This is a genomic window from Pararhizobium sp. A13 (genome assembly GCF_040126305.1).
In the GTDB taxonomy this organism is placed as follows: domain Bacteria; phylum Pseudomonadota; class Alphaproteobacteria; order Rhizobiales; family Rhizobiaceae; genus Pararhizobium.
Genome location: NZ_CP149510.1, coordinates 1,234,652 through 1,345,893 on the forward strand (window position 1 = coordinate 1,234,652; position 111,242 = coordinate 1,345,893).

At 61.4% G+C, this 111,242-nt stretch carries 112 protein-coding genes, 2 tRNA genes, 1 other RNA gene and 7 pseudogenes (1 of these 122 cut by a window edge); 65 read left to right on the forward strand and 57 right to left on the reverse strand.

The genetic code is table 11. From position 1 onward, the window contains the following. On the reverse strand, positions 1-935 hold the 5' portion of the coding sequence (locus WI754_RS05880) for a hypothetical protein (RefSeq protein WP_349436758.1). Its footprint begins 370 nt before the window's first position; the window shows 935 of its 1,305 coding nt (coding positions 1-935); its start codon is at positions 933-935; the stop codon falls past the left edge of the window. Between the two features lie 97 nt (positions 936-1,032). Continuing rightward, positions 1,033-1,659, reverse strand: a complete 627-nt coding sequence (locus WI754_RS05885; protein WP_349436759.1) for a ribonuclease D — start codon at positions 1,657-1,659, stop codon at positions 1,033-1,035. A gap of 137 nt (positions 1,660-1,796) precedes the next feature. On the opposite strand from WI754_RS05885, the gene WI754_RS05890 reads away from it, so the two are divergent. Both WI754_RS05890 and WI754_RS05895 read left to right on the forward strand, forming a co-directional pair. Continuing rightward, positions 1,797-2,108, forward strand: coding sequence for a hypothetical protein (locus WI754_RS05890; protein ID WP_349436761.1), 312 nt, complete (start codon positions 1,797-1,799; stop codon positions 2,106-2,108). A 93-nt stretch (positions 2,109-2,201) separates the two neighbouring features. Further along, positions 2,202-3,233 carry a hydroxyacid dehydrogenase gene (locus tag WI754_RS05895; RefSeq protein WP_349436763.1) on the forward strand — a complete coding sequence of 344 codons (1,032 nt, stop codon included), beginning with the start codon at positions 2,202-2,204 and terminating at the stop codon, positions 3,231-3,233. Positions 3,234-3,570: 337 nt separating this feature from the next. Here WI754_RS05895 and WI754_RS05900 read toward each other — a convergent pair whose 3' ends face one another. The 7 genes from WI754_RS05900 to WI754_RS05930 form a co-directional block, all read right to left on the reverse strand. Then, positions 3,571-3,783, reverse strand: coding sequence for a hypothetical protein (locus WI754_RS05900; RefSeq protein ID WP_349436764.1), 213 nt, complete (start codon positions 3,781-3,783; stop codon positions 3,571-3,573). Between the two features lie 144 nt (positions 3,784-3,927). Then, positions 3,928-4,113, reverse strand: coding sequence for a hypothetical protein (locus WI754_RS05905; RefSeq protein ID WP_349436765.1), 186 nt, complete (start codon positions 4,111-4,113; stop codon positions 3,928-3,930). A 167-nt stretch (positions 4,114-4,280) separates the two neighbouring features. Further along, complete coding sequence (scpA, locus tag WI754_RS05910) at positions 4,281-6,422, reverse strand: methylmalonyl-CoA mutase (RefSeq protein WP_349436766.1); 2,142 nt, start codon at positions 6,420-6,422, stop codon at positions 4,281-4,283. Positions 6,423-7,214: 792 nt separating this feature from the next. Further along, a complete protein-coding gene (locus tag WI754_RS05915; RefSeq protein ID WP_349436767.1) occupies positions 7,215-9,218 on the reverse strand; it encodes an acetyl/propionyl/methylcrotonyl-CoA carboxylase subunit alpha in 2,004 nt (667 codons plus the stop codon). Positions 9,219-9,222: 4 nt separating this feature from the next. Beyond that, the gene (locus WI754_RS05920) at positions 9,223-9,600 is read right to left on the reverse strand and encodes a hypothetical protein (RefSeq protein ID WP_349436768.1); all 378 of its coding nucleotides are present in this window, start codon (positions 9,598-9,600) and stop codon (positions 9,223-9,225) included. Between the two features lie 11 nt (positions 9,601-9,611). Continuing rightward, positions 9,612-10,523 carry a glutathione-dependent disulfide-bond oxidoreductase gene (gene yghU, locus WI754_RS05925; protein ID WP_349436769.1) on the reverse strand — a complete coding sequence of 304 codons (912 nt, stop codon included), beginning with the start codon at positions 10,521-10,523 and terminating at the stop codon, positions 9,612-9,614. Between the two features lie 85 nt (positions 10,524-10,608). Beyond that, positions 10,609-12,141, reverse strand: a complete 1,533-nt coding sequence (locus WI754_RS05930; protein WP_349436770.1) for an acyl-CoA carboxylase subunit beta — start codon at positions 12,139-12,141, stop codon at positions 10,609-10,611. Between the two features lie 166 nt (positions 12,142-12,307). Here WI754_RS05930 and WI754_RS05935 point away from each other — a divergent pair, with 166 nt between their 5' ends. After that, complete coding sequence (locus WI754_RS05935) at positions 12,308-13,717, forward strand: XRE family transcriptional regulator (protein ID WP_349436771.1); 1,410 nt, start codon at positions 12,308-12,310, stop codon at positions 13,715-13,717. Between the two features lie 18 nt (positions 13,718-13,735). On the opposite strand, the gene WI754_RS05940 is transcribed toward WI754_RS05935, so the two are convergent. The 6 genes from WI754_RS05940 to WI754_RS05965 all read right to left on the reverse strand — a co-directional run bounded on the left by WI754_RS05940 (position 13,736) and on the right by WI754_RS05965 (position 20,107). After that, positions 13,736-14,848, reverse strand: coding sequence for an ABC transporter permease (locus WI754_RS05940; protein WP_349436772.1), 1,113 nt, complete (start codon positions 14,846-14,848; stop codon positions 13,736-13,738). Continuing rightward, positions 14,848-15,975: an ABC transporter permease gene (locus tag WI754_RS05945; RefSeq protein ID WP_349436774.1), complete on the reverse strand. Its 1,128-nt coding sequence runs from the start codon at positions 15,973-15,975 to the stop codon at positions 14,848-14,850. The genes WI754_RS05940 and WI754_RS05945 overlap by 1 nt, the downstream gene beginning before the upstream one ends. Beyond that, a complete protein-coding gene (locus tag WI754_RS05950) occupies positions 15,972-17,714 on the reverse strand; it encodes an ATP-binding cassette domain-containing protein (RefSeq protein ID WP_349436775.1) in 1,743 nt (580 codons plus the stop codon). Before WI754_RS05950 ends, WI754_RS05945 begins: the two co-directional genes overlap by 4 nt. Further along, positions 17,711-18,718 (reverse strand): secretion protein HlyD, encoded by a 1,008-nt coding sequence (hlyD, locus tag WI754_RS05955; RefSeq protein ID WP_349436776.1) that lies wholly within the window; start codon positions 18,716-18,718, stop codon positions 17,711-17,713. The genes WI754_RS05950 and hlyD overlap by 4 nt, the downstream gene beginning before the upstream one ends. Next, the gene (locus WI754_RS05960; protein WP_349436777.1) at positions 18,715-19,416 is read right to left on the reverse strand and encodes a CerR family C-terminal domain-containing protein; all 702 of its coding nucleotides are present in this window, start codon (positions 19,414-19,416) and stop codon (positions 18,715-18,717) included. The genes hlyD and WI754_RS05960 overlap by 4 nt, the downstream gene beginning before the upstream one ends. Before the next feature lie 337 nt (positions 19,417-19,753). Continuing rightward, complete coding sequence (locus WI754_RS05965; RefSeq protein ID WP_349436778.1) at positions 19,754-20,107, reverse strand: MarR family transcriptional regulator; 354 nt, start codon at positions 20,105-20,107, stop codon at positions 19,754-19,756. Between the two features lie 95 nt (positions 20,108-20,202). On the opposite strand from WI754_RS05965, the gene WI754_RS05970 reads away from it, so the two are divergent. The 17 genes and pseudogenes from WI754_RS05970 to WI754_RS06050 all read left to right on the forward strand — a co-directional run bounded on the left by WI754_RS05970 (position 20,203) and on the right by WI754_RS06050 (position 33,671). Further along, the gene (locus tag WI754_RS05970; protein WP_349436779.1) at positions 20,203-20,742 is read left to right on the forward strand and encodes a hypothetical protein; all 540 of its coding nucleotides are present in this window, start codon (positions 20,203-20,205) and stop codon (positions 20,740-20,742) included. A gap of 3 nt (positions 20,743-20,745) precedes the next feature. Beyond that, positions 20,746-21,405, forward strand: a complete 660-nt coding sequence (locus WI754_RS05975) for a lytic transglycosylase domain-containing protein (protein WP_349436780.1) — start codon at positions 20,746-20,748, stop codon at positions 21,403-21,405. After that, positions 21,402-21,701 (forward strand): TrbC/VirB2 family protein, encoded by a 300-nt coding sequence (locus WI754_RS05980; RefSeq protein ID WP_349436781.1) that lies wholly within the window; start codon positions 21,402-21,404, stop codon positions 21,699-21,701. Before WI754_RS05975 ends, WI754_RS05980 begins: the two co-directional genes overlap by 4 nt. A gap of 5 nt (positions 21,702-21,706) precedes the next feature. Further along, positions 21,707-22,045: a type IV secretion system protein VirB3 gene (locus tag WI754_RS05985; RefSeq protein WP_349436782.1), complete on the forward strand. Its 339-nt coding sequence runs from the start codon at positions 21,707-21,709 to the stop codon at positions 22,043-22,045. Further along, positions 22,038-24,404, forward strand: coding sequence for a VirB4 family type IV secretion system protein (locus tag WI754_RS05990; RefSeq protein ID WP_349436784.1), 2,367 nt, complete (start codon positions 22,038-22,040; stop codon positions 24,402-24,404). The genes WI754_RS05985 and WI754_RS05990 overlap by 8 nt, the downstream gene beginning before the upstream one ends. Then, complete coding sequence (gene virB5 / locus WI754_RS05995; protein ID WP_349436785.1) at positions 24,404-25,102, forward strand: P-type DNA transfer protein VirB5; 699 nt, start codon at positions 24,404-24,406, stop codon at positions 25,100-25,102. Before WI754_RS05990 ends, virB5 begins: the two co-directional genes overlap by 1 nt. After that, complete coding sequence (locus WI754_RS06000) at positions 25,099-25,332, forward strand: EexN family lipoprotein (RefSeq protein ID WP_349436786.1); 234 nt, start codon at positions 25,099-25,101, stop codon at positions 25,330-25,332. The genes virB5 and WI754_RS06000 overlap by 4 nt, the downstream gene beginning before the upstream one ends. A gap of 3 nt (positions 25,333-25,335) precedes the next feature. Further along, on the forward strand, positions 25,336-26,295 hold the full coding sequence (locus WI754_RS06005) for a type IV secretion system protein (RefSeq protein WP_349436787.1): 960 nt from the start codon (positions 25,336-25,338) through the stop codon (positions 26,293-26,295). Between the two features lie 7 nt (positions 26,296-26,302). Then, entirely contained in the window at positions 26,303-26,587 is a 285-nt protein-coding gene (locus WI754_RS06010; protein ID WP_349436788.1) for a hypothetical protein, read from the forward strand. A gap of 1 nt (position 26,588) precedes the next feature. Further along, on the forward strand, positions 26,589-27,260 hold the full coding sequence (locus WI754_RS06015) for a virB8 family protein (protein WP_349436789.1): 672 nt from the start codon (positions 26,589-26,591) through the stop codon (positions 27,258-27,260). Beyond that, a complete protein-coding gene (gene virB9 / locus WI754_RS06020) occupies positions 27,257-28,114 on the forward strand; it encodes a P-type conjugative transfer protein VirB9 (protein ID WP_349436791.1) in 858 nt (285 codons plus the stop codon). Before WI754_RS06015 ends, virB9 begins: the two co-directional genes overlap by 4 nt. Before the next feature lie 9 nt (positions 28,115-28,123). After that, positions 28,124-29,314: a type IV secretion system protein VirB10 gene (virB10, locus tag WI754_RS06025; protein ID WP_349436792.1), complete on the forward strand. Its 1,191-nt coding sequence runs from the start codon at positions 28,124-28,126 to the stop codon at positions 29,312-29,314. Then, positions 29,311-30,312, forward strand: coding sequence for a P-type DNA transfer ATPase VirB11 (gene virB11 / locus WI754_RS06030; RefSeq protein WP_349436793.1), 1,002 nt, complete (start codon positions 29,311-29,313; stop codon positions 30,310-30,312). The genes virB10 and virB11 overlap by 4 nt, the downstream gene beginning before the upstream one ends. 853 nt (positions 30,313-31,165) lie before the next feature. Next, positions 31,166-31,619: pseudogene (locus WI754_RS06035) on the forward strand (ParB/Srx family N-terminal domain-containing protein); the annotation flags it as partial. Between the two features lie 84 nt (positions 31,620-31,703). Beyond that, the gene (locus WI754_RS06040; protein WP_349437913.1) at positions 31,704-31,874 is read left to right on the forward strand and encodes a hypothetical protein; all 171 of its coding nucleotides are present in this window, start codon (positions 31,704-31,706) and stop codon (positions 31,872-31,874) included. A 276-nt stretch (positions 31,875-32,150) separates the two neighbouring features. After that, positions 32,151-32,615: pseudogene (locus tag WI754_RS06045) on the forward strand (DUF932 domain-containing protein); the annotation flags it as partial. A gap of 132 nt (positions 32,616-32,747) precedes the next feature. Then, complete coding sequence (locus WI754_RS06050; protein WP_349436794.1) at positions 32,748-33,671, forward strand: zincin-like metallopeptidase domain-containing protein; 924 nt, start codon at positions 32,748-32,750, stop codon at positions 33,669-33,671. Between the two features lie 179 nt (positions 33,672-33,850). Here WI754_RS06050 and WI754_RS06055 read toward each other — a convergent pair. Continuing rightward, positions 33,851-34,129, reverse strand: a pseudogene (locus WI754_RS06055) (hypothetical protein); the annotation flags it as partial. A gap of 97 nt (positions 34,130-34,226) precedes the next feature. Between WI754_RS06055 and WI754_RS06060 the strand changes: the two are divergent. Further along, on the forward strand, positions 34,227-34,493 hold the full coding sequence (locus tag WI754_RS06060; protein WP_349437914.1) for a hypothetical protein: 267 nt from the start codon (positions 34,227-34,229) through the stop codon (positions 34,491-34,493). 755 nt (positions 34,494-35,248) lie between these two features. Here the strand turns inward: WI754_RS06060 and WI754_RS06065 are convergent. Further along, a complete protein-coding gene (locus tag WI754_RS06065; RefSeq protein WP_349436795.1) occupies positions 35,249-36,439 on the reverse strand; it encodes a DUF1173 domain-containing protein in 1,191 nt (396 codons plus the stop codon). 223 nt (positions 36,440-36,662) lie between these two features. Between WI754_RS06065 and WI754_RS06070 the strand changes: the two genes are divergently transcribed. The 5 genes and pseudogenes from WI754_RS06070 (at position 36,663) to WI754_RS06090 (ending at position 40,531) form a co-directional block, all read left to right on the forward strand. After that, positions 36,663-37,253: a hypothetical protein gene (locus tag WI754_RS06070; RefSeq protein ID WP_349436796.1), complete on the forward strand. Its 591-nt coding sequence runs from the start codon at positions 36,663-36,665 to the stop codon at positions 37,251-37,253. Positions 37,254-37,269: 16 nt separating this feature from the next. Beyond that, positions 37,270-37,449 (forward strand): annotated as a pseudogene (locus tag WI754_RS06075) (DNA primase); the annotation flags it as partial. Between the two features lie 107 nt (positions 37,450-37,556). Beyond that, positions 37,557-38,588, forward strand: coding sequence for a toprim domain-containing protein (locus tag WI754_RS06080; RefSeq protein WP_349436797.1), 1,032 nt, complete (start codon positions 37,557-37,559; stop codon positions 38,586-38,588). A 3-nt stretch (positions 38,589-38,591) separates the two neighbouring features. Then, positions 38,592-39,217: pseudogene (locus tag WI754_RS06085) on the forward strand (toprim domain-containing protein); the annotation flags it as partial. Positions 39,218-39,589: 372 nt separating this feature from the next. Further along, positions 39,590-40,531 carry a DUF2493 domain-containing protein gene (locus WI754_RS06090; RefSeq protein WP_349437737.1) on the forward strand — a complete coding sequence of 314 codons (942 nt, stop codon included), beginning with the start codon at positions 39,590-39,592 and terminating at the stop codon, positions 40,529-40,531. Between the two features lie 120 nt (positions 40,532-40,651). Here the strand turns inward: WI754_RS06090 and WI754_RS06095 are convergent, their stop codons facing one another. After that, on the reverse strand, positions 40,652-41,161 hold the full coding sequence (locus WI754_RS06095) for an RES domain-containing protein (RefSeq protein WP_349436798.1): 510 nt from the start codon (positions 41,159-41,161) through the stop codon (positions 40,652-40,654). Next, positions 41,158-41,640 (reverse strand): antitoxin Xre/MbcA/ParS toxin-binding domain-containing protein, encoded by a 483-nt coding sequence (locus tag WI754_RS06100; protein WP_349436799.1) that lies wholly within the window; start codon positions 41,638-41,640, stop codon positions 41,158-41,160. Before WI754_RS06100 ends, WI754_RS06095 begins: the two co-directional genes overlap by 4 nt. Positions 41,641-41,990: 350 nt before the next feature. Here WI754_RS06100 and WI754_RS06105 point away from each other — a divergent pair, with 350 nt between their 5' ends. From WI754_RS06105 to WI754_RS06115, 3 genes are all read left to right on the forward strand, one after another. Continuing rightward, positions 41,991-42,314 carry a DUF736 family protein gene (locus WI754_RS06105; RefSeq protein WP_349436800.1) on the forward strand — a complete coding sequence of 108 codons (324 nt, stop codon included), beginning with the start codon at positions 41,991-41,993 and terminating at the stop codon, positions 42,312-42,314. Positions 42,315-42,892: 578 nt separating this feature from the next. After that, the gene (locus tag WI754_RS06110; protein ID WP_349436801.1) at positions 42,893-43,096 is read left to right on the forward strand and encodes a hypothetical protein; all 204 of its coding nucleotides are present in this window, start codon (positions 42,893-42,895) and stop codon (positions 43,094-43,096) included. 372 nt (positions 43,097-43,468) lie between these two features. Beyond that, positions 43,469-43,861, forward strand: coding sequence for a hypothetical protein (locus WI754_RS06115; RefSeq protein ID WP_349436802.1), 393 nt, complete (start codon positions 43,469-43,471; stop codon positions 43,859-43,861). A 47-nt stretch (positions 43,862-43,908) separates the two neighbouring features. Here WI754_RS06115 and WI754_RS06120 read toward each other — a convergent pair whose 3' ends face one another. From WI754_RS06120 to WI754_RS06135, 4 genes are all read right to left on the reverse strand, one after another. Further along, positions 43,909-44,202: a zinc ribbon domain-containing protein YjdM gene (locus WI754_RS06120; RefSeq protein ID WP_349436803.1), complete on the reverse strand. Its 294-nt coding sequence runs from the start codon at positions 44,200-44,202 to the stop codon at positions 43,909-43,911. 123 nt (positions 44,203-44,325) lie between these two features. Next, positions 44,326-46,239: a Ti-type conjugative transfer system protein TraG gene (traG, locus tag WI754_RS06125; RefSeq protein ID WP_349436804.1), complete on the reverse strand. Its 1,914-nt coding sequence runs from the start codon at positions 46,237-46,239 to the stop codon at positions 44,326-44,328. Then, positions 46,230-46,469: a conjugal transfer protein TraD gene (locus tag WI754_RS06130; RefSeq protein WP_349436805.1), complete on the reverse strand. Its 240-nt coding sequence runs from the start codon at positions 46,467-46,469 to the stop codon at positions 46,230-46,232. The genes traG and WI754_RS06130 overlap by 10 nt, the downstream gene beginning before the upstream one ends. Continuing rightward, entirely contained in the window at positions 46,459-46,746 is a 288-nt protein-coding gene (locus WI754_RS06135) for a TraC family protein (RefSeq protein ID WP_349436806.1), read from the reverse strand. Before WI754_RS06135 ends, WI754_RS06130 begins: the two co-directional genes overlap by 11 nt. 221 nt (positions 46,747-46,967) lie before the next feature. On the opposite strand from WI754_RS06135, the gene traA reads away from it, so the two are divergent. Next, entirely contained in the window at positions 46,968-51,593 is a 4,626-nt protein-coding gene (traA, locus tag WI754_RS06140; RefSeq protein ID WP_349436807.1) for a Ti-type conjugative transfer relaxase TraA, read from the forward strand. A gap of 26 nt (positions 51,594-51,619) precedes the next feature. After that, complete coding sequence (locus tag WI754_RS06145; protein WP_349436808.1) at positions 51,620-51,868, forward strand: hypothetical protein; 249 nt, start codon at positions 51,620-51,622, stop codon at positions 51,866-51,868. A gap of 123 nt (positions 51,869-51,991) precedes the next feature. Here WI754_RS06145 and WI754_RS06150 read toward each other — a convergent pair whose 3' ends face one another. Both WI754_RS06150 and WI754_RS06155 read right to left on the reverse strand, forming a co-directional pair. Continuing rightward, positions 51,992-52,351, reverse strand: a complete 360-nt coding sequence (locus WI754_RS06150; RefSeq protein WP_349436809.1) for a hypothetical protein — start codon at positions 52,349-52,351, stop codon at positions 51,992-51,994. 351 nt (positions 52,352-52,702) lie between these two features. After that, positions 52,703-53,689, reverse strand: coding sequence for a class I SAM-dependent methyltransferase (locus WI754_RS06155; RefSeq protein ID WP_349436810.1), 987 nt, complete (start codon positions 53,687-53,689; stop codon positions 52,703-52,705). Positions 53,690-53,951: 262 nt separating this feature from the next. Here WI754_RS06155 and WI754_RS06160 point away from each other — a divergent pair, with 262 nt between their 5' ends. The 9 genes from WI754_RS06160 (at position 53,952) to WI754_RS06200 (ending at position 62,481) form a co-directional block, all read left to right on the forward strand. After that, positions 53,952-54,842: an AraC family transcriptional regulator gene (locus WI754_RS06160; protein WP_349436811.1), complete on the forward strand. Its 891-nt coding sequence runs from the start codon at positions 53,952-53,954 to the stop codon at positions 54,840-54,842. A 112-nt stretch (positions 54,843-54,954) separates the two neighbouring features. Further along, positions 54,955-56,172 (forward strand): MFS transporter, encoded by a 1,218-nt coding sequence (locus WI754_RS06165; RefSeq protein ID WP_349436812.1) that lies wholly within the window; start codon positions 54,955-54,957, stop codon positions 56,170-56,172. 562 nt (positions 56,173-56,734) lie between these two features. After that, the gene (locus WI754_RS06170) at positions 56,735-57,211 is read left to right on the forward strand and encodes a helix-turn-helix transcriptional regulator (RefSeq protein WP_349436813.1); all 477 of its coding nucleotides are present in this window, start codon (positions 56,735-56,737) and stop codon (positions 57,209-57,211) included. Continuing rightward, positions 57,211-58,107, forward strand: coding sequence for an AraC family transcriptional regulator (locus tag WI754_RS06175; protein WP_349436814.1), 897 nt, complete (start codon positions 57,211-57,213; stop codon positions 58,105-58,107). Before WI754_RS06170 ends, WI754_RS06175 begins: the two co-directional genes overlap by 1 nt. A 147-nt stretch (positions 58,108-58,254) precedes the next feature. Continuing rightward, complete coding sequence (locus WI754_RS06180) at positions 58,255-59,016, forward strand: ATP-binding cassette domain-containing protein (protein WP_349436815.1); 762 nt, start codon at positions 58,255-58,257, stop codon at positions 59,014-59,016. Then, on the forward strand, positions 59,013-59,690 hold the full coding sequence (locus WI754_RS06185) for an ABC transporter permease (RefSeq protein ID WP_349436816.1): 678 nt from the start codon (positions 59,013-59,015) through the stop codon (positions 59,688-59,690). Before WI754_RS06180 ends, WI754_RS06185 begins: the two co-directional genes overlap by 4 nt. A gap of 10 nt (positions 59,691-59,700) precedes the next feature. Further along, positions 59,701-60,453 carry an ABC transporter permease gene (locus tag WI754_RS06190; protein ID WP_349437738.1) on the forward strand — a complete coding sequence of 251 codons (753 nt, stop codon included), beginning with the start codon at positions 59,701-59,703 and terminating at the stop codon, positions 60,451-60,453. A gap of 59 nt (positions 60,454-60,512) precedes the next feature. After that, positions 60,513-61,610 carry an alanine racemase gene (gene alr, locus WI754_RS06195; protein ID WP_349437740.1) on the forward strand — a complete coding sequence of 366 codons (1,098 nt, stop codon included), beginning with the start codon at positions 60,513-60,515 and terminating at the stop codon, positions 61,608-61,610. A 31-nt stretch (positions 61,611-61,641) separates the two neighbouring features. Beyond that, the gene (locus tag WI754_RS06200; protein WP_349436817.1) at positions 61,642-62,481 is read left to right on the forward strand and encodes a transporter substrate-binding domain-containing protein; all 840 of its coding nucleotides are present in this window, start codon (positions 61,642-61,644) and stop codon (positions 62,479-62,481) included. Positions 62,482-62,526: 45 nt separating this feature from the next. On the opposite strand, the pseudogene WI754_RS06205 reads toward WI754_RS06200, so the two are convergent. From WI754_RS06205 to WI754_RS06220, 4 genes and pseudogenes are all read right to left on the reverse strand, one after another. Beyond that, positions 62,527-62,718: pseudogene (locus WI754_RS06205) on the reverse strand (IS3 family transposase); the annotation flags it as partial. A gap of 173 nt (positions 62,719-62,891) precedes the next feature. After that, positions 62,892-63,254 carry a hypothetical protein gene (locus tag WI754_RS06210; protein WP_349436818.1) on the reverse strand — a complete coding sequence of 121 codons (363 nt, stop codon included), beginning with the start codon at positions 63,252-63,254 and terminating at the stop codon, positions 62,892-62,894. Positions 63,255-63,339: 85 nt separating this feature from the next. After that, positions 63,340-63,426: transfer RNA gene (locus WI754_RS06215), tRNA-Leu, on the reverse strand. 143 nt (positions 63,427-63,569) lie between these two features. After that, positions 63,570-64,997, reverse strand: a complete 1,428-nt coding sequence (locus tag WI754_RS06220; RefSeq protein WP_349436819.1) for a phosphomannomutase — start codon at positions 64,995-64,997, stop codon at positions 63,570-63,572. Positions 64,998-65,213: 216 nt separating this feature from the next. Between WI754_RS06220 and WI754_RS06225 the strand changes: the two genes are divergently transcribed. The 3 genes and pseudogenes from WI754_RS06225 (at position 65,214) to WI754_RS06235 (ending at position 66,304) form a co-directional block, all read left to right on the forward strand. Further along, positions 65,214-65,636 carry a BA14K family protein gene (locus tag WI754_RS06225; protein ID WP_349436820.1) on the forward strand — a complete coding sequence of 141 codons (423 nt, stop codon included), beginning with the start codon at positions 65,214-65,216 and terminating at the stop codon, positions 65,634-65,636. Further along, positions 65,596-65,817, forward strand: a pseudogene (locus WI754_RS06230) (reverse transcriptase domain-containing protein); the annotation flags it as partial. The gene WI754_RS06225 and the pseudogene WI754_RS06230, both read left to right, overlap by 41 nt. Before the next feature lie 124 nt (positions 65,818-65,941). Further along, positions 65,942-66,304, forward strand: a complete 363-nt coding sequence (locus tag WI754_RS06235; protein ID WP_349436821.1) for a group II intron maturase-specific domain-containing protein — start codon at positions 65,942-65,944, stop codon at positions 66,302-66,304. Between the two features lie 96 nt (positions 66,305-66,400). Here WI754_RS06235 and WI754_RS06240 read toward each other — a convergent pair whose 3' ends face one another. Together WI754_RS06240 and WI754_RS06245 are read right to left on the reverse strand one after the other, a co-directional pair. Beyond that, positions 66,401-66,838: a YqaA family protein gene (locus WI754_RS06240; RefSeq protein ID WP_349436822.1), complete on the reverse strand. Its 438-nt coding sequence runs from the start codon at positions 66,836-66,838 to the stop codon at positions 66,401-66,403. 4 nt (positions 66,839-66,842) lie between these two features. After that, positions 66,843-67,124: a SelT/SelW/SelH family protein gene (locus WI754_RS06245; RefSeq protein ID WP_037125835.1), complete on the reverse strand. Its 282-nt coding sequence runs from the start codon at positions 67,122-67,124 to the stop codon at positions 66,843-66,845. A gap of 188 nt (positions 67,125-67,312) precedes the next feature. On the opposite strand from WI754_RS06245, the gene WI754_RS06250 reads away from it, so the two are divergent. Continuing rightward, positions 67,313-67,762, forward strand: a complete 450-nt coding sequence (locus tag WI754_RS06250) for a DoxX family protein (RefSeq protein WP_349436823.1) — start codon at positions 67,313-67,315, stop codon at positions 67,760-67,762. A gap of 185 nt (positions 67,763-67,947) precedes the next feature. On the opposite strand, the gene infB is transcribed toward WI754_RS06250, so the two are convergent. The 4 genes from infB to rimP form a co-directional block, all read right to left on the reverse strand. Then, a complete protein-coding gene (gene infB / locus WI754_RS06255; protein ID WP_349436824.1) occupies positions 67,948-70,638 on the reverse strand; it encodes a translation initiation factor IF-2 in 2,691 nt (896 codons plus the stop codon). A 105-nt stretch (positions 70,639-70,743) separates the two neighbouring features. Further along, positions 70,744-71,430 carry an RNA-binding protein gene (locus tag WI754_RS06260; RefSeq protein WP_349436825.1) on the reverse strand — a complete coding sequence of 229 codons (687 nt, stop codon included), beginning with the start codon at positions 71,428-71,430 and terminating at the stop codon, positions 70,744-70,746. Between the two features lie 32 nt (positions 71,431-71,462). Then, complete coding sequence (gene nusA / locus WI754_RS06265) at positions 71,463-73,070, reverse strand: transcription termination factor NusA (RefSeq protein WP_349436826.1); 1,608 nt, start codon at positions 73,068-73,070, stop codon at positions 71,463-71,465. A 57-nt stretch (positions 73,071-73,127) separates the two neighbouring features. Continuing rightward, positions 73,128-73,760: a ribosome maturation factor RimP gene (gene rimP / locus WI754_RS06270; protein WP_037125823.1), complete on the reverse strand. Its 633-nt coding sequence runs from the start codon at positions 73,758-73,760 to the stop codon at positions 73,128-73,130. A 268-nt stretch (positions 73,761-74,028) separates the two neighbouring features. Between rimP and WI754_RS06275 the strand changes: the two genes are divergently transcribed. After that, positions 74,029-75,657, forward strand: coding sequence for an MFS transporter (locus tag WI754_RS06275; RefSeq protein ID WP_349436827.1), 1,629 nt, complete (start codon positions 74,029-74,031; stop codon positions 75,655-75,657). A 130-nt stretch (positions 75,658-75,787) separates the two neighbouring features. Here the strand turns inward: WI754_RS06275 and WI754_RS06280 are convergent, their stop codons facing one another. Beyond that, a complete protein-coding gene (locus tag WI754_RS06280; protein ID WP_349437741.1) occupies positions 75,788-77,008 on the reverse strand; it encodes a lytic murein transglycosylase in 1,221 nt (406 codons plus the stop codon). A gap of 302 nt (positions 77,009-77,310) precedes the next feature. Continuing rightward, positions 77,311-77,916, reverse strand: coding sequence for a recombination mediator RecR (gene recR, locus WI754_RS06285; protein WP_112858514.1), 606 nt, complete (start codon positions 77,914-77,916; stop codon positions 77,311-77,313). A gap of 59 nt (positions 77,917-77,975) precedes the next feature. On the opposite strand from recR, the gene WI754_RS06290 reads away from it, so the two are divergent. Beyond that, on the forward strand, positions 77,976-78,590 hold the full coding sequence (locus WI754_RS06290) for an MOSC domain-containing protein (protein WP_349436828.1): 615 nt from the start codon (positions 77,976-77,978) through the stop codon (positions 78,588-78,590). A 61-nt stretch (positions 78,591-78,651) separates the two neighbouring features. Here WI754_RS06290 and WI754_RS06295 read toward each other — a convergent pair whose 3' ends face one another. The 3 genes from WI754_RS06295 to ffs form a co-directional block, all read right to left on the reverse strand. Continuing rightward, positions 78,652-78,975 (reverse strand): YbaB/EbfC family nucleoid-associated protein, encoded by a 324-nt coding sequence (locus WI754_RS06295; RefSeq protein WP_026202966.1) that lies wholly within the window; start codon positions 78,973-78,975, stop codon positions 78,652-78,654. 39 nt (positions 78,976-79,014) lie between these two features. Then, positions 79,015-80,892 (reverse strand): DNA polymerase III subunit gamma/tau, encoded by a 1,878-nt coding sequence (locus tag WI754_RS06300; protein ID WP_349436829.1) that lies wholly within the window; start codon positions 80,890-80,892, stop codon positions 79,015-79,017. 51 nt (positions 80,893-80,943) lie between these two features. Beyond that, an RNA gene (ffs, locus tag WI754_RS06305) (signal recognition particle sRNA small type) lies at positions 80,944-81,041 on the reverse strand. Positions 81,042-81,144: 103 nt separating this feature from the next. On the opposite strand from ffs, the gene WI754_RS06310 reads away from it, so the two are divergent. Both WI754_RS06310 and nudC read left to right on the forward strand, forming a co-directional pair. Then, complete coding sequence (locus WI754_RS06310) at positions 81,145-81,549, forward strand: HIT family protein (RefSeq protein ID WP_349436830.1); 405 nt, start codon at positions 81,145-81,147, stop codon at positions 81,547-81,549. 2 nt (positions 81,550-81,551) lie between these two features. Continuing rightward, entirely contained in the window at positions 81,552-82,526 is a 975-nt protein-coding gene (gene nudC, locus WI754_RS06315) for an NAD(+) diphosphatase (protein WP_349436831.1), read from the forward strand. 64 nt (positions 82,527-82,590) lie between these two features. Here nudC and WI754_RS06320 read toward each other — a convergent pair whose 3' ends face one another. From WI754_RS06320 to WI754_RS06330, 3 genes are all read right to left on the reverse strand, one after another. Then, positions 82,591-83,661 carry a porin gene (locus WI754_RS06320; protein WP_349436832.1) on the reverse strand — a complete coding sequence of 357 codons (1,071 nt, stop codon included), beginning with the start codon at positions 83,659-83,661 and terminating at the stop codon, positions 82,591-82,593. A 199-nt stretch (positions 83,662-83,860) separates the two neighbouring features. Then, complete coding sequence (locus WI754_RS06325; protein WP_037125977.1) at positions 83,861-84,715, reverse strand: prephenate dehydratase; 855 nt, start codon at positions 84,713-84,715, stop codon at positions 83,861-83,863. A 12-nt stretch (positions 84,716-84,727) separates the two neighbouring features. Then, on the reverse strand, positions 84,728-85,480 hold the full coding sequence (locus WI754_RS06330) for a 3-deoxy-manno-octulosonate cytidylyltransferase (protein ID WP_349436833.1): 753 nt from the start codon (positions 85,478-85,480) through the stop codon (positions 84,728-84,730). Positions 85,481-85,636: 156 nt separating this feature from the next. On the opposite strand from WI754_RS06330, the gene WI754_RS06335 reads away from it, so the two are divergent. Next, positions 85,637-86,281, forward strand: a complete 645-nt coding sequence (locus WI754_RS06335) for a cytochrome c family protein (RefSeq protein ID WP_349436834.1) — start codon at positions 85,637-85,639, stop codon at positions 86,279-86,281. Between the two features lie 68 nt (positions 86,282-86,349). On the opposite strand, the gene WI754_RS06340 is transcribed toward WI754_RS06335, so the two are convergent. After that, positions 86,350-87,294, reverse strand: a complete 945-nt coding sequence (locus WI754_RS06340; protein ID WP_349436835.1) for an AEC family transporter — start codon at positions 87,292-87,294, stop codon at positions 86,350-86,352. Positions 87,295-87,683: 389 nt separating this feature from the next. Here WI754_RS06340 and WI754_RS06345 point away from each other — a divergent pair, with 389 nt between their 5' ends. Continuing rightward, positions 87,684-87,941 (forward strand): BON domain-containing protein, encoded by a 258-nt coding sequence (locus WI754_RS06345; protein ID WP_349436836.1) that lies wholly within the window; start codon positions 87,684-87,686, stop codon positions 87,939-87,941. A gap of 18 nt (positions 87,942-87,959) precedes the next feature. Here WI754_RS06345 and WI754_RS06350 read toward each other — a convergent pair whose 3' ends face one another. From WI754_RS06350 to WI754_RS06370, 5 genes are all read right to left on the reverse strand, one after another. Next, positions 87,960-88,091: a hypothetical protein gene (locus WI754_RS06350; protein WP_349436837.1), complete on the reverse strand. Its 132-nt coding sequence runs from the start codon at positions 88,089-88,091 to the stop codon at positions 87,960-87,962. 13 nt (positions 88,092-88,104) lie between these two features. After that, positions 88,105-88,287, reverse strand: coding sequence for a hypothetical protein (locus WI754_RS06355; RefSeq protein ID WP_349436838.1), 183 nt, complete (start codon positions 88,285-88,287; stop codon positions 88,105-88,107). 10 nt (positions 88,288-88,297) lie between these two features. Further along, positions 88,298-88,480, reverse strand: coding sequence for a hypothetical protein (locus WI754_RS06360; RefSeq protein ID WP_349436839.1), 183 nt, complete (start codon positions 88,478-88,480; stop codon positions 88,298-88,300). Between the two features lie 101 nt (positions 88,481-88,581). Beyond that, positions 88,582-89,847 (reverse strand): alpha/beta hydrolase, encoded by a 1,266-nt coding sequence (locus WI754_RS06365; protein ID WP_349437742.1) that lies wholly within the window; start codon positions 89,845-89,847, stop codon positions 88,582-88,584. A 218-nt stretch (positions 89,848-90,065) separates the two neighbouring features. Further along, positions 90,066-90,155, reverse strand: a tRNA-Ser gene (locus WI754_RS06370). Between the two features lie 299 nt (positions 90,156-90,454). On the opposite strand from WI754_RS06370, the gene WI754_RS06375 reads away from it, so the two are divergent. From WI754_RS06375 to WI754_RS06395, 5 genes are all read left to right on the forward strand, one after another. Further along, the gene (locus WI754_RS06375; RefSeq protein ID WP_349436840.1) at positions 90,455-90,772 is read left to right on the forward strand and encodes a hypothetical protein; all 318 of its coding nucleotides are present in this window, start codon (positions 90,455-90,457) and stop codon (positions 90,770-90,772) included. 108 nt (positions 90,773-90,880) lie between these two features. After that, positions 90,881-91,528 (forward strand): peptide-methionine (S)-S-oxide reductase MsrA, encoded by a 648-nt coding sequence (gene msrA, locus WI754_RS06380; RefSeq protein ID WP_349436841.1) that lies wholly within the window; start codon positions 90,881-90,883, stop codon positions 91,526-91,528. Positions 91,529-91,802: 274 nt separating this feature from the next. Then, positions 91,803-92,684, forward strand: a complete 882-nt coding sequence (locus WI754_RS06385; RefSeq protein ID WP_349436842.1) for an AraC family transcriptional regulator — start codon at positions 91,803-91,805, stop codon at positions 92,682-92,684. Positions 92,685-92,858: 174 nt separating this feature from the next. Then, the gene (locus WI754_RS06390; RefSeq protein WP_349436844.1) at positions 92,859-95,015 is read left to right on the forward strand and encodes a TonB-dependent siderophore receptor; all 2,157 of its coding nucleotides are present in this window, start codon (positions 92,859-92,861) and stop codon (positions 95,013-95,015) included. A 294-nt stretch (positions 95,016-95,309) separates the two neighbouring features. After that, the gene (locus WI754_RS06395) at positions 95,310-96,302 is read left to right on the forward strand and encodes a BMP family ABC transporter substrate-binding protein (RefSeq protein WP_349436845.1); all 993 of its coding nucleotides are present in this window, start codon (positions 95,310-95,312) and stop codon (positions 96,300-96,302) included. A gap of 74 nt (positions 96,303-96,376) precedes the next feature. Here the strand turns inward: WI754_RS06395 and WI754_RS06400 are convergent, their stop codons facing one another. Next, entirely contained in the window at positions 96,377-96,586 is a 210-nt protein-coding gene (locus WI754_RS06400; RefSeq protein ID WP_349436846.1) for a SlyX family protein, read from the reverse strand. 277 nt (positions 96,587-96,863) lie between these two features. Between WI754_RS06400 and WI754_RS06405 the strand changes: the two genes are divergently transcribed. The 7 genes from WI754_RS06405 to deoA all read left to right on the forward strand — a co-directional run bounded on the left by WI754_RS06405 (position 96,864) and on the right by deoA (position 103,911). Next, complete coding sequence (locus WI754_RS06405) at positions 96,864-98,399, forward strand: ABC transporter ATP-binding protein (protein ID WP_349436848.1); 1,536 nt, start codon at positions 96,864-96,866, stop codon at positions 98,397-98,399. Further along, positions 98,396-99,529, forward strand: coding sequence for an ABC transporter permease (locus WI754_RS06410; protein WP_349436849.1), 1,134 nt, complete (start codon positions 98,396-98,398; stop codon positions 99,527-99,529). The genes WI754_RS06405 and WI754_RS06410 overlap by 4 nt, the downstream gene beginning before the upstream one ends. A 2-nt stretch (positions 99,530-99,531) precedes the next feature. Further along, positions 99,532-100,503 carry an ABC transporter permease gene (locus tag WI754_RS06415; RefSeq protein ID WP_349436850.1) on the forward strand — a complete coding sequence of 324 codons (972 nt, stop codon included), beginning with the start codon at positions 99,532-99,534 and terminating at the stop codon, positions 100,501-100,503. Positions 100,504-100,505: 2 nt separating this feature from the next. Beyond that, a complete protein-coding gene (locus WI754_RS06420; RefSeq protein WP_349436851.1) occupies positions 100,506-100,898 on the forward strand; it encodes a cytidine deaminase in 393 nt (130 codons plus the stop codon). Beyond that, positions 100,895-101,692 carry a purine-nucleoside phosphorylase gene (locus WI754_RS06425; protein WP_349436852.1) on the forward strand — a complete coding sequence of 266 codons (798 nt, stop codon included), beginning with the start codon at positions 100,895-100,897 and terminating at the stop codon, positions 101,690-101,692. Before WI754_RS06420 ends, WI754_RS06425 begins: the two co-directional genes overlap by 4 nt. Before the next feature lie 129 nt (positions 101,693-101,821). Further along, the gene (gene deoC / locus WI754_RS06430) at positions 101,822-102,595 is read left to right on the forward strand and encodes a deoxyribose-phosphate aldolase (protein WP_349437743.1); all 774 of its coding nucleotides are present in this window, start codon (positions 101,822-101,824) and stop codon (positions 102,593-102,595) included. Continuing rightward, the gene (gene deoA, locus WI754_RS06435) at positions 102,592-103,911 is read left to right on the forward strand and encodes a thymidine phosphorylase (protein WP_349436854.1); all 1,320 of its coding nucleotides are present in this window, start codon (positions 102,592-102,594) and stop codon (positions 103,909-103,911) included. Before deoC ends, deoA begins: the two co-directional genes overlap by 4 nt. On the opposite strand, the gene WI754_RS06440 is transcribed toward deoA, so the two are convergent. The 7 genes from WI754_RS06440 to WI754_RS06470 form a co-directional block, all read right to left on the reverse strand. After that, positions 103,901-104,419 (reverse strand): TIGR02281 family clan AA aspartic protease, encoded by a 519-nt coding sequence (locus tag WI754_RS06440; protein WP_349436855.1) that lies wholly within the window; start codon positions 104,417-104,419, stop codon positions 103,901-103,903. The two genes, deoA and WI754_RS06440, sit on opposite strands and share 11 nt — an antisense overlap. Positions 104,420-104,549: 130 nt before the next feature. Beyond that, positions 104,550-105,179 (reverse strand): uracil phosphoribosyltransferase, encoded by a 630-nt coding sequence (gene upp, locus WI754_RS06445; protein ID WP_349436856.1) that lies wholly within the window; start codon positions 105,177-105,179, stop codon positions 104,550-104,552. A gap of 107 nt (positions 105,180-105,286) precedes the next feature. Beyond that, positions 105,287-106,255 carry an adenosine deaminase gene (locus WI754_RS06450; protein ID WP_349436857.1) on the reverse strand — a complete coding sequence of 323 codons (969 nt, stop codon included), beginning with the start codon at positions 106,253-106,255 and terminating at the stop codon, positions 105,287-105,289. Continuing rightward, positions 106,252-107,472: a phosphopentomutase gene (locus WI754_RS06455; RefSeq protein WP_349436858.1), complete on the reverse strand. Its 1,221-nt coding sequence runs from the start codon at positions 107,470-107,472 to the stop codon at positions 106,252-106,254. The genes WI754_RS06450 and WI754_RS06455 overlap by 4 nt, the downstream gene beginning before the upstream one ends. Before the next feature lie 173 nt (positions 107,473-107,645). Beyond that, positions 107,646-108,218, reverse strand: coding sequence for a TadE/TadG family type IV pilus assembly protein (locus tag WI754_RS06460; protein WP_349437744.1), 573 nt, complete (start codon positions 108,216-108,218; stop codon positions 107,646-107,648). 34 nt (positions 108,219-108,252) lie between these two features. Beyond that, positions 108,253-108,897, reverse strand: coding sequence for a TadE/TadG family type IV pilus assembly protein (locus WI754_RS06465; RefSeq protein WP_349436860.1), 645 nt, complete (start codon positions 108,895-108,897; stop codon positions 108,253-108,255). Positions 108,898-109,094: 197 nt separating this feature from the next. Then, positions 109,095-109,520: a pilus assembly protein N-terminal domain-containing protein gene (locus tag WI754_RS06470; RefSeq protein ID WP_349436861.1), complete on the reverse strand. Its 426-nt coding sequence runs from the start codon at positions 109,518-109,520 to the stop codon at positions 109,095-109,097. Between the two features lie 282 nt (positions 109,521-109,802). Between WI754_RS06470 and WI754_RS06475 the strand changes: the two genes are divergently transcribed. From WI754_RS06475 to WI754_RS06485, 3 genes are all read left to right on the forward strand, one after another. Then, entirely contained in the window at positions 109,803-109,985 is a 183-nt protein-coding gene (locus tag WI754_RS06475) for a Flp family type IVb pilin (RefSeq protein ID WP_349436862.1), read from the forward strand. Positions 109,986-110,176: 191 nt separating this feature from the next. Beyond that, entirely contained in the window at positions 110,177-110,359 is a 183-nt protein-coding gene (locus WI754_RS06480) for a Flp family type IVb pilin (protein ID WP_113002283.1), read from the forward strand. Between the two features lie 196 nt (positions 110,360-110,555). Next, on the forward strand, positions 110,556-111,068 hold the full coding sequence (locus tag WI754_RS06485; protein WP_349436863.1) for a prepilin peptidase: 513 nt from the start codon (positions 110,556-110,558) through the stop codon (positions 111,066-111,068). Positions 111,069-111,242 lie beyond the last annotated feature (174 nt).

The window sequence follows — 111,242 nt, forward strand, 5'->3', positions numbered from 1 at the left end:
AGGGCCTCGTGCAGGTCTTCCACGTCCTCGAGCTTCTCGCCGGCCTCAAGCGCGCGAATGGACTCTTCACGCTCCTTGCGGGTCTCAGCGTCCTCGACCTTGGTCGGGTCCTTCTCCAGCCGGTCTTCCTTCAGTTCCTCGATTGTCTTCGGATCGGCGGCCTCTTCGAGACGCTGCAGCACCTTGCTGACATCGGCGGTGAGGAATTTTTCCTCGGTCGCCTTGTCGTCGAGAGCGGTCTTTATCTTTTGGGCCGCGGTGCCATAGGGGTGCTTGATCGCCTCGATCATTTCCTGCGCAGTGATGCCCAGATCCCGAAGGCCGCTCTTGGCTTCCACCTCGGCAACGCTGGAGGGCAGACCGGCGCGGGCACTGGTCAACGCCGCCCGCATGCGAAGCGTGTAGTCTTCGGCCGTTTCACCGTCTGCCTGCTCGAGGTCGTTGCGCGTAACGAACCGCGCCAGCAGCCCGGTCGTCCCCGTTGGGTTCTCGTCGGTACCATTGACGGCCGCCGTCAAGTCCTCCACCGACACGCTGAAGGTCGCAAGGCCGACGACTGTCGGTTCCCCGTCCGCATCCTTCTTGGCGACCAGTTCCGTCATCGCCAATGCGTCTTCCAGACGGCTGCCGAAGTCCATGTCGGATTCGTCGGTGATCTGGGTTACGCCCATGACAGCCGAGAAGCGCGCCGCCAGCGTCGCCATCGGGTTTTCGTCGCGCTTCAGCGCGCCGAAGAAATGCTCGTTGATCCTGGCATTGGCTGCCTGCGAGACCTCGTCGGATTTGATCCGGGCCTTCAGGACCTTGTCGTCGTCCTTCTCGCCCTTCGCCTTTTCCTCTTCCTCCAGACGGCGCTTCTCGATGTCATCGACGATCGATTGCACCATCGAGGTGACGAGGGTGGTGGAGGCCTGTTGGCTGGGGGGCAGCATCATCGGTGTCGGTCCATGATCGTCGCGGATGTGCCCCGACAATAGGGGCGCAACCGTTAACCCGGCCTTAACCGCGATTACAAGGTCTCGAGGCGTTCGCTCAGCTATGGGCGAAAATGTCTGTCTCTTCCCAACCGATCAGGTCAAGCTTGGCGCGGGTCGGCAGGAAGGCGAAGCAGGCGTCGGCGTGCTCCATCCGGCCGTCGCGGATCAGCCGCGCTGTCAGCTTGTCGCGCAGCGCATGCAGGTGCAGCACGTCGGAGGCCGCATATTCCAGCTGCGCTGGCGACAGCGTTTCGGCCGCCCAGTCGGAGGATTGCTGCTGCTTGGAAATATCGACGTCGAGCAGTTCCTTGAGATTGTCCTTCAGGCCGTGGCGATCGGTATAGGTCCGCGTCAGCCGGGAGGCGATCTTGGTGCAGAACACCGGCGTCGTCGTGACGCCAAAGGTGTGGAACAGCACCGCGATGTCGAAGCGGCCGAAATGGAAGATCTTCTGGCGGATCGGATCTTCGAGCATGGCGACGAGGTTCGGCGCTTGCCTCTGGCCCTTGGCGATCTGGATCACGTCGGCCGTGCCGTCGCCCGGCGAAAGCTGGACGACGCAGAGCCGGTCGCGGCGCGGAATGAGCCCGAGCGTCTCGGTGTCGATGGCGATCGCGCCCTTGTAGCGAGCGGCGTCTTCCGCGGAGATGTCGCCTTCGTGAAACCGTATTGTATTTGCCATGGAAATCCCCACATCAGCCGGGTGTCGCGCTTCGTTCAAGTCGTTGGGCTATAGCGCAACTTCGCTGCAAACGATACCGTCTCCTTGCGTGCGACCGCCCCAAACGGCGGGTTGCCGCACCGACATGTAGGAAGCATATGAGCGCGCTTCAGACCTTCGCCCTGACCCTGTTGCTGGCTGCTTCATCGATATCGTTCGGTGCATCGGCCTTCGCGGATCCGTTCTGGCAGCCGGTGCAGGCCTATACCGATCTCCCGGGCGTCAAGTCACCTGAGGCCGTGGAGCAGGAAAACGCGGTCAGATGCCAGCAGGTGCGCATACGGCGCAACCCGGGCCTCAACTCAGGCTATGCGACCGCCAATTTCTGCCGCCGCGGCAATGGGCCGGTCTTCCAGTCCGGCCGGCTGCCGCCATCGATCATACGGCAGTTGCGTGGCTTCAATTACTGACCGCGCGGCTGCTTGCAAATCGCCGGGGCATCAATACAACTTGCCGCATCGAGGCGTGCCGGTTTTTCCGATGCCGGCCTGGGAGACGACATCATGCCTGAAACGCACCGCCCCCTGGTCATCTGCGCGCCGGAGCCGCGCACGCTCGACCTGATCTTCACGCCGCAGGCTCTGGCACAGCTCAAGGCGAAATACCGGATCGTCGAGGCCGATCCGGAGAACATCGCCGGGTTGGGTGACGATATTCTCGGTGAAGCCCGCTATGTCATCGGCCAGCCGCCGCTCAGCGCCGAAACACTTGCACGCCTGTCTGGACTGCGCTGCATCCTCAATGTCGAAAGCAACCTGATCAACAACATGCCTTATGAGGTGCTGTTCGCCCGCGGCATTCATGTGGTGACGACCGGCCAGGTCTTTGCCGAGCCGGTTGCGGAACTCGGGCTTGCCATGGCGCTGAACATCGCCCGCGGCATCGTCAATGCGGATGTCGATTTCCGCGAGGGCCGGGAGCTCTGGGGCGGCGAGGGCAACGCCAAGGCGCGGCTTCTCTCCGGCGCCGATGTCGGTATCCTCGGTTTCGGCGATCTCGGCAAGGCGCTGAACCGGGTCCTTACCGGCTTCCGCACCAAGACGCGCGTCTACGATCCGTGGATGCCGGCTTCGATCCTGATCGATCACGGCGTCAAGCCGTCGAGCCTCGAGGAAGTGCTGACGGAGAGCGACTTCATCTTCGTCGTTGCGGCGGTCACCAGCGAGAACCAGCATTTCCTCGGTGCCGACGCCTTTGCCAGCATGCGGGCCGGCGCCGCCTTCATCCTGCTCAGCCGTGCCAATGTGGTGGATTTCGATGCGCTGATGGCGGCGGTCGCAAGCGGCCACATCGTTGCGGCAAGCGATGTTTTTCCGGAGGAGCCTCTACCGCTCGACCATCCCGTTCGAAACCTCAAGGGTTTCCTGCGCTCCCCCCATCGGGCCGGCGCGCTCGACAGTGCCTTCAAGAAGATGGGCGATATGGTGCTCGAGGACATGGACCTGATGGACCGCAACCTGCCGCCGATGCGCTGCAAGCGGGCGGAGCGCGAGACGGTTTCGCGCATGCGCTCCAAGCCCGTCACCGTCAACTGATGTCCGCCGCCGGCGAAAGGTGCCGGTTATAGAATTCAACCTTACTCGTCAAAAACAGACAACGCCGGCCGTCCTGCCAGGGAAGAGTCTACCGCAGTTGGATAAGGCGGGGAAATTTGCGCCTCGAAAATGACGCCACAGTACACGACGGCATCTGGAATACCCCCTCTGTCACTTCGTGACATCTCCCCTCAAGGGGGGAGATCGGGAGCAAGAGGCCAGCCCTATGCCAATCTCCCCCCTTGAGGGGGAGATGCCCGGCAGGGCAGAGGGGGGGTGAGAAGGCCACTGTCGTCTACTGTGGCGTCATACTTGATGCGCGGCGCTGTAAGAGCCGTCAGACGCACTCGCCGGCGACGCGGCGCATCGCTTCGAGAATGGAGCCCTTGGTGGCGTGGCCGGTCTTGTAGAGGCCGAGTATCACGGTGGCGGCGTCGCGGCCATCGTCGCTGTCGAGCGTGGTGCGCGTTTCCTTGCACCATTCTTCGAGCGCGCCGCAGACGACTTCGATTTCGCTCTGGTTCAAGGCCATGTCCGACAGAAACGACATTGCTTCACCCCATCGTTCGAAACACACCCGGTTTGGATCGACAGTGTAGAGCCATTCGATGTGGTGGCAATTCCCAAATTTAAGGGGTCGCGGCCTGGCGATCGAACCAAGACCCGGAGTTGGAAAGCCGGACAGCCTTTCAGGTCATTCCGCGACGGCGGATGCCTCGAGCAGCGATGCGGCGATTGCCATCGCCAGGAGCTTGCCCTTGGCCCGAATTGCATTGCTGTCAAGGTCGCGTGCCGAAAGGGCGAGGTCCATGCCCTCGCGCATCAGAATTTGTTGTGCCCTGTAGACTGCCCAGTTTTCGACCTCGTCGCGCTTCCGCATTGCGCTTGCCCCCAAGCTAAATCATTTAGCGTTGCCGTCCAGCTCTCAATCCGGCCTGAACGCAGGCACATGAGGCGAATCATCCGAGCACGTGAACAGAATGCGACATTTCCGGTAATTCGAAAGCACAACTTTTGAGCGGTCATTAATTGGGGTGAGACGTCGCTTCAGGCGTTGCGCAGCCTGCCTTCCAGGAGGTCGAGCACGGCGCGGCCCGCCTCCATGACGTTGGTTCCCGGGCCGAAGACTGCGGCAACGCCGTGATCCATCAGGAACTGGTAATCCTGGCGCGGCACGACGCCGCCGCAGACCACGATGACATCGCCGCGGCCCTTGGTTCTCAGCGTTTCTACCAGTTGCGGAAGCAACGTTTTGTGGCCGGCGGCGAGCGACGAAACGCCGACGACGTGGACGTTTGCCGCAAGCGCCATGTCCGCGGCTTCCTCCGGCGTCTGGAACAGCGGGCCGGCGAGCACGTCGAAGCCGATATCGCCGAAGGCCGACGCGATGATCTTGGCGCCACGGTCATGGCCATCCTGGCCGAGCTTGGCGACCATGATCTTCGGCTTGCGCCCGATTGACTGGGAGACGGCGGAAAGCCGGGCCGCAAGCGTCGCCAGTTCCGGCTCGTCCTTGTAGGCATCACCGTAAATGTCGCTGACCACCTCCGGCACGGCGGAATGATCGCCGAAGACGGCCCGCATCGCGTCAGAGATTTCCCCGACGGTAGCGCGCGCGCGGGCAGCAGTCACGGCAGCCTCGAGGATATTGCCCTCGCCGCTGCGGGCGACGTCTGTCAGGGTCTTGAGCGCTGCCGTGACCTGCGCCGTATCGCGGCGACGCTTCGTTTCCTCGATGCGCTTCATCTGGGCGGCGCGCACGGCGGCATTGTCGATATCGAGGATGTCGTGATCATCCTCGGTTTCCAGCCGGTATTTGTTGACGCCGACGATAACCTCCTCGCCCTTGTCGACCGCGGCCTGGCGACGGGTCGCAGCCTGCTCGATCAGCCGCTTTGGCAGGCCGCCAGCCACCGCCTTGGTCATGCCGCCGAGCGCCTCGACCTCTTCCATCAGCGCCCACGCCTTTTCCGCCAGTTCCGCCGTCAGGCTTTCGACATAGTAGGAGCCGGCGAGCGGATCGACGACTTTCGTCACGCCGGTCTCGTGCTGGAGGATGAGCTGGGTGTTGCGGGCAATGCGAGACGAAAAATCCGTCGGCAGGGCGATCGCCTCGTCGAAGGAATTGGTGTGCAGCGACTGCGTACCGCCAAGCACGGCCGACATCGCCTCGAAGGCGGTGCGGATGATGTTGTTATAGGGGTCCTGCTCCTGCAAGGAGACGCCAGAGGTCTGGCAATGGGTTCTCAGCATGAGCGAGGACTGCTTCTTCGGCGAGAAGCCTTCCATGATGCGCGTCCACAGCAGGCGGGCGGCGCGCAGCTTGGCGGCCTCCATGAAGAAGTTCATGCCGATGGCGAAGAAGAAGGAGAGGCGGCCGGCGAAATCGTCGACGCTCAACCCCTTGGCGATGGCCGCACGGACATATTCGCGGCCGTCGGCCAGTGTGAAGGCGAGCTCCTGCACCAGCGTCGCGCCGGCTTCCTGCATGTGATAGCCGGAGATCGAGATCGAGTTGAACTTCGGCATTTCGCGCGCCGTGTGGTCGATGATGTCGGCGACGATCCGCATGGAGGGTTCGGGCGGATAGATATAGGTGTTGCGGACCATGAACTCCTTGAGGATGTCGTTCTGGATGGTGCCGGAAAGCTCGGCGCGCGGCACGCCCTGCTCCTCGCCGGCAACGATGAACGAGGCGAGGATCGGGATGACGGCGCCGTTCATGGTCATCGAGACGGAGATCTTTTCGAGCGGGATGCCGTCGAAGAGGATCTTCATGTCCTCGACCGAATCGATCGCCACGCCGGCCTTGCCGACATCGCCGACGACGCGTGGATGATCGCTGTCGTAGCCGCGATGGGTAGCAAGGTCGAAGGCGACGGAGACGCCCTGCTGGCCGCTGGCGAGCGCCTTGCGGTAGAAGGCATTCGAGGCCTCGGCGGTGGAGAAGCCGGCATATTGGCGGATGGTCCAGGGCCGGCCGGCATACATGGTGGCGCGCGGGCCGCGGGTAAACGGCGCAAAGCCGGGCAGCGAGCCGAGATGATCGGCGCCTTCGAGGTCGGCCTCGGTGTAGAGCGGCTTGACCGCGATGCCCTCGGGCGTCTGCCAGGTGAGTGTCTCGGGCGAGGATTTCACTTCGCGTTCGGCGAGGGTGGCCCAGTCGCTGAGGGTTTTCTTATCGGACATAGGAGTGCCTCCTTGCTTTGCTCGAACATCCACCCTCCCCTTGAGGGGGAGGGTTGGCGCGTAGTGCCGGGGTGGGGTGACTTTTCGCGCCAAACAAAGGGTCACCCCCACCCGCCGCTGTGCGGCGACCTCCCCCCTCAAGGGGGAGGTAAAAGTCTGCCGCAACGGCCTTCAGCCACGCACGCGAGTCTCGGCGTGGTTCTGCCTCGATGGAACTCGGACGGGGCGCTGAAAGCTGCCTCGAAAGAGTAGAATAGGTGACACCTTCCGGCGCCCCCTTCGGCGGTTTTTGCTCGCAAACTCGTTCCGCTACGGCCTTTCGGCCCTCTGTGCGATTGCACGCCCGCAGCAGCAGCATCGGCCCGCGGAGGGGAACCCTCTCGCGAACCCCGGCCTCGAGGACTTCCGTCCTTTCCTCGAAGCCGGCGCCGGCCCCGCTCGCTGCCACGGCCGGCAGTGTATCCGACGGTGGGACGCATCCAATGTGCCATCGCCGGTCCAGACGGGGAAAATCCGATGCGATAAATGTCATCAATGCTCCGCTCCCAACCGCCCCGTTCCATTGTGGACCTCTGTGCCCGCGAGACCCCCTCACTTGCAATTTCTAACACTTAGCTAAAGCTAAGATGTTGAAATTGCTATCTCTCCCACAAGGGGAGAGATAGGGCGCCGCGCTGCCGCATTCTACCTCTCCCTCTGTGGGAGAGGACATAAAATCAGCATCTTAGCGCCAGCTAAGTGCTAGATTTTATAGGTGAGGGGGCGTGTTCCTCCCCGGCGACGCGATAACCATCACTCGAACTCCATGATCAACTCGTCCACCGCCAGGCTCGTCCCGGCCGAAACGGCAATCCTCTTCACCACGCCGCGGCGTTCAGCACGCAAAGTGTTTTCCATCTTCATCGCCTCGACGGTGGCGAGCGCCTGGCCGGCTTCGACCATGTCGCCCGGGGAGACGGCAAGCGCGGTGACGACGCCCGGCATCGGGCAGAGCAGCATCTTCGAGGTGTCGGGCGGCAGCTTTTTCGGCATCAGCCGGGCGAGCTCGGCAACACGCGGGCTGCGAACATGGGCGCGCACGTCCATGCCGCGCCAGCGCAGCCGGATGGCGGTGCCGACGAGGTCGATCTTCACGCCCATGGCTGTGCCCTCGACATTGAAGGTGGCATGGCTGCGGCCGGGCATCCAGTCGCCCGCGACCGCGAAAGCCGCTCCATCGGCCATCTGCACATAGGCGCCGTCGGCCGTGGCGTTGAGCGTCACGGCATGTTCCTGGCCGCCGAAGCTGGCGACCCAGTCCTTGCCGATCACCCGGCGGTGATTGCCGATCGTGCCGGAGATCTGCGCCGCGCGGTTCTGCAGGGCGTGATGGATCAGCGTGGCGACCGCAGCCAGCTTGCGGGCCGATGCCGGATCGGGTTCGACGCCGTGGAAGCCGACCGGGAATTCCTCGGCGATGAAGGCGGTGGTGATTTTGCCGGAACGAAACCGGTCGTGCTGCATGACGGCCGAAAGGAACGGCAGGTTGTGGCCGATGCCCTCGACCTCGAAATCGTCGAGGGCGGCGCTCATCGCATCGATGGCCGTCAGGCGGTCCGGCGCCCAGGTGCAGAGCTTGGCGACCATCGGGTCGTAATACATCGAGATCTCGCCGCCTTCGAAGACGCCGGTATCGTTGCGAATGACAATGCCATCCGGCCGCACACCTTCCTGCGGCGGCCGGTAGCGCGACAGGCGACCGATCGAGGGCAGGAAGTTGCGGTAGGGGTCCTCGGCATAGAGCCGGCTTTCGATCGCCCAGCCGTTGAGCCGGACGTCCTTCTGCGAGAAGGCGAGCTTTTCGCCGGCGGCGACCCGGATCATCTGCTCGACCAGGTCGATGCCGGTGATCAGCTCCGTCACCGGATGCTCGACCTGCAGGCGGGTGTTCATTTCGAGGAAATAGAAATTCCGCTCGCCATCGACGATGAACTCGACGGTGCCCGCTGAATGGTAACCAACGGCTTTCGCAAGGGCGACGGCCTGTTCGCCCATGGCGCGGCGGGTCTTCTCATCGAGAAAAGGCGACGGCGCTTCCTCGATGACTTTCTGGTTTCGCCGCTGGATCGAGCATTCGCGCTCGCCGAGATAAAGCACGGTACCGTGTTTGTCGCCCAGCACCTGGATTTCGATGTGGCGCGGCTGCGTCACGAATTTCTCGATGAAGATGCGGTCGTCGCCGAAGGACGACTTCGCCTCGTTCTTCGAGGCCTGGAAGCCGTCGCGGGCTTCCGCGTCGTTCCAGGCGATGCGCATGCCCTTGCCGCCGCCGCCGGCCGATGCCTTGATCATCACCGGATAGCCGATGTCGCCGGCGATCTTCACCGCCTCGTCGGCATCCTCGATCAGGCCCATATGGCCGGGCACGGTGGAAACGCCGGCCTCGGCCGCCAGCTTCTTCGAGGTGATCTTGTCGCCCATCGCTGAAATAGCGCCGACCGGCGGGCCGATGAAGGCAACGCCCGCTTTCTCCAGCGCCTCGGCAAAGGCGGCATTCTCCGACAGGAAGCCGTAGCCCGGATGCACGGCATCGGCGCCGGTCTTCCTGATCGCCTCGAGGATCCTGTTGATGACGATGTAGGACTGGCTGGACGGCGCCGGACCAATATGCACGGCCTCGGCGGCCATCTTCACATGCAGCGCATCCGCATCCGCGTCGGAATAGACGGCGACAGTGGCGATGCCGAGTTTCTTTGCTGATTTGATGACCCGGCAGGCGATCTCGCCGCGGTTGGCGATCAGGATTTTGGAGATCATGGCTTCAGACTTCCATCACGTCTTCAAAGGCTTCCGGGAAACTTCTGCGCGCAACCCGTTCATCGATCCGCAGCAACGCTTCATAGGACGTTGGATCGAAGGGCTCCTCCGCCGCCACGACCTCGCGGCCAAACAAAAGGTTGAGCCTTCCGGCATCGAGATTGCCCCGTTCGAACGGTTCGGCCCCGAAATGGTGCCAGAGCGCATGCAGGAAGGCTGCATCCACCCTGTGTTCGAGCGTGTTCGGGCGAGCGAGGCGCTGCAACGCCTTGAGCGGCGTTACCCCCTTCTCGTTCGCCCGCCGGATGGTGAAATGATGGCCGTGGCCCGGCATGCCGGAGGGAAAGCCTCGATGCTTCGTCATGTCGGGCCGATTGGGCATCTTGGTCTCCTTCAGGCCCTGGCTGCCTGGTTCTGGCCGATCTTGTCCTGCGTCTTCGTATCGAAGTCGGAGGCGTCGTGGCGCTCGTGCAGCTGCTCGAATGGTTCGCCAGACAGGCGGTTGACCATGCGGCCGCGCTTCACGGCGGGACGATTCGCGATTTCAGCGGTCCAGCGCTGGACGTGTCTGTAGCTCTGAACGTCGAGGAAAGTGCCGGAATCGCCATACTGCTTGCCCAGCGCCAGGTTGCCGTACCAGGGCCAGATGGCGATGTCGGCAATGGAGTATTCCGACCCGGCCATGTAGCGATTGTCGGCGAGGTGCCGGTCGAGCACGTCGAGCTGGCGCTTCACTTCCATGGCAAAGCGATCGATCGCATATTGGATTTGCATCGGCGCATAGGCATAGAAATGACCGAAGCCGCCGCCGAGATAGGGCGCCGATCCCATCTGCCAGAACAGCCAGTTCATCGCTTCGGTGCGCGCCTTGTGATCCCCAGGCAGGAAGGCGTCAAACTTGTTGGCCAGATAAAGCAGGATCGAGCCGCTTTCGAAGACGCGGGTCGGTTCCGGCGTGGAATGGTCCATCAGGGCCGGGATCTTTGAGTTCGGGTTGACGTCGACGAAGCCGGAGCCGAACTGGTCGCCATCGCCGATCTTGATCAGCCAGGCGTCGTATTCCGCGCCCTTGTGGCCTAGAGCCAACAGCTCCTCCAGCATGATGGTGACCTTCACGCCGTTCGGCGTCCCCAGAGAATAGAGCTGCAACGGATGCGTGCCGACCGGCAGTTCCTTGTCATGCGTCGGGCCGGCGATGGGGCGGTTGATATTGGCGAACGCGCCGCCATTGGCTTTCTCCCATGTCCAGACCTTGGGGACTTCGTAGCCGGCGGGAAAGTTATCGGCAGGGGATTTTTCGGTCATGAAACTGTCCTTGTTATTGACATGCGCGCTCCAAGGGTGAGCGCGTGTCAAGCATATGGGTAGCCGGCGGCCGCATTGAAGCCCATCACAACGGGATCGTATCGTGCTTGCGCCACAGCTGCTCCTTGCGCTTGTTCCGCAGCGAAGCGAAGGCGCGGGCGATGCGGCGGCGCGACGAGTGCGGCATGATCACCTCGTCGATGAAGCCGCGTTCGGCGGCGACGAAGGGGTTGGCGAAGCGGGTCTCGTATTCCGCGGTGCGGGCGGCGATCTTTTCCGGGTCGTCGAGTTCGGAGCGGTAGAGGATCTCGGTGGCGCCCTTGGCGCCCATCACGGCGATCTCTGCGGTTGGCCAGGCATAGTTGACGTCGGCGCCGATGTGCTTGGAGGCCATGACGTCATAGGCGCCGCCATAGGCCTTGCGGGTGATCAGCGTCACCATCGGCACGGTCGCCTGGCTATAGGCGAAGAGCAGCTTGGCGCCGTGCTTGATGACGCCGCCATATTCCTGCGCGACGCCGGGCAGGAAGCCGGGAACGTCGACCAGGGTCAAAAGCGGGATCGAGAAGGCGTCGCAGAAGCGGACGAAACGGGCGGCCTTGCGCGAACTGTCGATGTCGAGGCAGCCGGCCAGCACCATCGGCTGGTTGGCGACGACGCCGACCGTTTCGCCTTCCAGCCGGATGAACCCGGTGATGATGTTTTTCGCGAAATTCTCCTGCAGTTCGAAGAAATCGCCTTCATCGGCGATGGCATGGATGAGCTCCTTCATGTCGTAGGGCTTGGCTGATGAGTCGGGGATCAGCGTGTCGAGCCGCATCTCGATGCGGGCCGGATCGTCGTGGAACGGGCGCACCGGCGGCTTCTCGCGGTTGTTGAGCGGCAGGAAATCGAACAGCAACCTCACCTGCTCGAGCGTCTCGATGTCGTTCTCATAGGCCGCATCGGCGACCGACGACTTCCTGGTATGGGTGCCGGCGCCGCCCAGTTCTTCCGCCGTGACGATCTCGTTGGTGACGGTCTTCACCACGTCGGGGCCGGTGACGAACATGTAGGAGGAGTCGCGCACCATGAAGATGAAGTCGGTCATCGCAGGCGAATAGACGGCGCCGCCGGCGCAAGGCCCCATGATGACGGAGATCTGCGGGATGACACCGGAGGCCTCGGCATTGCGGCGGAAGACCTCGGCATAGCCGGCAAGCGAAGCGACACCTTCCTGGATACGGGCGCCGCCCGAATCGTTGAGGCCGATGACCGGCGCCCCGTTGCGCACGGCCATGTCCATGATCTTGCAGATTTTTTGCGCGTGGGTTTCCGACAGCGAGCCGCCGAGCACGGTGAAATCCTGCGAGAAGACGTAAACCTGGCGGCCGTTGATCGTGCCCCAGCCGGTGACGACGCCGTCGCCTGCAACCTTTTGGCTTTCCATACCGAAATCGACGGCGCGGTGGGTGACGTACATGTCGTATTCTTCGAAGGAGCCTTCGTCGAGCAGCACCTCGATGCGCTCGCGCGCCGTGAGCTTGCCCTTGGCATGCTGGGCGTCGATACGCTTCTGTCCTCCGCCGAGCCGTGCCTCGGCGCGGCGTGATTCCACTTCCGCAAGAATGGCGCGCATCGCGTGTTCCCCCTCGTGCCCAGCTTCTCCGGCTGCCCTGTTCGAGGCTATTGTGACCGGATTTCTCCCTCTCGCAATAGCCGGCAAAGCATCGAAAAAAAACCTTTGATCATGTGCAAATGCAGAATATACAAATTTGCAAATTGTAAATTGCGAATTTGCGAAAATGGCGATCGGAAAACTTTTCATCGGCCGGAAGGTGCGTGCGCTGCGCGAAACGAGCCGCGCGACCCAGGCGCAATTTGCCGAGCGCATCGGTATCTCGACCAGCTATCTCAACCAGATCGAGAACAATCAGCGGCCGGTATCCGCTTCCGTGCTCCTGGCGCTGGCGGAGAAGTTCCAGATCAGCATCGCCGATCTTTCCTCCGGTGAGGGTGACCGGCTGCTTTCGGCACTTTCGGAGGCGCTCTCGGACCCGCTGTTCGAGACCTATACGCCCAGCCTTCAGGAACTGAAGCTGGTGACACAGAACGCCCCCGGTCTCGCCCACGCGCTGATTGCGGTCCATCAGGCCTATCGCCGCAACAGCGAGCAGCTTGCCAGCTTCGACGATGCGCGCGGGGCGGCTCTGACGGAGACGACACCCTATGAGGAGGTAAGGGATTTCTTCCACTTCGTCGACAATTACATCCACGACATCGACGTCTCGGCAGAGCGGCTGGCCGCGGCCCTCGGAATTGGCGAAGGCGACAGCCATGGGCTGATGTCGGCCTATATCGAGCGGCAGCATGGGGTGCGGATCGTGCGCGGCGCGCCCGACAGTGACGAGCTGCGCCGCTATGATCCGAAGTCGCGCATCCTGACGCTCAACCCCTATGCTCCGGCGCCGACGCGCGATTTCCAGATCGCCCTGCAGATCGCCCAGTTGCATGCCGGCAAGGAGATCGACGCGGTGGCGGCGGCTGCCGGCTTCCGCACCGAGGAAGCCTACGAGATCTGTCGCATCGGCCTGCAGAACTATTTCGCCGGTGCCTTGGTTTTGCCCTATCAGTCCTTCCTCGTCGCGGCGCGCGAGTTGCGGCATGACCTCGAACTGCTGGCGGCGCGTTTCGGCGCCTCGCTGGAGCAGGTGTGTCACAGGCTTTCGACGCTGCAGCGGCCGGGTGCCAAGGGCATCCCGATCTTCTTCGCCCGCATCGACCGCGCCGGCAACATCACCAAGCGGCACAGCGCCGCCAAGCTGCAGTTCGCGCGTTTCGGCGCTGCTTGCCCGCTCTGGAACGTGCACCAGGCCTTTGAAATGCCGGGGCGGATGATCCGTCAGCTGGCGGAAACGCCCGACGGCATGCGCTACCTCTGTCTGGCGACGCAGGTGACGAAGGGTGGCGGCAGTTTCGGCACGCCGAGGCCGAGCTATGCGATCGCGCTCGGCTGCGACATTTCCGATGCGCACAGTTTCATCTATGCCGACGGGCTGGACATGAGCAATCGCGCAGCCTTCGATCCGATCGGCATTTCCTGCCGCATCTGTGAACGCACGAAGTGCACCAGCCGCGCCGTGCCGCCGCTGAAGCGCAAGCTCATCGTCGATCACACGGTGCGCGGCCCACTTCCCTACCGGATCGCGGATTGAGGAAACAATTCCCTGCCGCTATTCCAGCCGCCGCCGAAACAGCCAGGCGGCAGCGCTCAAGGTAACGGCGGCGATCAAGCAGAGTGGGATCGTCTGGTGTACGACCTCGGCAAGGCCGATATCCTTGAGGAAGACGCCCTTCACGATGATCAGGAAGTAGCGCAGCGGGTTGACCAGCGTCACCGGCTGCAGCCAGTCCGGCATGTTCTCGATCGGCGTCGCGAAGCCGGAGAGCAGCATGGCCGGCACCATGAACAGGAAGGCGCCGAGGATGGCCTGCTGCTGCGTCATCGAGAGCGCCGAGATGAACAGGCCGATGCCGACCACCGACGCAAGATAGAAGATGCCGCTGCCATAGAGCAAGAACAGCGATCCCCGGAGCGGCAGACCGAAGATGAAGATGGCCGCCAGGATATAGAGGGTGATGTGAAAGAGGCCGATCATCATCGGCGGCAGGAGCTTGCCGATCAGGATTTCATGCACGCGCAGCGGCGAGACCATCAGCTGGTCGAAGGTGCCGAGTTCGCGTTCGCGGGCAATCGACAGGGCTGTCACGATCAGGCCGATCAGGAGCGCGATGCTGGCGATCAGGTTCGGCACCATGAACCATTGATAGGTGAGGTTCGGATTGAACCAGTTGCGCGGAATGGTCGAGATCGAGCGGGCCGCGGACCGTTTGCCGGCCGGCGTCTCGGCGGCAAGTCCGCCGGCGATCTGGGTCAGGTATCCGGAGACGATCTGCGAGGCGTTGGAGCGACGCCCATCGAGGATGATCTGCAGATCGACCGGCGTTCCCGCCTCGATGCCGCGGGAGAAATCCGGGCCGATCTCGACGGCGGCAATGACATCCTGGCCGTCGATCGCCTCGTGGATCTGTTGCGGATTGGCGGCGATCTCGATCTTCCGGAAGGTTGGCGAACCGTCGATGCGCTCGACCAGTTCCTGTCCCCAATGGCCTGAGTCGCGGTTGAGGATCATGACGTCGACATTGCGCACCTCGAGCGTTGCCGCATAAGAGAAGACGAGGAGCTGGATGAGGGGCGGGCCGATCAGGATGGCGCGGCCCTTCGGGTCGCGCAACACCGCCAGCAGTTCCTTGACGATCAGGGCCCGAAGCCGCGTCCACCACATCAGCCGATCCTCTTCCTTGTGCTGCGGGCGGCGAGCATGAAGAACACAGCGCCGATCGTGAGCATGACGGCGATCGAATGCAGAAACATCGGCCAGATATCGCCGGCGAGGAACACGGTCTGCAGGCTCGGGATCAGGTAGCGCGCCGGCACGATGAAGGTGATCCACTGGATGACATCAGGCATGGAATTGATCTCGAACAGAAAGCCGGAGAGCAGGAAAGCCGGCAGGAAGGCGGTGATCAGCGCCAGTTGCGAGGCGAGGAACTGGTTCTTTGTCGCCGCGGAGATCAGCAGCCCCTGGCCTAGCGCCGGAATGAGGAAGGTCGCCGACAGGGCGTAGAGCGCGACGACCGAGCCGCGGAAGGGCACTCCGAACAGGAAGACGGCGAGCAGCACGCAGAGCGTCATCGCCGCAAGGCCAAGCAGGAAATAGGGAAAGATCTTGCCGATCAAGAGCTCGACCGCCGTCACCGGCGTCGCCATCATCGCCTCCATCGTGCCGCGCTCCCATTCGCGGGCGACCACCAGCGAGGTGAGGAGCGTGCCGACCAGCGTCATGACGATGGCGATCGAGCCGGGGACGAGGAAATAGCGGCTGGTGAGCTCCGGATTGAACCAGAACCGCTGTTCGATGGAGACGGCGGGCGCACCCTCGGCCATCAGTGCCTGCCGCTGGCGCTCCCAATTGGCGATGGTGCCCTGCGCATAGTTCTGGACGAAATTCGCCGTGTTCGGCTCGGAGCCGTCGACGATCACCTGCACCTGCGGGTGGTTGCCGGCGGCATAGTCGGTGGTGAAACTGGCGGGGATGACGAGAATGCCCCGAATGCGGCCATTGACCAGATCCTCCTCGAAAACGCGCCGGTCGCGGCCGGTGGCAACGGTGAAATAACGCGACGCCTCGAAGCTAGCGGCAAGGCTCTGGGTGAGCGGCGTGGTTTCCTCCATGACGAGGCCGACGCGCGTGCGGGTCGTGTCGAGCGAGACGCCATAACCGAACAGGAAGAGCAGGATCAAAGGCAGCACGAAGGCGATCAGCGTCGTGCTGGGGTCCCGCACGGCCTGATAGCTCTCCTTGCGCACGAGCGCCGCGAAGCGCCTGATCCTGTCCGGTGTCGAGCTCATGCCGCTTGCCTCGTTTCGGCTTCGGATTGGCGGATGAGCGCGATGAAGGCGTCCTCCATGGTCGGATCGGGCTGGTCGTCGGTGACGATACTCGCCTTCAGCTCATCTGGAGAGCCGAGCGCGATCGAGCGGCCGCGATAGATCAGCGAGATCCGGTCGCAATATTCGGCCTCCTCCATGAAATGGGTGGTGACGAGCACCGTGACGCCCTTCTCGACCAGTGCGTTGATATGCGTCCAGAATTCGCGCCGGGTGATCGGATCGACGCCGGAGGTGGGCTCGTCGAGGAACAGCGCCCGCGGCTCGTGCATGACGGCGCAGGCGAGCGCCAGCCGCTGCTTCAGGCCGAGCGGCAGGTCCTTGGACGATTGTCCGGCATGGCGGCCGAAATCGAAGATCTCGTTCATCAGGTGGACGCGGTCGCGCTTGCTCCGGCCGGAAAGGCCATAGACGCCGGCGAAGAAATCGAGGTTCTGGGCAATGCTGAGATCGCCATAGAGCGAGAATTTCTGCGCCATGTAGCCGAGCTGGTTGCGTGCGGAGGCGGCATCGCGGCGCAGGTCGAAGCCGGCGACACGGCCTTCGCCGGCGGTCGGCTTCAGCAGGCCGCAGAGCATCTTGAAGGTCGTGGATTTGCCGGCGCCATTCGGCCCGAGCAGTCCAAAAATCTCGCCGCGCTGGATATCGAAGGTGATGCCGTCCGCGGCGGTGAAATCGCCGAAGCGTTTGGTCAGCCCCCTGGCCTCGATGACGGGGCGATCATCTGTTGCGGCCAGCGTCTGCTGCGCTTCAGCGAGTTTGGAGCGCCCGCCCGGCCCGCCGCCGAGCATGTCGACGAAGGCATCCTCGAAGCGCGGCGGGGCAGGGGCAGCCTTTGCGCCGTCTCCGGCGGATCGGAACGCCGGCACTGCACCTTCCCCGGCGACAATCCGCAAGGCCTCGCCCTGGATGACGCCGTCGATGATACCCTCTTCCTCCAAAAGCTTTGCCAGCACCTGCCGCTTGCGCCCGGAGACGCCGGAGACCCGGAACACCCGGTCCTCGACACGTGCGGTCATATCCGCCGGCTTGCCGGAAAACATGAGTTTTCCCTGATTGAGCAGCAGCACGCCGTCGCAGACTTCCGCCTCGTCGAGATAGGCGGTCGACCAGACGACGCCGATGCCTTCCTTCGTCAGGTCTTCGACCATCTTCCAGAGATCGCGGCGCGAGATCGGATCGACGCCGACACCCGGCTCGTCGAGCAGCAGCAGACGCGGTTTCTTCAGCAGCGCGCAGGCAAGCCCCAGCTTCTGCTTCATGCCGCCGGAGAGCTTACCCGCCAGCCGGCTGGTGAAGCGTTTGAGATCGGTGAAGGTCAGGAGTTCGTCGAAGGTCGCCGCCCGCTCATCCTTCGGCAGGCCGCGCAGGTCGGCATAGAGATCAAGGTTTTCCTGCACCGACAGGTCTTCGTAGAGCCCGAAGCGCTGCGGCATGTAGCCGATGGCGGCCTGGATTGCGGCCGGGTTCCTGGCGGTGTCGAAGCCAAGCACGTCGACGCTGCCGCTGTCCGGCAGCATCAGGCCGGTCATCAGCCGGATGAGCGTCGTCTTGCCGGCGCCGTCGGGACCGACGAGCCCGGTGATCTCGCCGCCGAGGATCAAGCCGGACACGGCATCGAGCGCCGGCGGAGCGTCACCGAAGCGCTTCGTCACGTCCGACAGCCGGACCAGTTCGGTCTTGTCGGGGTGGGCGGTCATTGTCCCGCTGCCTCAGCCAAGGGAAGGTGGATGGTGACCGGCATGCCCTGGCGCAAATCCAGGCCCGGCTTGTCGATGACGATGCGCAGCCGGTAGACGAGGTCGGTCCGAAGCTCCGCCGTTTCCACCGATTTCGGGGTGAATTCGGCAACCGGCGACATGAAGCCGATCGTGCCGTCATAAGCGTCGTTCGGGCGGGTGTCGGACGTCACCTTCACCTTCATGCCGGGATGGATGCGGCCGAGATCAGGTTCGGCAACATACGTGCGCACCCAGACCGGCTCCGTCAGCGACAGGACGAAGACGGTGTCCGCCGGCGCAACGATGGCACCGGTTTCGCGTACCCGCGAGAGGATGATGCCGTCATTCGGCGCACGCAGTTCAGTATCTTCCAGTGATGTGCGGGCCGAGGCCAGCGTCGCTTCCGCTGCCTGCAACTGCGCTGCGGCGGCGGCGATGTCTTCGGCGCGGGTCCCTTCCTCGATCAGGTTCAGCGCCTGCCTGGCGGCTTCCGCGCGCGCCGCCGCCATCGCCTTCGCAGCCGTTGCCTGGTCGAAAGCCGATTGCGAGATCGTGCCCCGCGGACGAAGCTGCTGGGCGCGAGTGAGTTCGAGCTCGGCATTCTGGAGTTCCGCGATGCTCGCATTGTAGTTGGCGCGCGTCTGGGCGATCTCGGTCGGGCGGGGGCCGGCCTTCAGCTTGTCGAGCGTGGCGCGAAGGGCAGCAGCATTGGCCTCCGCCGAGCGGACGGCGTAGTCGTAGGGCCGGGCATCGAGCCTGGCGAGAACCGCACCGCTCTTGACGGTGTCGCCTTCATCGGCCGCGACCTCCGACAAACGGCCGTTGACGCGAAAGCCGAGCGAGACCTGGCGAATATCGACATTGCCGTAGAGCACCAGGTCCTCTTGTTCGACGGCCTCCCATCCGAGTTTCGCGGGCAGCTCGAACCACCAGCCAGCGGCTCCCACCGCTGCCAGAAGGAGAATGATGATGATCTTTTTCATGCCCCGCCTCCTTTGACGGGCTCAAGGGCTGCGACGAGCTCGGCGGCCAGATTGCGCAGGGTAGCGACCTCATGCGGACCGGCCGTCTCCCACTCCATCTGAGCGAGCACCGCGGCGTGCGCCATGCGAAAGACGAGGATGCTGCCGATAAAGGAAAAGGCGCGCAGCCGCATATGTTCGGAGGCAGGATCCTCGCCGAGGATCGTGCCGATCAGCCGCCGGGCGATCTCGATCATCGGCCGCATGATGCCCTGATAGACCCGTGCGAAGGCTTCGGTGGGCTCCATTTGCTCGCGGATGATAAAGCGCGCCCAGGATTCGGATTTCTTGCTGACGAAGAGCGCGATCATCGTCTGGGCGATTTCGGCCAGGAAACCACGGGCTTCTTCGGGTGACATCGGCTCCCCGGCTGCATCAAGCGCCACCATGCGGGCGCCGACGCGCTGCCGCATGTCGCCGACATGGTTGCTGATCAGCTCCGTCAGGTAATCGGCAGTGGCGATATAGAGGCCTTCCTTGCCCGAAAAATAATAGGGAATGGCCTGCAGGTTGACGCCTGCGGCATCGGCAAGTCGGCGGGTCGAGGCGCCGTCGAAGCCATAGCGGCCGAACACGTCAAGCGAAGCCGCGAGGAGTTTCTCGCGGGTCAGATCGCTGCGGGACGAGGGGGTATTCTGATCATTTTCAATTTTAGCCATGACGCAGATATACACCGAATTCGATTATCAGTCAATCGAATGAATTTATCGTGTTCCATACGTCTTTGACCCGGGTCATCCGGGGCGAATCGGAATTTTGAGGCTGGGAAGCAATTGTATGCGCGCACGCGCCTGTCGACGCCGGCCCTCCGACATCGAGATAGTCCACATGCTGCGCAAACGCCAGTTGTGGAACGCTCACACCGCTAGACTGTCAATCGCCGAACAGTTCGATGCCTTGGCGGCCGATTCTGAGGTCTCCGCGAAAATCGCCCGACATCGCGGCTAGATCAAATTCTTTGTATGGCCTAAAAAATCGTCACTTAAAACTCATTACCTATCCGGCCCCGAGGGAGCTCAGCTTCTCCAGCAGTTTCTCGGAGATCTCGAATTGTCGTGCCGTTCCGCGACCCATTGAGTTCTTCACGATCTTCTCCTTTAGCATTCCGCGCTTTACCAGAAGATCAACAGTCTCTTTCACGCCGCTGCGCGTCAGAGCCGTAATTTCCATTATATTAGATAATGTTAGCTTCTGGTGGCCCTGGTTCATGCTGTACAGGATGGTCATCATACCGACCTGTTTCAACCTTGCCTGAGGCGTCTCGTCTTCGAGTGGGTGATCGAGAATCTCATGCAGAATGAGACCTGAGAAGGCAAGATTGTGCCATTGAGTCTTGAGCGCTCTTGTCATGTTATTTTACTGTGTTATATACGATAGTATAGCGATGCAGAGAGGTAACCCACCTCCACTGCGACGGGATGTCATGTCTTTGGAGTGTCGTGTCCATGAAAAACCTTCTGCTCAACTCGCTTGTGGGCGCCTGCTACATTTTAGCACCCTATCTTATTTCGGGCAGTAAAGCGCAAGCAAGTGATTGGGGGTGCCAGGTCATCCTTTGCCTCTCCAACCCCGGTAGCCCAACTCAATTTGCGGAATGCCGACCGCCGATCCAGAAACTGTGGCGGGAGCTTGCCAAGGGGCATTCGTTCCCGACATGCAGTGGCGTCGACTTCCACAGTTTGCGCCCAGGCTACGAGCCGTATTACTGCGCAACGGGATACCGCTTGGTGGGCGATTATCGGCCGCGCTGGCGGGAGGCAACCTGCGTGTCGACATCCTTACAGCGCGTGAGTAGTGCGTTCTGCTCCAATAGCAGGGACGGTTACAATTCCAACATCGGTTCTGTCCAGTCACCACGCTGGCAGCGGGAGGGAGGGCGCCTCCAGTGCATGGGGTATTCGACCGCTCGCCCAATTAAGCGATCGCAGCCCCACTATGTCGACGTCACTATCGACGGGTCGGGAACGCAGCGGATCTGGTACTGATCGATGGCCGTCGCTTTCGTGGATCTCGCCCAGAACTGCGCACCTGTAGTGGAAATCAGAACACTGGCCGCCGTCGTCAGTCTTGAGAGCCGTTTCGAGCCCTTCGCCATTCGCATCAACAGCGGCCCGCCGCTTGCCAGCCAACCGGCATCGAAGGAGGAAGCAATTGAGCTGGCCACCTCTCTCGTTGCGGATCACCAGGACATCCAGATCGGCCTTGGAGGTATCGGCATGGAGGAGCTGCGCAAGCTCAAGCTTTCGATATCAGAGGCGTTCGACCCCTGCCTGAACCTCAAGGCCACAGCCACTCTCCTCGACGGGTACTATCGTCTTGCCGTGCACGCGGGCGCCGATGCCGCGCAAGCCGAAAACGTCATGCTCCAGTCCTACTACGGACGAGATGATCCGTCTGTTGGCAAGATGATCAACTACGACGAACAGGTCCGTCAGGAAATGGCCCGCCTGTCTCCCAACCTGGCGTCTGTCACCATCGCCGGACCACGGGAAGAACCCCTCATCGAGCCAGCAGGCACTCAGGAGGCGTCATCAGGCACCAAATTCCTTCCCCAAGCCGATGAAACTGCATCGTGGGACGTCTTCAACACCCGGCGGGAATCCTCGGTTCTCGTGTTTCAGAATGATCGATCGGAGCAAAGTGAATGATCTCAAAAACCAGTCTTCGCCGTGTTGCGGCCTCCTCCCTGATGGCAGCAGCGATCGTTGCCTGCATGGTTGAACCGGCCTTTGCCCAGGCCGCTGGTATCGAAACCGTATTGCAGAACATTGTCGACATGCTGACTGGCAACATTGCTCGTCTGCTGGCGGTCATCGCAGTGATCATCATCTGCATTGCCTGGATGTTCGGCTACATGGATCTGCGGCGCGCCGGCTTCTGGATCATCGGCATTGGCGGAATCTTCGGTGCCACCGAGCTCGTGAATACCATCGTCGGGAGTTGAGCGACATGGCGAGCATTCCCAGCCTTGAAGAAGAAACTCTGTTCCTTGCCTGCACTCGTCCGGCGATGATCGCGGGTGTGACGATGGAGGCGATGGGCCTGAACATCATGCTCACGACCATCCTCTACATCACGGTGGGATCGATCACCTACGCGCTCGTCGGCGTCGTCTTTCACTTCGTATTCCGGACGCTCGTCAAGCATGACCATAACATGTTCCGGATCCTCCTGTCGTGGATCGAGACCCGGGGGCGATCGCGCAACACGTTCTACTGGGGCGGCGCCACGCTCTCGCCTCTGAAGCTCGCCAGACACTATGACGAAAGGGACTTCAGCCTTGCCTAGCATCGCAACGCTTCGGTCCCGCGAACTCGGGCCGGAAACCTTCATTCCGCAGGTACGCCATATCGACACGGCAACGATTGCGCTCGATTCCAGAGCGCTGATGGTGATGATCGCGCTTGACGGTGTTTCCTTCGAAACCGCGGACATTCTGGACCTGAACGGAATGCACCGCAATCTCAACACGCTCTACCGGAATATCGCCGATGAGCGCCTCGCGCTCTGGACCCATGTCGTTCGTCGTCGAGACAACGACTATCCGGAAGGACAGTTCGCCAATCCCTTTTCTGAAAGGCTGAACGCGAGATATCGCAAGCGCATGATCGGCGAGGATCTGTTTCGCAACGATCTTTACCTTTCGCTTGTCTGGCATCCCGGTCGAGATCCGATCGAAAAGGCCGCCAACCTTCTTTCTCGACTGCGCAAGGCACGCCGCGCCGACGTCGAGGTTGATGAGAACGCCCTGAAGCACCTGCACGACAAGGTTTCCGACATCACGGCGGGCCTGAACCGCTTCGAGCCCCGCGTCCTATCGCTCTACGAGCAGGACGGCATCCTGTTTTCTGAGCCGAGCGAAATCCTGCACCAGATCGTCGGCGGCCGGCGCGAGCGCGTTCCGCTGACAGAGGGCAGGATATCCTCGGCGATCTACTCGGATCGGGTGATTTTCGGCCGCGAAACCATCGAGATCCGTCACGAGGCCGACAGCCGCTATGCGGGGATGTTCGGATTCAAGGAATATCCGGCGACTACCCGTAGCGGCATGCTCGACGGGATACTGACGGCACCGTTCGAGCTCATACTGACACAGTCCTTTGCATTTGCCTCGAAGGCCGATGCCCGCACGATCATGGGGCGGAAACAGAACCAGATGGTCAGTGCCGGCGACAAGGCGGCATCGCAGATCGAAGAGCTGGGCGAGGCCATGGACGATCTGGAGTCGAACCGCTTCGTGCTCGGAGAACACCATCTTGCACTTTCGGTCTTCGCGCCGTCGGTGAAGGGGCTCACCGACCACATGGCGAAAGCGCGTGCCTATCTCACCAACGGCGGCGCGGTCGTGGCTCGCGAGGATCTCGGGCTCGAAGCCGCCTGGTGGGGGCAGTTGCCAGGCAATTTCCGTTACCGTGCGCGTTCAGGAGCGATCACGTCGCGGAATTTCGCGGCACTGTCTCCCTATCATTCCTATCCGACCGGCCAGAAGGACGGCAACGAATGGGGACCGGCCGTCGCCATGCTCAAGACCGCGTCCGGTTCGCCATTCTACTTCAATTTCCATCACAGCGACCTTGGCAACACGTTCGTCTGTGGCCCCTCGGGAACGGGCAAGACAGTGCTCTTGAATTTCATGCTTTCCCAGCTCGAAAAGCATGACCCCCACATGGTCTTCTTCGACAAGGATCGCGGCGCCGATCTTTTCGTTCGGGCGGCGGGTGGCAGCTACCTGCCGCTTAAGAACGGCATTGCCACCGGCTGCGCGCCGCTGAAGGCACTTGAGCTGACCGCGGAAAACAAGGTGTTTCTCACACGGTGGATCGGCAAACTGGTCGGATCGGCGAAACGTGAGCTGACAGTCACGGAGCTGCGCGACATCGCAGCCGCCGTGGACGGCCTGGCGGACCTGCCGGTCGAACGGCGCTCCATCGGCGCCTTGCGCACTTTCCTCAATAACACCGATCCCGAGGGCATCGCCTCGCGGTTGCGGCGGTGGGAGCGGGGAGGGCCGCTTGGCTGGGTATTCGACAACGACGCCGACGACATCGGGATCGGCGCCAAATTCATCGGTTACGACATGACTGATTTCCTCGATAACGACGAAATCCGCACGCCGTTGATGGCCTATCTGTTCTTCCGCATCGAACAGCTGATCGACGGGCGCCGTATCATCATCGTGATCGATGAATTCTGGAAGGCCCTGCAGGACGAAGGCTTTCGTGATCTCGCCCAAAACAAGCTCAAGACGATCCGCAAGCAGAACGGGCTGATGTTGTTTGCGACCCAGAGCCCACGCGACGCCATTGTCTCGCCGATCGCCCACACCATCATCGAGCAGTGCCCGACGCAGATATTCCTTCCCAATCTGCGCGGCGATCATGCGGACTACGTCGACGGATTCAAATTGACCGAGCGGGAGTTCGAGCTTGTCTCGCGCGAACTTTCGGTCGAGAGCCGCCGCTTCATTGTCAAGCAAGGGCATAACAGCGTTGTCGCCGAGTTGAACCTCAGAGGCTTCGACGACGAACTCGACATCTTGTCCGGCCGCACCGCCAGCGTGGAACTCGCCGACGCGATCAGGGCGGAAGTCGGCGACCGGCGTGAGGACTGGCTGCCCGTGTTTCAGCAAAAAAGGAGGGCAGGTTGATGAAAAGCAGCAGGAAACGGTTTGCTCTGGTCGTGGCAGCTTTCTTGATGCCGGTCGCAATGGCATTCGCACAAGGCATCCCGGTCATCGACCAGACGGCGATCGCCAAGCAGATCGAGAGTATCACGCAGTTGAAGTCCCAGCTCGACGCGCTGAACCAACAGCTCCAGCAGGCTGAGCAACTCTATGGATCACTGAACAAGATCACCAACATGGCGGATGTCGCAAGCCTGCTTAACGATCCTTCCGTCCGCAAGGCGCTGCCGCAGGACTTCAATGCCATCGAAGGTCTGTTCAAGGGGTCGGGCACCGGCGTCTTTGGCAATTCCGCATCAAAATTCCTTGAGGACAATTCGACCTATCGCACGGACGCCAATGATTTCTACGCACAGGAATTGTCGCGCGTCCAAAACCAGAATGCAGGGCAGATGAGCCTCGGTCAGCAGATTTATGACGCAGCCACCAAGCGCATCGACGGCATCGACCAACTGCGCCAGCAGATTTCCGGCGCGGCGGACGCCAAGGACATCGCCGATCTGCAGGCGCGGCTGCAGGCGGAAACGGCGTTCCTGCAAACCGACGTGCTGCGTATGCAAGGTTTGCAGATGGTCCAGCAGGCCCAGGTGCAGGTCGATGACCAGCGGAAGGCCGAGGATTGGCGCAAGCGCATGGACGCAATGGGAGCGGCGCTCAAATGAAACATGCCCTTTTGGGAGCCGTCGCGCTGGCCCTCTCGGCTTGCTCCGGTAAGGCGGAAAAAACCTACACCGTCGATGAGCTCATGGCAGATGAGCCGCTGCTCACGAAGATCATGGGAGAATGCCGCAACAATCCCGGCAAGCTACGAGAGACGCCCAATTGCCGGAATGCTGAAGCCGCAGATTGGAAGCTGCGTCTTGAGCGCATGCGCAAGTCGCTTGGAGGCTGAACCGTGTATCAGGTCTTCAGCTTTGTCGACGGCCAGTTCAAGGCACCCCTGGAGAACTTCATCTCCTCCGGCACCTCCAACATCGCCAACTGGGTGAGCGGCCCGCTCGCCGCGGCGCTGACCCTCTACGTCGTACTCTATGGCTACCTTGTCCTGCGCGGTTCCGTTCAGGAGCCTATCCTTGAGTTTGCGTTTCGGGCGATCAAGCTCGCCATCATCGTGATGCTGGTGAGGAACGCCAGCGAATACCAGACCTATGTGACCGATATTTTCTTCGAGACGCTGCCCAAAGAGATTTCTCAGGCGCTGAATTTGGGCACGACGCCGAGCGCCTCCACGTTCGACAGCCTGCTCGATAAGGGCCAGAAGTGCGCCCACGAGATCTGGTCGCGCGCCTCCTGGCCGGTCGACATCGTCACCGGCATTGGCGGGATGATGGTCATTGGCGCGAGCGTCATCGTGGCTGCGATCGGTTACATCGTTTCGCTCTATGCGCGGCTGGCGCTCGCCATCATTCTTGCGATCGGCCCGATCTTCATCGCGCTCGCGATGTTTCAGTCGACCCGTCGTTTCACCGAGTCCTGGATCGGCCAGCTCGCCAATTTCGTCATTCTGCAGGTCCTGGTCGTTGCGATCGGTTCGCTGTTGATCACCTGCATCGACACGACCTTCACGGCGATCGAAAGCTATACCGACCTTCTGATGCGCCCGATCACCCTCTGCGCCATCTGCCTTGCTGCATTCTACGTCTTCTACCAGTTGCCCGGTATCGCGTCGGCGCTCGCGGCAGGCGGGGCGTCCCTGACCTACGGATATGGCGCCGCTCGCGATGCCCACGAAAGCACGCTCACTCGGGCAGCCTTGCATACCGCGATAGCGATCGGGCGAGGAGCCAGCTCCGTAGGCCGCCTAAGACCGGGAGGGCCGAATGACGGCGTTTCCCTCAAGAAAATGGACAGGTAGTTTCTGCATGCTACGCATCATTTCATTGCTTCTCATCGCCGGGGCACTTTCCGCCTGCAGCTCGATTACACACCCACTTCCCAAATGTGACGGCTACTCCCGACGGCCACTGAACCGGTCCATGTGGCAGTGGGAGGACAACAGGAAGCTGAAGCAGCCAGCGACCGAGGTTGCTCCCGCGGAACCGACAAGCCATGCCGCGTCCTATGCCGAGGGGCCGGCCTCGATCACGCCGGCCGCCTTCGCACATTTCGATGTGGAAGGGTCTTATCGCCCGTGTGAGGGCAAGTGACATGATGACGTCCGATAATCTCAAAAGCTATTTCGACAAGGCGCGCCGGTTCGATCAGGATCGGCTGATCCAGGTGGAGCGCTCCGCCCGCATAGCCTGGTTCGTTGCTGGTTGTGCCGGTATCGTGGCGACCGTCTCCGTCTTCGCCATTGCCGGGCTTACCCCCTTGAAAACGGTGGAGCCCTTCGTGGTCCGCGTCGATAGTTCCACCGGCATCGTCGACGTCGTCTCGGCCTTGACGTCGACCGCCGGCACCTATGATGAGGCCGTTACCAAATATTTCGCGGCAAAGTATGTGCGCGCGAGAGAAGGCTATGTCTGGAGCGAGGCCGAGGAGAATTTCCGCACCGTTGCCTTGCTGTCGACACAGCCGGAGCAGACCCGCTTCGCAACGGTCTACCGAGGCAGCAACCCGGACTCTCCGCAGAATATCTACGGCCGCAGCGCCACCTCGCGCATCAACATCGTTTCCATCTCCCTGATCAATGCCAACGTGACCTCTGTGCGCTACATGCGGACGATCACCCGCGGAGACGACGTGCGCACCACGCACTGGGTAGCAACGCTCACCTTTTCCTATGTCAACGCACCGATGTCCTCCACCGACCGGTTGGTCAATCCCCTGGGCTTCGCCGTCAGCGAATATCGAGCCGATCCGGAGGCCATCAATTGAGACAGATATTCCTGATCGCCAGCTTTCTGACCCTTGGCGTTTCCTCGACGGCGCTGGCCCTGGAAATTCCCCGTGGCGCATCACAGGATAGCCGTGTCCGTTTCGTGGATTACCAGCCATACAACATCACGAGGATCGTCGGGACGTTGCGATCATCGGTTCAGGTCGAATTTGCCGCCGACGAGGAGATCGCCCATGTCGCGCTCGGCAATAGCGTTGCATGGGAGGTGGCGCCCGCTGGCAATATCCTGTTCCTGAAGCCCCGCGAACACCAGCCGGTGACCAATATCTCGGTTGTGACCACCAGACGCGATGGATCGACGCGCAGCTATCAGATGGAACTGACGGTGCGCGACGGAACGGTCGAAGCCGGGCAGAACACCTATTTCTACGTGAAGTATCGTTATCCGGTCGATGTAGCGGAACGCCGCCGTCTCGAGGCCGCAGCCCGTGCTCAGGCTGCTCAGGCCGGCGAGGCAGATCGAGTGCTTGCTCTCCACGAGGCCTACGGGCCGCGGAACTGGCGCTACTCGGCGCAGGGCTCCGCTTCGCTCGAACCGCAGGCGGTTTACGACAACGGCAAGGTCACCACCTTCGCCTTTGTCGGCAATCAGGAAATGCCGGCGATCTACATGGAAAACTCAGACGGGACCGAGAGCCTGGTCCCGAAATCCGTAGACGGCAACCTGGTGCTAGTTCACGCGCTCAGCCGCAAGTTCATTTTGCGCAGGGGAGGGGACGTGCTCTGCGTATTCAACGAGGCCTACGATCGCGTCGGCACCAACCCGCAGACCAACACCACGTCACCGTCTGTCGAGCGCGTCGTCAGGATGCAACCCGCTGAAGCGCAATAGGAAAGTATCATGGCCGAGGAAGACAGCACCCTGATACCTGGAGAGCGCGCGGAGACATCGACCGGCCGTCGCCTCGACAACAACCCGATCCTCAAACGCGGCGCGGTTGCCATGTCGATCGTTGCTTTCGCCGCTTTTGCGCTCTGGTCGATGCGTGGCCAGAACAAGCCGGTCGAAGGGGCCCAGCCAGAGCGAGTCGTGATTCGTCAGACATCGGATTTCGAGCCGGTCAAGGAACCGGTCCAGCCGGTCACCACACCGATCGAAGTCCAACTGCCGACGCCTGTGGTGACCGAGCAGGAGCCGACCGGGGACGACAAGCTTCTGGACGCTGCCCGCCGGGCGCCGGTGATAGCCTACGGCGGCGAAAAGGCGCCGCAGCGCCATCGGCAGAACCCGGATGAGGGCACCAATACTTCTTCCCACTACCTTCCGCTCGACGCCAATCCCGGCACTCTCGGTTCGCAAGGGGAAAACGAAGACCAGCGGTTCAACCGGATGCTGACGCCGACACAATTGCAGGGCTCGCGCGCGGGAACACTCGGCAACCGGGACTTCATCGTGGCAATGGGGACCTCGATCCCCTGCGTCTTGGAGACGGCGCTCTCCTCAGATCAGCCCGGCTTTGCAAGCTGTGTTATCAACCGCGATGTGCTCTCGGACAATGGCCGCGTCGTATTAATGGAAAAGGGTACCCAGATCGTTGGCGAATATCGCGGGGGCCTCCGCCGCGGCCAGAAACGCCTGTTTGTTCTGTGGAATCGCGCCAAGACGCCAACGGGCGTGATCATTACCCTTGCGTCGCCCGCGACGGATGCTCTTGGCCGTGCCGGCATGGATGGCTATGTCGATACGCATTGGTGGGAACGCTTCGGCAGCGCGATCCTGCTGTCGATCGTCGGCGATGCGGCCTCCTACGCGAACAGCCGGCTGCAGGAAGGTGATGTCGAGGCGCAGAATACCACGAGCGCCGGCCAGCAGGCCGCGGCGATTGCCGTGGAACAGTCGATCAACATCCCGCCGACGCTTCTGAAGCACCAGGGTGAAGTGGTCTCGATCTTTGTCGCCCGTGACCTCCACTTTTCCAGCGTCTACCGGCTGCGCGTGGCAGAACCTCGCAACAGGATCTACGATCGCGCTGTGCTCGGCGACTTCACCCCCCACATCGACACTCGTCACGAAATAGGAGTTCGCAAATGACAGAAGCGGCAGACTCCGGTGTCGTGCGCGAGCTTCTTGCTCCATTCTCGCCCTTTCTCCGAGACAAGTCGCTCTACGAGGTTATTGTCAATCGGCCGGGGCAGGTAGTTACCGAGGGGACGGCGGGGTGGCAGACCCATGATTTGCCGGAGCTGTCGTTCGATAAACTGATGCGTCTCGCACGAGCTGTTGCGAGCTACTCCAACCAATCGATCGACGAGACACGGCCGATCCTATCGGCCACACTGCCCAACGATGAGCGCATCCAGATCGTGATCCCGCCAGCAACGACCGATGGAACCGTCAGCGTCACGATCCGAAAGCCGTCGTCGGCATCGCTGAGCCTGGACGATCTCGATCAGGGCGGGCTGTTCGACGATGCAGTGAACGCCGAACGAGACGGAAACTCATCGGACGAAAAGCTTTCAGAGTTCCACAGGAATAGAGCCTACAAGGCATTTCTGCGCGAAGCCGTTTACGCAAGGAAGAACATTATCATTTCGGGAGCAACGGGGTCAGGTAAGACGACCTTATCGAAGGCGCTGATCCGTCATATTCCTTCAAGTGAACGGATCATCTCGATTGAGGACACGCCCGAGCTGGTCATCCCGCAATCGAACCACGTCCGCCTCTTTTATTCCAAGGGTGGTCAAGGACTGGCGAAGGTCGGCGCCAAGGATCTGCTCGAATCCTGCCTGCGCATGCGGCCTGATCGGATCCTGCTGCAGGAACTGCGAGATGGCACGGCATTTTATTACATCCGCAATGTGAATTCGGGCCACCCCGGTTCGGTCACGACGGTCCACGCTGACTCCGCGCGGCGTGCCTTCGAACAGCTGACCTTGTTGGTCAAGGAATCGGAAGGTGGCAGGGACCTCGAGAGGCATGATATCCGTGAGATGTTGACGATCGCCATCGACGTCATCGTCCAGTGCAAACGCATCGATGGACGGTTTCGGGTGAGCGAGGTGTATTACCGGGATGCGCAGGGGTCGTAGACGGGAGGTTCAGTCACGAAAGGCAATCTCCCGAACCCCGATAACGCGGTCAAGGCCGGGGTATCGGCATATCGCCACCCCTGTTCTCGTTAGATTTCACTCTATGCATCCGGCTATCCATCTTGCGCTGCATGTCGAGAATGAACTCGGTATTCACCGTGTCGGACATGATTGTCCTTCTCCTGCTTGCAATTTGTATCCACTACCCGCCTTCGCCATGTGGACGGCTTTCCCGCCCTCGGACTACTATGCGGGCTCCGCCCCCACCGCGCGCGTTCGCCGGTCGCTTCGGCCATCCGCCCCAAGAGAGACGGAAACGCGGGTGGGTTCCCAAGTTCTTCCGGCTGCCCCTTGTCCGCTTTAGGAGCCGACTCTACCCCGTGTGGATTCTGGCGACCGAACCTTGCAGGCTTTCGCGGCTGCTGACGCCGGGTTTCCCCGACGCGCACCCATCATTTGCGCGTCGGCGCTCCACAAGTCTTTCGACTGGCTCACCCACTTCCGAGTCGGTGAGATACCTCCTGACGGGGCTTCCGCCATCGGTTCGGTTTCCCTCTCCGTGGCGGACTCGCTGGCCGGGCCGTTCTCGGGATCGGAAGTTCCCTACGCCCGGCTTTAACGGGTTCTGCTGATTTACGGCCCGGTCGGAAGCACCCGACTGGCCTCACCCGTTCGCTTCTCGCCCCACGCTGCACCGTGTGGCGGGAGGGAGCTTCGCCCCCTCGGGGGGGCGGTAGTTTTAGCCCATTCGGAATCCGCCTTTCGATTGAGAGAGTTAGAGGGCTGCGCTTGGCGCACTGACGGTTTGGAGGTTCGGAGAGAGGCTCCGGCCGGCCCGTCATGGAGAAACGACATGGCACAGGCCATTCAGAAGGTCACCCTCAGCGCCGCTCGCGATATTCCCTACAACAAACTGGTGCTCAGCCAGCAGAACGTCCGCAAGATCAAGGCGGGCGTCTCGATCGAGGATCTGGCAGAAGACATTGCTCATCGCGGCCTGCTCGCCAGCCTTATCGTCCGCGCCGAGCTTGACGGCGAGGGCAATGAGACCGGCATCTACCGTATCCCAGCCGGTGGGCGCCGCTGCCGCGCACTCGAACTGCTCGTCTCCCAGAAGCGCCTTGCGAAAACGGCAGGTGTTCCCTGCATCATCAGCCGTGGCGACACGCTGGAGGTGGAGGATTCTCTCGCCGAGAATGTCCACCGCGTTCCATCCGCTCGACCAGTTCCGCGCATTCCAGACGCTGCGCGAGCAGGGGCTTGGCGAGGAGGAACCCGCCGCTCGCTTCTTCGTCTCGGTCGCGACGCGGCCGAATAATCGCTCCTCGCGAACAACCCGAGGCCCGGCCACAGCGCCGGGCCCTTTCAGTTCCGGATATGGAGATCCGAAAATGTTTCAATGGACCAAATCCTGCGCCTATGACGAAGAGCAGAAGCGCCGTTTTCATTCGTTAGCCCGCTCTCGCCTGAAGAAGCTCACCGTCGAGCTCGCTCTGCCGGTCGACACCTACGACATCCGCTCGAACAAGGCGGGCATCGCGAACAATTCTACCCGCAGGTAGGTCACTTCGGCCTTGGCTCCGGTCACGGCATCCTCATCCGCACCTGCAAGGGACGCAAGGATTGCAGTGGTGGTCCCAACCACTTCGTCGCCTTGACCCTGCTCGACGACATTCACGCCCTTGCCGCCCATAGCCGTGCGATCACCGGCGTCGGCTGATCGACACCGGCCCACCGAGCGCAAAGCCGCGCAGCCTGATCATTTCTCCACCTTCTATCAACCTCGCCCGGCGTCCGCAAAGCGCTATGACCGGGCTCTCCTTTCAAGGTGTTTCATCATGAACCTGTCTCTCGCAACTTCCCGCCCCGTGTCCACCGGCCCCAAGGTCGACGTCTCGCGCGGCGAGCGCATCGGTCGCGTCTCGTCCGAATGGTTCTCCCGCCCGGACGACGAGCGTTACCTGTCCCTTGGCGAACTCTATGATGCCGTCAAATCGCGCGCCGACCGCGCTCATGCCCGGACGGTCGAAACCAGCGCTGTCAGGGTTGAAGCCAGCCGCGACAATGCCCAGCGCCTGACGCTGATCGTTCCCGGTCAATCCGGGCCGATCGCACCGACCCACTGGAGTTTTGGCCAGCTCTGCAGCCTGATTGGCGCTCCGTCAACCTATATGCGTCAGCTGCCGGCACCGCTTGCCGGCATCAATCTGCAGCATGGATTGCTGAACCATCGCGCCGAACTGGTGAAGACACTGGAAACCGACGACGGTCGCGTCGAGCTTCGCGCGGTGACCGGTCCGGATAAGATCCATTATCTGAACAGTCAAACTGTCTCACCCGCAGTTCATTGATCCCATCCCATCGACGTTGAGCCGGACACCGCCTGTGAGTGGTGACGATCGCGTGCGCTCGCGTCACACTACGGAGCTATCACGATGTCTTCCAGAATGCATTCCGGCGCGCGTGCCGATGTTTACACGCGCATCACCACCGAGATCGTCGCGGCAATCGAACAAGGCGCAGGTGAGTGGCGAGCGCCGTGGTTCCACAACGGGGCGAGCGTTTCCCGTCCGACCAATGTCGCTTCCGGCAAACGCTATCGTGGCATAAACACCGTGGCACTTTGGGTTGCGGGCATGGCCGCTGGATACAGCGACGGCCTATGGGGCACCTATAAGCAGTGGCAGGATGCCGGTGCGCAGGTGCGCGAGGGTGAACGCTCCACCAGTGTGGTACTATGGAGAGAGATCCAGGCCCCCCGACAGGCCGACGGTGATGACGGTGACGATGATGGGCACCGGCGGATGTTCGCCCGGGCATTCTCGGTGTTCAATATCGCGCAGGTAGACGGATACGAGCGCCCGTCAATAGATATGCTGCCGGAGAGCGAACGCCTGGCACATGCGGAGGCGTTCATCACCAACCTCGGCATAAAGACGGTGTTCGGCGGGTCGGAAGCCTACTATCTGCCGTCATCAGATACGGTGTTCATGCCGCCCTTCGCTTCGTTCCGTGATGCTATGTCATTTTATGGCGTCTGGTTGCACGAGAACGGTCACGCCTGCGGCGCCAAGCATCGGCTTGACCGCGATCTCTCTGGCCGGTTCGGATCGGCCGCCTATGCCGCTGAAGAATGCTGCGTGGAGATTCTCAGCGGGCTTGTCCTCGCCGATCTGGGCATCGCCCATCATCCGCGCCCTGATCATGCAGCGTATATCGCGTCGTGGATCAAGGTGCTGAAGGACGGCCCCCGGGCCATCTTCACAGCCGCGAGCAAGGCACAGCAGGCGGCCGATTGGATGCACGCGCAACAGCCGTTGTCCGCTGGAGAACGTCAGGGTTCACCTGCGATCCCCTGAGGCAGGGCTCCGGTGAGGAATCCTCGTGGCTCCTATGTGGCGGACACCGTCCACGCCCGATCCTAGACAGAGGCAGCCCCAGACGAACACACGGGAATGCGGTATCCAACCCGCGCATAAGAGTATGCCAACCGTCGTCTAAATGTCCTGCCTCCTGCCTCCTGCTTTGTGCATCAGCTTCACGCATGTGAATTCGTCGTCAAAGTCGGAAAGGAAAAGTCATGCCTGAAGACCTTGAAAAAGAACATAAGAGGAGCCTGTCCAGTTAGGTCGTTGTGACGGTATTTATTGTAGGGTGACCGGTTCAGGCGACCTTTGCGCGGGTGAAGAGCTTGAGGAGGTTTGCGGGCGGTGCAGATCATGGCCCATTCGGCGTGCACGTTGTCGACGCCCCGCAACAGGAATTGGCGGAATCCGCGTGCCTGTTTGATCTGTCCGAACACTGGTTAGGAGACTTCTGCGGTTTCTCCTACGGGTTTCGGCCCGGCAGAGGGCCGCACGATGCATTGGACGCGCTCTGCACAGCGATCGAGAAGCGGCGAGTGAACTGGATAGTTGACACCGACATCCAAAACTTCTTTGGAGCGGTCAGCCAGAAATGGCTGGTCCGTTTTCTGGAGCACAGGATCGGCGACAAGCATCATCCGCCTGATCCAGAAATGGCTGAAGGCGGGTATATTCGAAGACGGGATCGTGACCGTCGATGACAAGGGGACGGGCCAAGGTTCGGTGACCTCACCGCTCGTCGGCAACATCTACCTGCACTACGTTCTCGACCTGTGGGCCAAACGCTGGCGACAGCGCGAACCTCGGGCGACATGATCATCGTGCGCTACGCGGATGATGTCGTCGTCGGCTTCGAGCGCGAGGGCGACGCCCGTCGTTTCCTCGATGCGATGCGCGCGAGATTTGGAGGAGTTCGAGCTGACGCTCCATCCGGACAAGACCCGCCTGATTGAGTTTGGTCACTTCGCGGCGTCTAACCACAAGCGGCGTGGGGTCGGAAAGCCGGAAACCTTTGCGTTCCTCGGGTTCACGTTCATCTGCGGAAAATCACGCCAAATGCACTTCCAGCTAAAGCGGAGGACCCGCAGCGACCGCATGCGCGTGAAACTGCGGGAGATTAAAGGGGAGCTACGCCGCCGCTGGCATCAGCCCATCCCTGAACAGGGGAAATGGCTGCGTCAAGTCGTCTCTGGGCACCTCGCGTACTTTGCGGTGCCCACCAACAGTCGGGCGATCGAGGCTTTCCGGCACCATGTGGTCGACCTTTGGCGAAGCGCGCTGAAGCGCCGCAGCCAGAGGGACCACATGGATGCGGATTACCCGCATCTCCGACGACTGGCTCCCCAAGCCGCTTATCCTCCATCCATGGCCAGATGCGCGCTTTGCGTCACTTACGCCGGATGCCTTAGTTGGGCTTGTCCGGATCTGTGCGGGGCGCGCCCGATAACGGGCGTCCCTACCGCGAATGGGGCTCGGCTCCGGCCTATCCAGAGCACCCCCCGAATTCAGCATAGCGCGGGGGCGCCGCTGACTTCCATCTTTTGGCCGGGCTGATGGGGTAGAAACTCCCCTCACGGCAGTTCCGGCACGTCTCCTTCCCCGACGCGCCATACCCATGGCCTCATCTCCGCTCTCGCTTCGATCATTTCGGCCAGTGCTTTTTCGTAGTCTTCACCAGCTCCGGCCGGGACCACGAACATCGCAACTGCTGCGGGTCGCTGTTCCGGTAAAGTCACTGAAACGATCGCCTGTTCGCGTGACAAATTGAAGCGCAACCCTTTGACGCTTTTGCGTTTCAACCCCGATAGCCTCTCCAGAAGACGTTGCTCATGGACGTTTTCGAACGGAATCCAGTTCTGGTTCACCACCATCATGGCGACTTGGTCAACCGCTGCAATCCCCGCTCCGGATACTCCGAATGTGGCGATAAGGACGAGGTGGAATTCTTCACCTGATCGCCACAGCTCGAGCTCCGTTTCGTATCTGGCATTCAGCCGGTTCCACGTTGATGGCTCGACCATGAACGGAAAGGGGAGGTGACGGACGATAATCTTCTGTCCGTCGCGCGCGGCCGCGAACTCCTTTACTTCCCCCACCGCCACCAGGAGTTTCCTTGGCCCCGAACCCGACGCCTGCGCGCCCGCCAAGGCTGCTGCCCTGCGAGCGGCAATGCCGTCCTTGTCATCCTGGCGAAAAACTTCCGGCACGAAGAGAATATCACTGAGCGGTCTGCCGCGGACCGTCATCTGCCGGGCGGCATTCATCAGGCTGCTGCGGACCCGTCCCCATCCACGTTTCCCGGCCCAGAGCGACGTCCACTCCGTTAGTTCCCCCACGTCCCACAGATAATGCAGCATTCCGCGCAACGACAGTTTCTTCGTTTCATTGCGCACCGTTTCTAAGGCTTCGCCCGGGGACGCCGGCGCAGTGCGTGCGCCTCGCTTCGAGAGAGAAAAATCGAGCTTCAGTACCGCGGACCCGGACGCTTCATCGATCCGGATCGCGTTTCCGATCAACGGCCCGAGACCGGACAGTTCGTAAGGTGGCTCATAGGAAGGGCAGCCTGGATCGTGATCACGTCCCGAGAGCGGCATTCGCTTGATCAGGAATTGCCCATCAACGCGCGCGATATACATCGGCACTGACGGTTCCCGGCATCTGCAGTGTAGACGTAGCTTGCGTTTGTAGGCCTCCAGGAGGACCGACTGAAGCTCGGCTGTGTCTTCTTCGAATGTCCTATCACCAAGCGCGAGCTGCCGCATTTCCTGTCTCCCGCCGCTATGCCGGTTGCGCCCCAAGCGCGGATGACCGTCTCCTAAAACCGACGTCATACTGCTTTAAATAAGACAGTATATCGAACCGTCTCCCGCAGCAAAGCACTTCTCTGCAAGGAGAGGGAGAGAGGGGCCGGAAGGGGTTGGTCTGGCGGGGTTTGAGAGCGCCTGGGCAGGCCGATCCATTCCTCGCTCTCCGATAAGGTTTCCCATGAACGTGATCTCATCTCCGGCCGCACCAACGGCTGCCGCACCTCTCGTTTCCATAGACCGCACGAGCCGTGCGGCTCACATTCTCGAAGCGGTCAGCGAATTGCTTCCGTTTCTGCCGGAGTTTTCCGTCGCCACCCTGCATATCATCAGCGGCTTGCTTCTACCAATCCGGCGCCTGCTGCTGCCGGACTTTTGCCGGGTCTACCGCCTGGAGACCGATGGCGGCGAGCGCATCGTTGGCCGCGTAATCGCACCTTCGGCGCTGATGACGTTGTGCCGCAATCTCGGTGTCGATCAGACGCAGGTCATCACCGCTGATCAGGCATGGACGTCGCTCATCGATGGAACGTCGGTCGTGGCACTCAACGGCGACATAACCCCGCGTCGTGTCCGGGTGATAGACGATTATCTTGTCGAGCTTACGGGTTTCACGGAAGGCATGCGCGATTGGCTGAAGGCATCAGGCCTGTTCTCGGAGATGATTGCCTGGAAGACAAGGTTCTTCGTACCGACGACAGAAGAGGGGTCGGCGATCCTCGGCCGCCTGATGCAGCGGCATCGCCTGGGCGATGTGTCCGGCCGTTCGTGACGGAGGAGGCGTATCCATGTTGTCCGCCTCGGAATTGGCGGGTCGTCTCGCGCGCGATGCCGAGGCGGTCTGCCGCCACTATCTCTCCGCCGGTCGTCGCGCCGGCAATTACTGGATCGTTGGCGAGTTCGCCAACAGCAAGGGCCGCTCGCTCTACGTCCATCTCACCGGCTCCTGCGCCGGCAAATGGACGGAATATGTTGCGGCGCTGGTTATGTTGCGCCTTTGCGCTTGGGTACTGTTCCACAGGCGAATGACAGCTTCTACGCAACATAATTCCAGCGCGCTGCAGGGGGTAGCGTGATGCCCCGTGACGCTTCCGAACTGTCGCGCCGCCTCGCTCGTGATGCCGAGGCGGTATGCCGCCATTACCTGTCCAACGGGCGGCGTCAGGGCCGCTACTGGACGGTGGGCGACGTTCGCAACGCGCCCGGCCGGTCGATGTTCGTCCGGCTTAGCGGGCCGGAATCCGGTCCCGGCGCCGCCGGGCATTGGACCGATGCCGCCTCGGCTGAATATGGCGATCTCCTCGACGTGATCCGCGAGAGCTGCGGTTTCATCGACTTTCGCGACGTCGCCGAGGAGGCGCGGCGCTTTCTGAGCCTGCCGCGCGCTGAGCCGCGCCAAACCCCAACGCCCGTTCGCACACCCGTCCCCGCCGGCTCACCGGAAGCGGCGCAGCGGCTGATCGCCATGTCGCAGCCGATCCGCCGGACGCTCGTCGAGACCTACCTGTCCAATCGCGGTATCGAGGTTGTCCATGATGCGGGCGCGCTGCGGTTTCATCCGAGCTGCTACTATCGCCCGGAAGACAGTTCGCCGGCTGAGACCCTGCCAGCGATGATCGCCGCCGTCACCGATCTCGACAGCAAGATCACCGGCGCGCATCGCACCTGGCTTGCGCCGGACGGCTCCCGCAAGGCACCGGTCGACACACCGCGACGGGCAATGGGCTGTCTCCTTGGCCATGCCGTCCGCTTTGGTGCGGCCGACGACGTCCTCGCTGCCGGTGAAGGCATCGAGACGATGCTGTCGCTGCGCTATGCGCTGCCTGCACTGCCGATGGCTGCTGCGCTCTCGGCCAATCACCTTGCCGCCCTTCTGCTGCCGCTGCCGCTGCGTCGGCTCTACATCGCCCGCGACGCCGATGCCGCGGGCGACATGGCGCTCGCGGCATTGACCGAACGAGCCAACGCAGCCGGCATTGAGGTGCTCGCCCTGTCTCCGAGGATGGGCGACTTCAACGAGGACCTGTGTGCATTCGGCCTCGCCGCGCTTCGGGCAGCACTGCGCATCCAGCTCGCTCCGCAGGATGTCATTCGCTTGACGACGTGACAGATGGCGGATCTGCGTCAGCGCGGCATCCTGCGGGCATCGGTGCATGGGTCGCTGCGTTTCCATTCGGGCTGCTATTATCGGGATCTCCTGACCGGCAGTATGACCAGCTATCCGGCCCTGATCGCGGCCGTCACCGATGCCTTCGGCGAGATCACCGGCGTACACCGCACCTGGCTTGATCCGGATGGTGACGGAAAGGCGAAGGTCGGGGATCCCCGTCGCGCGTTGGAGGCCTACTTGGCAATGCCGTGCGCTTCCGCATGCCCCTCGATGGCCCTCCAAGGGTCATGGCGGCGGGCGAAGGTCTCGAAACGATGCTGTCGCTATCGCATGTGCTGCCCTGCATGCCGATGATCGCGGCGCTCACCGCTAAACATCTCGCCGCCTTCCGGCTTCCAGCCGGATGCATGAGCCTTTATATCGACGCCGACGCCGATGCCGCAGGCCGCCACGGAACTGAAGGATTGAGTCGCCGGGCCTAGGCGCTCGGGATCCTGCCGCTTGTGCTTGCCCCCGAGCTTGGCGACTTCAACGAGGATCTGCGGAGGCTGGCCCCGGACCGCATGACGGCACGGCTTCGCGAGCAGTTCGCTCCTGAAGACGCGATGACGCTTCTGCCCGCATGATATGGTGGGCATCACGGGCGAGTGGCGAGATCGGCGGCCGTGCGGGAACGCGGGTCCTCGGCGCTGTCCTTCCCGGTGGGGCGCCCGCGGGCCTGCCGAGAGGCGACCCTTACCACGTGCGATCCGAGCCTTCAGCGGGTCAATCAGGTTTCTTCCCCTGTCCGGTCCTTTATGTGCATCGGCTGTTCCGAAAACCGGTTCCCACTTTTCGAGCCGATGCGAGGGCCGGCCATTCCTCGCGGTTCAAGAAACCCTCCTTCCGCCGCCCGGCGCTGCGCTGGTCCGCTGCGCGTTGCTTGCGGTTCCGGCCCGGCTCCCACGTGATCGGGATCGCCGTCAGGCCGCGAGAGGCGCGGCCGCAACCGGATGGAGATCACCATGAACCTTCCCCTCGATGACGGCCATGAGCCCCACCACGCTTCCTCGCCGACCGACCGCTTCATCTACGAGATGCAGATCTATGGCTATCGCCCCTTCCAGGACGAGCCCGACCCGCGGCCGCTTCCCGAAGAACCGGCTGTCCAGGCGTCGTTGACCACGATCTTCGAAGCCCTGCTTGAAATGCTCGGTGAAACGCGGTTGGAACCCGATCTCGAAGATCTGTTGTGGTCGACCGTCAACCTCTTCCATCGCGCCGGCGAGCGCATCCAGCGCGAACTGCAACGCAACGAGGATGCACAGCGCACCGGACAGCGCGAGCAGGATGGCTCGGAGGTCAAGAGCGTCGAGCTGGAACGCCATATTGCCGAAGGCATCACGCTTCTGGAGCGCCGCAACAGTTTCGAGTTCATGCGCGACTTCGCCGCCGATCTGTTCGAGGCCCAGGTCGGCTCGGCCTGGCGTCCGCGCACCGGCTCCAAGGTCAGCCATGCCAACATGACGGCGGCGATGATCGACAGCCGCGACTTCCTGTCCGCGCGCCGCCACGCCGAGACGGAGGTGCTGATCCCTGCTGGCACCAAGATCGCCTTCTCGGGTGGCTTGGACTACGATGATCATGACGCGATCTGGAACGTGCTCGATCGGGCCCACACGAAATTCACTGATATGATCCTGCTGCACGGCGGCTCTCCAAAGGGTGCCGAGCGCATCGCCGCCTGCTGGGCCGAATCCCGCAAGGTGACCCAGATCAGCTTCAAGCCGAACTGGAAGAAACACGCCAAAGCCGCCCCGTTCCGCCGCAACGACGATATGCTCTCTGTGATGCCGGCTGGCGTCGTCGTCTTTCCGGGCTCCGGCATTACCGGCAATCTGGCCGACAAGGCCCGCCGGCTCGGTATTCCGGTGTGGCGCTTTGGTGAAAACGGCGTGTAGCAGAACTGTGTCACAACGCCATGCGGAGTTTTCCGCATGGCGTTTTTTCGGCAGATGGTTCGATTGCCTCGACTTTGCCCTTGGCGATCCATCCTGTTCATTCGCGGCATGTTCGCATGCCTAATGTGCAGATGGGGGATGCAGTCTCGTATCGAGAGCGAAGGCTTCCTGGAACTTAAGCGCATATGCACCGGCCGCCCCACTCGCCACGAAGATGAGGTTCCAGCTATGCGGCGACACTGCGCTCGGTATCGCTACAAAGCGGTGTTGCCGCAGGAGATCGTCCCCGAAGGCCTGTTGCCCTGCACCCGGTATGCCGGGGCGCAGCCAGTTCGGATTGGGCACGCTTGCCGGATCGACGATATGTATGCCAGACGTGTCGGTGATGATCGCGGCTGTCAGCATGTGAGGAACGGTGTCGAGGGCACGAAAACCTTTGTGCACAGCGACTTCGAGAACGGCCATCGCGGGGTCGATCGAGCAATAGACCGCTCGCACGCCCTTGCTGTTCCAACGGCCACCTACCCGATAGGCACCCTCACCACTGTCCCATGTCGAAGCATAGTTGGCCTGATCGAGCCGCCAAGCGATGAGCTCGGAGCCGCCTAGTGCTATCGGCAGAGGTGTCATGCATAGACGCCGTATTCAAGTCGCTCAAGATAGTCTTCGACCAGTTCGACGCCGGCGGGCGTGCCCAACAGATCGATCGGACGGCGCTGATCGAGGCCGATCGCCGGACGCTCCAGCCATTGCTCGGCTTCCGCCTGCGTTCCGAGGACGTCCGTCGCCTTTGCCAGGATCTCCGCGAACTTCCATGCCCGTCCGCTCTGCTCCTGGCTGAGGGGTTTCGATGGAGCCTCCTTGCGGCGCTGCCAGGTCCGCAGGCTCATGCCGACGGCCTTCTCGAGGGATTCGGTCTTGCCGATGAAGACCAACTGCCCGACGAGGTGATCGAGCGCTGAGGCCGGCAAACCGCTCAGAAGCAGTTCGTGCGCGTCGAGCGTGCTGGTCAGCTGGCGCGAGAGAAAACGAGAGCCGCCGAGGAGCGCCGCCACTTTCTGTAGCCCGCCGCCGCTCACTTCCGTAAAGACTTTATCCGCCGCTGCCATGCGCACCTCCTGTGTCACTTGTCGCTTTAGATATGACAGTTGACGCGGTGCTTTTCAAGTCTTGTCGATCCCAGAGGTAGATCGATGCTTGATCTGTCGTCTGCTCAGCGAGAACCGTGCGTGGTCTCCCACGACCTGGCGGCACTCGGCTGGCCATGCGGCTCTTGTCTCCGGCTTCCGGCTGCTTCGAAACCATTCCCTTGTCCATGTCGCCTTTCTAAGGGACCGGCCGCCATCAGCGTCAACCCGCAAGGGGTTCCCCTTCGCTTGCGCTTCGGTGACGCCTGCGCTCGGCCCCTTCTTCGGGCGCCATCGGGAAATGGTCCCGAGCAACCGAAGGAGCAAGTCACATGGCCACCACGATCGCAACCCTCACGCAGAAGACAGACGGCAGCCTCGAAGGCGTCTTCGCCACCATCCGGGTTAACGCCCCGATCGCCATCATCCCGAACGCCAACAAGGCGAGCGAGGAAGCCCCGGACTACCGCATCATCCACCGCAAGACCGGCTTCGAGATCGGCGCGGGCTGGAACCGCATCGCCCGCCAGACAGGCGAGGAATACCTCTCCGTCAAGCTGGAGGCGCCGGAGATCGGCGTGATCTTTGGCAACCTCGCGCCCGCCCCCGGCGGTGAGCCGAACCGCAAGGTCATTCTCTGGAACAACCCCGCCTGAGCCGCACAGCAGCCGGTCCCGGAAACGGGGCCGGCACCCAAGCGAACCGCCTAACAAGGACCAAACGATGCCGGAAGTTCTCAACGCCCGTAACGTCGGCCGCCAGTTAAGCCCGTCCCGCCGCTACATTGGCAGACCGGACATATCCGGCAATCCGTTCGTCATCGGGCGCGACGGAAACCGAACCGAGGTCGTCCGGATACACGCAGAATGAATCGTCCGACAGCCGCATCTCATGGCGAAGTTGCCGGATCTGGCAGGAAAGGACCTTGTCTGCTGGTGCACGCCGCTGCGGTGCCACGGTGACGTATTGCTGGATCTGGTTCAGCGGTATGTCTGCGACTGATCGCCAACCCGCAAACGGGTATCGAACCCGTTTGCGGGTTTCGGGGTGCCACACGAGAGGGGGCTGTCTGCTCAGTTCGGCTGAGTCTGCCATGAGGGGACCAACGCCTCAAGGCCGCGCGGCCCCTCCAATTTTTCCTGCGCTGCGTTTCACTCCGCTCCGGAAAAATCGGTTCCTCCGCACGCCGGCTCCGCCGGTCGCGTTCCGCGAGCCTTGACCCCTTGATACGCTCATGACCGCCGGCGGCATCTTTCACGTCAACACGGAGATGACGACGATGACCACCGAACAGATTATCGAATTCGAACGCCAGATCGAAGAATTGCGCGCCGAGATTTCCGCCTGCATCGATCCGGAAGAACGGCGGCAGATCGAATCCGAGCTTCGGGCCATTCGTGCCGAACTGGTCGCGGAAAACCGGGAGGAGCTGCCGTAACCGGCAGCCTTTCCGATCCCGTAGCCCTTGTGTCCGGATCGACCGGACAGAAGGGCTGGTGAAAGAGCAGCCACCGCTCTCCAGCTAAATCAGGAAATGCAGACCCACGAGCGCGGGACATTTCTTCTGACGCCCGATTAAATTCGAAATCCGCTTCATCATCGAGGACGTGGTCTTCGACCAGAACCAGGCTGGGACATCCCGATTCCGGCGCTGCTCAAGTTTTCTAAGCCTTCCAGGATGCTCGTGATTTGACTCTCGCGAACGGATCAGTCTGGCAGGTCCTTGTTCCCTCAGACATGCCAATAGGAGCGTCGGCGTGATGCGACAATCAGCAGGGGGACAATGGCCTGGCAACGAGGAGGCCCATCAATGGCAGCTGGATCTTCTGCTACAGACAGCGACGACGACGCCGACAGCGAAAGCTTTGCTGTCCGCATGCTTCTGTCTCTGGCGAGGGTCCCGTTCGCCATTCTTCGTGGAACCATCCTCGCGATAGTTTATAGCGTCTGGTATCTGGCCTTCTACGTGCTGTGCATGTTTCGTCCGTTCACCGGATTGATGGTGCTGGCGGCGATCGTCACGGTGCCGATGACGATTATGGTCTTCGCGCATCGCGACGCCGCACGCGGAATGCCGTTCTGGGCTTTCGGCCTGTTGGCCATCGCCCTCGTCGCGTTCGCGCTCGGCTACGCGCTGTTCGTCGACCGGATCACGCCGCCGGGCGCGGAGGATCCTTTCGACCGCTATCGCAAACGGCGTTGATCTTGGAAATCTACCGCCGCCTTCATTCGCATCTCTGAGATTTCGATTTAGCGCTTGCGCACGAATTCGGTCCGCAGCACAAGACCCTTGATCCCCTCGTAGCGGCAGTCGATTTCCTCCGGATTGTCGGTGAGGCGGATCGACTTGATGACGGTGCCCTGCTTCAGAGTCTGGCCCGCTCCCTTGACCTTCAAGTCTTTGATCAGCGCCACGGAGTCGCCATCGGTCAGCACATTGCCGCTCGCGTCCCGAACGACCACATCGCCCGCCGTCATCTCGGATGCCGGACGCCATTCACCGGTTGCTTCGTCATAGACATAGTCGTCGTTTTCGTTTGTCATCTTCTCTACCGCTTCAGTTTCAGTTTCGTTGGGGTCGGTTATCGCATGCACGCCGTCGGCGCAGTATGGGCGCGTCTGGCGGAGCTCCTATCACACGCAGTGACCGCTGTGGTGTATCCATGTTCAGCTTCGTACGAAACGATTGACTTTAGCCGCCTCATCCATGTCCTTCCGCCGGAAATAGATCGCCCGGCCGCAGCGGATCGGACTATGACCCTGCACGATGATGATCTGCTCGTCCTTGCGCATCGACTGGGTGATCTCGTGCGGCATGATCAGCGGCCGACGCTGGAAGTTGACACTTTCGGATTTGCGCGTGCCGCCGTTCTTCGAATCCCAGCCAATGTTGCGGGAACGACCCTGCACCTCGACGGTCATTTCCCCGCATTGCGCCGAGACATTGCGGGCCGTGTCGAGCGCCTTGATGGCGGCATAGGAGGCGAAGGCGCAGCCGTCGATCCAGGACGTTGCCCCATCCTTCCCGAAGTGCCGTTCCAGTTGCCCGACCGATTGATACATCAGCATCATGCTGATGCCGTATTTGCGGCCGCGATCACGGGCTTCCTCCAGCACGCGCATGTAGCCGAGCAGGTCGACCTCATCCAGCATGAAGAGCGCCCGACGCTTGAAGCCGCCATCAGCCTGGACCATGGCATTGATGAGAGAGCCGATGATGACACGGCCGATGCCCGGATAGGAGCGCAGGATTGACGCGGGGATATTGAGGAACACGTCCTTCTTGCCGGTGACGATATCGCTCGACTTGAAGGCATCGCCGCAGACGAGTGCGGCGTAACTGTCCAGCGAAAGCCATTGCGTATCCTTCGATGCCGTTGAGTAGACACCGCTAAAAGTCTGTTCCGTCATGTTGGTGAAGACACCCAGCGTTTCGCGGATGAAGGCCGATTGCGAATTTTCCTGAATGTCGCGCAGCATGGCGAGCACGGAGGGCTCCGGCTCCGAAACGATCTGGCGCAGGCTGCGCAGAATCCGTCGCCCGGTATATTCCGGCGACAACATGACGTGGGCGAGCAGGCCGGTCAGAAGATTGTGCGCCTGGTTCTGGAAGTAGGAGCCGGTCGAGGACTCGAAGCGCGCGCTTTCCGACAACAGCATATGTGCGATGCCCACAATGTCTTCCTCCTTCTGCTTCGACGTCTCGATGCCGTCGAGCACATTGAAGCCCATGATCGGGTTGGTCGGATCGAGCACCATGACCTCACGGCCGAGAACTCGGTTGCGATGCTCAACCACCATCGGCGCGACCTCGGTGGAAGGATCGAGGCAAATGAGCGGCCCGGTGTAACGCAGCGCTGTCGGCAGGACGTTGCTCGTCGTCTTGTAGCCGCCCGATCCGGCGAAAAAGAGCATATGTGTGGAATCGAAATCCTGCCTGTAGGTAAGAAGCGCGGCCTTGCCGCCTTGGCCCCAGGTGCTCTGATCGTTCGGATCGAATGGCAGCTCATGGATGATTTCCTTGTCGACCCGATAGCGCTCGCCTACGACGATCTCACCGTCCGGCGGGAACAACTTTCCCGCCGCCGACATGGAAAGCCAGTCGGCGTCCCCGAAGGTTCCGCGGCGGGCGCGCTTGACCGGTTCGGGCACAACGACGGAGATGCGAGCAGCGACCGCGACTGCCATGAAGCCGACAAGCGTGCCGATCACGGCAACCATGTCGAGGTAGGATAGTGCACGATCCCACGTGATTGTGCCACTCGTCACAGAAGGGGCAAGGCGCCCATATTCAAGCAACGCATAAAAGCCCGCGACGATCAGAAAGCACAACAGGCTCGCCATTGCGATTGGACGGCGGCGATGAAGCGGCAATGCCCAGACGGTCAAAAGACCGCCAAGCGGCCCGAACAGAAGAGCCGGCACGGGTGCCGCCCGCAGGAACCAATATTGCGTCTTACCTGACATGCCGGTTGCCAGTTCCTGCCACCGCCAGCCGATAGAGTAAACGGTCAGCGTCGTCACCGCGATCGGTACGAGGATCAGCAACCGACTCGGATGCAATCGATGCTTCAGTGCCATTCCGCTTTCTCCTCAAGGCGCGGTGCAACAGCATCCAGCGGGGGCGCCTTGAACGCCTCCTCACCCACATTGCGCAGCCGCCCGTGTTCGGCTGAGCCCGATGTGATCCTTGCCAGTTCGAGCAGGCCGCCGAGCAGGAACGCCCGGTCGACTTTTGACAGGCCTGCCTTGACGACAATGCCGCCAAGCAGGAATTTTTCGCGCGCTTCGCTTTTGCGGTCAGCCGTCATGTGAGACCTCCGTCTTCGCTCCAGCCCCGCTAACTGCTGGTCGACGCGTTTGAGCAGGTGTCCCACCAACCCCCTTTTTCTCCCCTTTGCGAAATCGCGCGGCGATCTCGTCGAAGATCCGATCGAGTTCCTCGTCGGGGATTTCCATCTCCGCCAGACCGGACTTTGTGGCGGCGCGGGCAAAGCGCTCGGCGGATTTAACTATTAAAAGCCTCCGTCTCTCGCGGAGCTTCTCGATTTGGGCATCGAGATCCAAAAGCGATGATTTTGCGGCCATTCAACATTCCTTTCCTGGTTGAAATGAATTCGATATCGATTTTTATACTAGCTAGAATAAAATAGTAAAATAGACTACCTTGCAACTCATCAAAAACGTCGCACCGGAATTCCAGCCGATGGCCGTCTTCCGGAAAGGTGGCATCGGCCCTGCAGTCCGATCGGTTTGAGGGCGCAATATACGTCGCTGGCGCGACGTGCTCGGAAGGTTTGCAGACGTCAGTGGCGATCATGTTCGTCAGAGCGCAGGTGATCAGAAGAGGGGCGGGGCGCAGCATCGTCTCGGCTGCCGCCTATCGCCATCGCGCCCGGATGATGGACGAGCAGGCTGGTACATCCTTCAGCTATCGGGGCGGAGCGTCGGAGCTGGTGCATGAAGAACTGGCGCTGCCGGATCAGATTCCGGCCTGGCTGCGCATGGGAACCGACGGCCGTTCCGTCGCCGCCGCCAGCGAGGCGCTGTGGAATGCGGTCGACGCCTTCGAGAAGCGGGCGGACGCGCAGCTTGCCCGCGAATTGATCATCGCTTTGCCGGAAGAGCTGACGCGGGCGGAAAACATCGCGCTGGTTCTCGAATACGTCCGCGACAATCTTACGTCGAAGGGAATGATCGCCGATTGGGTCTACCACGACAAGGATGGCAACCCGCATATCCATCTGATGATGACGCTCAGGCCTCTGACGGAGGAGGGGTTCGGACCGAAGAAGGTGACGGTGACGGGCGAGGACGGCGAGCCCCTGCGTGTGGTCACGCCGGACCGGCCGAACGGCAAGATCGTCTACAAGCTTTGGGCCGGCGACAAGGAAACCATGAAGGCGTGGAAGGTCGCCTGGGCGGAAACCGCAACCCGGCATCTGGCGCTCGCAGGCCATGAGATCCGGCTTGACGGTCGCTCCTATGCTGAACAGGGTCTCGACGGGATAGCACAAAGACATCTCGGTCCGGAAAAGGCCGCACTGGCTCGGAAGGGCAGGGAACTCTTCTTTGCCCCGGCTAATCTCGCCAGGCGGCAGGATATGGCCGACCGGCTGCTTGCCGATCCGGATCTCCTGCTAAAGCAGCTCAGCAACGAACGCTCCACCTTCGATGAGCGCGACATCGCCAAGGCGCTGCATCGCTATGTCGACGATCCCACGGATTTCGCCAACATCAGGGCACGTCTGATGGCATCGGATGATCTGGTGATCCTGAAGCCGCAGCAGATCGATGCGCAAACCGGCAGGGCGGCAGAACCGGCAATCTTCACCACGCGGGACATGCTGCGCATCGAATATGACATGGCGCAGTTGGCGCGGGTTCTATCGGAGCGCCGCGGTTTCGCCGTTGCATCGGGCCACGTCGCCGCTTCAATCGAAATTGTCGAAACAGTCAATCCGGAAAAGCGCTTCCGGCTGGACGCAGAGCAGGTCGATGCAGTCCGTCATGTCACCGGCGACAATGGTATTGCAGCGGTCGTCGGCCTTGCCGGCGCCGGCAAGTCGACACTGCTCGCCGGCGCGCGCGTTGCCTGGGAGAGCGAAGGCCGCCGGGTGATTGGCGCAGCAATTGCCGGCAAGGCGGCGGAAGGCTTGGAAGACAGTTCCGGCATCAAGTCGCGAACACTCGCCTCCTGGGAACTGGCATGGGCCAGCGGACGTGAGTTGCTCGAACGTGGTAACGTCCTTGTCATCGACGAGGCCGGTATGGTGTCGTCGCAGCAAATGGCCCGCGTGCTGAAGATTGCTGAAGACGCTGGGGCGAAAGTCGTCCTGGTCGGCGATACGATGCAGCTGCAGCCAATCCAGGCGGGTGCGGCGTTCCGGGCGATTACCGATCGGATCGGTTTCGCGGAGCTTGCCGGCGTGCGCCGCCAACGCCAGCAATGGGCGCGTGAGGCATCACGGCTCTTTGCCCGTGGCGAGACCGAGAAAGGTCTCGACGCCTATGCGCAGCAGGGCCATCTTGTCGAGGCAGAGACACGAGACGAAATCATCAGGCGGATTGTCGGCGACTGGACGGAGGCATGCCAGCAGGCGATCCGGAACTCAGCCGCAGCAGGCAATGATGGCCGTCTTCGCGGTGATGAACTTCTCGTGCTCGCCCACACCAATGAGGACGTAAGGCGTCTGAACGAGGCGCTGCGATCGGTGATGACGGAAGAGGGCGCGCTTGGTGAGGGGCGCTCTTTTCAGACCGAACGCGGTGCGCGGGAGTTCGCCGCCGGCGACCGGATCATCTTCCTCGAAAATGCCCGCTTCGTTGAATCGCGCGCAAGGCGTCTTGGTCCGCAATATGTGAAGAACGGCATGCTCGGCACGGTCGTTTCCACCGGCGACAAACGTGGCGACACGTTGCTTTCGGTGCGTCTGGACAATGGCCGTGACGTCGTCTTCGGCGAGGACAGCTATCGCAACGTCGATCACGGTTACGCCGCGACCATCCACAAGTCTCAAGGGTCGACCGTCGACCAAACCTTCGTGCTCGCCACCGGCATGATGGACCAGCATCTGACTTACGTGTCGATGACCAGGCATCGCAACCGCGCCGATCTCTATGCTGCGAGGGAAGATTTCGAGGCGAAGCCGGAATGGGGGCGGAAGCCGCGGGTCGATCATGCGGCCGGCGTCACCGGTGAGCTCGTGGAAACCGGACAAGCCAAGTTCCGGCCCAACGATGAGGATGCGGACGAGAGCCCCTATGCCGACGTCAGGACGGATGACGGAACCGTCCATCGTCTTTGGGGCGTGAGCCTGCCGAAAGCCCTTGAGGATGCCGGCGTCTCGGAAGGCGATATCATCACCCTGCGCAAGGATGGTGTCGAGCGAGTGATGGTGACCGTGCCGGTGATCGACGAGAAAACGGGAGAAAAGAGCTTCGAAGAACGGACGGTAGATCGGAACGTCTGGACCGCCAAGCAGATTGAAACTGCAGAGTTTCGCCAGGAGCGCATCGAGCAGGAGAGCCATCGGCCGGAATTGTTCAAGCAGCTCGTCGAGCGCCTGTCGCGCTCCGGCGTCAAGACGACGACGCTCGATTTCGAGAGCGAGGCCGGCTACCGGGCGCATGCGGACGATTTCGCCCGGCGGCGGGGGATAGAGCATCTTTCGCAAGCCGCGGCCGGGATGGAGGAGGGCGTTTCGCGGTGGCTGGCGTGGATTGCGGAGAAGCGCGAGCAGGTGGCGAAGCTTTGGGAGAGGGCGAGCGTGGCGCTCGGATTCGCGATCGAGCGGGAACGACGCGCCTCTTACAGTGAGGAACGAACTGAAACCCAAATTGCCCCGGACGCAAATCCTGGCCGCGCGCGGTATCTGATCCCGCCCACCACAGTCTTCGCCAGGAGCGCGGACGACGATGCTCGGCTGGCACAGCTTTCTTCGCCGGCCTGGGCGGAGCGGGAGGCGGTCCTACGGCCGCTGCTGGAAAAGATTTATCGCGATTCGGGTACGGCGCTCTCGGCCCTGAACGCCCTGGCGTCGGATGCGAGCATCGAACCCCGCAAGCTCGCCGATGGCCTTGCCATTGCGCCGGATCGGCTCGGCCGCCTGCGTGGCTCCAACCTTATGGTCGATGGTCGCGCGGCGCGCGACGAGCGCAAGGTCGCGACGGCGGCATTGACGGAATTGCTGCCGCTGGCCCGCGGCCATGCGACGGAGTTCCGCAGGAATGCCGAACGGTTCGGAATCCGTGAGCAGATGCGCCGCACCCATATGTCATTGTCGATCCCGGCGCTGTCCAGAATGGCGATGGCACGTCTCGTCGAGATCGAGGCCGTGCGCAAGCAGGGCGGTGACGATGCCTACAAGACGGCCTTTGCGCTTGCCGTCGAGGACCGCTCCGTCGTGCAGGAGGTCAAGGGCGTCAGCGACGCACTGGCGGCTCGCTTCGGCTGGAGCGCCTTTACTGAGAAGGCGGATGCGGTTGCCGAGCGTAACATGGTCGAGCGGATGCCAGAGGACCTCACAGATGAGCGGCGCGGAAAACTGACTCGGCTGTTCGAGGTCGTCCGGCGCTTCGCCGAGGAGCAGCATCTCGCCGAGCGGCAGGATCGTTCGAAGATCGTCGCTGGCGCCAGTGTCGATCCGGGGAAGGAGAATGTCGTGGTGCTGCCCATGCTTGCCGCCGTCACCGAGTTCAAGACGCCGGTCGATGAGGAGGCGAGATCCCGCGCTCTCGCCGCGCCTCTTTATCGCCAGCAGCGAACAGCGCTGACTGACACCGCAGCCCGCATCTGGCGCGATCCTGCCGGCGCCGTCGGAAAAATCGAGGAGTCGCTCCTGAAGGGCTTTGCCGGTGAGCGCATTGCCGCCGCCGTCACCAACGATCCTGCCGCCTATGGTCCGCTCCGCGGCTCCGATCGCCTTATGGACCGGATGCTCGCGTCTGGCCGGGAGCGGAGGGACGCCGTGCAGGCGGTAGCCGAGGCCGTTGCCCGCCTGCGCTCGCTCGGTACGGCTTACGCAGGCGCTCTTGATGCCCAAAGCCAGGCGGTCGCGGAGGAGCGTCGTCGGATGGCGGTCGCCATTCCCGGATTGTCGAAGCAGGCCGAGGAGGCTCTCGTGCGCCTGACGTCGGAAGCAAAGAAAGACGGCCGCAGGCTCGATGCAGCAGCCGGCTCACTCAATGCAGAGATCCGCCGGGAGTTCGCCGCGGTCAGCAAGGCACTCGACGAACGCTTCGGCCGCAACGCTATCATCCGCGAGGAAAAGGACCTCATCAATCGAGTGCCGCCGGCGCAGCGCTGCGCATTCGGGGCGATGCAGGAGCGGCTGAAGGTGCTGCAACAAACCGTCCGCATGGACAGCAGCCAGAAGATCATATCGGAGCGGCGCCAGCGCACGATCAATCGTGCCCGCGGCATCAATCTCTGAAACCCATTGAAGAAGCGGAGCAAATCATGGCCGAGCAGGAAACTTCAAACGACGCGATCGTCCGCGCTGAGATCGCCATCGAGATCATGAACCAGGCGGGGGCGATCGTGGCGGCGCGTATCTATGAGCTGGAAGCACAGGATCCAGCGGCAGCCGAGGACCTGCGACAGCGTCGCCGCGACCTCATCGACCTGCAGCAGCGCATCCGCGTTGATGATCGTGACACGGTCGAAAACGTCATCGCGGTCTGGGGACCGCGGCCTCGCTACGATTGACCCAGGAGCGCGCAAGGGCTCTGCAAGATCGTGCCCTCGGACAGAACCGTGATCTCGCGCGGGGAAGCCATTTTAACATTCGACGCTGATGGTCGAGTGGCGTCCCCGCAATGCGGTTCCGGGCTATTGCCCGCCTGTCCTGGCCTGTCCGTTCTTGACGTGACCGCGGACTAATCCCAAGGGCACGCCGCCTGCTGGGAGCCATTCTATGGCCTTTCCCGAAACCAGCGGGATTACTGAGAGGCTTCCCTGCAAGAGCGTGCGAATACCATAGAATGTGACGAGATCCTGAGCCGCGACCCGGAACGACAGACCATCGTCGGTCGCTCTCAGGGTTGCACGACCGTCTCCGAAGTCGAGAAGCTTGTCGGATTCCGAAGCACCGATCGACTGGCAAAAGTCGTTGATGTGCAAGCAGACCTTTTCGGCGACGTATCGTGCTTGCGCGACAGAGACGAAAGCCTCGGCAACGTGTTTGTACATCGGAGTTCCTTAATGGCCTGAAGCTTTGCCTTGGATGTGCACAAGGCAAAGCGCTTTGGAAGACGCGTTTCACGCCGAAAGCGGCGAGGGCGCCCGTACGACAACACTGGAAAGCGGGCGTTTGTACAGCGGCTCGACAACCTTGATTTTGCGGCGCATCGCGGCAAGCACGCGTGGCGAGACTTCAAAGGCGCAGCGGCAAATCGGAAACCTTCCGTAATCCTCAGATTTGCCGAGTTCATTGAATTCGGCGCCTGAATTCTCGCTTGGCAGGAATAATTCATAAAAGCGGGCTCACTTGCGCTTCACTAAGCGTAAGATCGCAGTTTGCGAACTGCAGATTGCGCATCGTCAGCCACTCACCCATTTGGCCAATTCGGTATAAGGCTCCGGCTCGTACACATATTCGGCCGGAATGGCGGGATAAACCATCAAGGAGAGGTAGCGCCGGAGGTTTTCCTCGCTGTTGCTGGCCGCAAGGCCATAGAAGTTCCCGCTGTTCCAAGTGACGACACAATAGCGGAAATATGCGTATATGGCATTCGCCATCTCTGCCAGGGTGACCTCGCAGTCGTGCATCGTGGAGAGGACCACTGTCGTTTTCCGCTGAATTTCCTCGACACCGAAATACCGCGTCTTGAAGCCGAAATCCTTTTGTGATTCTCGCCCCCCATAGTCATGAGGATCCACAGCGCGAAACTTTTCCACGAACAAAAGGATGCCGTCATCCTTGAGATGATGAGCGACAAATTCGATCTGCTTAGGCCGATTGGGAGAGTACATTTGGAACGTGGTGTCCTCCAGGATAAAGTCAAAACCTGCCGAGAACTGTTCGAGATTTTTCTCCGAGCGGAGATAGTCCTTCGTCAATCGGTGAAAGGGACCGAGGAAGAAGTGAGCGTGCGGCGGCTCGCCGAATGCCATAAAGCACCTGTAGTTTTCCTCGTTGGGACTGCAAGACAGAGATTGGATCTTTCCTCGGCTTAGTTCGGAAAGCGTGCGCGCCATCGTGCCTTCGGCGGTGCCGAGACTGTACAGTGTGACGTCGGAAGAGCTCAGCTGCGCGTAGCGTAGGAGCGCATGCGTCATACGGCACTCCTCCTCCAAACGATACGGAATGCTCCCGTGATAGTGCTGGTCGAAATGGCCTTGGCGGCGCGAGTGCAACTCGATTAATCGATGGAGGAGAGCATCGTTGGGCAAGAGGCGCGTGTCTACGACAGGCTTGCGAGCCGGCACACCACTTTTTCCAGCCGCAGTTTCGCTAAAGAACCCGGCTAGTTGATTCAAACGCGGCCCAAGGTCGCATTCGGTAATAAACTCATTGATGTCCTGCATTGCAACATACCTCAGAAGAAAGTGGGAAGTACGACGCCGACAGGTGCTTGGAAAAAATTCAATAAGGATTTTACCGGGTTGGTCCGTTCAAGCACGGAGCACTGTCGTGTACTCAGTGGTAAGGCAGAGTTTGACGGCACGCTTTCATTTGCAATGTCGCTTTTTCATGAAAGTGCCATCATCGGTCAACCGTTGGTTAGTCCAGGATTGTTTGGCAACTCGCGGTCGTTATATCTTCTGAAGTGGATTGAATGAGTAAGGAATGGCGTTCTTGACGGAAACGTATGGCTTCAAACCCGATGAGGTTCGCCGTTCTGATCACAGTACGCTTGTTCATCATCATGTTGACTGGGGATTGGTGCGGGCGGACATTGTCAAGCGAACAGGTCTGTCGCGCCAGGAAACGCGAGTCGCACCTGAGCAGCATGCGTTCTTGATCAACCTCAAAGGCGAAGCGAGGGCCGGCGAAGATTTCGTCGATGGGCGTCGCGTCGCGTTTACTCCCCGCCGACCGGGATCTATCGCTTTCGTGCCTGCTCACTGCGAGTGGACGGGATGGGACGAGGGCGATGCCACGGGTTCTTACCTGTTCGTATCGGTGGATCCAACATTCGTCGATCGATCGATTGGCTCTGAGCATATTGCCGGATTACAGCCAGCAATAGGGTTTCGCAACGCCATGATTGAAGCTTCCCTTCAGAGAATCGGCGCGGAACTTAAGAGCCCCGATCCAATCAGCGTCATCATGGTGGAGAGCCAGGCTGCCCAATTGTTTGTGCAACTGCTTAGACTGAATGGGCTTGGGCTCGAGCCCGCTAAGGGTGGTCTATCGCCGTTCGACCTTAAGCGCGTCGTTGCCATCATTGAGTCTCGAGCGGCGAACCCGCCGAGCCTTGACGAACTTGCAGGCGAAATAGGCGTTAGTCGACGTCATTTCTTCCGTGCATTCAAGCAATCGACCGGGAAGACACCTTACACCTATGTTGCGGAACATCGGTTGCAGCGCGCAGCCGACCTGCTTCGAGCAACCGATCTTTCGGCGACCGAAATTGCGCTCGAATGCGGATTTGCAAGTTCCAGCCACTTTACGGTCGCGTTCAAGCGAGCTTTCGGTGCCAGTCCGTCTGAATTTCGTCGCAGGTGGCGTAGTTGACGGCGTAGCGCAGCGCTTTTTGGCACCATTTTGAAAATTCGTCTCGATTTCGAAAGCGGGGCAGCAGGCAATTGCGTATCTCGATTGAGTCTCAATCTGCGAAGTGTCACCGATGCATCCACTAGTTTCTGTCGCAAGCCCCGGGTTGGAACGTCAGGGACCTCGCTCTTTCAATTGGTTTCTCGCGAGCATTTTTGCTTCGGCGGTGGGACGAAACGCTTATCAGATAGCTTGCGCTTGGATCCTTGTCGTGTCGGGACACGGCAGTCCTGCTGTGGCAGCTTTCTTCGCGATCGTGAGCATAGCGGAACTGATAGCGAGCCCCATCGCAGGGTGGATGTCAGATCGCTACGATCGTCGCGTTCTGTATGTAACCGCAGATACCGTCCGGTTTGCCGGCGCGTCGGCGTTCGCTGTAATGCTGATTAAGAACGACTCTCATTGGGCAATCTGGTTGTCTGCGATCCTTTTCGCGACGGCCGATCGCATCGCCCTAACGACCTCTCAGTGCATGATACCATCCGTCGGCATCCGCTTCTCTTTGGCGACAGCAAACTCCATCGTGTTCTTTCTCATGCAATCGGGAAGCCTTTGTGCAGCATCACTAACCGGCTTTCTCCTACACGCCTCGCCTCCGACGAACACGTTCGCGGCGATGGGGGTGGCATTTGCGCTGTCGACCTTTTGCATGCTTTTTGTCAGGCAAGAGCAGGCACCCCAGCACAGTCTGGCGGAACCCACACGTTCGAGATTGCACGTTGATGTGCGGCTTGTCTTTCTCGGTGCCGTATATGCGTTCCTGTACACCGGCGGAATGCTGGTAAGCGTCGTCGGTCCAAGCTTCGTTTTCGAGGAACTAAGAGGAAATGCAATAGACTTTGGCCGCCTTGAAAGCGCCTGGTCAGCCGGCTCCATTTTGGGTGTCCTTCTTCTCATACCGCTCATCCGCACCGCAAAGATTTGCGTCTTGCAACGGGTGATCCTCGCTTTGACCGCCCTGTTCTTCGCGCTTCTCAAAGTGCTGGATCTGCCTTTCATATTCGTCGCGTTCGCGATCTTGGGGGTATTATACAATCTGGGCCGGGTTGGTGTTGAGGTCATGCTACAATCCACCGTCCCCGCGCCGGCCTTGGGGCGGGCGAAAGGCGTGGTTCACTGCGTTGGTGTTTTGCTCGGCTTAATCCTTTTCGGGATCATTGCCGCTGTGGCAGACGACATCCCACCCTCCGCCATTTTCTTAACATTTGCCGTCACCCTTGCCGCTGGCACAATCGTACTCGGCATCTGTCGCCCGAGAGCCCAGTGCAAGCCCGCCGGAAATCAAGATTAATCAAAAGACATTCAGCTGAACTGCCGGTCGAGGGCTCCGTGATTGAGACTCCTACTACCCATGTTCCGGGCTTTGAAGCGCGAACGCCATGGAACGCTTCAACGATAGGTCTAGGCACGACTGAGGCCGAGGCTGTGATCGGATTGCGCCCTCGTTTCACGTCGGGGCACCGATGGTTACTCGCACATTGCTTCTGCTCTCGCGAAAATCTACTACCGGCAGCGAGATAGTGCCGAATTTCAATAATCTGGTCCTCATCTCGGTGTTGAGCGAGAGTTTTTGTCAAGGACGACTAGCGAAGCAACGCTGGTTCCACTATTTTCCTCCATGAGGCAGTACGCGCTGCCTTGGGGCGTCGAAACCCCTACGAGCGACTGGTGCTGATCGATACAGCACCGAACTCTCTGACCTTTCGGGTCGGGGAGCCTGTGGCGTATGTCCAGGTTCCTCGGAACTAAAGGCCACAGGGCTGTCTCGTACAGTTTCGAACTCCCCGATCATTCGGAGGTTGTGAGTTTCGCGGGGGCGTACCGCGACAAACTCTCATTCCGGGGAGTGACCGATGCAGCACCAAAAGGTTCCGCTGACCGCAGGGCGATCAAGCCTATTTCGCTCAAATATGCAGACGTCGTCTAGACGAGGACCGCATTCTGCCGATTGGCATATGGGACGACAAATCCCGACCATCCGGGTTCAATCCGGCGTCACGCAGGCCCGTCTTGCCGCCGCTGTTGGGATGAGCTTTGCCCAACTTCAAAAATATGAGAGTGCCTGGAACCGCGTAAGCGCCTCGAGGCTACATAAAATCGCGATACCGCGTGAGCTTCCTGTCAGGCAGTTGTTCGAAGGGATATCGGGAAACAAAGGGTGGGACTACGAAATCCCGTCGCTTCTGGTCGATGAGCGGATTACGTTCATCGCACGTGCCAAATGGTGTCGTCTTGTCGAAGACGTCGCGGAATGCCCGCCCACGGGCGACTGGGAAGAAAGCGTACAGTTTCCGATTGCCAAGCCTATCGACCAGACTGGGGGGCGATGATGGAAATTTCATCGCCACACCCTGTTTTCAAGTCCGGCGATTGCCGAACGATTTCTCACCAAAGAAAGTCCTGGGGCTTGGTCCATGCCGACCTCGTGCAACGGACGGGGCTTGACAAGGAAGAGACGGATATCACGTCTGCCCGGCATCTCATTCTCCTCAATCTGAAGGGAAATTCTGAGCGGGGCGAGTATTTTCTGGATGCCAAGCCAGCGGCGTTCGTCCCTAGAAAGCCCGGTGCCATCCTCTTTATTCCTGCCGGATGTAACTGGAGGGGATGGGAAGTCGGCGACTCGACAGCTGCCTATCTTTCAATTTCAGTGGACCGGGCATTCGTCACTGAACTCTTTGACCAAAGTCTATCGAGCGCTCCACCGCCGCTTTCGCCTGATCTCGGGTGTGAGGATTCTGTAATGATGAACGCGGCTCGTGGAATAGGGGCGGAGGTCCCTGAGCGATACCCCCTCAGCGCTTTGCTCGTCGAAAGCTATGCAGCGACCATCTTCGCTCAGCTGGCGCGCAGGCAGAGATATGCTCCACCCGTTCGCAAGGGCGGTTTGGCATCGGCCAAACTAAGCCGCGTCCTTCAGCGAATTGACGATGAACTTGCCACCGATTTGTCGCTCGGAGAGCTTGCCTCGCTCGCCGGTCTAAGCGTTCCGCACTTCTGCCGGGCATTCAGGCAGACGCTTGGATCTCCACCACATACCTTCATCATTCGCCGCCGGGTCGAGAAGGCGAAAGAGTATCTCCGTCACACGTCCATGCCTGTCACCGACATAGCGCTGGCATCTGGCTTCTCAAGTTCGAGCCACTTTTCAAACGCCTTTCGGCGGGAGGTCGGAACGACACCCTTGGGATATCGCGGTTCTTGGCAATACAAAACAGGCGAGTGATTTAATGATCAGATCGTGCAGTCGTATCAATCCGCTGCAAGTTCGAGCGCTTTAGGCATTGCATCCTCGGCAAAAATACAGCCGAGGGTTTTTCCAGTGAACACCAAACTTCCGACCGGTGAATTCGAACCGGCTCGATCTGACATGATGGCGGCGGCACTCTGCGTCGTCGATTTGAAGAAGCGCTTCGGCCACCTCGAAGTTATAAAGGGGTTGTCCCTTACTGCTCAGCGCGGCGACGTTATCTCCATCCTCGGCAGCAGCGGTTCTGGAAAAAGCACGTTCCTGCGCTGTCTAAATTTCCTGGAGGAGCCAAATGCGGGCGAGATTTGGATCTCTGGACGGCATGTGAAAATGCGGATCGGCTTGACCGGCCGGAGCGAGATCAACGAGCTACGCAAGAAGCTTGGAATGGTGTTCCAGAATTTCAATCTCTGGTCACACAAGACCGTTCTCGAAAACATCGTCGAAGCCCCGATCCACGTCCTTGGTATAACCAAACAAGAAGCCTGCCTTCGGGCGGAAGAATTGCTGTTGAAGGTTGGCTTGGCCGACAAGCGCCATACCTATCCCTCGCACCTTTCCGGCGGCCAGCAACAACGCATCGCCATCGCGCGGGCTCTGGCCATGGACCCGGAAATCCTGCTTTTCGACGAGCCGACCTCGGCTCTCGACCCGGAATTGGTCGGTGAGGTCTTGAAGGTCATTCGCTCGCTTGCCGACGAAGGGCGTACGATGCTCATCGTAACGCACGAACTCGGCTTTGCCCGCCAGGTATCCAACCGCGTGGTCTTTCTTCATCAAGGTCGGATTGAAGAGGAGGGGGGGCCTGACGAGCTGTTCGGCAATCCGAGCTCGCCACGATTGCGGCAATTCCTCTCGGCTCAGCGTGAGGGGTTCCGCCAATGATGGACTTGCAGGGCTTCGGCGATCAAATCGTCACCGGAGCAATGACCACCCTTCGCGTCGCTATCACCAGCCTGGCGCTTGGAACGGTCGTCGGCCTTTGCGGGGCCACGACAAAACTAAGCCAGTACCGGGTGCTAAACCGGCTTGCCGGTGCATATACGACGATCATTCGGGGCGTCCCCGAACTGCTCATCATCCTGATCCTCTACTTTGGCGGCACCGTCGCATTGACAGCGCTGTCCGGTCGATATGTTGAGGTCGATGCATTCGCCGCCGGCGTTTTTTCGCTGACCATCGTTTTCGGAGCATACGCGACCGAGGTGTTCAGGGCCGCAATTCTGGCGGTGCCCGCGGGCCAAATTGAGGCGGCCAATGCCCTTGGCCTGACGAAAATCCTGGTGTGGCGCCTTGTGATCGTGCCGCAAATGTGGAGGTGCGCGCTGCCAGGCCTTGGCAACCTGTGGCTGACTTTGCTGAAGGACACTGCGTTGATCTCCGTCGTGGGTCTCGAAGACCTTATGCGCAAGACCAGCGCGGCTGCCGGCTCCACCCACGAACCCCTGACCTTCTATTTGGCCGCAGCCGGCCTCTATCTGTCGTTCACGTCTGTTTCCCTGGTCGCTTTGGCGCTGTTCGAATGGCATGCCAATCGCGGCGTGCGTACAGCAAAGTGAGGAACTGGTTATGAACTGGTATCTGATTGTCGACGTTCTCCCGCTTCTGCTGGACGGGGCACTCCTCACTGCGCAATTGGCTATCGCTTCCATTGCGCTCGGCTTTTTTATGGCGTTGCCGCTCGCGCTGCTGCGAGCGTCCTCGTCACCTTGGCTCTCTCAGCCCGCTCTCCTTTACACTTTCGCGTTTCGCGGAACGCCCCTGCTCGTGCAGCTTTTCCTGATCTACTACGGCGCCGGCCAGATTGAATGGGTGCGGTCAAGCTTTGCATGGAGCATTCTGAAGGAACCTTACTGGTGCGCCGTCATCGCGTTTTCTCTCAACAACGCTGCCTACACAACTGAGATCTTGCGCGGGGGCATCCGCGCCGTTCCCTCCGGCGAAGTCGAGGCAGCGAAAGCCCTTGGCATGTCGTATGCGCTGCGGACACGACGCGTCGTCCTGCCTGTCGCGTTTCGGCTCTCCCTTCCGGCCTATGGCAACGAAGTGGTCTTGATGCTGAAGGCCAGTTCTCTCGCGAGCACCATCACCCTCATGGAACTGACCGGCACCGCTCGCAAGATCGTGGCGCAGACCTTTTCACCTTACGAGGTCTTCGTTTCTGCGGCCCTCATCTATCTCGGCTTCACCTTTCTGATCGTGCACGTGTTTGCCCGCCTGGAACGGCGTATGACAATACACAAGCGCCGAACTCAAGCTGTGAACGACAATGACGTGCAAGCAAGTTCCGTAGAGCTTCCAGTGCGGCAGGTGGCGCGGTGACAACCGTTCTCATTTCGTCATCTGAAACGCGCGCTCCAAGGTTCAGCTGTGCCGCGACAATGCGCGGGAGCTGGTACGAGATCGATCTAGACGCAATTCGGCACAACTATCGACAGCTTCGGGGCCATCTCCCTCCGAAGGTGAAAGTATATGCTTGCTTGAAACGGAATGGATATGGCTGCGGTGCTGGTGCGGTCGCTGACGTTTTGACCAGAGAAGGCGTCGACGGTTTCGCGGTTGCTTCGTTGCTCGATGCCGTCGCAATCCGGGATGTGGGCGTAAGGCTTCCAATTCTCCTCTATCCCGGCGCGCTGCCCGCAGCAGCGCCTACGGTAGAGGCGCTCGATCTCACCGTCAGTGTGTCAAGCGCTGACGAGTTGGACCTTTGGCGTGCCGCTATGAAGAAGACGCGTGTGTTCATCAAGGTCGATCTCGGCTTCTTTCGCGCGGGCGCCACGCCGCTGGAGGCAGGTAGGCTTCTTTTGGTAGCGAATACGCACGCTGATGTGCAGGTGGAGGGTATCTACGCCCACATGAGCGAGCTGCCGACGTCAATGCCATCTGATGCGTCAGACCAACTCGCTCGCATGCATGCAGTTTTACAGCATGCGCAATCGCTCGGTGTTAGAGCGGCGATTGCCATGATGTCGAGCACCGAAGGGGTGCTGAACCACCCAGAGATGGACCTCGATGCGGTAGATCCGGGGGCTCTATTCGTTGGTCTTCCAGAGTCCGATAAGCTGGCTCGTCCGGTAAAGCTGCGGCATGCCCTGAAAGCAATCTCAACCAGCTTGGTCGCGGTAAAGCGTCTTGACGCGTCACTCGGCCCCGTCCCCGACATTCCCGGCTTCAAAGCCGGCATGATCCTCGGAGTGCTTGGCATGGGGTGGGGGGATGGCTTTCCGCGGCACGTTCCAACCGGCGCCGAAGCCATCGTTGGAGGAAAGCGAGTCCGGCTGCTGCCTCCGGCCCATTTGGAGCACCTACGCATTGATCTCACTGCAGTGCCAGAGGCTCGCTTTGGCGACCAAGTCGTACTGCTGGGCCGCCAAGGCGACCAGATCATCACCCACGAGGAAATTGCATGCCTTTGGGGCACCGACATGGTCGGCCTTTATGGCCAGCTACGGGATCATATCCCGAGAATTTACACATGAAACAAAATATAAACTCAAGAGAGGAACTCTGATGAACACGTTCAAAATGGCACTGCATGTCATGCTCGCCGTTATAATTGTCAGCCAGGCCCATGCGGAAGACAGCAAGACGGTCAAGATCGCGACGGAAGGGGCATTTCCGCCCTGGAGCGCGGTCGATACATATGGAAAACCAGTCGGATTTGACATTGATGTCGGCACCGCGCTCTGCGAGCGCGCGAAACTCAAATGCGAGTTTATTACACAGGCATGGGACGGGATTATCCCGGCCCTGAACGTGGGCAAATACGATGCGATCATGGCTGGCATGTCGATCACAGAGAAAAGAAAGCAGGTCATCGCCTTCTCAGAACCCTATGCGCTGACATCCAATTATTTCGTCGTTAGCAAACCGCTTGATCTGCCCGCTATGGATAACAGTGTGAAGATCAATCTCTCTACCGATACGCAGGGCGGGAGGAGCGCTTTGCAGGCCCTGAAGAAAAATCTGGAGGGGAAGGTGATTGGTGTGCAGGGATCGACAAACGCTGAAGCGTTCGTTCGGGAGTACTTCGGCGGTTCAGTCGAAATCCGCACCTATGATAAGCAGGACAATCTCAATCTTGATCTGGTTTCGGGCCGTATCGATGGCGGGTTGGCAGACTATTCCGTTTGGAAAGTGTTTCTGGAGTCGAAGGACGGTGCCGCCGCGGTGCTCTACGGCCCGCGCATTTCGGGCGGTGTATTTGGTCCCGGTGTAGGTATCGGTTTACAAAAACGGGACAAGGAACTCGCTGGTAGGTTCAATGATGCAATTAAGGCGATATCTAAAGATGGCACGTTAAAAGAAATAAGCCTCAAGTGGTTTGGGGCGGACCTGGTTTCGCAATAATGCAGAGTGTGAAGGCCTGAAACCTTTCTTGAGCCACCCATCTGGGTATTCCGAACGAGGCCGGATGCACGAACTGTCATTCAGCCAGAGCCGACCGCGCTTGGGTTGCTTTTGTGGAACTTTCAGCCCTCACGCCGCCATATCCGCTCGACCCGTTTGACGTGACGATCCAGCCTGCCTGGCGCAGCGTCGCCGTGATACGGCGATAGCATATCGGCCATACTGGAGAGCGAGTGCCGTATGCCAGGCAGAGCCCGATCGGCAAGCAAAGTGAACTCGCGCAGGTGTCCGGTCGCCAACATGCTACGAAATGCGTCCATGCGCCTCATGAGGCGAAAGCGAACGATGTATATCCAAGGACATGACCCAGATTGGCGTTTGCGACCAAGTGATCAAAGTATGTGTAGGCGTCATCTTGCCCATGACCGAAATCCGCAGGCGTTGGCAAGGGAACCAATTCGCAGCTCCACAGGCGTGCCGGCGTCTCGCTCACGTCCATGGCGTGCTGCCGGGCGCACTGCGGAGAAGTATTGCTCAACATAGGTCACCGCCTCGGCCTGCCTGATTCGTGCCTGTGAGGGGTCTGCGGTGCCGAGCGAGAAGCGGATACTTTGGGTGCTGGCCGTAACGCGAAATGCAACCGTTCCCTTGCCGAGCGGGATGACCAGCGTGCGGCCCACCATCCGGTCCTTTATGTCGGACGGGATACGTTTCACAAAGCGGGGAATGAAAGAGCCTTTAGACACCACGGGGCGAACCAATTGAAAGCGCACGTTACACACCCTTGTTACAAGGTATCTAATGCGCAATCTCTTGGAAAGGCTTAACATATTGATCTGGCTAAGATCAAAAATGGAATGGTGCCCAGAAGAGGACTCGAACCTCCACACCCTTGCGAGTACCAGCACCTGAAGCTGGCGCGTCTACCAATTCCGCCATCTGGGCGACGGACCGGCATGTAAGGGGCTCACGCTTTGGTGTCAACAGGGTTTTTGAAGTTTTCTTGAAAACCCTGCGGGAAAGTCAAACAAAGGCTTGGATTACAAGGACTTTCGACTGAAGTGAATTCCCATGCCGGATAACCTGCATCACTTCTGTTGCCGGGCGAAAGCGCGGATGCGGTCGAGGCCCTGTTCGAGCAGCGCCTGCGCCTGCTCGGCGGTTTCCGCCTCGACATAGCAGCGCATCTCCGGCGCATTGCCGGACGGACGGAAGTGGATGACGCGGCCGTCCGTGAGCGTGACCCGCAGTCCATCGATGTCGCTGATGCTGTCCGGCGTGCCGATCGGCTCAAGGAATTGCACGAGATTGTCTTTGCCGGCGCGCAGAAAGGCCATCAGCGCGGCACTTGTCTCAAGCGGAAAATTCTCGATCCGGTCGCTCAATGCCACCGGCAGGGCGTAATCCGCGGCGAGCGCCGAGAGCGGCTTGCCTGCGCGCGCGGCCCGGGAGAGCACGGCCAGCACCGGCAGGAAGCTGTCGCGCGTCGGCAGCGCCTTGAGCAGGGTGCCGTTGAGCGTGAAATCCGTGGCAGTCAGCGTGCCGCCATTGGCCTCGAAACCGGCGACGCCCGTCTGTGCTTGGCGTACGGCCTCCAGCATGCCGGCGATGACGAAGGGCGAGCCGACGCGGGTGCGCAGGATGGAAATACCCGGCTGGCGCTCAAGGCCAGAATTGGAGGTGATGGGCGTGACGGCAACCGTCGCGCCGACGAACTGCGCGGCGATCAATCCCAGCAGGTCGCCGCGCAGCGGCAGGCCTGTTTCATCGCTGACGAGCGGGCGGTCGCCGTCGCCGTCGGCGGAAACGATGGCATCCAGTCCATGCTCGGCAGCCCAGGCCTTGAGCAGGTCGATCGTTGCGGAAGAGACGGCTTCGGTATCAACCGGGATGAAGGTCTCGGAGCGGCCGAGTGGCACGACCTCGGCGCCATAATGGGAGAGGACATCGACAAAGAGGTCGCGGGCGACCGTGCTGTGCTGGTAGACGCCGACCTTCAGGCCGGAGAGCGCTCCGGCGGGCAGGATTGCAGTATTGCGGGCAAGGAAGAGGGCTTTTGCCTCCTCCGAATGGTCCTCCGCCCCGCCTGGCGTGGCATCGACCGGGGACGCCTGTAGTTTGGCGGCCTCGGCGCTGATTGCCTCTTCGTCGCTCTTGGCGATCTCGCCGTCGGGCCGATAGAACTTGATGCCGTTGCGGTCGGCGGGGATATGCGAGCCGGTGATCATCAGCCCGGCCGCGCCCTTTTCAAGGCCGTAAAGCGCCAGCGCCGGCGTCGGCACCGTGCCGCAATCAAGCACCGTCAGGCCGGCACGCGAGAGCGCACCGGCGCAGATGGCGGAGATAGACGGGCTCGAGTCGCGAAAATCCCGGCCGAGAAGGATCGGATCGCCGGGTCTCGCCTGGCCGGACGAGAGGAGGTAGCGTGCAAACGCGGTTGCGTAGATGGCCGCGGGAGGGCCGTTCAGATCGATGGAGAGGCCGCGCAGGCCGCTGGTTCCGAATTTCAAGCTCAATCTATTCTCCGTCGGGTTGACAGGATTTTGATAACGGGGCGAGTGACTTACAGGAAATATTGGGGCATTCTACCACTTGGAAGGGGTTGGACGCCAAAAGATGCTGAATTTGCAGTCGGACAATGGGCGAAACACGAATAAAATAAGAACAATGCCCGTTATATGAAACAGGGACACCAACCGAAGCAAACCCTTTTGGGAGAAATGAGGAGACAAATGGCGGGATTTCGGAATTTCGTTATTGGCTGCGCGGTGAGCGTCGCGTCCATCATGACACCTGTGGCTTCTGCGCAAGCGATTCCGCTTGCCGTTCCGGATGTAAAGATCAATCAACCGACGGAAGTGCAATACTACCGTCGTGACTATGGCGGCTCGTATCGTGACTACCGGCCTTATTATGGCGACCGCCGCTATTATCGGCCCTATTACGGCTACCGGCCGTACCGGCCTTACTACCGGCGTCCCAATGTCGACATCTATGTCACCCCGCGGCCGTATTACCGCGATCGCTACGTCCGTCGTGGTTATAGCGGCCATGTGAACTGGTGCCTGCAGCGGTATCGCTCCTACAATCCGGCAACCGACCGGTTCCTGAGCTATGGCGGCGTCTACAGGATCTGCTATTCGCCCTATCGCTGAGAGCACTCTCGTCCGATCGACGGCGGGGTTCTCCCCGCCGTTTTTGTTGTGCGCCCAGCCCAAGCGGATCAGGGGCACGCCGCAAGGCGGGCCGCTGTCGCCGCTTCTGGCCAACCTGCTGCTGGATGAGGTGGACAAGGAACTTGAACGGGGGGCCTGCGTCTGCCGCTATGCCGACGACTGCAATGTCTATGTGCGGTCGCAGCGGGCGGGTGAACGGGTGATGGCTCTGCTGCGGCGCCTTTATGGCCGACTTCACCTGACGGGGGGTGGTCAAACGAGGTGTCGCCGACAGGGCAATAAAGGTGTTCAAGAATCGCATCCGCGAGCTGACGTCGCGCGTGACGGGACGGTCCTTGCAGGCCGTGGTCGAACGGCTGGGCGTCTTCGTGCGCGGATGGAAAGCCGACTTCAGGCTGGCGCAAACACCTGGGGTCTGGCGAAAGCTGGACAAGGGGATGCGTCACCACCTGAGGGCCATCCAGCTCAAGCAACGGAAGATAAGCAGGACGATCTTCCGGGAACTGATGGCGAGGGGAGCAAAAGCCGATGTGGCGCTGCAGGTGGCGGGAAACTCCCGTCGCTGGTGGCGCAACAGCGCCAAGCTCCTCAACTCCATCCTCGCGATCAAATGGGCCGACCAGCTCGGAATGCCCAGACTCGCTTGACCTCAATCCCTCGAACCGCCCGGTGCGGACCCGCATGCCGGGTGGTGTGGCAGGGGTGCGATCACATACGATCGCCCCCTATGCCGATTGCGAGAGTCAGCCGGCTACGGCGTCCCAGAGCCAGAGCAGCACGGCGTAGCGCGCCGCCTTGCCGATCGTCACATAGGCGAGAAAAACGGCAAAGGGCGTTCGCAAGAGCCCGGCCGCCAGCGTCAGCGGGTCGCCGATCACCGGCAGCCATGAGAACAGCAGGACCGGCCGGCCGTAGCGGCCGAACAGCGCCTCGGCCTTCCGCCGGTTCGCCGGGCTGACGGGAAACCAGCGGCGATGTTCGAAGCGCAGGAGCGTACGCCCGAGCGCGAAGTTGACCACGGCGCCGAGCACATTGCCCGCGGTCGCCGCAAGGAAGAGATCGAAGGGCCGGGCGTCCGGCTGTGTGGCCGCAACAACCAGCGCCGCCTCGGACACGCCGATCAGCAAGGTCGCGGACAGGAAGGCGGCACTGAAGACGCCGAAAAGAAGGCCTGCCGTCAAAACGTCAGGTCCGGTCCGTATGACCAAGGTCGCGCTCCGGTTCGATCACGTCGCGCACACGCTGTTTCAACTCCTTCGGTCCCGGAAAGCCGCCGTCGCGCTTGCGCTCCCAGATCAGCGTCTGATCGACATGGATTTCGAAATTGCCGCCGGTGCCGGGAACGAGCGCCACCTCGCCGAGGCTGTCGCCGAAGGTGGAGAGCAGTTCCTGCGCCATCCAGGCGGCGCGCAGCAGCCAGTTGCATTGGGTGCAGTAGAGAATGGTGATGCGCGGCTTTTCGCTCATGTCGGTGTCCGTAACGAGTGCAGAGGCCGCAACTTAGCCGCCGGCAGCTTAGGCCGCAATCGCGCGAGATCAAGAACACCTCACGAAATTGTCAACTCAATTTATCATGTTTTCAGGCGGCGCCCCTTGATCGTCGCAATTTCCGCAGCAAGACAGTGTTGCGTTGCGAAAATTCATGAGGAGTCAACATGACTGACATTTCATCCACCCGGCCGCCAGCCATGCTGCCCGCCCTGCAGCGGTTCTACCTGCCACTCGATACGACGGCGGAAACGCTGCTGCGCGTTGTTGCGGGCGTCCTTCTCGTCACCCATGGCTACGGCAAGATCATCAATCCCTTCGGCGCCGTCGGCATGGTCGAAGGCCTCGGCTTCTATCCCGGCGTCTTCTGGTCGCCGCTCCTGTCGGCCACCGAATTCTTCGGCGGCATCCTGGTCGCGATCGGCCTGTTCACCCGGCCCGCATCCTTCGCGGCGATGATCGTGCTGCTGGTCACGGTCTATTTCCACGGCATCGTGACGGGCGAGGGTCTCGCCGGCGCTGAAAAATCGATTCTCTGGGCCGCGATCTTCTTCTTCTTCGCGATCCGCGGATCGAATGCCCAATCCGTCGACGCCAGGATCGGCAAGCAGATCTGAGCTTTTTGTCTGCTTGAAACAGACCGAAGAACCCGGAAGGCAGCGTTGCCTCCTTCCGGGTTTTTCTTTGCCAATGTTCGGTACGGCAAGGGCCCGACGATCAAGTTTCGCCGGCTGACGTCTCTGGAACGCAAAATGGCGGCCGTAGCCGCCATTCCACAATCTCGATTAAAACCCTATGTCGCTTACAGCGTGCGGGTGATGTGCTCGACGCGGAAGCACTCGATCGTGTCGCCGGCGCGGATGTCTTCGTAGTTCTCGAAGGCCATGCCGCATTCCTGGCCCATCGGCACTTCGGAGACCTCGTCCTTGAAGCGCTTGAGCGTCTTGAGCTTGCCTTCGTGGATGACGACGTTGTCGCGAACCAGGCGAACACCTGCGCCACGCTCGACCTTGCCTTCGATGACGCGGCAACCGGCGACCTTGCCGACCTTGGTTATGTTGAACACCTCCAGGATCTCGGCGTTGCCGAGGAAGGTCTCGCGGCGCTCCGGCGAAAGCAGGCCAGACATCGCCGCCTTCACGTCATCCACCAGATCGTAGATGATGTTGTAGTAGCGGATTTCGATACCGGCGCGTTCTGCCGCCGTGCGGGCCTGTGCATTGGCGCGGACGTTGAAGCCGATGATCGCGGCATTCGAGGCTTCCGCCAGCGAGATGTCGGATTCGGTGATGCCGCCGGCGCCCGAATGGACGATGCGCGCCCGAACCTCGTCAGTTCCCAGCTTGTCGAGGGCACCGGCAATGGCTTCGATCGAGCCCTGCACGTCGCCCTTGATGACCAGCGGGAACTCCTTGAGCCCCGTGTTCTGCATCGTCATCATCATCTGCTCGAGCGAGCCGCGCTGGCCGGATGCACGGGCAACCGCCTTGTCGCGGGCGAGGCGCTGACGATATTCGGAGATTTCGCGGGCACGGCTCTCGTTCTCGACGACGGCGAACTTGTCGCCCGCCTGTGGCGTGCCGGAGAGACCGAGAACTTCGACCGGAGTTGCCGGACCGGCGGACTTCACATGCTCGCCCTTGTCGTTGACAAGCGCTCGCACGCGGCCCCACTGGTCGCCGGCGACGATGATCTGGCCGGGGGTCAGCGTACCCTTCTGGACGAGAACGGTGGCAACCGAGCCCCGGCCGCGGTCGAGCTGTGCTTCCACAACAGTGCCTTCGGCGGTCCGGTTCGGATTGGCGCGAAGATCGAGGATTTCCGCCTGAAGCAGGATGGCTTCAAGCAGCTTGTCGAGGTTCTTGCGCGTCTTGGCCGAAACCTCGACGTCGAGAACCTCACCGCCCATGGATTCGACGAAGACTTCGTGCTGCAGCAGCTGCTGGCGCACCTTGTCCGGGTTTGCCTCGTGCTTGTCGATCTTGTTGATCGCCACGATGATCGGCACACCGGCCGCCTTGGCGTGGTTGATCGATTCGATCGTCTGCGGCATGACGCTGTCGTCGGCCGCAACCACCAGAACGGCAATGTCGGTTGCCTGCGCACCGCGGGCACGCATCGCGGTGAACGCGGCGTGGCCGGGGGTGTCGATGAAGGTGATCTTGTTGCCGTTCTGCTCCACCTGATAGGCGCCGATATGCTGGGTGATGCCACCGGCTTCACCTGATACGACGTTCGCATGGCGGATGGCGTCGAGCAGCGAGGTCTTGCCGTGGTCGACGTGACCCATGATGGTGACGATCGGCGGACGCGGCAGCATTTCGCCATCGTCGGACGCATCGAAGATGCCTTCTTCTACGTCGGATTCCGAAACGCGCTTGACGGTATGGCCGAATTCGCTGGCGATGAGTTCGGCAAGGTCGGCGTCGATGACGTCACCCGGCTTCATCATCTGGCCTTCCTTCATCAGGTACTTGATCACGTCGACGGCCCGTTCGGACATACGCTGCGACAGTTCCTGAATGGTGATGGTTTCCGGCAAAATCACTTCGCGCATCACCTTTTCGCGGGTTTCCTGCATCTGGCTGCGGCGGAACTTCTCCTGACGGCGGCGCATGGCAGCCATCGAGCGACCGCGCGGATTGCCTTCGTCGTCGAGAGCAGCCGTCAGCGTCAGTTTGCCCTTGCGGCGTTCTTCCTCCGTCTTCGGACGGGCAGGGGCCTTGGCAGGCTCAGGACGAACCACCTTGCCACGCACCGGTGCGGCGGCGCCGCGGTTCGGGCGGGCATCGTCGTCTTCGGCTTCCGGCTTGCGGGCGCGCAGGCCGACCGGCGGCGTAACCGCCGGCGTTGTCGCAGGCTTGACGGCCTGGGCGCGTGCCCGGTCTTCCGCCCTGCGGGCTTCGACGGCGGCAGCTTCCGCTTCAGCGGCCTTCGCCGCCTCGGCTGCGACCTTGTCGGCTTCGCGTTCGGCCGGCGTACGTGCAGCTTCTTCCGCGGCGCGGCGGGCTGCTTCTTCCTGCTGCTGCTTCAGAAGGGCGGCTTCCTCGGCCTGGCGGCGTGCCTCTTCGGCAGCACGACGCTTGGCGTCTTCCGCGTCGCGGAGTTGAGCTTCAGCCAGCGCACGGCGCCGTGCATCGATCTCGCCGGCGGAGAGCTGGTTGAGGACCACGCCGACGCGCGGACGGTTGTTGTCCGGCTGGCGATTGTCCTGACGCAGCTGCTGGCCCTGAGGGACAGGGCGCGACGGCTGCTGCACCGGAGCCGGGCGCTGCTCTGCGACCCGCGCCACGGGGGCAGGTGCTGTGATCGGGACAACCGGCTTTTCGTCTTCCGGCCGATGGGGTCGCCGCTTGCGCGTCTCGACCACGACCGCCTTCGTCCGGCCGCGACCCATGTCCTGCCGAACAGTTCCCTGACTGACCCCGGAGGGCTTCAGGGTCAGCGTCTTCTTGGCTCCGCCGAATGTCTTGTCGTCGTTGTTGTCGGTCATTCCGTTCCGTTTCCTAAGATCAGGGCCGGATGCGTATCACCAGACCCCGTCGTTCGATTTCATATCTACAATCGCAGTTTGGCCGGCCTTCGCCGGTGACCCGCGTCATTGTGTCGGCAAGCCAGTGTCGGCGCCGACGGCTCGGACCGGGACGGTTCCCCGGTACCTTTCGAGCATGTTTGCGCGCTTCACTACACCCTCACCCGCCTGCCCTGCAAGCGCGCAAGCATGGATAAAAGCATTCTGGCCCAAAAGCCCTCCCATTTCCGCCTCGGTGAAGAAGCGGAAGGAGGGTATTTCCTGTCCGTCATCGGCGACAAAGCTCATCGCCTTGCGCGCCTGGTCGATCTTGCGCACGCCGTCGGCGGCCGCATCGACCGCGTGGAATGTGGCGAGCGCCGCCATGCCGCGCACCGCCTGCTCCACCTTCGAGGCGCCGCTGATAAACTGGCCCGCCTTGCGCGCCATGTTCATCATGCCGGCCAGCTGCATCGACAACAGCCGGTCCACCTCGTCGGCGAGCTCCGGCCCGGCCGTCACATCGGCCTTCTTCAGGCCGCGGGCAAACAGCTTCCTGGCGATTGCCTTTTCAAGCACGGCCCGTTCGGCGCTGACCCAGCAGCCGCGGCCCGGCAGCTGTTTCTTCAGGTCGGGCACTACTCGGCCATCGGGGCCAGCGACAAAGCGGATCAGCGTTTCCGGCGTTCCGCTCTGCCGTGTCACGATGCACATGCGGCCGTTCACTGCTTCACCTTCGATGTCCCCGGCGAGGTCCTTGTCTTCAAGCAGCATCAGCGGCCCGGATCACGATCAGCGACGCCCGGTCAGGCGTCCTGTTCCGCGCCTTCCACGACTTCGAGCGCTTCTTCTTCGCGTGCCAGGTCCTCTTCGGTGATCCAGCCGGCAGCGAGACGCGCCTGCAGGACCATACGCTCGGCTTCGATACGCGAGACTTCAAGCTTGGAGAACAGGCCCTCGAACTTCTTCGTCTCGCCGTCCTTGCGCTCGGACCAGCCGACGAGGTCGTCGGCGGCGCAGCCTGCAAAGTCTTCCATCGTCTTGATGCCGTCTTCGCCGAGCGCCACCAGCATCTGGCCGGTCATGCCGTCGATCGAGCGCAGTTCGTCGGAAACGCCGAGTTCCTTGCGCTTGGCGTCCATTTCCGCTTCCAGGCGCTCGAGATATTCGCGGGCGCGGGTCTGCAGTTCGTTTGCGGTGTCCTCATCGAAACCGTCGATCGAGGCGATTTCGTCGAGCTCCACATAGGCCAGTTCCTCGACGGCGGCGAAGCCTTCCGAAGCCAGAACCTGGCCGACCATTTCGTCGACGTCGAGCGCTTCCATGAACAGGTTGGTCCGCTCGTTGAATTCCTTCTGACGGCGCTCGGATTCTTCCGCTTCCGTCATGATGTCGATGTCCCAGCCGGTCAGCTGCGACGCGAGGCGAACGTTCTGGCCGCGGCGGCCGATGGCGAGCGACAGCTGTTCGTCCGGAACCACGACTTCGATGCGCTCTGCGTCCTCGTCAAGAACGACCTTGGCCACTTCGGCCGGCTGCAGCGCGTTGACGATGAACGACGCCGGATCCTGGCTCCACGGAATGATGTCGATCTTTTCGCCCTGCAATTCGGCGACGACGGCCTGGACGCGCGAACCGCGCATACCGACGCATGCGCCGACCGGATCGATCGAACTATCGTTCGAGATCACGGCGATCTTGGCGCGCGAGCCGGGGTCACGGGCAACCGAGCGGATCTGGATGATGCCGTCGTAGATTTCCGGAACTTCCATGGTGAACAGCTTCACCATGAACTGCGGATGCGTACGCGACAGGAAGATCTGCGGGCCGCGCTGTTCGCGACGGACATCATATACGTAAGAGCGGACGCGATCGCCATAGCGCATGTTCTCGCGCGGGATCATTTCGTCACGGCGGATGATGCCTTCGCCACGGCCGAGGTCGACGATGACGTTGCCATATTCGACGCGCTTGACCGTGCCGTTGACGATTTCGCCGATGCGATCCTTGAATTCGTCGAACTGGCGGTCACGCTCGGCTTCGCGCACCTTCTGGACGATGACCTGCTTGGCGGACTGGGCGGCGATACGGCCGAAATCCATCGGCGGCAGCGGATCGGCGATGAAGTCGCCGAGCTTGGCGTCCGGGTTGCGGTCACGCGCCAGTTCGAGCGGGATCTGCGTGGAATAGTCCTCCGCAGCCTCGACCACTTCGAGCAGGCGCTGAAGGCGGATTTCACCGGTCTTGGAATTGATGTCGGCGCGGATGTTGCTCTCCGAACCATAGCGCGAGCGTGCCGCCTTCTGGATCGCGTCGGCCATGGCGGCCAGAACGATTTCGCGGTCGATCACCTTTTCGCGCGCGACGGCATCCGCGATCTGCAGAAGTTCGAGCCGGTTAGCACTCACTGCCATTTTCAAGTCTCCGTCTGATTGCCGGGGCTTCATCCTGAAGCGGCCCGCGCCATAAACTCATTCGATCGGCGAATCTTCGTCTTCGAAGTTTTCGTTCGCCGCCATCCCATGTGCAGCTTGGGCCGCCTTGGCCTTCTTGTCCGCCGCCAGCGCATCGCGGATCAGGTCGTCCGTCAGGATCAGCCGGCCTTCTGCCAGCGCCGTGAACGGGATGGTAACCCGCGGCTCTTCGCCATAGGCCGGCTGGTCGCGCTCGATGGTGAAACCCTCATCATCGGCCGCAACGATCTTGCCCCGAAAACGCTTGCGATTGTCGACCAGGATCGAGGTCTCGCACTTGATCAGATGGCCGGCCCAGCGGCTGAAATCCGACTTGCGCACCATCGGCCGGTCGATGCCGGGCGACGACACTTCCAGATGATACGCCTTGTCGACCGGATCTTCCACATCGAGAACCGGAGAAATCGCCGTCGAGATGGCTTCGCAATCCTGGACCGTCATCGTGCCGTCGGTCCGCTCGGCCATGATCTGCAGCGTCGCGCCGTTCTGCGAGGTCAGGCGAACCCGCACCAGCTGGTATCCCATCGGAACGAGCACTGGCTCAATGATGTCGGCGATGCGGCGGTCGATTCCGGTTTCGGTGATCAGCCGCGGTTCCTGCGTGTTTTCTGTCGCTGTCGTGTCGGACAAACGATGCTCTCCCAAACCATCGGCTAATAAAAAAGAGCGGGTCCTGACGGGCCCACTCTTCATCAACCGATCAAGAATTTGAGCGTCATATACGCTCGATCATCCGCAAATGCAAGATATGCCGAGCCTACGCCGGCAAAACCGCTGTAGCAAAGCTCAAGTGGCAAAATCCTGCCGGCGGTTGTGCTTTTGCTTGCCCGGCAAATGTTCTGGCTTAGATTGGGCGTCACAAAGACTCCAGAACAAGACTAGGGTGGGGGGACAGCGCTTGCCGCATCGACTATCGCCATTGGCGCCGTTCAGGCACGACACTTTCCGCGTCATCTGGGTGGCGAGCCTCGCTTCCAATTTCGGTGGCCTCGTCCAGGCCGTCGGCGCCGCCTGGATGATGACGTCGATCTCGGATTCGGTGAACATGGTGGCGCTGGTGCAGGCCTCGACCTCGCTGCCGATCATGCTGTTTTCGCTCGTCTCCGGCGCGCTTGCCGACAATTTCGACCGGCGCCGGATCATGCTGATCGCCCAGTGTTTCATGCTGGCCGTCTCGGCGCTTCTGACGGTCTGCACCTATTTCGGCCTTGTCACACCGTGGCTGCTCCTGCTCTTCACGTTCCTGATCGGCTGCGGCACGGCGCTCAACAATCCGTCCTGGCAGGCTTCCGTCGGCGATATGGTGCCGCGCGACGTGCTGCCGGCCGCCGTGGCCCTCAACAGCATGGGCTTCAACATCACCCGCTCCGTCGGCCCCGCGATCGGCGGCGCCATCGTCGCGGCGGCCGGCGCGGCCGCGGCCTTCGCTGCCAATACGCTGAGCTATTTCGCGCTTCTCTTCGCGCTCATCCGCTGGCGCCGCGAAGTGACGCTGTCGACGCTGCCGCGCGAATCGATGGGCCGGGCGATTTCCGCCGGCTTGCGCTATGTCGCCATGTCCCCCAATATCGGCAAGGTGCTGTTCCGCGGCTTCGTCTTCGGCCTCTCCGCCAGCGCCATCCTTGCGCTGCTGCCGCTGGTCGCCCGCGATCTCGTTGCCGGCGGGCCGCTCACCTACGGCATCATGCTCGGCGCCTTCGGCCTCGGCGCAATCGGCGGGGCGCTGCTCAGCGCCCGGCTGCGGGAGCATCTGTCGAGCGAGTGGATCGTGCGCATCGCGTTTGCCGGTTTCGCCGTCAGCGCTCTCATCACCGCGTCCAGCTCCTATGGCTGGCTGACAAGCCTTGCGCTTCTCCTCTCGGGCGCCGGCTGGGTGCTGGCCTTGTCGTTGTTCAACACGACGGTACAGCTCTCGACCCCGCGTTGGGTCGTCGGCCGGGCCTTGTCGCTTTATCAGACCACCACCTTCGGCGGGATTGCGGCGGGCAGCTGGATGTGGGGTCAGGCGGCCGAGACCTATGGCCCGGCCAACGCGCTGATCGCTTCGGCGCTGCTGATGGTCGTCGGCGCTGCCATCGGCCTCAGATTGCCGCTGCCGGAATTCCAGTCGCTCAATCTCGATCCGCTCAACCGCTTCTCCGAGCCGCTCTTGAAACTCGATCTCAAGCCGCGCAGCGGCCCGATCGTGGTGATGATCGACTACGACATCGCCGACGACGACGTGCCGGACTTCCTGACCGCCATGGCCGAACGCCGCCGCATCCGCATCCGCGATGGCGCCGGGCAATGGGGCCTGATGCGCGATCTGGAAAACCCGACAGTGTGGACCGAGACCTATCACGTCCCGACCTGGGTGGAGTATGTCCGCCACAACCAGCGCCGGACGCAGGCCGACGCAGAGATCGGCGACCGGCTCTTGGAACTGCATCGCGGCGAGACCCCGCCGCGCGTACACCGGATGATCGAACGCCAGACCATTCTTCCCTATGACTACGAGCGCTACAAGCAGCAGATGGACATGCATTGACGCATGCTGCCGCCGCTTCGGCCTAATGCGTGTCGCCCAAAAGTGTGACGCGGTTTTGGGACAACGACATGCATGGAAACAAGGCCTAACGCGCGTCGCGTCGCACGTATTCGTTTTGACGCGACGCGCGTTAGCGTAGCTTGGCCTTCAGCCCCGCATCCGGAAAGCACGTCGGTGCCAGGCCATTTTTCGCCTGCCAGTCGCCCAGAGAGCGGCGGGTCTTGTAGCCGGCGAGACCGTCGGCCTTGCCGATATCATAGCCCTGCGCCTGCAGGTTCTTCTGCATCTTCAAGACGTCCGAGCGCAGCATCTTGCCGACGTCGCCGAACAGGCCCTTGAAGGCGCCGCCGCCCGATGAAATCCGGTCGGCGAGATTGCCGATGAACAGGGCGTAGAGGTCGGAGTTGTTGTATTCCTTGATCACATAGAAATTCGGCGTGACGATGAATTCCGGCCCGTGGCGGCCGGCCGGCACCAGCATCATGCCGCTGGCCTTGGCTTCATCCGACGGAAAGGCCTTGCCGGACACACGTTCGATGCCGGCCGAGGCCCATTGCGAGATCGGCTTGGCAAGGTCCGGCCCCTCCTGGGCGCAGGAGACCTTGGTGGGAATGCTGACCTCGAAGCCCCAGTCGCGGCCGCGCTGCCAGCCCTTTTCAGCCATGTAGTGGGCGATCGAGCCGAGCACGTCCGGCACCGAATTCCAGATGTCGCGGCGACCGTCGCCGTCGAAATCGACGGCATATTTCAAAAAGCTGGTCGGCAGGAACTGCGGCTGGCCCATGGCGCCCGCCCAGGAGCCCTTCATCTCCGCCTCGCGCACGTCGCCGCTGTCGAGAATATGCAGGGCGGCGATCAGTTCGCGGCGGAAGAGATCGCCGCGCGTCGACATGAAGGCCTTGGTCGCCAGCACGTCCATGATCGGATGCGGGATCTTCGCACGGCCGAAACCGGATTCGCGGCCCCAGATGGCGAGCACGACCGGACCCGGCACGCCATAGGTCTTCTCGATCCGCTTGAGCGTTGCGGCATGGGTCTCGGCAAGGCTGCGGCCGGTTGCGGCCAGCCCCTGCAGGCGCTGTTCGGAGAAATAGGCGCTGGGTGCCGAGAATTCCGCCTGGCTCTGCTTCTGCTCGCTCGGCGGCTTGGTGCCCGGCGGCACGAGATCCGGCAGGTCCCAGTTGAGCGTCACGCCGGCAAAGGCGGCGTTGAAGGATTTTTCCGAAATGCCGGCCTTCTGCGCTTCCGGCCAGAGGTCGGTCTGCAGCCACTGGCGGAACTGCGCTTCGGTCTCGGCTTTCGAGGCGGCGAGGGCGGGGAGCGGCATCAGCGATACAATTGTCGCGATCATCACCGCCAGAGTATGCCGCGCCTTACCCCCCTCTGTCGGCTTTGCCGACATGTCCCCCTCAAGGGGGGAGATTGTTCTTTTCCCTTGCCGGCTTCTCAGCGAGGGCGGGGTCTTTAGTATTTCCAACATGGTATTCAGTAGCGGTGTGCGACGCGGCGCATCCCCACACTCCCTCATCCTCGCCCCTGTGGCGGGGATCCAGCCGCGCCATGTCCATGGCGCAAGGGACTCTTGCGCACCGCAGACGCGGTGCTGCTGGACTACCGGCACAAGGCCGGTAATGAGGGCGAAAGGGGAATTCGTCAAATCACCGTCCTCGCCCGCAATGCCGCCGTCAGCGTGCCTTCGTCCAGGTAATCCAGCTCGCCGCCGACGGGCACGCCGTGGGCCAGCCGCGTGATCTTGACGCCGAGGCCGTCGAGCTGGTCGGTGATGTAATGCGCCGTCGTCTGGCCCTCGACGGTGGCATTCACCGCGATGATCAGTTCACGTACGCCGCCCTTCGAGACGCGCTCGATCAGACCCTTGATGTTGAGGTCGTCGGGTCCGACGCCGTCGAGCGGCGAGAGCGTGCCGCCGAGCACGTGATAGGCGGTGTTCATCGCGCCTGCCCGCTCCAGCGCCCAGAGGTCGGAGACGTCCTCGACGACGATGATCACGGAATTGTCGCGCCGGTCGTCGGTGCAGACGCTGCAGGGATCGCTGGTATCGACATTGCCGCAGCACGAGCAGATCCGGACCTTGGCGTAGGCGTCGCCCATCGCGTCGGCGAGCGGGCCGAGCAGCTGGTCCTTCTTCTTGACGAGATGAAGTGCTGCGCGCCGGGCCGAGCGCGGCCCGAGCCCGGGCACCTTCGCCAAAAGCTGAATGAGTTTTTCGATTTCGGGGCCGGTGACTCGCTTTGCCATGCGGCGGTTCTACTCCATATCTCGGGGGAACGGAATCGCTTAAAACGAGAGTATCGCCCATGAAAATCCTGGCCGTCTGCACCGGCAGCGCCGAAATCCTGCGCGGAAAATCCTACCGGACCGGCATCTTCAAACATCCGGTCGAGGCGGCCGTGTTGATCGACCGCGAAGGCCTGATCGGCGACAGGATCTGCAACCGCAAACACCATGGCGGTGTCGATCAGGCGGTCTATGCCCTCGGCTCGATCGACCTCGACTGGTGGTCGAAGGAACTCGGGCGCAATCTGGAACCCGGCATTTTCGGCGAAAATCTGGTGATCGAAGGCGCCGACAGCCGCAGGATTTCCGTCGGCGACCGGTTCATGACCGATACGATCGAGCTCGAAGTCACCTCCGCCCGCATTCCCTGCGCCACGCTTGCCGCGCGGATGGAAGACCCCGCTTTCGCAAAGCGCTTCGCCAAGGCGGGACGGCCGGGTTTCTACTGCCGCGTGCTCAAGGATGGAGTGGTTCAGGCCGGCGATGCCGTCACCTATCACGCCTATTCGGGGCCGCCGGTCCTGATGCCGGAAATGCTTGAAACTTTCGCCAGGAATCTCTCCGACAAGGATCGCGACCGCTATCTCGCAGCGCCGATCCACTACAAGCTTCGTGCCAAGCTCACCAGCGCCTGAGCGTCTGCCGTCCTGCCATCGGCTTTTGCCTGGCCGTCACTCGTCTGTGTCGCTTCGCGGCCTAAAAAGGCAGTTTCATGCCGGGCGGGATCGGCAGGCCGGCGGTAAGCGCGCGGGTCTTTTCGGCGGTGATCGCTTCGGCCTTGTCCTTGCCGTCCTTGTGGGCGGCGACGATCAGGTCTTCGAGAATCTCGACATCGTCTTCCTTGAACAGCGACGGGTCGATCTTGATGCCTTTCAGGTTACCCTTGCCGTCCATGCGAACGGTGACCAGACCGCCGCCGGAAGAGCCGTCGACTTCAAGCGCAGAAATCTCTTCCTGCATCTTCTCCATCTTGGCCTGCATTTCCTTGACCTTGCCCATCATGCCCATGATGTCGCGCATCGCCATGTCCTCTTCTTGTCGCGTGGTAATCTTGTAGACTTAGTGCTCGATATCGTCGCCGGGAAGGATATCGCCTTCTGAGGATTCGGCGGCGGCCACGGCCTGCGGCTCTTCCTCCGGTTCCGGCCCCTTTATCCGCACGTCGGCGATCTTTGCGCCGGGAAACCGTGCGATGATGGCCGCGACGTCCGGGTCCTGCCGGGCGTCGTTGAATTGGCGCTCCTTGGTGGCCGCTTCGGCCTCCACAAGTGTCGGTTGGCCGGGCTCGCGGCTGAGGATCACCATCCAGCGGATGCCCGTCCAATCCTCCAGTTTTTTCTGAAGCTCGGCAACCAGCGTCTTCGGCGCATCGTCCGGCAGGTTGATCTCCAGCCGCCCCGGCTCCAGATTGACGAGACGGACGAAATTGCGGACCAGCGTCTTCAGCCTGATATCGCGGTTGGCGGCGCAGAGTTCGGCAATGTCGCTCGCCGATTTGACGGCGGCCTTCGGTTCAGCTTTCGCCTCAGGGGCTTCGGTTGGCTTTTCTTCCGTCTTGCCAACCGGCATGTCCGGCTGCGGTGCTGCGTTCGGCACGGCGCGCAGCATGGTCGCGCCATTTCCGGTCGTGCGCTGCGCCGGCGGCATATCGCTGCCGCGGGCCTGCATCGAGGTGCTCGCAACGGGGGCTGGCGCGCCACCGCCATTGCCGCCGTTCGGCGCGGAAGGCTGCCGCTGCGCGTCGCCGCCGGAAAGTTCGAGCAGTCGACGCGCCGCATCTTCCGGCGAGGGCAAGTGGGCAGCGTGAGCGAGACGGATCAACACCATTTCGGCGGCACCGGCCGGACGCGACGAGCTTTCCGTTTCCGGAATGCCCTTCAGGAGCATCTGCCAGATGCGCGACAGCGTCGTCACGGCGATGCCGGACGAGAATTCGGCGCCGCGGGTGCGCTCGATCTCGCTTAGCGACTGGTCGTTGGCGGCATCCGGCACATATTTCAGGCGGGTGACGAGATGGGTGAAGTCGGCAAGGTCGGTCAGCACCACGGATGGGCTGGCGCCGGCCTCGTATTGTCCGTTGAACTCCTCGAGCGCGGCTGCGACATCGCCTTTGACGATATGCTGGAACAGGTCGACGATGCGGGCGCGGTCGGCAAGGCCGAGCATCGAGCGCACGGCCTCGACCTCGACCACGCCGCCGCCATGGGCGATCGCCTGGTCGAGCAGCGACAGGCCGTCACGTGCGGAGCCTTCCGCCGCGCGGGCGATCATCGCCAGCGCATCCGGATCGGCCGAAATGCCTTCCTTACCGAGAATGGTGGTGAACAGGCCGACGAGATCCGACGCGCCGATGCGGCGCAGGTCGAAGCGCTGGCAGCGCGACAGCACGGTGATCGGAACCTTGCGGATCTCGGTCGTCGCGAAAATGAACTTCACGTGCTCCGGCGGCTCTTCGAGCGTCTTCAACAGGCCGTTGAAGGCCTGGGTCGAGAGCATGTGCACTTCGTCGATGATGTAGACCTTGTAGCGCGCCGAAACCGGGCGATAGCGCACCTGCTCGATGATCTCGCGGATATCGTCGATGCCGGTATGGGAGGCGGCGTCCATCTCGATCACGTCGACATGGCGGCCTTCCATGATCGCCTGGCAATGTTCGCCGGGGGTGCGCAGGTCGATGGTGGGCTTGTCGATTTCCGGCGTCTTGTAGTTCAACGCGCGGGCCAGGATACGGGCCGTGGTCGTCTTGCCGACGCCGCGTACGCCGGTCAGCATATAGGCCTGGGCGATGCGGCCGGTCTCGAACGCGTTGGTGAGGGTGCGCACCATCGGTTCCTGGCCGACCATCAGGTCGGAGAAATCCTTCGGCCGGTATTTGCGCGCAAGAACCCGGTAGGCGGCGGGTTTTTCAGATGTCGGGATCAACGTAACTTCGCTCATCGCCCCTGCCGCTTGGCTACAAGTCTGTCCAGACAGGACGGAAGAAAAAGGGTGGGAGGCTGGCACGATGACCCGTGCCGTGGCTCGTTGGGGCTGCTTCCTTCCGGACCTGACCCGGTTGGCGAGTGGCTCGTCCACCACCAACCTCCCGGCTCTCATATCGGCAATATCGAAACCAAAAGCAAGCCACGCCTTCAAAAAACTGCTATCGTTGTGCAAACAAAAGAAAAATCACCGTTCAGGGAGATCCGCTTGCCTGCCTTCGATATCGATGAACGCCTTGAACGCGATGGATTGCTCATCGCCACACTCGGTCTTTGCCAGCTTCGCATCAACAACGACCGCCGCTGGCCCTGGCTGGTGCTCATTCCGCAGCGCGACGGCGTGACGGAAATCTTCGACCTGACGCCGCTCGACCAGGCGATGTTGACTTTCGAGACGAACATGGTCGCTTCGGCATTGAAAAAGGCAACGGGGGCGACGAAGATCAATGTTGGCGCGCTTGGCAATATCGTCCGCCAGCTTCACGTCCATGTCATCGCCCGCAGCGAAGGTGATGCCAATTGGCCGGGGCCGGTCTGGGGTTTCGGGACAGCCGACGCCTGGGACGATACCGAGCGCAAGGCATTCGCAGCACGGATACTGGAAAATCTTTGATCATGACGAAATCGATCTTCGAACTGCACAGCCCGCACCCCGAGCCGAGCACGCTCGTTGCCTTCGCCGAGAATCATCTGGACCGGCAATCCGAACATCGACCGGACGATTGCGTCGAAGTCGCCTTCCGCAAGGAGGGCGCGCATGTCTTCGCTTTTTCCGGCGGCAAGCTGGTCGTCAAGCACGACGAGAAGATCATCGATCCGCTGTTTGCGCCCTATGAGCTCGCGGGCCTCGAGCCCGTGCTCGACGATGCGATCCTGCTCGGCTTCCTGGCCAACGGCGAGCCGCGGCTGGCGGTTCCGGTCGGGTTGACCGAGGAAACGCTTCCCGAACCCTTCAAGCTTGCCGATGGCCGCACGCTTTATCGCCAGCAGATGCTGCCAGACGAGTTGCTCGGCCAGTTCGCGCAGGCGTCAAGCCTGATCACATGGAATGCGGCGAACCGGTTCTGCGGAAAATGCGGCTCGGCGATGGAAGGCAAGGCCGGCGGTTACCGCCGCGTTTGCACCGCCTGCGGCCACATGGTTTTCCCACGCACCGACCCGGTAGTCATCATGCTGACCATCGATGTCGAGCGCGACCTCTGCCTGCTCGGCCGCAGCCCGCATTTTCCGGAAGGCATGTATTCCTGCCTGGCAGGCTTCGTCGAGCCGGGCGAAACCATTGAGAATGCCGTGCGGCGCGAAACCCACGAGGAATCCGGCATCCGCGCCGGCCGCGTCCGCTACCATGCCTCGCAGCCCTGGCCGATGCCACACACGCTGATGATCGGCTGCTACGCCGAGGCCCAGTCCCGCGACATCCACCGTGACGAGCACGAACTGGAGGATTGCCGCTGGTTCACCCGTGAGGAAACGGCCGCGATGCTGGCACGCAATACCGGCGTGACGCTGGCCGCCGGCGAACTCGGCCCGCCGCCGAAGGGTGCCATCGCTCACCAGCTGATGCGCGACTGGCTGGATTGGCCGCGATAAATGAAAATCGGCGCGGGCCAGGAGGCGGACGCCGATGTGTTTTCTCGCTTAGGCCGCTTCCGCCTCAGAAATTGCGCTGAACGCGCAGGATGCCGCCGAAGGCCTCGCCGCTGCCGCGCTCGCCGCCGAAATCGGTGTAGTTGAGTTCCGGCTGCACCATAAGGCCGGGAACCACCGCGTATTCGACGTTCAACGCCGCCGCCAGGGTTCCATCCTCCTCATAGGCAAGCTGGCCGTTGAGGGATGCCTTGTCGTTCAGCGTGGCGGAGAAGCCGCCCCAGGCCGCCCAGTCGCCATACCAGGGGCCATAGTAGTTCAGCTGACGGCTACCGCCCGGACCTTTGTCGTTGTCCCAATCCGACTGATAGCCGCCCATCAGGAAGACCGAGAACGTATCGTTGAACTTGACGTCGACACGCACCTTGCCGCCGAAGGCATCGGCGTAGGTGTCATAACCGCCGACGGCGGCGATGCCGCCCCAGTCCTGTTCATATTTCACGCCGCCGATGACATGTGGCGCGTCACCGCCGCTGTACGAAGCAGTCGGGACAGGAGCAAAGCCTGTATCGTAGTCGCCGGCGCCTTCCTCCAGCCCGATCAGGGCGGAAAAGCCGTTTCCGGCGTCATAGACATAGCTCACCTGGTTGGTGCGATCACCGGTATAGTCGATGACATCGTCGTTGATAATGTTACCGGCCGAATCCAGCCAGGTATCGAAGCGCGAATCGTCATAGCCGGCGCGGAAGCCGGCAAGGTCGATATACGCGCTGTTGATGTAGGTGGAGCCGCTGTCGGCGGACGCCTGGCTGCGCAGTTCGATGAACGAACGCAGTGTGCCGTATTCCGTATCGTTACGGGCATCGAGCCTGATGGTTCCGCGCGCAAACCCTGCCCAGCCAAGATCCTCACCGCTATAGGGGTCGTCGCCGAAGCTCGATTCGGATCGCACATAGCCGCTGATCTTCAGGCAGGTCTCGGTGCCCGGGATAAAGAAATAGCCTGCTCCGAAGGCGTCGCATACCCGCACATATTCCATGGGCTCGGGTTCCGCAGCGACGATCGCGTCCGCTGCGCGGGCGCCCGTTATGGCCATCAATGCAGCCGCCGAGCCGAGGAGGAGTGTCTTGACTGTCATGAGCTAACCTTTGTGGCGCACGCCGCAGGGAAGGCCGGCAGGCGCATGAATTGTTGTCGGACATGATGATGGCGCATCGTCGAAGCAATACGAGCATTCTGCGTCAAACAAACCACTGAGGGTCCTCCGCAAAATAACCATCTTCCGGCCACAAAGGATAGCCCTCAGTTTTGGCCCTTTAAATCCGGTCGAAGCGTTCCTACAGGACGAGCCGCATGGGGTGGGCGGCGTAGGAGCCGAGGATGCGGACCTTCTCGGAAAAATACCGCAGCTCATCCAGAGCCTGGCGCACATGCGGATCGTCCGGATGGCCTTCGATATCGGCATAGAATTGCGTGGCGATGAACTTGCCGCCGAGCTGGTAGCTCTCGAGCTTCGTCATGTTGATGCCATTGGTGGCAAAGCCACCGAGCGCCTTGTAGAGCGAGGCCGGAATGTTGCGGACGTTGAAGACGAAGGTGGTGACGATGACGTCCTTTTCCGATTGCCGCTTGATCTCCTTTGCGTCGCGCGAGAGGACGACGAATCGCGTGACGTTGTTTTCCGTGTCCTCTACGTTTTCCGCGATAATCTCGAGCTTGTAGAGATCGGCGGCGAGCCGCGGCGCAAGGGCGGCCATCGACCGGTCGCCTTTTTCCGCCACCAGCTTGGCAGCGCCCGCTGTATCGCCGGCCACCACCGGCTTCCAGCCATTGGCGCGGACGATCATGCGGCACTGGCCGAGCGCATGAATGTGGCTGTGCACGGTTCGGATCTCGTCGCGCGACACGCCCGGCAGCACCATCAGCTGGAAGCGGATCGGCATGAAATATTCGCCGATGATGTGCAGCCGTGATTCGGGCAGCAGGTGATGGATGTCAGCGACGCGGCCGGCGATGGTGTTTTCGATCGGGATCATGGCAAGATCGGCCTCGCCGTTCTCGACGGCCAGGAACGCGTCCTCGAAGGTCTGGCAGGGCAGTGGCTCCATGTCCGGGAACATGTCGCGGCAGGCCATGTCGGAGTTGGCGCCATAGTCGCCCTGGAAGGAGATGCGGTTGGTCTTGGTGATCATCGCGGGTTCCGATCAGGCTTTTGCGGAAAGAAGGCGCCGGGCTTTTTCAAGATCGGCCGGCGTATCGACGCCAAGCGGAATGGATTTGACGATTTCGACATCGATGCGCATGCCGGCTTCGAGTGCTCGCAACTGTTCCAGCGATTCGCGTTTTTCCAACGTCGAGGGCGGCAGTGACACGAACTTTTCCAGCGCAGCGCGCCGATAGGCGTAGAGGCCGATATGATGGTAGAGGGGGCCTTTGCCGTGCGGCGCGGTGGCGCGGGTGAAATAAAGCGCCTTCAGACGCGTACCTGACAGAGGCGACCCGACGACCTTGACGACGTTCGGATTGAGCTTTTCTTCCTCATCCTCGATCTCCACCGTCAGCGTGGCAATATCGACCTCCGGGTTTTCCAGCGGCCGCAGGGCGGCGCGGATGGTCTCCGGCTCGATCGTCGGCAGATCGCCCTGAACGTTGATGATGGTCTCCGCCTTGCCTTCCGGATCGCTCTTCAGAAGGGCTTCATAAATGCGGTCGGAACCGGACTGGTGGTCCACCCGGGTCATCACCGCCTCGAAACCGGCAGCGGTTATTGCATCGAATACGTCCTGATGATCGACGGCGACGACGATCCGTCCGGCCTGTGAGTCCTTTGCCCGCAAGGCGACCTGTACGATCATCGGGAGGCCGCAAATGTCGGCGAGCGGCTTGCCTGGAAGGCGCGTCGAGGCCATGCGGGCAGGAATGAGAATGAGGGTTTTGTCCAAATTGTCGCTATTCATGCTTAGGCCTTCAAAACGCGCCGGAAAAGTGTCAAAAGGTCTCAGTCCGGGGCTTATAATGTCTGTTGCAACGCAAAGCCAAAAGACATAGGTTCCGCGCGATTTCAAGATAGGCCGGCGTTTTGTTTGCGCCGGTTGCAAGGGGAGCGTTTACAGATGAACTCATATGTGAACATGGGCGTGGGTGCCTTTCTTGGTACGGTCTTTGTTTTGATGTCCGTATCGATCGCATCGGAAGGCATTTTCCATTCGGAAGCTCCCGAGAAGGAAGGTTTCGCCATCATCGCTGAGGAAGGCGCATCGGAAGCCGGTGCCGGTGGCGCGGCAGAAGCCGAAGTCGATATCAAGCCGCTGCTTGCATCGGCCGATCCGGCTGCCGGCGCGACCGTCTTCAAAAAATGCGCGAGCTGTCACACCTCGGAAAAGGGCGGCCCGAACAAGGTCGGCCCGAATCTCTGGGGCGTGGTCGAGCGTCCGATCGCCTCGCATGAGGGCTTCAGCTATTCGGCCGGCATGAAGACCTTCGCCGAAGCCAACAAGACCTGGACCTACGACCATCTGAGCTTCTTCGTCGAAGCGCCGAAGAAGCACGTTCCCGGCACGGCGATGGGTTTTGCCGGCGTCAAGAAGCCGGAAGAGCGCGCCAACCTGCTTGCCTGGCTGCGCGAACAGGCTGATTCGCCGGTTGCACTGCCCGACGCGTCCGCTGCGGCGACGCCTGCCGCCGAAGGCGAAGCTGTAAAGCCGGCTGCCGAAGGCGAGGCAACGAAGCCTGCGACGGAAGCCGCGCCGGCTCAATAAGCCCGCTTCCATCGCGAGAGCCATAGCCCGGCCATGTGCCGGGCTTTTTCGTGCGGCTTCGGGTTGCCTCAGAGCAGGATAAAGGCCCAGGCCGAAACCGAGATGACGCCGAGCGCTGTGGTGATGGTGATCGTCGAGGAGGCGAGCCCGTGGCCGACGTTGAAATGATTGGCGATCAGCCAGGCATTGACGCCGGTCGGCACGGATGAGGTCAGCACCAGGGCGGCCGTCCAGTTGCTGTTGAGGCCGAGCAAATGGCAGGCACCATAGACGGTTGCCGGCAGCACAACGAGTTTCAGGACACTGGTGATCGAGGCGAGGCCGGTATTGCCAACGAGGCCGTATTTGTCGAGCGCCATGCCGATCGAGACGAGCGCCGCGGGGGCGGCGACCGAGGCGAGCTGATCGACGACGACCTTGACCGGTCCGCCAAGCGGCATGTCGATGAGATGGACGAGTGCTCCGCAGACAAGGCCGATGACCAGCGGATTGCGCACCAGATTGCGCAGGATGCCCTTCAACAGCCGCAGCGGGCTCTGGCCGGGCTTGCCGCTCGTCTTGCGCTCGGCTCGCTCCATCAGGATCGTGCCGGCGATCATCATGACGGGCAGATGCACCGACAGCAGGATGGACAGCGCCACAACCCCGTCCTCGCCGACGTTGCGGGAGACGAGCGGCAGGCCGATGAAGACCGTATTGGCGAAGGCGGAGGAGACGCCGGCGAGCACGCCGACCCGCGCGTCCTTCTTGAAAAACAAAGTGGCCGCGAGATGTCCAAGCGTCCATACGACCGCGACGCCGGAGAAATAGGCAACCCAGAGCGGCCAGGGCGACCCTTCCTTGAAGTCGGCCTCGGCAATGGTGCGGAACAGGAGCACGGGCACGGCGACCCGGAAGACGAAATCGCCGAGTGCGTCCCCGACCGTCGCCTTCAGATAGTTCGTCCGCACGATCAGCCATCCCAAGAGGATCAGGACGAAAATCGGCACGACATTCAGGAAGACATCGGACATGGAGTGCTGCCTCTTGGCGAGTTGAGCTTCCGCCATAGACCCATTCGGCGCAATGCCGCAACCCGAGGAGGCGCACGGAGTTGTGTGGTCGCATATTTCACGCAAGGCTCATATGACAGGATGGCAACAGCAGGTTGCGAGGTGATCGGCCCGTGGTGGCAGGAGGCGAGCGACCGGCGGATTACGCCCGGCAGGATTTCATCGCCGCCGCCGTCGAGGCCTTCATCCACGTCCGGTCGCACGGCTGACGGCCCGCGCCTTGCGAACAAGCCACGAGCAACCGTCGGGCCTTCCCTGCCTCCGGCCGCCGCCCTCTCAATGAGGGCGTCTCGGAAAAAGTGGAACATTCGGGGAAGGTTTGCGTTGTCCCTTTGAAGGACATCACCGCCATGCACAAGCAGATTTATACCCATCAGGACGATCATCCGGACCTGACGGACGACGATCTCGCCGACAAGGTTCTGCGCTATATCCAGTATGTTGCGCTGATCGATACGTCGGGGCTATCGGTGATGGCACTCGGCCGGACAGTCGTGCTCAGCGGCAATGTCTCCTGCGAAGCCGAGATCGGCTGCGTCGAGGAAACCGCTGCCTCGGTGATCGGCGTGCATCTGGTGGAGAACCAAGTGGAAGTGAGAAAACACTAATGGCCATTGAAGGCCCTATCAGTATGCAGACAACGCGATCAGCAGCAGGACCGGTAGCGATACGCCAAGCAGCCACATCAGAAACTGGCGAAACATCAGCTGCCGATATTCGCGGTGAGCGGACCTTCTTTGCGCTTCGGAAACGATCATCACAGGGCTCCTTTCAGAGTGCGCCGCCGGTAACGGGGTTTACAACCGGCCTTTCGCTCTCATCCTTGCCGCCGGCGGGCTGGACAAGTGGTGTAGCCTTGGATTGCTCGTCGGCATGCGAGGGCTGGCCAGGCGGCCTGTGCACATCCTGCGGCTTTTTCTGCTCGGGCGTCACGTTGCTGTCATCGGTCGACATCGCCGCCTCCTCAGGCCATGCCGGCTGGATCGCCGATCGGCAGCAGCGCCGGGTCGAGCACGGGGTCGTTGGGATCTGTATCGCCCTTGTCGATGACCGGCGGTGTCGCAAGCTTGTCCTGCGCGCGGTCCGGCACGCCGGGCGTCGGTTGCTGCGTCTCGTCAAGCGGCGGAACGGGCATGGCCTTCGGCATAACGTTCTCCTTTGTCGGGAGGAAAACGAGTTTGGTGGCGGAAGGTTCCGATGGGACGTTTCGCGTTCCTCTAGGGGGCATCGACGCTCAGTCTTGACGATTTAATTCAGAGGCGCGTTTTCACCTTGGAGGGTGGTGTCGAGATCGCCCGGTCTCTTTTTCGGCGAGGGCTTGAGGTTTCCGGAGAGAAGATCGACCGGCGTTGCGACCGTGGAGGCGGTGATCTTGCCGATGTTGCTGGCGGTCCCCGCGACCACTGCCGTGATGCCGTCGCCAAGGCCGACATCCGAATCCGTCAGCGTTTGACCGGTGACCAGCCGCTGGCCGATCAGCTGCACGATCTGCGGGCTTTCGGCGAACTTGCCGTGGTTCAGCCGATCGGTGGATTTCACCTTGGTCAGATCGACGACGGTGATGCCCGCGGCTTCGAGCTTGGTCTTGTAGGGTTCTTCCGCCGGATTGATTTGGCCCAGCCGCTGGACGTCGCCGGATATATAGCGGGAGAGCGCAAGCGCCCGGTCGTCCTGGGAGACGAAGATGGTGAAGTTCGGCCGCTTGTCGCCCAGCTCGCTCCATTGCCGGGCAAACACGTCGACATCGATATCCGGTGAGGCGAGGATGACGTTTTCGATCTTTTTCGGCAGCGACCCGTCACGGATTGCCATCTGGCGGATCGATTCCATCGCCAGCCAGGTTCCCATCGAATGGGCGAGAATGGTGATGTCCTTGACGTTCTTGTCCTCGACCAGCGCCTTCAGCACCCTTTCCAGCGAGGTACGCGAATAGTTGGTGCTTTCCTTGTCGTAGTTATAGTCGAACACTTTTGCGCGCGATGGCCAGGTGAACAGGATGGGGGTCACGTCGGCGCCGGAATCGTGGACGATCTGAGCGAAGCGGAAGACCGAATCCTCATAGGTGTTGTTGAAGCCATGGATGAACACCATCGCATGTCCGCCCTTCGAATGCCGGCGCACCCAGTCATGGCCTTCCTGGACCGTTTTAACCGGCTGGACGCGCACCACGGCGAAGTCCGTTTCGGGATTGGGCGGCAGCTTCTTCGGCCATTGCACGGTGCCGGCAACGCGCTCCTTGCTCGACGGAATGGAGACGGCGACGTCGGTGATGGAGGGATTCGTGCTGCGCTCACCGGAAAACAGGGTGGCTGGGTTGTCGGACGGCCGCCGGCTGGTCGCCACCAGCATGTCGACGACGGCGTTGCCGCTTGGTTCCTCGGCGAGGTTGAGCGGTTCCATGACGCCCTTCACATGACCGCCGCAGCCCGAAAGCGCCATGGAGAGCGACAATGCGACAGCAATTCGCCGACTGCGTTTCGCCGTTGCTGACGTCGCCGAGACGCCGTTCGACATTTTTCCCATGACCACGCTTCCACCCGAGCAACACGCCGCAAACCGCCCCAGCTTACGGGCTCGACTCCGGACACAATCGACAGCCCCCGTCAAGTGTGCAGCACGCAACTTCACCGGGGCATGCGATCCAGGATCGGCGAGACGAATGCCGTATGTCGACAACACGTTGCTGATATTACGAGGCCTGTAGCTTTAGAAAATCGTTGTCTGGGGAAAAATGGCGGACAGAGCGGGATTCGAACCCGCGATACGCTCTCACGTATACACACTTTCCAGGCGTGCGCCTTCAACCACTCGGCCACCTGTCCGTTTTGTCAATCGCACCGGCGGTTGGGTCCGGTGGATCAGAGACAAGCGCTTGCTTTCTCCTGAAACCCGTTCGGCAAGGCCAAATCGGGTGTCCGGCAAGTGCGAACCTGCAGACCGGCGCGATATATACCGAGGAAGCCTGGCGGATCAACTGGTTTCTGACAGTTTTTTGACTTCTTGTGATGTGCGACCGCAAAAGTGCGGCATTGCACTTCCTGAGGCCTCTGCCTATTTTTTGCTGAGCGGGTGAAATCCGGTCGGATCGACAAGGGTTGCCGACCGTTGGGCGGAGGGCGGAATGCGGTTTTTGCTGCGGTTTGCAAGTTTTCTGGCGCTCGTTGCCGGCGTTCTGGTGGCGTCGGTGGACGCCATCCAGTCGGTCTCGGCGTCTCAGCCGGTTTTGACGCCGCTCTCAACGGCGCTGGCAGCCAGCGGCTCGTCGACCCAATCGCTGGTCGAGGCCTTGGAAAGGCCGCATGCCAATGGTGCGTTTTGGGACCCGGTGATCCGCTGGTCGCTGCAGCAGCCGGCCTTCGCCTTTTTCCTGCTGATCGCGCTGCTGCTCTGGATGATGGGCTACAAGCGACCGCCGGTCGCAGGCCGCTTTTCCGCCTGACCGCCGGATGGCTCCAACAGATTGAAGAATGCGGTGCCGGCCCCGAGACCGGCGCGAACGATCGGCGATGAGGTTTCCGTCGATTAAAAACAGCCGAAGGAGACGGGCATGTTCCTGACCGAAATGTTCAACAAGAAGACGACGATGCCGGACCCGCAAAACGCTCTGCCGGGCCGGGAAGCTGAAATCCCCACCTCTGCCCGCCACTTCGTCAATGGGCATGCGCTGAAAGGCCCCTATCCGGCAGGCGACAAGCAGGTTCTGTTCGGCATGGGTTGCTTCTGGGGCGCCGAGCGGATGCTTTGGCAGATTCCCGGCGTTTATGTGACTGCGGCTGGTTATTCCGGCGGTTTCACCAGAAACCCGACCTATCAGGAAACCACGACAGGGCTGACCGGCCACACCGAGGTCGTGCTGGTCGTCTATGATCCCGCCCAGGTGTCGTTTGCCACGCTGCTGAAGGTGTTCTTCGAGGAGCACGACCCGACGCAGGGCATGCGCCAGGGCAACGATATCGGCACGACGTATCGCTCGGCCATCTACGTCGAGGACGACGCGCAGCTGGCTGAAGCGATCGCCGCGCGCGACACGTTCCAGGCGGCCCTGGCAAAGGCCGGGCACAAAAGCGGGATCACGACGGAAATCGCCAGAGCGGGGGCCTTCTACTTCGCCGATGCGGATCATCAGCAATATCTGGCGAAAAACCCGAACGGATACTGCGGCCTGCGCGGCACCGGCGTCAGTTGTGCCATTTGAGGCGAAATCTCGCGAGAGAGGCTTCCGACACCGGCAGCTAGCGGATTTGAGATGCCCCGCCCGAAACGGCGGGGCATTTTTGCGGGTGCTGCGTGCATGGAGGCTGCGCCACGCCGCATCACCGGCATGGGGCATGGCGAAAAGGTCACAATGTCCGGAAAAGCATGGCTTTGCCCGCATTTCAGCAATTGAAAAAATGCGTCGCCTGGGCTAACAAAACTTGACTATTATTTTCAAGTTTATCCGCAGTCCCACGCTGCACGCCGAGACGAGCATGACCTTTCAGCCGCGCATGAACAACAGGATTTCCGGGTTCTCCGTCAGCGGCCTGAACCGGCGCGTGTGGAACGGCATCGTCGCCGATCTCTGGGATGTCGAATGTGCGCCGGTCGCCGGCGGCTTCTACGTGGCCGATGATCCGCGGCTGTTCATCGTGCTTGATGCCAAGGGTGGCGGTCGGCGCAATATCCGGCTGCGCCAGATGCAGCAGGCGGTTGCGGAAGACAGCCGGCGGCAGGTGATCTCCTATATTCCCGCCGGCATGGAACTCTGGGCCGAGATGGTGGACGTCAACTATGTCCGCCACCTCGATCTGCATTTCAACGCCGAAACCCTTAGCCGCCGGCTGATGGAAGACCTCGATCCACGCAAGCTGACCATGCCGCGCCTGATGTTTTCCGAACCGCGTTTCCTGGCGCTGGCGGAACTGATCGCTGCTGAATGCGCCAATCCGCAGCCGCTGCATGATCTCTATGGCGACGGCCTGTCGGTGGCGCTGTTCATCGATGTCATGCGGCTCGGCCCCGTGCGGTCACGCAAGCGCAGCGAACTGGCGGCCTGGCAGTTGCGCCGCTCGATCGACTATATCGAGGAAAACTGCCTGCGCGGCATCCGGCTAGAGGAGTTGGCGGCGCTCACCGGCCTGTCGCAGTCCTACTTCAGCCATGCCTTCAAGGCCTCCACCGGCCTGCCGCCGCATCAATGGCAGATGAAGGCCCGCATCGAGCGCGCCAAGACACTGATGCTCGCGGGCGGCCTGCCGATGAGTGTCGTGGCCGCCGAAACCGGTTTTGCCGACCAGGCGCATTTCACCCGCGTTTTCCGCAAGATGGTCGGGGCGACGCCTGCGACCTGGGCGAAAAGCCAGCGACTGTGAACGGTCCCGTTTCGCCTGTGTGCGATGCGGAATATAGACCAGAATCGTTCAATTTCCGCAGCCAGAGACAATCCTGGCCTGGTATAGTTGAGTTAGATACTCAGCTTATTTTCATGGAAATGCCGGATTGCGCGCCGACGGCGCCGCCCGGCTTCAGGCTGGGGTGACGAATAGATGCAGATCAAGGGGACGGGTCTCTACCGCATATTGATGGCGAGCGTGGCTGTGGCAGCGATCGCCATCCCGCAGGCAGCCCGGGCGCAGGATGCGGCAACGGGCAGCGCGACGACGTTGGAACGCTTGACCGTCGAGGGCGGCAAGGCAAGCGACAGGCAAGCCACCGGACCCGTCGACGGCTACGTGGCAAAGGCGACCGGTACCGGCTCCAAGACCGCCACGCCGATCTCCGAAATTCCGCAATCCGTTTCCGTGGTCGGGCGCGAGGAACTGGAAGACCGCGGCGTCGTGACCAAGATCGACGAGGCGTTGCGCTACACCGCCGGCGTCTCGACCGAGCCTTTCGGCAGCGATCCGGATACCGACTGGTTCTACATCCGCGGTTTCGACGCGACCCAGGCCGGCGTCTTTCTCGACGGTCTCAACCTCTATTCCTACGGTTTCGGCGGCTTCCAGATGGATGCCTACATGCTGGAGCGCGTCGAGGTTCTGAAAGGCCCGGCCTCGGTACTCTATGGTGGCTCCAGCCCCGGTGGCATCGTCGATCTCATCCGCAAGCGGCCGCAGGACGAGCCGGCCTATTCGACCGAAATTGGCATCAACAATTTCGGCAATGCCTTCTTCGGCTTCGATGCCAACGACAGGCTGAACGCTGACGGCACGCTCACCTACCGCATCACCGGCAAGGTCGCCGGAGGCGACAATTACAGCGACTATTCGGAGGATCTGCGCGGATTCCTGATGCCGCAGGTGACCTATGCGCCGGACGATACGACGAGCCTTACCGTCTACGCCATCGCTTCCGCGCTCGACCAGACCCATGTCGGCAACGGCTTCCTGCCCTATGAGGGCACAGTGACAAGTGCTCCGTTCGGCAAGATCGGCCGCGACTTCTTCTTCGGCGAACCGGATCACGATTTCGGCCGCTATGATCAGCAGATGATTGGCTACGAGTTTTCGCACGAATTCGACAATGGCTGGAAGGTCACGCAGAACCTGCGCTACGGCCACCTCGACAAGGCCGAAGAGCTTGTCTATCCCTACGCCTATACGGCAGATTATGAGCTGGCGCGCTTGGGCTTCAAGCATGATACGTCCGTCGACAGCTTCGCGGTCGACAACCGGGCCGAAAAGGAATTCGCCACCGGAGCGCTCGGCCATTCGCTTCTGCTCGGCCTCGACTACAAGAATTTCAAGATCGACCAGACACAGGCTTCGGCGTTTCCGGCGTCGAACCTCGACCCCGAGGACCCGGTCTACGGGGGCGATCTCCCCGCCTACTTCACCTATCTCGATCAGGTCATGCGCCTGAAGCAGGTCGGCGTCTACGCACAGGATCAGGTCCGCTTCGGTGATGGCTGGCTTGTCACCCTGAACGGCCGCTATGATCACGTCGACACGGAGTCCGATGCGGCGATCGGCACCAGCTACCAAGCGACCGACGATGCGCTCAGCGGTCGGGCCGGACTTGCCTATGAATTCGACAACGGCCTGACGCCCTATGTATCGGCCGCGACTTTCTTCAATCCGCTGATCGGCACGGCCTTCGACGGCAGCCCGCTCAAGCCGGAAGAGGGGCATCAGTTCGAAGGCGGCATCAAATATGAGCCGGCCTTCATCGACGGCCTGTTCACCGCCTCGGTCTACCATATCGTCAAGCAGAACGTCGCGCTGACCCGGCCCGACTTCCTGCAGGAACAGTTGGGGGAGGTGACCTCCACCGGACTTGAACTCGAAGGCAAGGTCAATCTGAACCAGAACTGGAAACTGCTCGGTTCCTACACCTACAATGATCTGGAAATCACCGAGGACCTGAATGCCGACCTGATCGGCAACCGGCCCTATCTGATCCCGCAACATCAGGCCTCGCTGTGGCTGGAATATCTGGTGACGGTGGGTGCGCTGGAAGGCGTCAGCGTCGGCGGCGGGCTACGCTATCAGGGCGAATCCTTCGCCGACAACGCCAATACCGCCAAGGTTCCGGACGCCGTCGTTGCCGATGCGGCGATCCGCTACGAAAAGAACGGCTGGGGTGCCGCGCTCAACGTGACGAACCTGTTCGACAAGGAATACGTCAAGGGTTGCCAGGGCCTCTTCACCTGCGGCTATGGCGACCAGCGGACCGTGACGCTGAAGCTCAGCAAGTCCTGGTAGGCTCAGTCCCATGATGTGAAGGCCGCGGCGAGAGCACCGCGGCCTTTGGCGCTTCCCACTGCTCCGATATTGGGCTGCATTCGCTCGCAAAGCCGATGATTTCGCCGGTTTTTTGGGCGGTTTACCTTTTTTTACCAATTGAAAAATTTCGGGTGAATTTTGATTTGAGGCGTGCAAGGATGCGCGCCAGCCAGACATACCCTTAAAAAGGGAGTGGTGGTTCCGCAGACACGCTCCCGAAAGAGGAGCTTGCGGGAGGACCCAACAAGATCAATACAACAACAGGGCTGCACAATGAAAAAAACCCTCCTCGGTCTCTTCGCCTTCTCGATGATGTCCGCCACGGCGCTCGCCGCCGACATCAAGCCGGCGATCATCTACGATCTCGGCGGCAAGTTCGACAAATCCTTCAACGAAGCGGCCTTCAACGGCGCCGAAAAGTTCAAGACCGAAACCGGCATCGAATACCGCGAGTTCGAAATCGCCAACGATGCGCAGCGTGAGCAGGCGCTTCGCCGCTTCGCCGGCGACGGCAACAACCCGATCGTGATGGCCGGCTTCTCCTGGGCTGCAGCCCTTGAAAAAGTCGCTGTGGAATATCCGGACATCAAGTTCGCCATCATCGACATGGTGGTTGATAAGCCGAACGTGAAGTCGGTTGTCTTCAAGGAACAGGAAGGCTCCTACCTCGTCGGCGTGCTGGCCGGCATGGCTTCGAAGTCGAAGACCGTCAGCTTCATCGGTGGCATGGATATTCCGCTGATCCACAAGTTCGCCTGTGGTTATATCGGCGGCGCCAAGTCGGTCGGTCCTGACGTCAAGGTGCTGGAAGCCTACACGGGCACGACGCCGGACGCCTGGAACGACCCGGTGAAGGGCGGCGAAATTGCCAAGTCGCAATTCGACCAGGGTTCGGACGTCGTCTATCATGCGGCCGGTGGCACCGGCGTCGGCGTGCTGCAGGCAGCAGCGGATGCCGGCAAGCTCGGCATCGGCGTCGATTCGAACCAGAACGGCCTTCAGCCGGGCAAGGTCCTGACCTCGATGCTCAAGCGTGTCGATGTGGCCGTCTATGACGCCTTCTCGTCCGCCAAGGAGGACAAGTTCGCCTTCGGCATCTCCAATCTCGGCCTCAAGGAAGATGGCGTCGGTTACGCGCTCGATGACAACAACAAGGCTTTGATCACCCCGGAAATGCAGGCGGCGGTTGATAAGGCAAAGGCCGATATTATTGCCGGCACCATCCAGGTTCACGACTACATGTCGACCGAATCCTGCACCTACTGATCTCTCGGGATTGAATGAAAAAGCCGCTGGTCCGATTGGATCGGCGGTTTTTTCAGGTTAGACTATTAGCCGGCTCAGTAATGCGGCGGACGCGTAATCGCGGGCGCGTCGAGGCTTTGTTCCTCAAGGCTGAGGAACCGCTCGGTCAGGCGGTCGAGCTTGGTGCGGGTCTGCTCGACGATCTTCCACTGTTCTGCCAGCTGATCCGACAGTTCTTCGATCGTCTTCGCCTGATAGGCGACCGTCTCCTCGAGCTGGGTGATACGTTCGCGGTCTTCGCTCATTGGTTTCCTCGGGACGTCGCGCAAATGTGAATGCTTCCCTATCATATCCACATGAAGGATACAGGCTCCGGCGCTGCTATATTGCGTTTCGCTCGGAAGCGCGTAAATCGCGCTGGACTCTCCCGATTGAACTGGGAAGAGTAGGCAAACCGGCGATTTTTGGGCTTCCGCGTCCGGAATTCGATGCTAAACTTATACCAATTGGTAAAAAAATCGATGCCCGGGCTGCCGCTGTCAAAGTGGAGAAAACCGGCCGACTTGGGGAACGTGGGTCAATATGAACGATATTGCCATCGAATTGTGTGGCATCGACAAGAGCTTTGGTCTTGTCCATGCCAACAAGAACATCAATCTGACCGTCCGCAAGGGCACCATTCACGGTATCATCGGTGAAAACGGAGCCGGCAAGTCGACCCTGATGTCGATCCTCTACGGCTTCTATCAGGCCGATAGTGGCGATATCGTCGTCGATGGCAAAAAGGTCACGATCAAGGACCCGAACGCGGCGATCGCCAGCGGCATCGGCATGGTTCACCAGCATTTCATGCTGGTCGAGAATTTCACCGTGCTCGAGAATGTCATGCTCGGCGCGGAAGACAGCCAGATCCTCAATACCAGCATTTCAAAGGCGCGCGTAGAATTGAAGCGGCTCGAGCGCGAATACGCGCTGGAGGTCGATCCGGATGCGCTGATCGAGGAGCTTCCGGTCGGCCTGCAGCAGCGCGTCGAAATTCTGAAGGCTCTCTATCGCAAGGCCGATATCCTCATTCTCGACGAGCCGACGGGCGTCTTGACGCCGCCGGAGGCAGATCACCTGTTCCGCATCCTCGGCCAACTGAAGGAGCAGGGAAAGACGATCATCTTCATCACGCACAAGCTGCGCGAGATCATGGCGATCACCGATGAGGTCTCCGTGATGCGTCGCGGCGAAATGGTGGCGACGCGCCACACCCAGGAAACCTCGGTCGAGGAACTGGCCGAGCTCATGGTCGGCCGCCGCGTCCTGCTGCGCGTCGACAAGGGGGCGGCCAATCCGGGTGCCGTCAAGCTCTCGGTCGAAAACCTGACGGTCCGTGACAGCCGTGGCGTTACCATGGTCGACAATGTCGCCTTCACCCTGCGCGCCGGAGAGATCGTCGGCATTGCCGGCGTTGCCGGCAACGGGCAGTCCGAACTGCTGGAGGCGATTTCAGGTATCCGTAGAGCCGTCAGTGGCAGGGTGCTGCTTAACGGCGAGCCGGTCGATGTCACCGGCCACGCCGATCCCGGCGATTTGCGCAACAGGGGCCTCGCTCATGTGCCGGAAGACCGGCATCATGTCGGTCTGGTCCTGAAGTTCGAGGAGGCCGAGAACGGCATTCTCGGCTACCACCACGACAAGCGCTACCTGAACGGCGTCTTCCTCGACACCAAGGCGATCCAGGCCGATGCCGAGGAGAAGATCAAGAAATACGACATCAGGCCGCCCAATCCGCGGCTGAAGACCGCCAATTTCTCCGGCGGAAACCAGCAGAAGATCGTGCTGGCGCGCGAGATGGAGCGCGGTCCTGACGTGCTGATCATCGGCCAGCCGACGCGCGGCGTCGATGTCGGCGCGATCGAATTCATCCACAAGCGGATCATCGAGATGCGGGATCAGGGCAAGGCAGTCCTGCTCGTTTCCGTCGAACTCGATGAAATTCGCGCCCTGTCCGATCGCATCATCGTGATGTTCGCCGGCCGTGTCGTCGGTGAGCGGGGGCCGGATGCGACCGAAGGGGAACTGGGCCTGCTGATGGCCGGTGTCGAAGGCCGCAAGGAGGCCGCCGAATGAGCAATCCATACGCAAAACTGCCGGCCTGGGCCGAATACGGCCTGATCCCGCTGGTCAACCTCGTCGTCGCCTTCCTGGTGGCGGGTCTCGTCGTCCTTCTGGTCGGCGAGAACCCGCTGAAGGCCGCCTATCACATGATCAATGGTGCTTTCGGTCGCGGCGAATATATCGGCTTTACGCTGTACTACGCCACCACCTTCATCTTCACCGGCCTGTCCGTCGCCGTCGCCTTCCATGCCGGACTGTTCAACATCGGCAGCGAAGGCCAGGCCTATATCGGCGGCATCGGCGTGGCGCTCGCCTGTCTCTGGCTTGACAAGACCATGCCCTGGTTTGTCGTCTTTCCGGTCGCGATCATCGGCTCGGCCGCTTTCGGTGCTCTCTGGGCCTTTCTGCCCGGCTGGCTGCAGGCCAAGCGCGGCAGCCACATCGTCATCACGACGATCATGTTCAACTTCATCGCATCGAGCATCATGGTCTATCTCCTGACCCGGGTGATGAAGCCGCTCGGATCGATGGCGACCCAAACCCGTACGTTCGAGGCGGGCGGGCAATTGCCGAAACTTGACTGGCTGCTGTCCATCTTCGGGCTCAATGTCGGCAATGCGCCCTTCAACGTCTCGTTCCTTTTGGCGCTGCTTGCGGCGTTCGGTGTCTGGGTGCTGATCTGGCGCACGAAGTTCGGCTATGAGATGCGCACCATGGGTCACAGCCCCTCGGCCGCGCGTTATGCAGGAATCGGCGAGGCGCGGCTCACCGTCATCGTCATGATGATTTCCGGTGGTCTCGCCGGTCTCATGGCGCTGAACCCGATCATGGGCGAGCAGTTCCGCATGCAGCTGGATTTCGTCCAAGGTGCGGGTTTCGTCGGGATCGCGGTCGCGCTGATGGGCCGGTCGCATCCGGCCGGCATCATTCCGGCGGCGATCCTGTTCGGCATGCTCTACCAGGGCGGCGCCGAGATCGCCTTCGAAATGCCGTCCATCTCGCGCGACATGATCGTCATCATACAGGGCCTCGTCATTCTCTTTGCCGGTGCACTCGAAAACATGTTCCGCCCGGCGATCGGCCGCGCATTCGCAAACATAGGCCGCCGGTCTGCCGTCGCCGCACAGACAAGGGGAGCCTGAGCATGGAGCTCTTCCACACGATCGTCGCTATCCTTGAATCGACTATCCGCGTTTCCGTGCCTTTGATCTTCGCGGCGCTTGCCGGGCTGTTCACCGAGCGGGCAGGGGTGTTCGACATTGGTCTCGAAGGCAAGATGCTCGGCGCCGCCTTTGCCGCGGGCGCTGTCGCTGCCGTCACCGGCTCCGTCATGGCCGGTCTGCTGGCCGCTATCCTCATCTCCGTGCTGCTCTCGCTGCTGCATGGCTATGCCTCGATCACCCAGCGCGGCAGCCAGATCGTTTCCGGCGTCGCCATCAACTTCATAGTTGCGGGTTCGACCGTCATTCTGGGTGAAGCCTGGTTCCGTCAGGGCGGCCGCACGCCGGCGCTCGGAGGCGACGCACGCTTCCAGACGGTTACCTTCCCCTTTGCCGATGCGGTCAAGGACGTGCCGATCTTCGGGCCGATCTATTCCAGCCTGCTCTCCGGCCATTTCGTCCTGACCTATGTCGCCTTCCTTCTGGTCCCGTTCAGCTGGTGGGTTCTCTACCGCACGCGCTTCGGCCTGCGCCTTCGCGCCGTCGGTGAAAATCCGGGCGCGGTCGATACGGCCGGCATCTCGGTGATCTGGCTGCGCTATCGGGCGGTGATCTGCTGCGGCATCCTGTGCGGCTTTGCAGGTGCCTATCTGTCGCTCGCCATGAGCGCCGGTTTCGTCAAGGGCATGACGGCCGGCAAGGGCTATATCGCGCTTGCGGCTCTGATCTTCGCCAAATGGCGGCCGTTCAACATCATGATGGCCTGCCTGCTGTTCGGCTTCCTCGACGCGCTGGCGATCCGCCTCCAGGGCAATCCGCTGCCGTTCATCGGCCAGGTGCCGGTGCAATTGATGCAGGCACTGCCCTATATCCTCACCGTCATCCTGCTCGCCGGCTTCATCGGCAAGGCGATTCCGCCGAAGGCTGGCGGCATACCCTATGTGAAGGAACGCTGATCATGGAAAACGAGCTTTTCGAAGCCGCACGCGGGGCCATGGCGAAGGCCCACGCGCCGTATTCGAAATTTCCGGTCGGTGCCGCCATTCGCGCCGAGGACGGCAAGATCTATACCGGCGCCAATATCGAGAATCTGTCCTTCCCGGAGGGCTGGTGCGCCGAGACGACAGCGATCAGCCACATGGTCATGGCCGGCCAGCGCAAGATCGTCGAGGTTGCCGTTATTGCCGAGAAGCTGGCGCTCTGCCCGCCCTGCGGCGGCTGTCGCCAGCGGCTTGCCGAGTTCTCTGGTGCCAGCACCCGCATTTTCCTCTGCGACGAGACCGGCGTGAAGAAGACACTGTCCATGTCCGACCTGCTGCCGCATTCCTTCGAGACCGAGATCCTTGGATGACGGCCGCCGCTGACATGCTGAAAACCCGGCTCGCCGGCCTGTCGCCTCGTTACGGCATCGTGCTCGGTTCCGGCCTCGGCTCGCTGGTCGAGGCCGTTGCCGATCCGGTACGCATTTCCTACGCGGATATTCCGGGTTTCCCTGTCAGCGCTGTGTCCGGTCACGCAGGCGAACTGGTCGCCGGCAAGATCGACGACGTCCCGGTCATCGTCCTGTCGGGCCGAGTGCATTTCTACGAGCGCGGCGATGCCAACGCCATGCGCACGCCGATCGAAACGCTGAAGGCGCTGGGCGTCGAGACGCTGATCCTTACCAATTCAGCCGGTTCACTGCGCGAGGATCTGCCGCCGGGTTCGGTCATGCAGATTACCGACCACATCAATTTTTCCGGCGTCAGCCCGCTGATCGGCGTCGAGAGCGATGATCGTTTCGTCGGGCTTACGGCAGCCTATGACGCGGAACTGGTGGAACGCATGCGCGCCGCGGCGATCAAACTCGATATCCCGCTCGGCTCCGGGGTCTATATGTGGTTTTCCGGCCCGAACTTCGAAACGCCGGCGGAAATCCGCATGGCACGCATTCTCGGTGCCGATGCGGTCGGCATGTCGACCGTGCCGGAGGTCATTCTTGCCCGGTTCTTCGGCCTGAGGGTCGCGGCGGCCTCTGTCATCACCAATTTCGGGGCGGGCATGACGGGCGGCGAACTCAGCCATCATGAGACCAAGGACATGGCGCCGATCGGCGGACGGCGTCTTGCCTCCATCCTGACGGAAATGATTTCGGCAAAAGCCTGATCGGCATCCGGAACCCGCGGCGTCAGACTGGTTGGGTTTGCGTGAAGGTCTCAAGCGTATAGAACAGCCGTTCGTGATCGGCCGCGTCGGTCATGAACCATCGCGACGTAAAAATGGACGGACCCCATGATGCTCGAAGCCTCCAATCGCCAGATAGCCGCGCTTGCGCTGTCGTTGCTGGATCTCACCGACCTGACGGATGATTGCACGCCGGCCGCGATCGAGAAGCTCTGCGCCTCGGCGCGCACGCAGCATGGCCATACCGCCGCCATCTGCATCTGGCCGCGCTTCGTCGTCCAGGCCCGTTCGATCCTTGGTCCCAAAAGCGCCGTCAAGATCGCGACGGTCGTCAATTTCCCCTCCGGTGAACTGCCGGTCGAAACGGTCGTCGCCGAAACGCGGCAGGCGATCGCCGATGGTGCCGACGAGATCGACCTAGTCATTCCCTATCGCGCCTTCATGGCCGGTGACGAGCAAGCCGTCCGCACGATGATTTCGGCCGTGCGCGAGGCCTGCCCGGCACCTGTGCTGCTTAAGACCATCCTCGAGACCGGCGAATTGAAGGGTCGCGACCTGATCCGCAGCGCGTCGCACATCGCCATCCAGGAAGGCGCCGATTTTATCAAGACTTCCACCGGCAAAGTTGCGGTCAATGCGACGCTGGAGGCAGCGGACATCATGCTGACCTGCATCCGCGAAAGTGGCCGGAAGGTGGGCTTCAAGCCGGCTGGAGGCGCGCGCACGGTCGGCGATGCCCGCATGTATCTCAATCTCGCCGCGACCATCCACAGCCCGGATTGGCCGATGCCATCGACCTTCCGCTTCGGCGCCTCGGGCCTGCTCGGCGATATTCACTCCGTGCTCGAAGGCCGCGAACCGGTCGCCGGCGCGACGGCCTATTGATCATGATCCCGCAGGAGGTCATCCGGCGAAAGCGAAACGGCGAGGTGCTGGGCAAGGCGGAGATCGACGCCTTCATCCGCGGCCTTGCCGATGGGTCGATCTCCGAAGGGCAGGTGGCTGCCTTCGCCATGGCCGTCTGGTTTTCCGGCATGAGCCTCGACGAGACCGTGGCTCTCACACTCGCCATGCGCGACAGCGGCGAGGTTCTGTCCTGGGCGGATATCGACAAGCCTATTGCCGACAAACACTCGACCGGCGGCGTCGGCGACAATGTCTCGCTGATGCTGGCGCCGATAGTGGCCGCCTGCGGCCTCGCCGTGCCGATGATATCCGGCCGGGGCCTCGGCCACACCGGCGGCACGCTCGATAAGCTGGAATCGATCCCCGGCTACGATATCAAGCCGTCGGAGGCGTTGTTCCGGCAGACGGTGAAGGAAGCCGGTTGCGCCATCATCGGCCAGACTGCCGATCTCGCCCCCGCCGACCGGCGGCTTTACGCCATTCGCGATGTCACGGCGACGGTCGATTCCGTGCCACTGATCACCGCCTCGATCCTGTCGAAAAAGCTCGCGGCCGGACTGCAATCGCTGGTCCTCGACGTCAAGATCGGCAACGGCGCCTTCATGGTGGGCCGGGAGGAGGCCGAGACGCTGGCCCGCTCGCTGGTCGGCGTTGCAAATGGTGTCGGCGTGAAGACCACGGCGCTGATCACCGACATGAACGAACCCCTGGCCGACGCCGCCGGCAACGCCGTCGAAATCGAGAATTGCCTCGCCTTTCTGCGCGGCGAGAAAGCCGGTACACGCCTTGAAGCGGTGGTCATGTCCTTTGCCGCAGAAATGCTGTTGACCTCCGGTTTCGCGGCGAGCCCCACCGAAGGCATCGATCTCGCCCGCCGCGCTCTTGCCAGTGGCGCGGCGCTGGAACGGTTTGCCCAAATGGTGCATCTGCTCGGCGGCCCCGCCGACTTTGCCGAGCGGTCGCAAGCCTATCTGCCAAAGGCGCCGATCGTCCTGCCCGTCGAAGCCCCGTTTGACGGTTTTCTTCAGAGCTGCAACGCCCGCGACGTCGGCATGGAGGTTATTGCGCTTGGCGGCGGGCGCACCCGCCCGGACGAGCCAATCGATCACCGCGTCGGATTCAGCGGCCTGAAACCGCTCGGCACGCAACTCGGCAGGGGGGAACCCTTCGCCTTCGTTCATGCCGCCAGCGAGGATCAGGCGCAAAAGTCGCGCGCGCGGCTTCTGGAGAATTACGCGATCGGCGAGGAAGCGCCCGCAACGCGTCCCGTCATCGTCTCTAAAATCAGCGAGTAAGGTGCAGCGCGCCGTTTTCGACGCGATAGGACGAAAGCTTGTTGAGGAAGCTCATGCCGACCAGCATGCCCGACAGGGACTTGTCGGGAAGCACCATCGCTTCGACATCGCGGACTGAAATGGTACCGATCTCTACCCGATCGAGCGTCACGCGCGCCGCCTTGACCGTGCCGTTCGCGGTGCTGACCGGCGCATTGAAAGATAGCGACCCCGTCGATACGCCAAGCCGCCGGGCTGTCGAGATATTGATGGCGATCACACTGGCGCCGGTATCGACGAGACCATCTTGCTTGCGGCCATTGATCGTGAAAGTACCGAAGAAGTGTCCGCCGGCACTTGGCTCGAGCAGCACGCCCTTGCCGCCGGCATATTTTGCTGTGCTCACCTGCTGCGGCTTGGCTTGGGTATCTTCAGTCTGCGGTTGGTCGAGATAGGACGTGGCAAGCCCCGGCAGCAGCATGGCAGCTATGACGACGCCTCCGGCAAAGATTGATAAACGCACCAGCATTCGTGTCGCATCCCACGGGGTCGAATGAAGGTTTCAGCTAAGCACGAACCTCTCTAACGGGATGCAAAAAGCCGCCGGAAAATCCGGCGGCTGACTGTTCATGTGAAAATCTGGTTAAGAAACCCGAAATCTATTTCGTCCCGTACATGCGATCGCCGGCATCGCCGAGGCCGGGCACAATGTAGCCGTGTTCGTTGAGGTGGCTGTCGATGGCGGCGGTGTAGATCGGCACGTCCGGATGAGCGGCTTGAAAATTGCGGATGCCTTCCGGGGCAGCAAGCAGGCAGAGGAAGCGCAGCTTGGTGGCGCCGCGTTCCTTCAGCTTGTCGATGGCGGCGATCGAGGAATTGCCGGTCGCGAGCATCGGATCGACGACAATGACGAGGCGCTCCGACAGGCTTTCCGGCGCCTTGAAATAGTATTCGACCGCTTCCAGCGTTTCGTGGTCGCGATAGACGCCGACATGCGAGACGCGGGCGGAGGGCACCAGTTCCAGCATGCCTTCGAGAAGGCCGTTGCCGGCGCGCAGGATCGAGGCGAACACCAGCTTCTTGCCTTCGAGGACCGGCGCCTGGATAACCTGCATCGGCGTCTCGATGGTTTCCATCGTCAACTCGAGATCGCGGGTGACCTCGTAGCACAGCAACGTGGAGATTTCGCGCAGAAGGCGGCGGAAACCGGCGGTCGAGGTCTCCTTCTTGCGCATGATGGTCAGCTTGTGCTGAACGAGCGGATGATTGATGACTGTAACGCCGTCCATGGCCAAGCCCTCCTTCGGAACCGGATTTAAAGTTCTTTTTTCACAGAAGTGCGAACCCCCGCAAGGGGCGACCGTCGCTTTGCCGCGTCATCCCCAGCCGGAACGACTTACAATGTAGCCAGCAGGCGCTGTCTGGTCGGCTCGTCGACGAAGGCCGCCTCGATCGCCGTGCGGGTCATGCCATTGATCTCTTCGTCGGAAAACCCCATCACCTGCGAGGCGATCTCGTATTCCTGTTTCAGCGAGGTGTGGAAGAACGGCGGATCGTCGGAATTGAGCGTTACCCGGCATCCGGCCTCATGAAGGGCGCGCAGCGGATGCGAGGCGAAATCCGGAAAGACCTGCAGCGAGACGTTGGAGCCCGGGCAGGTTTCCAGCACGACGCCCTCGTCGGCGATCCTCTTGACAAGGTCGGCATCCTCGATGGCGCGCACGCCATGACTGATGCGCGACGGGCGGACATGGTCGAGCGCATCGCGGACGCTGAAGGCCCCGGCCATTTCGCCGGCATGGATGGTGAGGCCGAGGCCCGCATCGCGGGCGATGTCGAAGGCACGGGCGAAGTCCGCGACCTTGTGCATGCGCTCCTCGCCGGCCAGATTGAGGCCCGTTACCAGCCCATGTTCGCGTTTTGCCGCATAAAGCGCCGTGCGTTCGGCCGCTTCCGGCCCCATGTGGCGGATGAGGGTGATGATCATCCGGCCTTCGATGCCGGTCTTTGCCTTGGCCGCCTCGATGCCGGCCGCCAGCCCGCGGATATAGGCGTCGCTGCCGATGCCGATCGTATTGCCGTGATCGGGCGAGACGATGATCTCGCTGTAGATGGTGCCCGCCTCGGCAAGCTCCGTCAGGTATGCCTCGGCCAGCAGCGCGTAGTCTTCCTCGGTTCGGAAGAGCTCGGCAACGGCGTCGTAGCATTTCAGGAAGTGGCTGAAATCCGCCCAGATATAGGCCCCGTCCTCGATGATGCCGCTGACATCGACGTTATATTTTTCGGCCTGGATGAGAGCGAGTGCTGGCGGCGCCGCACCCTCGATATGGCAATGCAGCTCGGCCTTCTTCAGATGTGCAGTCACAGAAAACTTCTCCCATGGAGGCCCGGTTCGAGGCCCAGATGTTTGGCGACGGTCTCGCCGATGCCGGCAAAACCCGGCAGGACGCCGATGGAGCGAGTGCGGATACCCGGGCCGAAGGCGAGGATCGGTACGCGCTCGCGCGTGTGGTCGGTGCCGCGCCAGGTCGGATCGCAGCCATGGTCGGCCGTCAGGATGACGATGTCGCCGGGTTTCAGCTGGCGGTCGAGATCGGGCAGCCGCTGGTCGAAGGCCTCGAGTGCTGCGGCATAACCCGGCACGTCGCGGCGATGGCCGTAGAGCATGTCGAAATCGACGAAATTGGTGAAGACCAGATCGCCGTCCTCGGCCTCATCCATGGCCTTCAGGGTCGCTTCGAACAGTTCCATGTTGCCGTTGGCCTTGATCAGCCGGCCGATGCCCTGATGCGCGAAGATATCGGCGATCTTGCCGACGGCGTGAACGGTGCGTCCGGCGCCCTTCAGCCGGTCGAGCAGCGTCGGTTCCGGCGGCAGCACCGAATAGTCGCGGCGGTTGCCGGTGCGGACGAAATCCTTCGGGTTGGTGCCGACGAAAGGCCGGGCGATGACACGGCCGATATTGTAGTCGTCGAGCAATCGGCGCACCGTCTGGCAAAATGCAAGCAGTCTTTCGAGCCCGAAGGATTGTTCGTGGGCGGCGATCTGGAAAACGGAATCGGACGAGGTGTAGCAGATCGGCTTGCCGGTGCGCATATGCTCCTCGCCGTGACGGGCGATGATGTCGGTACCGGAGGCGTGGCAATTGCCGAGGATGCCCGGCACGTCGCCTTCGCGGTAGATGGCCTCCACCAGTTCGGGCGGAAAAGCATCGCCTTCGGCAGGAAAATAGCCCCAGTCGAAGGTCACCGGCGTGCCGGCAATTTCCCAGTGGCCGGACGGTGTGTCCTTGCCGCGCGAGATTTCGCTGGCGGCGCCATAGACCCCGAAGACCCTTTCGGGCAGATTCATGCCTGCCGGCACTCGGCCGTTGGCAAGCTTTGCCGCATGCAGCAGGCCAAGCGCTGACATGTTGGGAAGCGAAAGCGGCCCTTCGCGCAGGCCAGTTCTGTCGCCTGCGCCGGCCGCGCAGAATTCGGCGATATGGCCGAGTGTATCGGCGCCATTGTCGCCGAAATCGGCAGCGTCGGGCGCACCGCCGATACCGAAGGAATCAAGAACGAACAGAAAGGCACGCGCCATGGATCACCCGCGAAGCCGCCGCAGGCCGTCATCAGATGGTGTGAGGCAGCGCGCGGCAGGACAGTTGTTGTCGCCATCCGGTGCGGTCCATGCATCGGTAACGAAAACGCGAGAAATACTCCGCGACCGGTCGAATTGCAAATGACGGCAAGGGTGGAGATGCCGCCGCCGTTTCAAGTGCAGTCGGTGCACTTGATTTCGTCGCCGACGCGCTGGCGGAAATAGTAGGTCTTGGAAAGATCGATCGTCTTCAACTCGTTGGCAGCAAGGCCCGGTGCAAACAGCAGCAATTCGTGCGGAACCACGAGCTCCGAGCGCACGATGAAGGCATTGATCGATGAAATATCGCTCGGCAGCGTTACGCTCGAACCGGCCTTGTACGGCGTGCCGCCGTCCTCGTCCCGCGACCAGGCCACGATGCCGGTGCCGGGAGCCGTTACCTTGATGCCGGTCATCTTCAGCGTGTAGTCGGTCATCTCAAAGGGCGACATCACGCTTTTGGCGACATCCTTCATGCCGTCGAGCGTTTTTATATCGACGCTGGTCTGCTGGGTCAGCACGTCGGCGACGGTGCTGGAAGCGCGGGAAACCTTGCGGGCGATGCTGAAGCCGAGCGAAATTTCGAACGAGCCGATATAGGCCATGATCAGCAGCGGCGCGATGATCGCAAATTCGATCGCGCCTGTTCCCTTGCGGTCGCGCCAGAATTCCCGGAAAGCCTCTGCTTTCAACGAGAGCAATGCCATGTGATAACGGATCGCGGCTTTCATGGCGTGCTCCTCAGTAGGCCTCGTTGCGGAAGGCAGCAGTCGATACCATCAGGTAGTCATTGGGCATGCTGCTGCCTGCAGGTCGCAAATTGGTGACATAGGGCCGCACGAGATCGGTAATCACTTCCCAGCGGTAATAGGCGCGCACGATATTGATCGTCGTAGGGCCTCCGGGTGCGAATTTGAAGCCGCTGGTATCGAGATCCGAACTGTCGCCTCCGCCGACACGGGGGACCGCCGCTGGAATCTGCGAGAAATCGGCGAAGCTGCGAACATCGAGGAACAGCCTCGAGGGATTTTTGGCCTCGGTCTCCGAGCAGGTCATGATGATCGAAATCTCGTCGCAGAAGGCCTTGCGAAACTGCTCCTGCGACATGTCCGTTGCCGGGTTGATGCCGAAGGTGATTTCGCCGGTGCGCACCTTGCGGGCCATCGTCTCGGTTGCGTTGGCAAGGAGCTGTTCCGCCGTGAACGCCGTGAAGGTCTCGAGTGACGCGAAGACGACGACCAGGAAGGGCAGAGCCAGCAGCGCGAACTCGATCGACGATGTCCCGGATTTTTCCTTGAAGAAGCGTCGTAGCAGACCGCGGCCTCGTTTCGAGGCCGAACCGCCCGAACGGTCGGCCGCTGTGGGATCATCCAGGGTGTTCAACATCTCGTCGTTCCGTCAAGCGCTGTGCGATGGCGTACATTAGGAAACGACTATTGATATTTCGTATTCAGACAATGTTGAAATTTGAATGGAAAGACTCACCGAATGGTAAGGATTTGGCGGGCACCGCAGCTCCACTCAAACTGAGCACAGCTTTTTCATGTCGATGTTTGGCGAATTCCCGCAGAGGCACGGTTTCGTCAATTCGCGATGGTCAACTTATGCGTGGCGTGCTCTTCGCAATTGGGCGTGCAGGATAGCACGGAGCGGATCGTCTGCTTGAAGACGCGCACGGTATTTCCTTCGTCGATCGACACCAGGATGCGCTCGTCGACGATGGCGTTGCCGTCTGCGTCGAGGATAACAAGGTTGGTCGTGCCGAAAGAGCGTCCGGTAAGAACGATGGTCTTCGCATCCGCGACGGTCGCATCGGCCACTTCCGAATTGCCGACGATGACCTTGCTGACCGGCCGGTCGAGCTTCAGCACGCGCGCGTGGTTCATGTAAACGTTCAGCATCCCCTCGGCGGCGCTGGCAGGGCTCGCCAGAAAGGAGGCGATCAGGGCCAGACTTGCGAAGCTCGTTGTCAGCAGCCGGGCGCCGATGGCTGTGTTGTGCAAATTCATGGCTGTTTCCTGATGATGCGGATGCTCTAACATGCTCGGTTTTGGTGAATGAACCGTTAAATCCGGGGCAATTCCGCAGAGGTTTGCCGGGGTCGGCGAACAGTAAAAAACGATGCTGCGGATTGACGTTGCTTTTACCAAGAAACCGGCCATCGGCCGTTAATCCCTCGGTAACTCTTTTCCTTAAGCCGATTGAAATTCACGCTGTGTAGGTTCGCTTCATCCGATCAACGGAAACAGTTGACGGCGGTGCTGAACAACAAGTGAAGTAGGAGAAATAACATGACCAAGCTTTTCGCACGTTTCATGAAGGATGAGTCCGGCGCGACCGCGATCGAATACGGCCTGATCGCGGCCCTCATCTCTGTCGCCCTGATCACCGGCGCGACCTCGCTCGGCACCACCCTGGACACGCAGTTCAAGGATCTGAGCACGAAGATGACTGCCGCTGACGGCAAGTTCTAGGCAGCAAGCGCCGGCGCCACTTTGTGACGGGCGCATCTGGATCGCTTTCGACCCGCATGCGCCCACGGCCCGCCCGAAGCGGGTGTCAGCTTATCGCGCTGTTTCTTTAAGCCCCGTGTGAGTTCGCCTGTTCGTTCAGCGGCAAACGCTGATGAAAGCGCTGAACGATACTTTGACCCAGGAGAGATGACATGACCAAGATTTTAGCACGCTTCATGAAGGATGAGTCCGGCGCGACCGCGATCGAATACGGCCTGATCGCCGCCCTCATCTCGGTTGCCCTGATCACCGGCGCAACCACGCTCGGCACTACGCTGGATACGCAGTTCCAGGATCTGAGCACCAAGATGACGGCTGCAGACGGCAAGTTCTAGGCCATCAGCCTCATTTGCCGGAAAGCCGCCCCTTTTTGGGGCGGTTTTTCTTTTGGAGGGTTCGCCAGCGGCTTGCCGGATTGGCGTTTCGTTAAACCAGTGAGCGTAAGCTCGCTCAACGGCAGTTCTCGAGCTGGCTGTTTGCGCAGCGACATCGAGGGGCCCGTTTCTCAGAAGAGCATAACTGGAAACGCACATGATCCAAGCTGCCATTTTCGTCATTTTGCCGCTGTGCCTGGCGATCGCCGCCTTCTCCGACCTCTTCACGATGACGATCCCCAACCGCGTATCGGCCATCCTGCTCGGGGCTTTCATTTTGATCGCACCGCTGGCCGGCCTCAGCGCCGCGACGATCGGTATGCATCTGGCTGCCGGTGTGATCGTCTTTTCGGTGTGCTTCGCGCTGTTTGCGCTCAATATCATGGGCGGCGGTGACGCCAAACTCCTTACGGCAAGCGCCGTCTGGTTCGGGTTCAACAGTTCCCTGATGACGTTCGTCATCTATGTCTCGATCTTCGGTGGTCTTCTGACCCTCCTGATCCTGATGATGCGAAAGCAGGAAAACACCATTCTCGCCTCGGGCCTGCCGGTGCCGCCCCTGTTGTTCACGGCAAAGAAGATCCCCTACGGAATTGCTATAGGTCTCGGCGGCTTTCTTGCCTATCCCTCGTCGCCGCTGATGCAGGCGGCGCTTGCTCAGTTGCATTGACTTCCCCGCATCATCCTGAGACAGCAGCATTTGCGCCGACGCACGCGCCTTGACGTCAATTGAGCCTTGGCGGCGCACATCATTTATTAACCACGAATGTAAGCAGTCCGTTAACTATAATTACACCAATTCCTGATCATTCTGCGGCGAGCATATTCTCGGGCTGCAGGGACA

What these genes read in the sequence shown, in the direction of transcription:
- WI754_RS05980 (WP_349436781.1), top strand. Translation starts at nt 21,402, where the DNA reads ATGATCTCAAAAACCAGTCTTCGCCGTGTTGCGGCCTCCTCCCTGATG.
- WI754_RS06185 (WP_349436816.1), top strand. Translation starts at nt 59,013, where the DNA reads ATGATGGACTTGCAGGGCTTCGGCGATCAAATCGTCACCGGAGCAATG.
- WI754_RS06475 (WP_349436862.1), top strand. Translation starts at nt 109,803, where the DNA reads ATGACCAAGCTTTTCGCACGTTTCATGAAGGATGAGTCCGGCGCGACC.
- WI754_RS06300 (WP_349436829.1), bottom strand. Translation starts at nt 80,892, where the DNA reads ATGAGCGAAGTTACGTTGATCCCGACATCTGAAAAACCCGCCGCCTAC.
- WI754_RS06010 (WP_349436788.1), top strand. Translation starts at nt 26,303, where the DNA reads ATGCTACGCATCATTTCATTGCTTCTCATCGCCGGGGCACTTTCCGCC.
- WI754_RS06160 (WP_349436811.1), top strand. Translation starts at nt 53,952, where the DNA reads ATGGCGTTCTTGACGGAAACGTATGGCTTCAAACCCGATGAGGTTCGC.
- WI754_RS06420 (WP_349436851.1), top strand. Translation starts at nt 100,506, where the DNA reads ATGGAAAACGAGCTTTTCGAAGCCGCACGCGGGGCCATGGCGAAGGCC.
- WI754_RS06395 (WP_349436845.1), top strand. Translation starts at nt 95,310, where the DNA reads ATGAAAAAAACCCTCCTCGGTCTCTTCGCCTTCTCGATGATGTCCGCC.
- WI754_RS06295 (WP_026202966.1), bottom strand. Translation starts at nt 78,975, where the DNA reads ATGCGCGACATCATGGGCATGATGGGCAAGGTCAAGGAAATGCAGGCC.
- WI754_RS06280 (WP_349437741.1), bottom strand. Translation starts at nt 77,008, where the DNA reads ATGATCGCGACAATTGTATCGCTGATGCCGCTCCCCGCCCTCGCCGCC.
- WI754_RS06425 (WP_349436852.1), top strand. Translation starts at nt 100,895, where the DNA reads ATGACGGCCGCCGCTGACATGCTGAAAACCCGGCTCGCCGGCCTGTCG.
- WI754_RS06130 (WP_349436805.1), bottom strand. Translation starts at nt 46,469, where the DNA reads ATGACGGCTGACCGCAAAAGCGAAGCGCGCGAAAAATTCCTGCTTGGC.
- WI754_RS06415 (WP_349436850.1), top strand. Translation starts at nt 99,532, where the DNA reads ATGGAGCTCTTCCACACGATCGTCGCTATCCTTGAATCGACTATCCGC.
- WI754_RS06460 (WP_349437744.1), bottom strand. Translation starts at nt 108,218, where the DNA reads ATGGCATTGCTCTCGTTGAAAGCAGAGGCTTTCCGGGAATTCTGGCGC.
- virB11 (WP_349436793.1), top strand. Translation starts at nt 29,311, where the DNA reads ATGACAGAAGCGGCAGACTCCGGTGTCGTGCGCGAGCTTCTTGCTCCA.
- virB10 (WP_349436792.1), top strand. Translation starts at nt 28,124, where the DNA reads ATGGCCGAGGAAGACAGCACCCTGATACCTGGAGAGCGCGCGGAGACA.
- WI754_RS06145 (WP_349436808.1), top strand. Translation starts at nt 51,620, where the DNA reads ATGGCCGAGCAGGAAACTTCAAACGACGCGATCGTCCGCGCTGAGATC.
- WI754_RS06455 (WP_349436858.1), bottom strand. Translation starts at nt 107,472, where the DNA reads ATGGCGCGTGCCTTTCTGTTCGTTCTTGATTCCTTCGGTATCGGCGGT.
- WI754_RS06165 (WP_349436812.1), top strand. Translation starts at nt 54,955, where the DNA reads ATGCATCCACTAGTTTCTGTCGCAAGCCCCGGGTTGGAACGTCAGGGA.
- WI754_RS05935 (WP_349436771.1), top strand. Translation starts at nt 12,308, where the DNA reads ATGGCGATCGGAAAACTTTTCATCGGCCGGAAGGTGCGTGCGCTGCGC.
- msrA (WP_349436841.1), top strand. Translation starts at nt 90,881, where the DNA reads ATGTTCCTGACCGAAATGTTCAACAAGAAGACGACGATGCCGGACCCG.
- WI754_RS06000 (WP_349436786.1), top strand. Translation starts at nt 25,099, where the DNA reads ATGAAACATGCCCTTTTGGGAGCCGTCGCGCTGGCCCTCTCGGCTTGC.
- WI754_RS06365 (WP_349437742.1), bottom strand. Translation starts at nt 89,847, where the DNA reads ATGTCGAACGGCGTCTCGGCGACGTCAGCAACGGCGAAACGCAGTCGG.
- WI754_RS05975 (WP_349436780.1), top strand. Translation starts at nt 20,746, where the DNA reads ATGGCCGTCGCTTTCGTGGATCTCGCCCAGAACTGCGCACCTGTAGTG.
- WI754_RS06410 (WP_349436849.1), top strand. Translation starts at nt 98,396, where the DNA reads ATGAGCAATCCATACGCAAAACTGCCGGCCTGGGCCGAATACGGCCTG.
- WI754_RS06190 (WP_349437738.1), top strand. Translation starts at nt 59,701, where the DNA reads ATGAACTGGTATCTGATTGTCGACGTTCTCCCGCTTCTGCTGGACGGG.
- WI754_RS06150 (WP_349436809.1), bottom strand. Translation starts at nt 52,351, where the DNA reads ATGTACAAACACGTTGCCGAGGCTTTCGTCTCTGTCGCGCAAGCACGA.
- WI754_RS06095 (WP_349436798.1), bottom strand. Translation starts at nt 41,161, where the DNA reads ATGACACCTCTGCCGATAGCACTAGGCGGCTCCGAGCTCATCGCTTGG.
- WI754_RS06115 (WP_349436802.1), top strand. Translation starts at nt 43,469, where the DNA reads ATGGCAGCTGGATCTTCTGCTACAGACAGCGACGACGACGCCGACAGC.
- WI754_RS05945 (WP_349436774.1), bottom strand. Translation starts at nt 15,975, where the DNA reads ATGAGCTCGACACCGGACAGGATCAGGCGCTTCGCGGCGCTCGTGCGC.
- WI754_RS06290 (WP_349436828.1), top strand. Translation starts at nt 77,976, where the DNA reads ATGAAAATCCTGGCCGTCTGCACCGGCAGCGCCGAAATCCTGCGCGGA.
- nudC (WP_349436831.1), top strand. Translation starts at nt 81,552, where the DNA reads ATGACGAAATCGATCTTCGAACTGCACAGCCCGCACCCCGAGCCGAGC.
- WI754_RS05920 (WP_349436768.1), bottom strand. Translation starts at nt 9,600, where the DNA reads ATGCCCAATCGGCCCGACATGACGAAGCATCGAGGCTTTCCCTCCGGC.
- WI754_RS06250 (WP_349436823.1), top strand. Translation starts at nt 67,313, where the DNA reads ATGACTGACATTTCATCCACCCGGCCGCCAGCCATGCTGCCCGCCCTG.
- WI754_RS06200 (WP_349436817.1), top strand. Translation starts at nt 61,642, where the DNA reads ATGAACACGTTCAAAATGGCACTGCATGTCATGCTCGCCGTTATAATT.
- recR (WP_112858514.1), bottom strand. Translation starts at nt 77,916, where the DNA reads ATGGCAAAGCGAGTCACCGGCCCCGAAATCGAAAAACTCATTCAGCTT.
- WI754_RS05900 (WP_349436764.1), bottom strand. Translation starts at nt 3,783, where the DNA reads ATGTCGTTTCTGTCGGACATGGCCTTGAACCAGAGCGAAATCGAAGTC.
- scpA (WP_349436766.1), bottom strand. Translation starts at nt 6,422, where the DNA reads ATGTCCGATAAGAAAACCCTCAGCGACTGGGCCACCCTCGCCGAACGC.
- WI754_RS06120 (WP_349436803.1), bottom strand. Translation starts at nt 44,202, where the DNA reads ATGACAAACGAAAACGACGACTATGTCTATGACGAAGCAACCGGTGAA.
- WI754_RS06330 (WP_349436833.1), bottom strand. Translation starts at nt 85,480, where the DNA reads ATGAATAGCGACAATTTGGACAAAACCCTCATTCTCATTCCTGCCCGC.
- WI754_RS06400 (WP_349436846.1), bottom strand. Translation starts at nt 96,586, where the DNA reads ATGAGCGAAGACCGCGAACGTATCACCCAGCTCGAGGAGACGGTCGCC.
- WI754_RS05985 (WP_349436782.1), top strand. Translation starts at nt 21,707, where the DNA reads ATGGCGAGCATTCCCAGCCTTGAAGAAGAAACTCTGTTCCTTGCCTGC.
- WI754_RS06105 (WP_349436800.1), top strand. Translation starts at nt 41,991, where the DNA reads ATGGCCACCACGATCGCAACCCTCACGCAGAAGACAGACGGCAGCCTC.
- WI754_RS06070 (WP_349436796.1), top strand. Translation starts at nt 36,663, where the DNA reads ATGAACGTGATCTCATCTCCGGCCGCACCAACGGCTGCCGCACCTCTC.
- WI754_RS05915 (WP_349436767.1), bottom strand. Translation starts at nt 9,218, where the DNA reads ATGATCTCCAAAATCCTGATCGCCAACCGCGGCGAGATCGCCTGCCGG.
- WI754_RS06110 (WP_349436801.1), top strand. Translation starts at nt 42,893, where the DNA reads ATGACCGCCGGCGGCATCTTTCACGTCAACACGGAGATGACGACGATG.
- WI754_RS06470 (WP_349436861.1), bottom strand. Translation starts at nt 109,520, where the DNA reads ATGAATTTGCACAACACAGCCATCGGCGCCCGGCTGCTGACAACGAGC.
- hlyD (WP_349436776.1), bottom strand. Translation starts at nt 18,718, where the DNA reads ATGAAAAAGATCATCATCATTCTCCTTCTGGCAGCGGTGGGAGCCGCT.
- WI754_RS06180 (WP_349436815.1), top strand. Translation starts at nt 58,255, where the DNA reads ATGGCGGCGGCACTCTGCGTCGTCGATTTGAAGAAGCGCTTCGGCCAC.
- WI754_RS06355 (WP_349436838.1), bottom strand. Translation starts at nt 88,287, where the DNA reads ATGTCGACCGATGACAGCAACGTGACGCCCGAGCAGAAAAAGCCGCAG.
- WI754_RS06135 (WP_349436806.1), bottom strand. Translation starts at nt 46,746, where the DNA reads ATGGCCGCAAAATCATCGCTTTTGGATCTCGATGCCCAAATCGAGAAG.
- WI754_RS06260 (WP_349436825.1), bottom strand. Translation starts at nt 71,430, where the DNA reads ATGCTGCTTGAAGACAAGGACCTCGCCGGGGACATCGAAGGTGAAGCA.
- WI754_RS05885 (WP_349436759.1), bottom strand. Translation starts at nt 1,659, where the DNA reads ATGGCAAATACAATACGGTTTCACGAAGGCGACATCTCCGCGGAAGAC.
- WI754_RS06170 (WP_349436813.1), top strand. Translation starts at nt 56,735, where the DNA reads ATGCAGCACCAAAAGGTTCCGCTGACCGCAGGGCGATCAAGCCTATTT.
- WI754_RS06175 (WP_349436814.1), top strand. Translation starts at nt 57,211, where the DNA reads ATGGAAATTTCATCGCCACACCCTGTTTTCAAGTCCGGCGATTGCCGA.
- nusA (WP_349436826.1), bottom strand. Translation starts at nt 73,070, where the DNA reads ATGGCAGTGAGTGCTAACCGGCTCGAACTTCTGCAGATCGCGGATGCC.
- WI754_RS06155 (WP_349436810.1), bottom strand. Translation starts at nt 53,689, where the DNA reads ATGCAGGACATCAATGAGTTTATTACCGAATGCGACCTTGGGCCGCGT.
- WI754_RS06245 (WP_037125835.1), bottom strand. Translation starts at nt 67,124, where the DNA reads ATGAGCGAAAAGCCGCGCATCACCATTCTCTACTGCACCCAATGCAAC.
- deoC (WP_349437743.1), top strand. Translation starts at nt 101,822, where the DNA reads ATGCTCGAAGCCTCCAATCGCCAGATAGCCGCGCTTGCGCTGTCGTTG.
- WI754_RS06320 (WP_349436832.1), bottom strand. Translation starts at nt 83,661, where the DNA reads ATGACAGTCAAGACACTCCTCCTCGGCTCGGCGGCTGCATTGATGGCC.
- WI754_RS06350 (WP_349436837.1), bottom strand. Translation starts at nt 88,091, where the DNA reads ATGATCGTTTCCGAAGCGCAAAGAAGGTCCGCTCACCGCGAATATCGG.
- WI754_RS06015 (WP_349436789.1), top strand. Translation starts at nt 26,589, where the DNA reads ATGATGACGTCCGATAATCTCAAAAGCTATTTCGACAAGGCGCGCCGG.
- WI754_RS06225 (WP_349436820.1), top strand. Translation starts at nt 65,214, where the DNA reads ATGGCGGGATTTCGGAATTTCGTTATTGGCTGCGCGGTGAGCGTCGCG.
- upp (WP_349436856.1), bottom strand. Translation starts at nt 105,179, where the DNA reads ATGGACGGCGTTACAGTCATCAATCATCCGCTCGTTCAGCACAAGCTG.
- WI754_RS05960 (WP_349436777.1), bottom strand. Translation starts at nt 19,416, where the DNA reads ATGGCTAAAATTGAAAATGATCAGAATACCCCCTCGTCCCGCAGCGAT.
- WI754_RS06335 (WP_349436834.1), top strand. Translation starts at nt 85,637, where the DNA reads ATGAACTCATATGTGAACATGGGCGTGGGTGCCTTTCTTGGTACGGTC.
- WI754_RS06440 (WP_349436855.1), bottom strand. Translation starts at nt 104,419, where the DNA reads ATGCTGGTGCGTTTATCAATCTTTGCCGGAGGCGTCGTCATAGCTGCC.
- WI754_RS06480 (WP_113002283.1), top strand. Translation starts at nt 110,177, where the DNA reads ATGACCAAGATTTTAGCACGCTTCATGAAGGATGAGTCCGGCGCGACC.
- yghU (WP_349436769.1), bottom strand. Translation starts at nt 10,523, where the DNA reads ATGACCGAAAAATCCCCTGCCGATAACTTTCCCGCCGGCTACGAAGTC.
- WI754_RS05970 (WP_349436779.1), top strand. Translation starts at nt 20,203, where the DNA reads ATGAAAAACCTTCTGCTCAACTCGCTTGTGGGCGCCTGCTACATTTTA.
- virB5 (WP_349436785.1), top strand. Translation starts at nt 24,404, where the DNA reads ATGAAAAGCAGCAGGAAACGGTTTGCTCTGGTCGTGGCAGCTTTCTTG.
- WI754_RS06040 (WP_349437913.1), top strand. Translation starts at nt 31,704, where the DNA reads ATGTTTCAATGGACCAAATCCTGCGCCTATGACGAAGAGCAGAAGCGC.
- traG (WP_349436804.1), bottom strand. Translation starts at nt 46,239, where the DNA reads ATGGCACTGAAGCATCGATTGCATCCGAGTCGGTTGCTGATCCTCGTA.
- WI754_RS06080 (WP_349436797.1), top strand. Translation starts at nt 37,557, where the DNA reads ATGCCCCGTGACGCTTCCGAACTGTCGCGCCGCCTCGCTCGTGATGCC.
- WI754_RS06385 (WP_349436842.1), top strand. Translation starts at nt 91,803, where the DNA reads ATGACCTTTCAGCCGCGCATGAACAACAGGATTTCCGGGTTCTCCGTC.
- WI754_RS06485 (WP_349436863.1), top strand. Translation starts at nt 110,556, where the DNA reads ATGATCCAAGCTGCCATTTTCGTCATTTTGCCGCTGTGCCTGGCGATC.
- WI754_RS06390 (WP_349436844.1), top strand. Translation starts at nt 92,859, where the DNA reads ATGCAGATCAAGGGGACGGGTCTCTACCGCATATTGATGGCGAGCGTG.
- WI754_RS05905 (WP_349436765.1), bottom strand. Translation starts at nt 4,113, where the DNA reads ATGCGGAAGCGCGACGAGGTCGAAAACTGGGCAGTCTACAGGGCACAA.
- WI754_RS05950 (WP_349436775.1), bottom strand. Translation starts at nt 17,714, where the DNA reads ATGACCGCCCACCCCGACAAGACCGAACTGGTCCGGCTGTCGGACGTG.
- WI754_RS05930 (WP_349436770.1), bottom strand. Translation starts at nt 12,141, where the DNA reads ATGCGCGCCATTCTTGCGGAAGTGGAATCACGCCGCGCCGAGGCACGG.
- WI754_RS06050 (WP_349436794.1), top strand. Translation starts at nt 32,748, where the DNA reads ATGTCTTCCAGAATGCATTCCGGCGCGCGTGCCGATGTTTACACGCGC.
- WI754_RS06360 (WP_349436839.1), bottom strand. Translation starts at nt 88,480, where the DNA reads ATGCCGAAGGCCATGCCCGTTCCGCCGCTTGACGAGACGCAGCAACCG.
- alr (WP_349437740.1), top strand. Translation starts at nt 60,513, where the DNA reads ATGCGCGGGAGCTGGTACGAGATCGATCTAGACGCAATTCGGCACAAC.
- WI754_RS06340 (WP_349436835.1), bottom strand. Translation starts at nt 87,294, where the DNA reads ATGTCCGATGTCTTCCTGAATGTCGTGCCGATTTTCGTCCTGATCCTC.
- WI754_RS06325 (WP_037125977.1), bottom strand. Translation starts at nt 84,715, where the DNA reads ATGATCACCAAGACCAACCGCATCTCCTTCCAGGGCGACTATGGCGCC.
- WI754_RS05890 (WP_349436761.1), top strand. Translation starts at nt 1,797, where the DNA reads ATGAGCGCGCTTCAGACCTTCGCCCTGACCCTGTTGCTGGCTGCTTCA.
- WI754_RS06065 (WP_349436795.1), bottom strand. Translation starts at nt 36,439, where the DNA reads ATGCGGCAGCTCGCGCTTGGTGATAGGACATTCGAAGAAGACACAGCC.
- WI754_RS06375 (WP_349436840.1), top strand. Translation starts at nt 90,455, where the DNA reads ATGCGGTTTTTGCTGCGGTTTGCAAGTTTTCTGGCGCTCGTTGCCGGC.
- WI754_RS06100 (WP_349436799.1), bottom strand. Translation starts at nt 41,640, where the DNA reads ATGGCAGCGGCGGATAAAGTCTTTACGGAAGTGAGCGGCGGCGGGCTA.
- WI754_RS05965 (WP_349436778.1), bottom strand. Translation starts at nt 20,107, where the DNA reads ATGACAAGAGCGCTCAAGACTCAATGGCACAATCTTGCCTTCTCAGGT.
- WI754_RS05940 (WP_349436772.1), bottom strand. Translation starts at nt 14,848, where the DNA reads ATGTGGTGGACGCGGCTTCGGGCCCTGATCGTCAAGGAACTGCTGGCG.
- WI754_RS05895 (WP_349436763.1), top strand. Translation starts at nt 2,202, where the DNA reads ATGCCTGAAACGCACCGCCCCCTGGTCATCTGCGCGCCGGAGCCGCGC.
- WI754_RS06465 (WP_349436860.1), bottom strand. Translation starts at nt 108,897, where the DNA reads ATGTTGAACACCCTGGATGATCCCACAGCGGCCGACCGTTCGGGCGGT.
- infB (WP_349436824.1), bottom strand. Translation starts at nt 70,638, where the DNA reads ATGACCGACAACAACGACGACAAGACATTCGGCGGAGCCAAGAAGACG.
- WI754_RS06345 (WP_349436836.1), top strand. Translation starts at nt 87,684, where the DNA reads ATGCACAAGCAGATTTATACCCATCAGGACGATCATCCGGACCTGACG.
- WI754_RS06405 (WP_349436848.1), top strand. Translation starts at nt 96,864, where the DNA reads ATGAACGATATTGCCATCGAATTGTGTGGCATCGACAAGAGCTTTGGT.